At 71.6% G+C, this 109,123-nt stretch carries 112 protein-coding genes, 1 tRNA gene and 11 pseudogenes (1 of these 124 cut by a window edge); 62 read left to right on the forward strand and 62 right to left on the reverse strand.

Going from position 1 to position 109,123, the window contains the following annotated elements:
• Window positions 1–777: 777 nt before the first annotated feature.
• Together AB0D94_RS02355 and AB0D94_RS02360 are read right to left on the reverse strand one after the other, a co-directional pair.
• Window positions 778–1,947, reverse strand: a complete 1,170-nt coding sequence (locus AB0D94_RS02355; RefSeq protein ID WP_362044459.1) for a serine hydrolase — start codon at window positions 1,945–1,947, stop codon at window positions 778–780.
• 123 nt (window positions 1,948–2,070) lie between these two features.
• Window positions 2,071–2,442 (reverse strand): annotated as a pseudogene (locus AB0D94_RS02360) (MBL fold metallo-hydrolase RNA specificity domain-containing protein); the annotation flags it as partial.
• Between the two features lie 368 nt (window positions 2,443–2,810).
• Between AB0D94_RS02360 and AB0D94_RS02365 the strand changes: the two are divergent.
• From AB0D94_RS02365 to AB0D94_RS02395, 7 genes are all read left to right on the forward strand, one after another.
• On the forward strand, window positions 2,811–3,152 hold the full coding sequence (locus AB0D94_RS02365; protein WP_362044461.1) for a metalloregulator ArsR/SmtB family transcription factor: 342 nt from the start codon (window positions 2,811–2,813) through the stop codon (window positions 3,150–3,152).
• Window positions 3,153–3,226: 74 nt separating this feature from the next.
• Complete coding sequence (locus AB0D94_RS02370; RefSeq protein ID WP_362045034.1) at window positions 3,227–4,882, forward strand: SulP family inorganic anion transporter; 1,656 nt, start codon at window positions 3,227–3,229, stop codon at window positions 4,880–4,882.
• On the forward strand, window positions 4,879–5,301 hold the full coding sequence (locus AB0D94_RS02375) for a pyridoxamine 5'-phosphate oxidase family protein (protein ID WP_362044463.1): 423 nt from the start codon (window positions 4,879–4,881) through the stop codon (window positions 5,299–5,301). Before AB0D94_RS02370 ends, AB0D94_RS02375 begins: the two co-directional genes overlap by 4 nt.
• The gene (locus tag AB0D94_RS02380; protein WP_362044465.1) at window positions 5,298–5,723 is read left to right on the forward strand and encodes an ATP-binding protein; all 426 of its coding nucleotides are present in this window, start codon (window positions 5,298–5,300) and stop codon (window positions 5,721–5,723) included. Before AB0D94_RS02375 ends, AB0D94_RS02380 begins: the two co-directional genes overlap by 4 nt.
• A gap of 16 nt (window positions 5,724–5,739) precedes the next feature.
• Window positions 5,740–6,201: an STAS domain-containing protein gene (locus AB0D94_RS02385; protein WP_362044467.1), complete on the forward strand. Its 462-nt coding sequence runs from the start codon at window positions 5,740–5,742 to the stop codon at window positions 6,199–6,201.
• Window positions 6,198–6,419: an alkylphosphonate utilization protein gene (locus AB0D94_RS02390; RefSeq protein ID WP_362044469.1), complete on the forward strand. Its 222-nt coding sequence runs from the start codon at window positions 6,198–6,200 to the stop codon at window positions 6,417–6,419. The genes AB0D94_RS02385 and AB0D94_RS02390 overlap by 4 nt, the downstream gene beginning before the upstream one ends.
• Before the next feature lie 177 nt (window positions 6,420–6,596).
• Complete coding sequence (locus AB0D94_RS02395) at window positions 6,597–6,932, forward strand: metalloregulator ArsR/SmtB family transcription factor (protein WP_362044471.1); 336 nt, start codon at window positions 6,597–6,599, stop codon at window positions 6,930–6,932.
• Window positions 6,933–7,133: 201 nt separating this feature from the next.
• On the opposite strand, the pseudogene AB0D94_RS02400 reads toward AB0D94_RS02395, so the two are convergent.
• A pseudogene (locus AB0D94_RS02400) lies at window positions 7,134–7,253 on the reverse strand (FAD-dependent monooxygenase); the annotation flags it as partial.
• A gap of 398 nt (window positions 7,254–7,651) precedes the next feature.
• Here AB0D94_RS02400 and AB0D94_RS02405 point away from each other — a divergent pair.
• Window positions 7,652–8,047, forward strand: a complete 396-nt coding sequence (locus AB0D94_RS02405; RefSeq protein ID WP_362044473.1) for a carboxymuconolactone decarboxylase family protein — start codon at window positions 7,652–7,654, stop codon at window positions 8,045–8,047.
• A 3-nt stretch (window positions 8,048–8,050) separates the two neighbouring features.
• A complete protein-coding gene (locus AB0D94_RS02410) occupies window positions 8,051–8,278 on the forward strand; it encodes a hypothetical protein (RefSeq protein WP_362044475.1) in 228 nt (75 codons plus the stop codon).
• A 54-nt stretch (window positions 8,279–8,332) separates the two neighbouring features.
• Here AB0D94_RS02410 and AB0D94_RS02415 read toward each other — a convergent pair whose 3' ends face one another.
• Entirely contained in the window at window positions 8,333–9,433 is a 1,101-nt protein-coding gene (locus AB0D94_RS02415; RefSeq protein WP_362044477.1) for a sulfite oxidase, read from the reverse strand.
• A gap of 64 nt (window positions 9,434–9,497) precedes the next feature.
• Between AB0D94_RS02415 and AB0D94_RS02420 the strand changes: the two genes are divergently transcribed.
• A complete protein-coding gene (locus AB0D94_RS02420; protein WP_362044479.1) occupies window positions 9,498–9,827 on the forward strand; it encodes a TfoX/Sxy family protein in 330 nt (109 codons plus the stop codon).
• 109 nt (window positions 9,828–9,936) lie between these two features.
• Here AB0D94_RS02420 and trxB (AB0D94_RS02425) read toward each other — a convergent pair whose 3' ends face one another.
• On the reverse strand, window positions 9,937–10,890 hold the full coding sequence (gene trxB / locus AB0D94_RS02425; protein ID WP_362045037.1) for a thioredoxin-disulfide reductase: 954 nt from the start codon (window positions 10,888–10,890) through the stop codon (window positions 9,937–9,939).
• Between the two features lie 378 nt (window positions 10,891–11,268).
• The gene (locus AB0D94_RS02430) at window positions 11,269–12,126 is read right to left on the reverse strand and encodes a hypothetical protein (RefSeq protein WP_362044481.1); all 858 of its coding nucleotides are present in this window, start codon (window positions 12,124–12,126) and stop codon (window positions 11,269–11,271) included.
• A gap of 161 nt (window positions 12,127–12,287) precedes the next feature.
• On the opposite strand from AB0D94_RS02430, the pseudogene AB0D94_RS02435 reads away from it, so the two are divergent.
• Window positions 12,288–12,647, forward strand: a pseudogene (locus tag AB0D94_RS02435) (cation transporter); the annotation flags it as partial.
• A gap of 70 nt (window positions 12,648–12,717) precedes the next feature.
• Here the strand turns inward: AB0D94_RS02435 and AB0D94_RS02440 are convergent.
• The 3 genes from AB0D94_RS02440 to AB0D94_RS02450 form a co-directional block, all read right to left on the reverse strand.
• Window positions 12,718–13,680: a class I SAM-dependent methyltransferase gene (locus AB0D94_RS02440; protein ID WP_362044483.1), complete on the reverse strand. Its 963-nt coding sequence runs from the start codon at window positions 13,678–13,680 to the stop codon at window positions 12,718–12,720.
• Between the two features lie 76 nt (window positions 13,681–13,756).
• On the reverse strand, window positions 13,757–14,440 hold the full coding sequence (locus AB0D94_RS02445) for a DUF1326 domain-containing protein (RefSeq protein WP_362044485.1): 684 nt from the start codon (window positions 14,438–14,440) through the stop codon (window positions 13,757–13,759).
• Between the two features lie 313 nt (window positions 14,441–14,753).
• Window positions 14,754–15,584: a DUF2182 domain-containing protein gene (locus tag AB0D94_RS02450; RefSeq protein WP_362044487.1), complete on the reverse strand. Its 831-nt coding sequence runs from the start codon at window positions 15,582–15,584 to the stop codon at window positions 14,754–14,756.
• Window positions 15,585–15,690: 106 nt separating this feature from the next.
• Here AB0D94_RS02450 and AB0D94_RS02455 point away from each other — a divergent pair.
• Window positions 15,691–15,849: pseudogene (locus tag AB0D94_RS02455) on the forward strand (helix-turn-helix domain-containing protein); the annotation flags it as partial.
• A gap of 40 nt (window positions 15,850–15,889) precedes the next feature.
• Here AB0D94_RS02455 and AB0D94_RS02460 read toward each other — a convergent pair.
• From AB0D94_RS02460 to AB0D94_RS02470, 3 genes are all read right to left on the reverse strand, one after another.
• Window positions 15,890–16,756 (reverse strand): SLC13 family permease, encoded by an 867-nt coding sequence (locus AB0D94_RS02460; protein ID WP_362044489.1) that lies wholly within the window; start codon window positions 16,754–16,756, stop codon window positions 15,890–15,892.
• A complete protein-coding gene (locus AB0D94_RS02465; RefSeq protein ID WP_362044491.1) occupies window positions 16,753–16,878 on the reverse strand; it encodes a hypothetical protein in 126 nt (41 codons plus the stop codon). The genes AB0D94_RS02460 and AB0D94_RS02465 overlap by 4 nt, the downstream gene beginning before the upstream one ends.
• A gap of 486 nt (window positions 16,879–17,364) precedes the next feature.
• Window positions 17,365–18,810 carry a glycosyltransferase family 87 protein gene (locus tag AB0D94_RS02470; protein WP_362044493.1) on the reverse strand — a complete coding sequence of 482 codons (1,446 nt, stop codon included), beginning with the start codon at window positions 18,808–18,810 and terminating at the stop codon, window positions 17,365–17,367.
• Between the two features lie 114 nt (window positions 18,811–18,924).
• Here AB0D94_RS02470 and AB0D94_RS02475 point away from each other — a divergent pair, with 114 nt between their 5' ends.
• From AB0D94_RS02475 to AB0D94_RS02495, 5 genes and pseudogenes are all read left to right on the forward strand, one after another.
• Window positions 18,925–20,067, forward strand: coding sequence for a molybdopterin-dependent oxidoreductase (locus AB0D94_RS02475; RefSeq protein ID WP_362044495.1), 1,143 nt, complete (start codon window positions 18,925–18,927; stop codon window positions 20,065–20,067).
• On the forward strand, window positions 20,064–20,480 hold the full coding sequence (locus AB0D94_RS02480) for a hypothetical protein (RefSeq protein WP_362044497.1): 417 nt from the start codon (window positions 20,064–20,066) through the stop codon (window positions 20,478–20,480). Before AB0D94_RS02475 ends, AB0D94_RS02480 begins: the two co-directional genes overlap by 4 nt.
• A 177-nt stretch (window positions 20,481–20,657) precedes the next feature.
• Complete coding sequence (locus AB0D94_RS02485; protein ID WP_362044499.1) at window positions 20,658–20,945, forward strand: hypothetical protein; 288 nt, start codon at window positions 20,658–20,660, stop codon at window positions 20,943–20,945.
• 19 nt (window positions 20,946–20,964) lie between these two features.
• Window positions 20,965–21,069: pseudogene (locus tag AB0D94_RS02490) on the forward strand (hypothetical protein); the annotation flags it as partial.
• Window positions 21,070–21,200: 131 nt separating this feature from the next.
• The gene (locus AB0D94_RS02495) at window positions 21,201–21,380 is read left to right on the forward strand and encodes a zinc-binding dehydrogenase (protein WP_362045039.1); all 180 of its coding nucleotides are present in this window, start codon (window positions 21,201–21,203) and stop codon (window positions 21,378–21,380) included.
• Between the two features lie 113 nt (window positions 21,381–21,493).
• On the opposite strand, the gene AB0D94_RS02500 is transcribed toward AB0D94_RS02495, so the two are convergent.
• From AB0D94_RS02500 to AB0D94_RS02510, 3 genes are read right to left on the reverse strand one after another with little or no spacing between them, the layout of a single operon-like run.
• On the reverse strand, window positions 21,494–22,153 hold the full coding sequence (locus AB0D94_RS02500; RefSeq protein ID WP_362044501.1) for a methyltransferase domain-containing protein: 660 nt from the start codon (window positions 22,151–22,153) through the stop codon (window positions 21,494–21,496).
• Window positions 22,150–22,770, reverse strand: coding sequence for a DUF2064 domain-containing protein (locus AB0D94_RS02505; protein WP_362044503.1), 621 nt, complete (start codon window positions 22,768–22,770; stop codon window positions 22,150–22,152). The genes AB0D94_RS02500 and AB0D94_RS02505 overlap by 4 nt, the downstream gene beginning before the upstream one ends.
• Complete coding sequence (locus AB0D94_RS02510) at window positions 22,767–23,483, reverse strand: glycosyltransferase family 2 protein (RefSeq protein ID WP_362044505.1); 717 nt, start codon at window positions 23,481–23,483, stop codon at window positions 22,767–22,769. The genes AB0D94_RS02505 and AB0D94_RS02510 overlap by 4 nt, the downstream gene beginning before the upstream one ends.
• A 123-nt stretch (window positions 23,484–23,606) precedes the next feature.
• Between AB0D94_RS02510 and AB0D94_RS02515 the strand changes: the two genes are divergently transcribed.
• Window positions 23,607–24,434, forward strand: coding sequence for a response regulator transcription factor (locus AB0D94_RS02515; protein ID WP_362044507.1), 828 nt, complete (start codon window positions 23,607–23,609; stop codon window positions 24,432–24,434).
• Window positions 24,427–25,536, forward strand: coding sequence for a HAMP domain-containing sensor histidine kinase (locus AB0D94_RS02520; RefSeq protein WP_362044509.1), 1,110 nt, complete (start codon window positions 24,427–24,429; stop codon window positions 25,534–25,536). Before AB0D94_RS02515 ends, AB0D94_RS02520 begins: the two co-directional genes overlap by 8 nt.
• Before the next feature lie 114 nt (window positions 25,537–25,650).
• Here AB0D94_RS02520 and AB0D94_RS02525 read toward each other — a convergent pair whose 3' ends face one another.
• On the reverse strand, window positions 25,651–26,715 hold the full coding sequence (locus AB0D94_RS02525; protein WP_362044511.1) for an NAD-dependent epimerase/dehydratase family protein: 1,065 nt from the start codon (window positions 26,713–26,715) through the stop codon (window positions 25,651–25,653).
• A 392-nt stretch (window positions 26,716–27,107) separates the two neighbouring features.
• Here AB0D94_RS02525 and AB0D94_RS02530 point away from each other — a divergent pair.
• Window positions 27,108–27,227, forward strand: a pseudogene (locus tag AB0D94_RS02530) (CGNR zinc finger domain-containing protein); the annotation flags it as partial.
• Between the two features lie 68 nt (window positions 27,228–27,295).
• Complete coding sequence (locus tag AB0D94_RS02535) at window positions 27,296–27,742, forward strand: SRPBCC family protein (RefSeq protein ID WP_362044513.1); 447 nt, start codon at window positions 27,296–27,298, stop codon at window positions 27,740–27,742.
• A 10-nt stretch (window positions 27,743–27,752) separates the two neighbouring features.
• Here the strand turns inward: AB0D94_RS02535 and AB0D94_RS02540 are convergent, their stop codons facing one another.
• Window positions 27,753–28,082 carry a TfoX/Sxy family protein gene (locus AB0D94_RS02540; protein WP_362044515.1) on the reverse strand — a complete coding sequence of 110 codons (330 nt, stop codon included), beginning with the start codon at window positions 28,080–28,082 and terminating at the stop codon, window positions 27,753–27,755.
• Window positions 28,083–28,212: 130 nt separating this feature from the next.
• Here AB0D94_RS02540 and AB0D94_RS02545 point away from each other — a divergent pair, with 130 nt between their 5' ends.
• On the forward strand, window positions 28,213–28,869 hold the full coding sequence (locus AB0D94_RS02545; protein ID WP_362044517.1) for a methyltransferase domain-containing protein: 657 nt from the start codon (window positions 28,213–28,215) through the stop codon (window positions 28,867–28,869).
• On the opposite strand, the gene AB0D94_RS02550 is transcribed toward AB0D94_RS02545, so the two are convergent.
• On the reverse strand, window positions 28,839–29,336 hold the full coding sequence (locus AB0D94_RS02550; protein ID WP_362044519.1) for a hypothetical protein: 498 nt from the start codon (window positions 29,334–29,336) through the stop codon (window positions 28,839–28,841). The genes AB0D94_RS02545 and AB0D94_RS02550 overlap by 31 nt on opposite strands.
• On the reverse strand, window positions 29,333–30,598 hold the full coding sequence (locus AB0D94_RS02555) for a molybdopterin-dependent oxidoreductase (RefSeq protein WP_362044521.1): 1,266 nt from the start codon (window positions 30,596–30,598) through the stop codon (window positions 29,333–29,335). Before AB0D94_RS02555 ends, AB0D94_RS02550 begins: the two co-directional genes overlap by 4 nt.
• An 865-nt stretch (window positions 30,599–31,463) precedes the next feature.
• Here AB0D94_RS02555 and AB0D94_RS02560 point away from each other — a divergent pair.
• The gene (locus AB0D94_RS02560) at window positions 31,464–31,835 is read left to right on the forward strand and encodes a hypothetical protein (RefSeq protein ID WP_362044523.1); all 372 of its coding nucleotides are present in this window, start codon (window positions 31,464–31,466) and stop codon (window positions 31,833–31,835) included.
• Between the two features lie 40 nt (window positions 31,836–31,875).
• Here AB0D94_RS02560 and AB0D94_RS02565 read toward each other — a convergent pair.
• Both AB0D94_RS02565 and AB0D94_RS02570 read right to left on the reverse strand, forming a co-directional pair.
• Window positions 31,876–32,205 (reverse strand): annotated as a pseudogene (locus AB0D94_RS02565) (DUF4331 family protein); the annotation flags it as partial.
• Between the two features lie 246 nt (window positions 32,206–32,451).
• The gene (locus AB0D94_RS02570; RefSeq protein WP_362044525.1) at window positions 32,452–33,108 is read right to left on the reverse strand and encodes a hypothetical protein; all 657 of its coding nucleotides are present in this window, start codon (window positions 33,106–33,108) and stop codon (window positions 32,452–32,454) included.
• Window positions 33,109–33,494: 386 nt separating this feature from the next.
• Between AB0D94_RS02570 and AB0D94_RS02575 the strand changes: the two genes are divergently transcribed.
• Window positions 33,495–34,130 (forward strand): hypothetical protein, encoded by a 636-nt coding sequence (locus tag AB0D94_RS02575; RefSeq protein WP_362044527.1) that lies wholly within the window; start codon window positions 33,495–33,497, stop codon window positions 34,128–34,130.
• Between the two features lie 19 nt (window positions 34,131–34,149).
• Here the strand turns inward: AB0D94_RS02575 and AB0D94_RS02580 are convergent, their stop codons facing one another.
• A complete protein-coding gene (locus AB0D94_RS02580) occupies window positions 34,150–34,794 on the reverse strand; it encodes an isochorismatase family protein (protein ID WP_362044529.1) in 645 nt (214 codons plus the stop codon).
• 118 nt (window positions 34,795–34,912) lie between these two features.
• Here AB0D94_RS02580 and AB0D94_RS02585 point away from each other — a divergent pair, with 118 nt between their 5' ends.
• The 5 genes from AB0D94_RS02585 to AB0D94_RS02605 are packed head-to-tail and all read left to right on the forward strand — an operon-like array spanning window position 34,913 to window position 40,493.
• Window positions 34,913–35,701: an SDR family NAD(P)-dependent oxidoreductase gene (locus tag AB0D94_RS02585; RefSeq protein ID WP_362044531.1), complete on the forward strand. Its 789-nt coding sequence runs from the start codon at window positions 34,913–34,915 to the stop codon at window positions 35,699–35,701.
• 46 nt (window positions 35,702–35,747) lie between these two features.
• Window positions 35,748–37,025, forward strand: a complete 1,278-nt coding sequence (locus AB0D94_RS02590; protein WP_362044534.1) for an isochorismate synthase — start codon at window positions 35,748–35,750, stop codon at window positions 37,023–37,025.
• The gene (locus AB0D94_RS02595) at window positions 37,022–37,723 is read left to right on the forward strand and encodes an O-methyltransferase (protein WP_362044536.1); all 702 of its coding nucleotides are present in this window, start codon (window positions 37,022–37,024) and stop codon (window positions 37,721–37,723) included. The genes AB0D94_RS02590 and AB0D94_RS02595 overlap by 4 nt, the downstream gene beginning before the upstream one ends.
• Window positions 37,707–39,230 carry an FAD-dependent monooxygenase gene (locus AB0D94_RS02600; protein WP_362044538.1) on the forward strand — a complete coding sequence of 508 codons (1,524 nt, stop codon included), beginning with the start codon at window positions 37,707–37,709 and terminating at the stop codon, window positions 39,228–39,230. The genes AB0D94_RS02595 and AB0D94_RS02600 overlap by 17 nt, the downstream gene beginning before the upstream one ends.
• 51 nt (window positions 39,231–39,281) lie before the next feature.
• On the forward strand, window positions 39,282–40,493 hold the full coding sequence (locus tag AB0D94_RS02605; RefSeq protein WP_362044540.1) for a hypothetical protein: 1,212 nt from the start codon (window positions 39,282–39,284) through the stop codon (window positions 40,491–40,493).
• Between the two features lie 40 nt (window positions 40,494–40,533).
• On the opposite strand, the gene AB0D94_RS02610 is transcribed toward AB0D94_RS02605, so the two are convergent.
• Window positions 40,534–41,343, reverse strand: coding sequence for an NRDE family protein (locus AB0D94_RS02610; protein ID WP_362044542.1), 810 nt, complete (start codon window positions 41,341–41,343; stop codon window positions 40,534–40,536).
• A 1,166-nt stretch (window positions 41,344–42,509) separates the two neighbouring features.
• On the opposite strand from AB0D94_RS02610, the gene AB0D94_RS02615 reads away from it, so the two are divergent.
• Together AB0D94_RS02615 and AB0D94_RS02620 are read left to right on the forward strand one after the other, a co-directional pair.
• Complete coding sequence (locus tag AB0D94_RS02615) at window positions 42,510–42,800, forward strand: helix-turn-helix transcriptional regulator (protein ID WP_362044544.1); 291 nt, start codon at window positions 42,510–42,512, stop codon at window positions 42,798–42,800.
• A 176-nt stretch (window positions 42,801–42,976) separates the two neighbouring features.
• Window positions 42,977–43,156 (forward strand): annotated as a pseudogene (locus AB0D94_RS02620) (HAD family phosphatase); the annotation flags it as partial.
• A 97-nt stretch (window positions 43,157–43,253) separates the two neighbouring features.
• Here the strand turns inward: AB0D94_RS02620 and AB0D94_RS02625 are convergent.
• The 4 genes from AB0D94_RS02625 to AB0D94_RS02640 form a co-directional block, all read right to left on the reverse strand.
• Entirely contained in the window at window positions 43,254–44,165 is a 912-nt protein-coding gene (locus AB0D94_RS02625) for a hypothetical protein (protein ID WP_362044546.1), read from the reverse strand.
• Window positions 44,166–44,353: 188 nt separating this feature from the next.
• Entirely contained in the window at window positions 44,354–45,352 is a 999-nt protein-coding gene (trxB, locus tag AB0D94_RS02630; RefSeq protein WP_362044548.1) for a thioredoxin-disulfide reductase, read from the reverse strand.
• Window positions 45,353–45,356: 4 nt separating this feature from the next.
• Complete coding sequence (locus AB0D94_RS02635) at window positions 45,357–45,776, reverse strand: arsenate reductase ArsC (protein WP_362044550.1); 420 nt, start codon at window positions 45,774–45,776, stop codon at window positions 45,357–45,359.
• Window positions 45,777–45,823: 47 nt separating this feature from the next.
• Window positions 45,824–46,453 (reverse strand): arsenate reductase ArsC, encoded by a 630-nt coding sequence (locus AB0D94_RS02640; protein WP_362044552.1) that lies wholly within the window; start codon window positions 46,451–46,453, stop codon window positions 45,824–45,826.
• Between the two features lie 76 nt (window positions 46,454–46,529).
• Here AB0D94_RS02640 and AB0D94_RS02645 point away from each other — a divergent pair, with 76 nt between their 5' ends.
• Genes AB0D94_RS02645 through AB0D94_RS02655 form a run of 3 tightly spaced genes read left to right on the forward strand, consistent with a single transcriptional unit; the run spans window position 46,530 to window position 48,729 of the window.
• A complete protein-coding gene (locus tag AB0D94_RS02645) occupies window positions 46,530–46,844 on the forward strand; it encodes a metalloregulator ArsR/SmtB family transcription factor (RefSeq protein ID WP_362044554.1) in 315 nt (104 codons plus the stop codon).
• A 35-nt stretch (window positions 46,845–46,879) separates the two neighbouring features.
• Complete coding sequence (locus AB0D94_RS02650) at window positions 46,880–47,674, forward strand: MIP/aquaporin family protein (RefSeq protein ID WP_362044556.1); 795 nt, start codon at window positions 46,880–46,882, stop codon at window positions 47,672–47,674.
• Complete coding sequence (locus AB0D94_RS02655; protein ID WP_362044558.1) at window positions 47,671–48,729, forward strand: ArsO family NAD(P)H-dependent flavin-containing monooxygenase; 1,059 nt, start codon at window positions 47,671–47,673, stop codon at window positions 48,727–48,729. Before AB0D94_RS02650 ends, AB0D94_RS02655 begins: the two co-directional genes overlap by 4 nt.
• A 10-nt stretch (window positions 48,730–48,739) precedes the next feature.
• Here the strand turns inward: AB0D94_RS02655 and AB0D94_RS02660 are convergent, their stop codons facing one another.
• A complete protein-coding gene (locus AB0D94_RS02660; protein ID WP_362044560.1) occupies window positions 48,740–49,150 on the reverse strand; it encodes a heavy metal-responsive transcriptional regulator in 411 nt (136 codons plus the stop codon).
• 85 nt (window positions 49,151–49,235) lie between these two features.
• On the opposite strand from AB0D94_RS02660, the gene AB0D94_RS02665 reads away from it, so the two are divergent.
• Window positions 49,236–50,213, forward strand: a complete 978-nt coding sequence (locus AB0D94_RS02665) for an alkylmercury lyase family protein (protein WP_362044562.1) — start codon at window positions 49,236–49,238, stop codon at window positions 50,211–50,213.
• Between the two features lie 97 nt (window positions 50,214–50,310).
• The gene (locus tag AB0D94_RS02670) at window positions 50,311–50,868 is read left to right on the forward strand and encodes a DinB family protein (protein ID WP_362044564.1); all 558 of its coding nucleotides are present in this window, start codon (window positions 50,311–50,313) and stop codon (window positions 50,866–50,868) included.
• 2 nt (window positions 50,869–50,870) lie between these two features.
• Here the strand turns inward: AB0D94_RS02670 and AB0D94_RS02675 are convergent, their stop codons facing one another.
• Both AB0D94_RS02675 and AB0D94_RS02680 read right to left on the reverse strand, forming a co-directional pair.
• On the reverse strand, window positions 50,871–51,365 hold the full coding sequence (locus AB0D94_RS02675) for an N-acetyltransferase family protein (protein ID WP_362044566.1): 495 nt from the start codon (window positions 51,363–51,365) through the stop codon (window positions 50,871–50,873).
• Window positions 51,362–51,724 carry a metalloregulator ArsR/SmtB family transcription factor gene (locus AB0D94_RS02680; protein ID WP_327301128.1) on the reverse strand — a complete coding sequence of 121 codons (363 nt, stop codon included), beginning with the start codon at window positions 51,722–51,724 and terminating at the stop codon, window positions 51,362–51,364. Before AB0D94_RS02680 ends, AB0D94_RS02675 begins: the two co-directional genes overlap by 4 nt.
• Window positions 51,725–51,838: 114 nt before the next feature.
• On the opposite strand from AB0D94_RS02680, the gene AB0D94_RS02685 reads away from it, so the two are divergent.
• Complete coding sequence (locus tag AB0D94_RS02685; RefSeq protein WP_362044568.1) at window positions 51,839–53,203, forward strand: NAD(P)-binding domain-containing protein; 1,365 nt, start codon at window positions 51,839–51,841, stop codon at window positions 53,201–53,203.
• A 5-nt stretch (window positions 53,204–53,208) separates the two neighbouring features.
• Window positions 53,209–54,531 carry an MFS transporter gene (locus tag AB0D94_RS02690; RefSeq protein ID WP_362044570.1) on the forward strand — a complete coding sequence of 441 codons (1,323 nt, stop codon included), beginning with the start codon at window positions 53,209–53,211 and terminating at the stop codon, window positions 54,529–54,531.
• On the opposite strand, the gene AB0D94_RS02695 is transcribed toward AB0D94_RS02690, so the two are convergent.
• On the reverse strand, window positions 54,415–54,732 hold the full coding sequence (locus AB0D94_RS02695) for a tyrosine-type recombinase/integrase (protein ID WP_362044572.1): 318 nt from the start codon (window positions 54,730–54,732) through the stop codon (window positions 54,415–54,417). The two genes, AB0D94_RS02690 and AB0D94_RS02695, sit on opposite strands and share 117 nt — an antisense overlap.
• Entirely contained in the window at window positions 54,656–55,150 is a 495-nt protein-coding gene (locus tag AB0D94_RS02700; protein WP_362044574.1) for a hypothetical protein, read from the reverse strand. Before AB0D94_RS02700 ends, AB0D94_RS02695 begins: the two co-directional genes overlap by 77 nt.
• 221 nt (window positions 55,151–55,371) lie before the next feature.
• Between AB0D94_RS02700 and AB0D94_RS02705 the strand changes: the two genes are divergently transcribed.
• Together AB0D94_RS02705 and AB0D94_RS02710 are read left to right on the forward strand one after the other, a co-directional pair.
• Complete coding sequence (locus tag AB0D94_RS02705) at window positions 55,372–55,716, forward strand: hypothetical protein (protein ID WP_362044576.1); 345 nt, start codon at window positions 55,372–55,374, stop codon at window positions 55,714–55,716.
• A gap of 7 nt (window positions 55,717–55,723) precedes the next feature.
• On the forward strand, window positions 55,724–56,491 hold the full coding sequence (locus AB0D94_RS02710) for a transposase (RefSeq protein ID WP_362044578.1): 768 nt from the start codon (window positions 55,724–55,726) through the stop codon (window positions 56,489–56,491).
• A gap of 69 nt (window positions 56,492–56,560) precedes the next feature.
• Here the strand turns inward: AB0D94_RS02710 and AB0D94_RS02715 are convergent, their stop codons facing one another.
• The 3 genes from AB0D94_RS02715 to AB0D94_RS02725 form a co-directional block, all read right to left on the reverse strand.
• Window positions 56,561–56,992 (reverse strand): VOC family protein, encoded by a 432-nt coding sequence (locus AB0D94_RS02715; protein WP_362044580.1) that lies wholly within the window; start codon window positions 56,990–56,992, stop codon window positions 56,561–56,563.
• 104 nt (window positions 56,993–57,096) lie between these two features.
• A complete protein-coding gene (locus AB0D94_RS02720; protein ID WP_362044582.1) occupies window positions 57,097–58,011 on the reverse strand; it encodes a clavaminate synthase family protein in 915 nt (304 codons plus the stop codon).
• 135 nt (window positions 58,012–58,146) lie between these two features.
• A complete protein-coding gene (locus tag AB0D94_RS02725; protein WP_362044584.1) occupies window positions 58,147–59,112 on the reverse strand; it encodes a hypothetical protein in 966 nt (321 codons plus the stop codon).
• A gap of 465 nt (window positions 59,113–59,577) precedes the next feature.
• On the opposite strand from AB0D94_RS02725, the gene AB0D94_RS02730 reads away from it, so the two are divergent.
• Window positions 59,578–60,309, forward strand: a complete 732-nt coding sequence (locus tag AB0D94_RS02730) for a class I SAM-dependent methyltransferase (RefSeq protein ID WP_362044586.1) — start codon at window positions 59,578–59,580, stop codon at window positions 60,307–60,309.
• A gap of 244 nt (window positions 60,310–60,553) precedes the next feature.
• Here AB0D94_RS02730 and AB0D94_RS02735 read toward each other — a convergent pair whose 3' ends face one another.
• From AB0D94_RS02735 to AB0D94_RS02745, 3 genes are all read right to left on the reverse strand, one after another.
• Entirely contained in the window at window positions 60,554–60,751 is a 198-nt protein-coding gene (locus tag AB0D94_RS02735; RefSeq protein WP_362044588.1) for a hypothetical protein, read from the reverse strand.
• Between the two features lie 111 nt (window positions 60,752–60,862).
• Window positions 60,863–61,204, reverse strand: coding sequence for a nitronate monooxygenase (locus AB0D94_RS02740; protein WP_362044590.1), 342 nt, complete (start codon window positions 61,202–61,204; stop codon window positions 60,863–60,865).
• A gap of 8 nt (window positions 61,205–61,212) precedes the next feature.
• Window positions 61,213–61,368 carry a hypothetical protein gene (locus tag AB0D94_RS02745; protein WP_362044592.1) on the reverse strand — a complete coding sequence of 52 codons (156 nt, stop codon included), beginning with the start codon at window positions 61,366–61,368 and terminating at the stop codon, window positions 61,213–61,215.
• A 401-nt stretch (window positions 61,369–61,769) separates the two neighbouring features.
• On the opposite strand from AB0D94_RS02745, the gene AB0D94_RS02750 reads away from it, so the two are divergent.
• From AB0D94_RS02750 to AB0D94_RS02770, 5 genes are all read left to right on the forward strand, one after another.
• Entirely contained in the window at window positions 61,770–62,225 is a 456-nt protein-coding gene (locus AB0D94_RS02750; protein WP_362044594.1) for a hypothetical protein, read from the forward strand.
• 142 nt (window positions 62,226–62,367) lie between these two features.
• Window positions 62,368–63,048, forward strand: coding sequence for an ECF RNA polymerase sigma factor SigK (gene sigK / locus AB0D94_RS02755; RefSeq protein WP_362044596.1), 681 nt, complete (start codon window positions 62,368–62,370; stop codon window positions 63,046–63,048).
• Complete coding sequence (locus AB0D94_RS02760) at window positions 63,045–63,815, forward strand: anti-sigma factor (protein ID WP_362044598.1); 771 nt, start codon at window positions 63,045–63,047, stop codon at window positions 63,813–63,815. The genes sigK and AB0D94_RS02760 overlap by 4 nt, the downstream gene beginning before the upstream one ends.
• Before the next feature lie 110 nt (window positions 63,816–63,925).
• Window positions 63,926–65,245, forward strand: coding sequence for a cytochrome P450 (locus AB0D94_RS02765; protein WP_362044600.1), 1,320 nt, complete (start codon window positions 63,926–63,928; stop codon window positions 65,243–65,245).
• A gap of 104 nt (window positions 65,246–65,349) precedes the next feature.
• Window positions 65,350–67,176, forward strand: a complete 1,827-nt coding sequence (locus AB0D94_RS02770) for an ABC transporter ATP-binding protein (RefSeq protein WP_362044602.1) — start codon at window positions 65,350–65,352, stop codon at window positions 67,174–67,176.
• 40 nt (window positions 67,177–67,216) lie between these two features.
• Here the strand turns inward: AB0D94_RS02770 and AB0D94_RS02775 are convergent.
• Window positions 67,217–67,417: pseudogene (locus AB0D94_RS02775) on the reverse strand (saccharopine dehydrogenase); the annotation flags it as partial.
• Window positions 67,418–67,533: 116 nt separating this feature from the next.
• Here AB0D94_RS02775 and AB0D94_RS02780 point away from each other — a divergent pair.
• Window positions 67,534–68,688, forward strand: a complete 1,155-nt coding sequence (locus AB0D94_RS02780; protein ID WP_362044604.1) for an MAB_1171c family putative transporter — start codon at window positions 67,534–67,536, stop codon at window positions 68,686–68,688.
• Window positions 68,689–68,794: 106 nt separating this feature from the next.
• Here AB0D94_RS02780 and AB0D94_RS02785 read toward each other — a convergent pair whose 3' ends face one another.
• The 3 genes from AB0D94_RS02785 to AB0D94_RS02795 all read right to left on the reverse strand — a co-directional run bounded on the left by AB0D94_RS02785 (window position 68,795) and on the right by AB0D94_RS02795 (window position 73,965).
• On the reverse strand, window positions 68,795–71,566 hold the full coding sequence (locus AB0D94_RS02785) for a hypothetical protein (RefSeq protein WP_362044606.1): 2,772 nt from the start codon (window positions 71,564–71,566) through the stop codon (window positions 68,795–68,797).
• The gene (locus AB0D94_RS02790; protein WP_362044608.1) at window positions 71,563–73,272 is read right to left on the reverse strand and encodes a hypothetical protein; all 1,710 of its coding nucleotides are present in this window, start codon (window positions 73,270–73,272) and stop codon (window positions 71,563–71,565) included. Before AB0D94_RS02790 ends, AB0D94_RS02785 begins: the two co-directional genes overlap by 4 nt.
• A gap of 69 nt (window positions 73,273–73,341) precedes the next feature.
• Complete coding sequence (locus tag AB0D94_RS02795) at window positions 73,342–73,965, reverse strand: LysE/ArgO family amino acid transporter (RefSeq protein ID WP_362044610.1); 624 nt, start codon at window positions 73,963–73,965, stop codon at window positions 73,342–73,344.
• A 69-nt stretch (window positions 73,966–74,034) separates the two neighbouring features.
• Here AB0D94_RS02795 and AB0D94_RS02800 point away from each other — a divergent pair, with 69 nt between their 5' ends.
• From AB0D94_RS02800 to AB0D94_RS02815, 4 genes are all read left to right on the forward strand, one after another.
• Window positions 74,035–74,931: a LysR family transcriptional regulator ArgP gene (locus tag AB0D94_RS02800; RefSeq protein ID WP_362044612.1), complete on the forward strand. Its 897-nt coding sequence runs from the start codon at window positions 74,035–74,037 to the stop codon at window positions 74,929–74,931.
• 148 nt (window positions 74,932–75,079) lie between these two features.
• Window positions 75,080–75,472: a TOBE domain-containing protein gene (locus tag AB0D94_RS02805; RefSeq protein ID WP_362044614.1), complete on the forward strand. Its 393-nt coding sequence runs from the start codon at window positions 75,080–75,082 to the stop codon at window positions 75,470–75,472.
• Window positions 75,473–75,621: 149 nt separating this feature from the next.
• Window positions 75,622–76,704, forward strand: a complete 1,083-nt coding sequence (gene corA, locus AB0D94_RS02810; RefSeq protein WP_362044616.1) for a magnesium/cobalt transporter CorA — start codon at window positions 75,622–75,624, stop codon at window positions 76,702–76,704.
• Between the two features lie 178 nt (window positions 76,705–76,882).
• A complete protein-coding gene (locus AB0D94_RS02815) occupies window positions 76,883–79,102 on the forward strand; it encodes an NADP-dependent isocitrate dehydrogenase (protein ID WP_362044618.1) in 2,220 nt (739 codons plus the stop codon).
• A 113-nt stretch (window positions 79,103–79,215) separates the two neighbouring features.
• Here AB0D94_RS02815 and AB0D94_RS02820 read toward each other — a convergent pair whose 3' ends face one another.
• The 4 genes from AB0D94_RS02820 to AB0D94_RS02835 form a co-directional block, all read right to left on the reverse strand.
• Entirely contained in the window at window positions 79,216–79,683 is a 468-nt protein-coding gene (locus AB0D94_RS02820; protein WP_362044620.1) for a hypothetical protein, read from the reverse strand.
• A 65-nt stretch (window positions 79,684–79,748) separates the two neighbouring features.
• Window positions 79,749–82,145 carry a germacradienol/geosmin synthase gene (locus AB0D94_RS02825; RefSeq protein ID WP_362044622.1) on the reverse strand — a complete coding sequence of 799 codons (2,397 nt, stop codon included), beginning with the start codon at window positions 82,143–82,145 and terminating at the stop codon, window positions 79,749–79,751.
• A gap of 10 nt (window positions 82,146–82,155) precedes the next feature.
• Complete coding sequence (locus AB0D94_RS02830) at window positions 82,156–83,571, reverse strand: family 2B encapsulin nanocompartment shell protein (protein WP_362044624.1); 1,416 nt, start codon at window positions 83,569–83,571, stop codon at window positions 82,156–82,158.
• Window positions 83,572–83,631: 60 nt separating this feature from the next.
• Window positions 83,632–84,657 carry a polyprenyl synthetase family protein gene (locus AB0D94_RS02835; protein WP_362044626.1) on the reverse strand — a complete coding sequence of 342 codons (1,026 nt, stop codon included), beginning with the start codon at window positions 84,655–84,657 and terminating at the stop codon, window positions 83,632–83,634.
• A 359-nt stretch (window positions 84,658–85,016) separates the two neighbouring features.
• Between AB0D94_RS02835 and AB0D94_RS02840 the strand changes: the two genes are divergently transcribed.
• Window positions 85,017–86,453 (forward strand): hypothetical protein, encoded by a 1,437-nt coding sequence (locus AB0D94_RS02840; RefSeq protein WP_362044628.1) that lies wholly within the window; start codon window positions 85,017–85,019, stop codon window positions 86,451–86,453.
• Window positions 86,454–86,792: 339 nt separating this feature from the next.
• On the opposite strand, the gene AB0D94_RS02845 is transcribed toward AB0D94_RS02840, so the two are convergent.
• Window positions 86,793–87,938 (reverse strand): family 2 encapsulin nanocompartment cargo protein terpene cyclase, encoded by a 1,146-nt coding sequence (locus AB0D94_RS02845; RefSeq protein WP_362044630.1) that lies wholly within the window; start codon window positions 87,936–87,938, stop codon window positions 86,793–86,795.
• A 273-nt stretch (window positions 87,939–88,211) separates the two neighbouring features.
• Here AB0D94_RS02845 and AB0D94_RS02850 point away from each other — a divergent pair, with 273 nt between their 5' ends.
• Complete coding sequence (locus tag AB0D94_RS02850) at window positions 88,212–89,636, forward strand: family 2B encapsulin nanocompartment shell protein (RefSeq protein WP_362044632.1); 1,425 nt, start codon at window positions 88,212–88,214, stop codon at window positions 89,634–89,636.
• Window positions 89,637–89,809: 173 nt separating this feature from the next.
• Window positions 89,810–91,600 carry a glycoside hydrolase family 71 protein gene (locus AB0D94_RS02855; protein WP_362044634.1) on the forward strand — a complete coding sequence of 597 codons (1,791 nt, stop codon included), beginning with the start codon at window positions 89,810–89,812 and terminating at the stop codon, window positions 91,598–91,600.
• Window positions 91,601–91,664: 64 nt separating this feature from the next.
• Here AB0D94_RS02855 and AB0D94_RS02860 read toward each other — a convergent pair whose 3' ends face one another.
• Window positions 91,665–92,648, reverse strand: coding sequence for a hypothetical protein (locus tag AB0D94_RS02860; RefSeq protein WP_362044636.1), 984 nt, complete (start codon window positions 92,646–92,648; stop codon window positions 91,665–91,667).
• Window positions 92,645–93,190, reverse strand: a complete 546-nt coding sequence (locus tag AB0D94_RS02865; protein WP_362044638.1) for a SigE family RNA polymerase sigma factor — start codon at window positions 93,188–93,190, stop codon at window positions 92,645–92,647. Before AB0D94_RS02865 ends, AB0D94_RS02860 begins: the two co-directional genes overlap by 4 nt.
• 159 nt (window positions 93,191–93,349) lie before the next feature.
• Here AB0D94_RS02865 and AB0D94_RS02870 point away from each other — a divergent pair, with 159 nt between their 5' ends.
• Window positions 93,350–94,528 carry an aminotransferase class V-fold PLP-dependent enzyme gene (locus AB0D94_RS02870; RefSeq protein ID WP_362044640.1) on the forward strand — a complete coding sequence of 393 codons (1,179 nt, stop codon included), beginning with the start codon at window positions 93,350–93,352 and terminating at the stop codon, window positions 94,526–94,528.
• A 37-nt stretch (window positions 94,529–94,565) separates the two neighbouring features.
• Here the strand turns inward: AB0D94_RS02870 and cobF are convergent, their stop codons facing one another.
• Window positions 94,566–95,318, reverse strand: coding sequence for a precorrin-6A synthase (deacetylating) (gene cobF / locus AB0D94_RS02875; RefSeq protein ID WP_362044642.1), 753 nt, complete (start codon window positions 95,316–95,318; stop codon window positions 94,566–94,568).
• A gap of 18 nt (window positions 95,319–95,336) precedes the next feature.
• Between cobF and AB0D94_RS02880 the strand changes: the two genes are divergently transcribed.
• The 4 genes from AB0D94_RS02880 to AB0D94_RS02895 are packed head-to-tail and all read left to right on the forward strand — an operon-like array spanning window position 95,337 to window position 98,618.
• Window positions 95,337–96,095, forward strand: a complete 759-nt coding sequence (locus AB0D94_RS02880) for a (Fe-S)-binding protein (protein WP_362044644.1) — start codon at window positions 95,337–95,339, stop codon at window positions 96,093–96,095.
• Window positions 96,092–97,576 carry a lactate utilization protein B gene (locus AB0D94_RS02885; RefSeq protein ID WP_362044646.1) on the forward strand — a complete coding sequence of 495 codons (1,485 nt, stop codon included), beginning with the start codon at window positions 96,092–96,094 and terminating at the stop codon, window positions 97,574–97,576. The genes AB0D94_RS02880 and AB0D94_RS02885 overlap by 4 nt, the downstream gene beginning before the upstream one ends.
• A complete protein-coding gene (locus tag AB0D94_RS02890) occupies window positions 97,573–98,205 on the forward strand; it encodes an LUD domain-containing protein (protein ID WP_362044648.1) in 633 nt (210 codons plus the stop codon). The genes AB0D94_RS02885 and AB0D94_RS02890 overlap by 4 nt, the downstream gene beginning before the upstream one ends.
• A 5-nt stretch (window positions 98,206–98,210) precedes the next feature.
• Complete coding sequence (locus AB0D94_RS02895; RefSeq protein WP_362044650.1) at window positions 98,211–98,618, forward strand: VOC family protein; 408 nt, start codon at window positions 98,211–98,213, stop codon at window positions 98,616–98,618.
• On the opposite strand, the gene AB0D94_RS02900 is transcribed toward AB0D94_RS02895, so the two are convergent.
• Window positions 98,583–99,080 (reverse strand): DUF309 domain-containing protein, encoded by a 498-nt coding sequence (locus AB0D94_RS02900; RefSeq protein WP_362044652.1) that lies wholly within the window; start codon window positions 99,078–99,080, stop codon window positions 98,583–98,585. The genes AB0D94_RS02895 and AB0D94_RS02900 overlap by 36 nt on opposite strands.
• Before the next feature lie 116 nt (window positions 99,081–99,196).
• Between AB0D94_RS02900 and AB0D94_RS02905 the strand changes: the two genes are divergently transcribed.
• Window positions 99,197–99,270: transfer RNA gene (locus AB0D94_RS02905), tRNA-Pro, on the forward strand.
• Between the two features lie 108 nt (window positions 99,271–99,378).
• Here the strand turns inward: AB0D94_RS02905 and AB0D94_RS02910 are convergent.
• A pseudogene (locus AB0D94_RS02910) lies at window positions 99,379–99,555 on the reverse strand (site-specific integrase); the annotation flags it as partial.
• Between the two features lie 221 nt (window positions 99,556–99,776).
• On the opposite strand from AB0D94_RS02910, the gene AB0D94_RS02915 reads away from it, so the two are divergent.
• Window positions 99,777–100,112 (forward strand): ankyrin repeat domain-containing protein, encoded by a 336-nt coding sequence (locus AB0D94_RS02915; RefSeq protein WP_362044654.1) that lies wholly within the window; start codon window positions 99,777–99,779, stop codon window positions 100,110–100,112.
• Here AB0D94_RS02915 and AB0D94_RS02920 read toward each other — a convergent pair.
• The 10 genes and pseudogenes from AB0D94_RS02920 to AB0D94_RS02965 form a co-directional block, all read right to left on the reverse strand.
• Window positions 100,084–100,583, reverse strand: a pseudogene (locus tag AB0D94_RS02920) (transposase). The gene AB0D94_RS02915 and the pseudogene AB0D94_RS02920 sit on opposite strands and share 29 nt — an antisense overlap.
• A gap of 132 nt (window positions 100,584–100,715) precedes the next feature.
• Window positions 100,716–100,925, reverse strand: a complete 210-nt coding sequence (locus AB0D94_RS02925) for a hypothetical protein (RefSeq protein ID WP_362044656.1) — start codon at window positions 100,923–100,925, stop codon at window positions 100,716–100,718.
• A 4-nt stretch (window positions 100,926–100,929) separates the two neighbouring features.
• Complete coding sequence (locus AB0D94_RS02930) at window positions 100,930–101,595, reverse strand: hypothetical protein (protein WP_362044658.1); 666 nt, start codon at window positions 101,593–101,595, stop codon at window positions 100,930–100,932.
• A 181-nt stretch (window positions 101,596–101,776) separates the two neighbouring features.
• Complete coding sequence (locus AB0D94_RS02935; protein ID WP_362044660.1) at window positions 101,777–103,039, reverse strand: glycosyltransferase; 1,263 nt, start codon at window positions 103,037–103,039, stop codon at window positions 101,777–101,779.
• Between the two features lie 147 nt (window positions 103,040–103,186).
• On the reverse strand, window positions 103,187–104,056 hold the full coding sequence (locus AB0D94_RS02940) for an alpha/beta hydrolase (protein WP_362044662.1): 870 nt from the start codon (window positions 104,054–104,056) through the stop codon (window positions 103,187–103,189).
• 108 nt (window positions 104,057–104,164) lie between these two features.
• A complete protein-coding gene (locus tag AB0D94_RS02945; protein ID WP_362044664.1) occupies window positions 104,165–104,902 on the reverse strand; it encodes a class I SAM-dependent methyltransferase in 738 nt (245 codons plus the stop codon).
• The gene (locus AB0D94_RS02950) at window positions 104,899–106,110 is read right to left on the reverse strand and encodes a glycosyltransferase (protein ID WP_362044666.1); all 1,212 of its coding nucleotides are present in this window, start codon (window positions 106,108–106,110) and stop codon (window positions 104,899–104,901) included. Before AB0D94_RS02950 ends, AB0D94_RS02945 begins: the two co-directional genes overlap by 4 nt.
• A 117-nt stretch (window positions 106,111–106,227) precedes the next feature.
• Complete coding sequence (locus AB0D94_RS02955) at window positions 106,228–107,010, reverse strand: VOC family protein (protein ID WP_362044668.1); 783 nt, start codon at window positions 107,008–107,010, stop codon at window positions 106,228–106,230.
• 54 nt (window positions 107,011–107,064) lie between these two features.
• On the reverse strand, window positions 107,065–108,066 hold the full coding sequence (locus AB0D94_RS02960) for a GNAT family N-acetyltransferase (protein ID WP_362044670.1): 1,002 nt from the start codon (window positions 108,064–108,066) through the stop codon (window positions 107,065–107,067).
• Between the two features lie 105 nt (window positions 108,067–108,171).
• Entirely contained in the window at window positions 108,172–108,813 is a 642-nt protein-coding gene (locus tag AB0D94_RS02965) for a hemerythrin domain-containing protein (RefSeq protein ID WP_362044672.1), read from the reverse strand.
• A gap of 147 nt (window positions 108,814–108,960) precedes the next feature.
• Between AB0D94_RS02965 and AB0D94_RS02970 the strand changes: the two genes are divergently transcribed.
• Window positions 108,961–109,123: the start of a LysR family transcriptional regulator gene (locus AB0D94_RS02970; RefSeq protein ID WP_362044674.1), read on the forward strand. It continues 725 nt past the right edge of the window; the window shows 163 of its 888 coding nt (coding positions 1–163); it begins with the start codon at window positions 108,961–108,963; the stop codon falls past the right edge of the window.

Below are 109,123 nucleotides of genomic sequence, written 5' to 3' on the forward strand. Positions count from 1 at the left end.
TAGGGGGTGTCCGGTGGATCAGGGTCGGATAGCCCGGGTCGGCTGGTGCCGTGGATTGCAAGGCGGAGGAGGGAGTCGACGCGGAGCGTCGGCGACCGACGACAACGCGGCAGGCCGCGGTGCCAGCCGACCCGGGCCCGGCCATGATCCACCGGACACCCCCTAGTACGACGAGGGACAGTGATCCCGTCATGCCGACTGGACAGGCGGGTCTCCAAGCGCGCGAGGCCCGCCTGGACGGCCGTGTGCTCCTTGTCGTGTGACCCCTTGCGCCAGACCACCGGCTTACGCCTCGGGCACGAGGGTGCTGGTGGCCGGCAGCTGGTTGGCGAACCGCGCCCGGCGCAAGTCGGTGATCGCCGCGTCGCAGGGAACCCCTGGGGCACCGAGGAGCACCGCAGCCCGGGCTCGGGCCCACCCGTCCGGGACCTGTCGGCATTCCTCATGACGCGAGGCTCTACCTGTGCCGCGCTCCAACCGTCGACGAGTGCGTCGGCCACATCTTGGTCCGGTCCTGCATCGCCGAGCCAGAAGGATGACCTGGGGCTCCGCACCGGGCGCATCAGGGAAGCAGCGCGGCATACCGGGACTTGGGGTAGCGCACGCGGACACCGGCGTCGGCGGATCGGTGGGAAGCTCACGAGCTACCTGCTGCTGTCTTGCTGTGGCCCCGCTGTACTCCCATGGGGGTTCGCCCGGCATTCCCGAGGCGCCGACCAATTGTTTCGGGCCCTGCCGGCCGCCGAGAAGCCGGATCTCCCAGGACCCACGGGCGTGCTACGCGTTCCTGCGGATGCGCAGGAGGATCGCTCCGGTGAGGCACGTCGTGACGAGGAAGGCGGCCGGCCAGGCGTAGGCCGTGCGGGTGCTGGGCTGGGGTGCGCGGCTCGGAGCGGGGGCGGCGCCGGCGAGCGCGGTCTTGGACGGTAGCGCGGGCTGCAGGGACCCGACGGGGTCGAGGTGTCCTGTGGCAGCGAATCCCCAGTCCAGCAGGGCTCGGGCTTCTTCGTACACCGCGAATCCGCCGCCGTGCTGGGGGTTCATCACCGTGACCAGGAGGGTGCGGCCGCCGCGGCGGGCGGCGGAGATCAGGGTGTGGCCGGCCTCGGAGGTGTAGCCGTTCTTGACGCCGATGATGCCCGGGTACCGTCCCACGCCGTCCTCGCCGGTGACCAGCCGGTTGGTGTTCTCGATGCCGTACGTCCAGGTGGGGCTGCCGTCGTCGTGGGTGGCGCCGGGGAACTGCGCGTCGGGGGTCGCGGCGTACTCGGCGAAGGACGGGTTCGCCAGTCCGGTGCGGCCGAAGACGGCCAGGTCGTAGGCGGAGGAGACCTGGTCGTCGGCGTCGTAGCCGTCGGGGGAGACGACGCGGGTGTCCAGCGCGCCCAGGGCGCGGGCCTTGTCCTGCATCTGCGCGGCGGTCTTCTCCCAGCCGCCGTTCATCTCGGCCAGGACGTGCACGGCGTCGTTGCCGGAGCTGAGGAAGACCCCCCGCCACAGATCCGCCACCCGGTAGGTGCGGCCCGCGTCGATCCCCACCAGGCTGCTGCCCTCGCCCACGTCCTCGAGTTCGGCTTCGGTGACCGTGTGGGTGCCCGTGCCGCGCAGGCGGGGCAGGGCGGTGAGGGCGAAGAGGGTCTTGATGGTGCTGGCCGGTGGCAGGAGGCGGTGTGCGTTGTGGGCGGCGAGCACATCTCCGGTCCGGACGTCGGCAACCAGCCAGGACAGGGCGGAGACATCTTCCGGTAGGGCCGGCGCCCCCTGCCGGGCCCGTACGTGGGTTCCGGGGCGGTGCAGCAGCTTGGTATCGACGGACGAGGCGGGGCGCGGCGGCAGCGGATCGGCTCGCGGAGCGCCCACGGCGGGCGGCGCGAGGAGGACCTCCGCAGCGACCGCGAGAGCTGCCGCACCCGAGAGGGCCTTGCGGACAGAGGATCTGATGCTCATTCAGTCAGCGTAAAAATGAATGTGCCCGACGGCAGTCCGCTGTGAGCCGACCGGCCGAATCCCGTGTCACGCGTCGATGACGACCGGGATGATGGGGGGCCTGCGGCGGTGGGTGCGAAACGCTCAGTTCGCCACCGCGCGGGCGATGAGCTGTTCGAGCTGGACCGTATCTCCGACGCCCTCTTGCGCAGCGGTGGCCAGGTCCTTCTCGATCACGGGGATGACGGGGACGAAGGTGGTGTCGTCGTGCTCGAGCCCGCGGGCAAGGAAGTCGGGGCCTCGGCCAGGGTGCCGGTGTTGGCGTCCTCGGCGATGACGACCCGGTCGGGGTCGACGCCCGTGCGGATCGTGAGGTCGGCGTCGGCACGCAGGTGCCTCCACTCGCCGTGGACGGGCATGACTTACGGGGTCTGACGATATTGCAGCGTAGACGAGCTCGCCGGCGCTGGCGTGTCCGTAGACGTGCACCTTGGCGTTGCCCTTGTGGACCACGTTCGTCGCCAACAGGCGCCAGGCTGATGCCTATGGGCTGACCCGTGATTGATTGCACGACGCCAAGGGTTTACCCGGGCAACCCCACCGGCCCACGGCTGAGTGCGGTACGACGCGGTGCCGGCGAACCCGCTCGTGCGGCGCGGGAAGGCGCGGTGCGCTCAGACCGGGCAGGAGGCCTCGCCGACGGGGGTGGCGGCGAGGCCCTGAGTAGAGGCTACGGTCTCCAGCCGAGGGGGTTCGCCATTTCTGTGAATTGCAGAAGTCTGCAATTTCATAGATGCTGTGGGTGCTGTGTCCGCAGGTAGCCGCGGGCACAGCACCAGGCGTTAGCCCCGGTGCCCCCGGGACGGTGAGAAGGGTGCGAGACCGTGCCGGTTCCGCTGTATCAGGCCAAGGCCGAGTTCTTCCGGATGCTCGGGCACCCGGTGCGGATAAGGGTTCTGGAGCTGCTGCAGGACGGGCCGATGCCGGTGCGGGACCTGCTGGCCGCGATTGAGGTCGAGCCCTCCGCCTTGTCACAGCAGCTCGCGGTGCTGCGCCGTTCGGGGATTGTCACCTCGGTGCGTGACGGCTCGACCGTGGTTTACGAACTGGCGGGCGGAGACGTCGCGCAGCTGATGCTGGCGGCGCGGCGGATCTTGACCGAGGTCCTGACAGGGCAGAGCGTGCTGCTGGAAGAACTGCGCGAGTCCGAGGTTCCGGCCTCGTGACCGTGAACACCTTCCTGACCTCCGCGCTCGGGCGGGTCCGCTCGGTGCTGCCGGCCCGCGCTGACTTCAAGGCGATGAGCCGCAGCCCCCGCCGGGACCTCTTGGCGGGGCTCACCGTGGCGATCGTCGCCCTCCCCCTCGCGCTCGGCTTCGGTGTCTCCTCCGGGCTCGGCGCCGAGGCGGGGCTGGCCACCGCCGTGGTCGCCGGCGCGCTCGCCGCACTGCTGGGCGGGTCGAATCTGCAGGTGTCCGGCCCGACCGGTGCGATGACCGTGGTCTTGGTGCCGATCGTCGCCCAGTACGGACCCGGAGGCGTCCTGACCGTCGGGCTGATGGCCGGGGTCCTCCTGATCGGTCTCGCCCTGCTGCGGGCCGGCCAGTACATGCGGTACGTGCCGGCGCCGGTGGTGGAGGGCTTCACCCTGGGGATCGCGTGCGTGATCGGCCTGCAGCAGATACCGAATGCGCTCGGGGTCGAGAAACCGGAGGGTGAGAAAGTCCTGCTCGTGGCATGGCGGGCGCTCGTGGACTTCGTGGCGTTCCCGAACTGGACCGCGATCGGCCTCTCGGCCGGGGTCGCGGCGGTGATGCTGGCGGGCGCCCGGTGGAAGCCGTCGATCCCGTTCTCGATCGTCGCGGTGATCGCCGCAACGGTGATCACACAGGTCTTCCACCTGGACGCGGCGGCCCCGATCGGGGACCTCCCCTCCGGACTCCCCGCCCCCTCCCTCGCCTTCCTGGACGCTTCGGCGTTCGGCTCGTTGTTCGCCCCGGCGGTCGCGGTGGCCGCTCTGGCCGCGCTGGAGTCCCTGCTGTCGGCGACGGTCGCGGACGGGATGACGGTGGGGCAACAGCACGACCCGGACAAGGAACTGTTCGGGCAGGGCATCGCCAACCTCGCCGCCCCGCTGTTCGGGGGCGTTCCCGCCACCGCCGCGATAGCGCGTACGGCGGTCAATGTCCGCACTGGCGCTTCATCCCGGCTGGCGGCGCTCACTCACGCCGCGGTGCTCGCGGTGATCGTGTTCGCCGCGGCTCCCCTCGTCTCGAAGATCCCCCTCGCCGCCCTGGCCGGCGTCCTGCTCGCGACCGCGATCCGGATGGTGGAGGTCGGCTCCCTGCGTGCGATGGCGAGTGCGACCCGCTCCGACGCGGCCGTGCTCGTCCTGACCGCCGCGGCGACCCTGGTCCTCGACCTCGTGTACGCGGTGATCATCGGCCTCGTTGTGGCGGGGGCCCTCGCTTTGAAGGCGGTGGCGAGCCAGGCGCGGATGGAGCAGGTCGACTTCCGCCCGGACCTGCCCGGCGAGCACAGCGACGAGGAACACGCGCTGCTGGCCGAGCACATCGTGGCCTACCGCATCGACGGCCCCCTCTTCTTCGCCGGCGCCCACCGCTTCCTCCTCGAACTCTCCGAGGTCTGCGACGTCAAGGTGGTCATCCTGCGCATGGCGAGGGTGACCACCCTGGACGCCACCGGCGCCCTCGTCCTCAAAGACGCCGTGGAAAAGCTGAACCGGCGCGGCATCGCCGTCCTGACCTCCGGCATCCGGCCCGGCCAACGCCATGCCCTGGACGCCGTCGGCGCCCTGGAACTGCTGCGCCTGGAGGGCCGCGAGTACGCCACCACCCCGGAGGCGATTGCCGGGGCCCGCAAGCACCTGGAGCAGGCGGGCATCCTGCCCCGCACGCACCACAGACCGCACCGCATCCGGAAGGCCGCACGATGACCGTCCCTGCCGACCGCCGCATGATCGAGGTCTCGGGCACCGAGGCCTTGTGGCTCCTCGAAGGCTCCGCCCAGGGCCGACTCGTATACGTCCAGCGGGAGCTGGCCGTCGTCCGCCCCGCCGCACACGTGATGGAGTACGGCCGCCTCGTCGTCCGCGCCCCCGTGCAGGCCGCGGCCGTCCCCGGCCGGGCACTGCTGACCTACCAGGTGGATGAGATCCGCGGCCCGGCCGGGACCGGCTGGACGGTCAGCGCCCACGGCCCGGCGGACGTCATCACGGACCCGGACGAGGCCGCCCACTACCGGCGCACCCTGCCCGGCTGGACCCACGGCCCCCACGACACCCTGCTGCGCCTGCACCCGCAGCAGGTGTCCGGGTTCCGCCTGGCCCGCACGGTGACGGAGGCGGGCCGGTGAGCGTCCAGGTCGAGACGATGCCCTACCGGCACGTGCTGAACGTGCCGGCCATGGGCGCGGCCGTCCGCATCGCCCGCGAGACCACCGAACTCGTCCTCGTCGAGTGCGGGGTGGGCCTTCGCCACCCGAGTGTCGGGCCGGCGCTGCTGATCCTGGCGGAGCTGGTCACCAACGCCGTCCGCCACGCCGCCGTGTCCTCCCCGACGATCACCGTCACCTACGCGCACGGGGCCGGCGCCTTCGCGTTCGCCGTCCGCGACCGCCACCCCTACCGGCCCGCCCTCTTCGGGGCCCTGTCCACCGCGCCCGGCAGCGGGCTGGCCATGGTGGTGGAGATGACGATGGAGCTCGGCGGCACCGCTGTCGTACGGGCGGATGCGGACGGTCGCGGCAAGGCCATCTGGATCACCCTTCCCCTGTGAAGCCGAGGAGCTGACGATGACGATCGAATGGCGCTACACCACCCGCCAGGACCTGTGTGTGCTGTCCCTGGCGGGCTATCTTGGCGCGGACGCCACCGACCGGTTCACCGGCGCGATCGGCTGGGCGCTCGCGCGGGGTACCGGCCCGGTCATCCTGGATCTGACCGGTCTGCTGGGCTGGTCGGCCGGCGGGCAGATCGCGGTCGCCCAGGCCGCCCGCCGCCTCGCCGAGAGCGGGCGCCGCCTCGAGCTCGCGGCGATACCCGCGGACGGATCCCTCGTCCCCGACGCCACCTGCCCGCCCGTCACCGTCCACTGCGACCTCGCCGCCGCCCTGGCCGCCCACGGTGCCCATGGCACGGTCAAGCAGTGGAGCACCGACGACTGGCCTGACCCACACCATCCGGCCACACCCGCCCTCACCCGAACACCAGCAACAGCACGATCTACGAGAACGGCAAGGACACCGGCACCATGAGCGACATCATCTTCAAGGACTCCAACGGCACCGTGCTGGAGGACGGGGACTCGGTCACGCTGATCAAGGACCTGAAGGTCAAGGGGACCTCCGAGACCCTTAAGCGCGGCACCCTGGTCAAGAACATCCGCCTTACCTCCCGCCCGGGCGAGGTCGAGTGCAACACGAAGAAGGTCAAGGGCCTGGTCCTGAGGACCGAGTTCCTCAAGAAGGCCTGACCGGCGAAAGACCCGATCTCGGGGGTCCGAACGTCACGAAGGTGGCCCTCCGGGTCCCGCGAGTTGCAGGGATCTGCAATTGTGGAGGTCACAAGGTGTGAGCAGGGGTGAAGGGATGCCCCTGCGCGGGAATGGTTCCGGGTGGATGAGATGGGCAGTCGAGGCAGAGGTACGCAGGTGAGCACGCCGCTCTACCAGCTCAAGGCTGAGTTCTTCAAAACGCTGGGGCACCCGGTCCGCATCCGTGTCCTGGAACTCCTGTCCGTACGCGAGCACGCGGTCGCCGAGATGCTGCCCGAGGTCGGGGTCGAGGCCGCGAGCCTCTCCCAGCAGCTGGCCGTCCTGCGCAAGTCCAACCTGGTGGTCACCCGCCGCGAAGGCTCCAACGTGTACTACAGCCTCACCCACCCCCAGATCGCCGAACTCCTGAAGGTCGCCCGCGGCATCCTCTCCGGCGTCCTTCAAGGGCAGGCCGAACTTCTGGCCGACCTCCGCGCCACCAGCCACACCTAGCCGGCGCACCACGGCGCAGGCCTCACCGGGCCCGCGCCCCCACGCGGCGGCCGTCTTCCGTTAGTGCGGGTTCATCGCGCTTCTGACACCGGAAGACGGCCGCTCCCTCATGCCCCGAACCTGCCGCTCCATCAAGTGTGAAGGGAGAGCCTGGTCCGTCGCGGAAACTCCGTGCCGGCGGCCCAGGTCGCGGATTCAGCTCGGCAAGCGGGCGCGGTCCACCAGAAGGACCTGGTGGCCCCGGCGGGCCAGCAGCATCGCGGTCGGTGCACCCGCGCAGCGGGCCCCGACGACGATGGCGTCGTAGGTCTTGTTCGTCATGGCCTCACCTGCCGGTCGATGTTCTTCCACGCTATCCGCGGACCCAGGGCGGCGCCCCCGGGAGAAGGGGCCCGCGGTCTCGGCCGACTGTGCGGACGGGGCCGGATTCGTCTGGCGGCCGCGCGTCCGGGGGCTCCCGGCCGTGAATCATGTGTCACCGGACGATCACCATCCGTGCCGAGCGTCCCGTGGGGCGGCCTCTCCGTCCGTCGCCGGAGATGGCGGAGGTGCGTAGGCTTGATGTGACGTCCCGCCGGTGCCAGAGGGCTCCCTCCGCCGGGGCAGTGGGGTGTTACGCAACGGTGGTCCGCGCCCGTCGATGACCGGTGCTGAACCGCCTGCGACCAGCGCGGGCGAGCCTGGTCGGGCACGCGGAGCCTCCGGAGGAGGCTGTCTTCATGACGACCTCTGTCAGTCGCGCCGATGTCGAAGCGGACATCAGGGAAACCCTGGGCCTGGTGCCGCACTTCTTCCAGAGCATTCCGACCGAGCTGCTGGGCCCGGAGTGGGAGATCTTCAAGCGGATCGAACTCGGCGAGACGCTGATCCCGAACAAGTACAAGGAGCTGATCGGCGTGGGGCTGCACGCCGAGACCAAGTGCCGGTACTGCAGCCTGTTCCACGCCGAGGCGGCCAAGCTGTTCGATGCCACGGACGAGGAGATCCAGGAAGCCGTGCACTACGCGAAGGCGAGTCTGGGCTGGAGTGCCTACATCAACGGCATGCAGGAGGACTACGACCAGTTCGCCTCCGAACTGGGCCAGGTCGTCGAGTACGTACGTTCCAAGGGCTGACCGATGCTGCTGGAGAGGCTGCGCCCGGCGGTACTTCGAGGCACGTTCCACGTGTACGAACCGTCCGCACTGGTCACGGCGGCCCGTTACGTCGTGGAGTCCGCTCCGGCCGACGTGCCGGCCGAGTCGCTGGACCATCTCCGTCAGCTGCTCGACGATTACGACCGGCAGGTGCAAGACCTGCCGGCCGCGGCCGCCGAGCCGACACGAGGCGGCCCTGCGGCAACGTGAACGGCAGAGATGCCACCCGTGTCCCCGCTGCCCCGTCCATCCCCGTGCCGGGAGTCAGCGGCACAGGACGGGGACTCGCTGGACGGCGTTGTTGCCGAAGCCGCCACGGTTCCATGGCTGTTCGAGGGGCTGGGTGCGGCCCGAGGCGTCCGTGGCCCGGACCGTCAGGGTGTGACTGCCGGGGGTGGCCGTCCACTCCGTGTGCCAGGCCTGCCAGGCCGCCGGATGCGGCCCGGGCGGCTCGACCTCGGTCTCGGTCCACGTCAGCCCTCCGTCAGGACTGAACCCGACCCGTACGACCGGCCCGTGCCCCGACCAGGCACGGCCCTCCAACCGTACGGGCCCTGGGTGCACGACGCGGGTGCGGGACATGAAGTCCGGGAATCCGGGCGGTACGAGCAGGGCGCGCGGCGCGATCCGGGTGACTGGTTCGCCGGGCTCCTCCGGGGTCTGCCGGTAACGGTAGGCGACCGTCTGCTGGAAGCCGGTGAACGGGCGGTCGACGAGAGTGATGTCGCGCAGCCATTTCACGTGGGCCATGCCGTACCAGCCGGGGACGACCAGACGGACCGGGTACCCGTGTTGCGGGGGCAGTGGCGTGCCGTTCATGGCGTAGGCGATCAGTACGTCCTCGCCGACGGGCAGTGGAAGACTGCGCTGGTAGTCCTGCTCGACGCCCCGCTCCACGCCGTGGTCGGCGCCGGTGAACACGGCTTCGACGGCATCGGGCCCTACCCCGGCCGCGTCGAGCACCGCCTGCAGCGGCACGCCCGTCCAGTCGGCGCTGCCCACGGCCTCGACCAGCCAGGGCTGGCTGACGGGCCTGGGCGAGAGCCGGGCCCGGCCGTTGCCCGCGCACTCCATGGTGACCCGGGTCGTGACGGCCGGGAGCGCGCGGAGGGCGGCCAGGCCCAGCCTGAGCGGCGTGCGGACCGCCCCGCCGACGGTCAGCCGCCACTCGTCGTCGTTCGCCACGGGGATGTCGTAGTGGACCAGCACGTAGTGCAGCCCCGCCGGTGTGACCTCGTAGCGCAGCGCCTCCAGCGGCATCCCGTGGTTGCGCGCAGCGAGCGCCAGCTCGTCCGCGCCGATGCCTTCACCGGCATCCGCCACGCGACCGGGGCTGCTGATATCGCTCAGGGACGGCGGTTCCATGCCTCCATGGTCGCGCGCGGCACTCCGCCCGGCACGTCACGGGGTTCCGCGGGAGAGTGGGCGTATGACGTACGACGAAGGTCTGGCCCAGCGGATCAGGGAGCAGCTTCGCGAGCGGCCGGACATCACCGAGAAGCGGATGTTCGGCGGCCTGTCCTTCCTTCTGTGCGGGCACATGAGCGTGGGCGTGGTCGGCGACGAGCTCATCGCCCAGGTGGGTCCGGACCGGGCCGAGGAGGCGCTCGCCCGGCCGGAGGCCCGGCCCATGGACTTCACCGGGCGCCCGATGCGCGGCTGGGTGACGGTCGGAGGCCCTGCCCTCGCGGAGGACTCCGTCCTGCGGCACTGGGTGACGACGGCGGTGGCCTTCGCCTGCACGCTTCCCCGGAAGTAGTGCAGCCGACGGGTGCACGCGCCTGCTTACCCGAGGGTTTCGCGAGCTCCGGGTGCGAGCCAGTGAAGGCGGTTGCCATGATGCGGCCTTCTCCCGTGGGTTGTTGCGGTTACCGCTCGTCGGCGGGGGTTGCGAGGTAACGCTCGGCGTCGAGGGCGGCGGCGCAGCCGGTGCCGGCGGCCGTGACGGCCTGGCGGTAGGTGTGGTCGACGACGTCGCCGACGGCGAAGACGCCGGGAAGGTTGGTGCGCGTGGACGGGGAGTGAACCTTGAGGTAGCCCTCGGCGTCCAGGTCGAGCTGCCCGGTGAAGAGCTCGGTGCGCGGGACGTGGCCGATCGCGATGAACAGGCCGGTCACATCGAGGTGCTGGGCCTCTTCCGTGATGACGTTGCGGACCGTGAGGCTGGAGAGCTTGCCGTCCTTGTCCTCCAGTTCGGTGATCTCACTGTCGAAGAGGAACGAGATCTTGTCGTCCGAGAACGCGCGGTTCTGCATGACCTGGGAGGCCCGCAGGGTCGAGCGGCGGTGGACGACGGTCACGGACTTCGCGAAGCGCGTGAGGAAGGTGGCCTCTTCTATGGCGGTGTCGCCGCCGCCGACCACGACGATGTCGCGGTCGCGGAAGAAGAAGCCGTCGCAGGTCGCGCACCAGGACACGCCGCGGCCGGAGAGCTCTTCCTCCTTGGGGAGGCCGAGCTTGCGGTAGCCGGAGCCGGTCGCGATGATCACCGCCTTCGCGCGGTGGACCGTGCCCTCGGAGTCGGTGACGGTCTTGATGTCGTCGGTCAGGTCGACGGAGGTGATGTCGTCGTCGATCATCTCGGCGCCGAACCGTTCGGCTTGGGCCCGCATGTTCTCCATGAGGACCGGGCCGTCGACCCCCTCGGGGAAGCCGGGGAAGTTCTCGACCTCGGTGGTCGTCGTCAGCGAGCCGCCGACGAAGATCGCACCGCCGAAGACGAGCGGCGCAGGGTTGGCGCGCGCCGCGTAGAGGGCTGCGGTGTACCCGGCGGGGCCGGAGCCTATGACGATGACGTTGCGTATGTCGTCGGTTTCGGTCATGGCGGTCACGCCTGCTGCTTGGCGTCGATCTCGGCGATCAGGCCCTCTGTTGGGGACCACACGATGTGGGCGCTGGGGGTCAAGGGGTCGCAGGTTCAAATCCTGTCGTCCCGACCATTGCGGAAACGCAGGTCGGAGGCCGTTCTCTCATCCATGAGAGGGCGGCCTTTCGTGCGTCCGGGGCCGTGGTGGTCGCAATGTGGTCGCACCTCCGGTGTGTGGCCGGTCGGCCGTGGCGCTGAAGCCGGGGACTGCGGGGGAGCGGAGTCGGCGGAGGGCTTCGCGGAGCCGCTGGATGTGGTCGCGTGGTGGTCGCAGCCACGCCGTGTGCTCCGGCTGATGGCTGGCGTTCTCGGCAGAAGCCCGGCGAACGGATCGTCAGGATCGCCGCGGGTTCGAGGCACGGTTTGTGTGCGGTGCTGGAGGGGTGATGACGAGGTGGTTGTTGTCGATGGCGGAGAGGGTGCAGCTTACGTAGAGGACGCCCTGGTCGAGGTGGACGTTGTCCCAGTGGAGGCCGAGGGCTTCGCCCTTGCGCAGGCCGGTGCCGATGAGGAACTCGAACAGGTCGGCCATCTCGGGGTCGGCGTGGTGGCAGTGGGCGAGGAAGCGGGCGGCCTTGTCCGCTGTCCAGATGCGACGCTCCGGCGATGGTGGTCGGTGCAGGACCGGGGGACGGGCCGGGTTGTGTGGGAGGCGGTGTTGGCGGACGGCGTCGCCGAGGGCGCTGGAGAGGGTGGTCAGGCACCGGTAGAGGGTGGTCCGGCCGCGGCCGGCGGCGAGCTCGCTGATGACGAAGGCCGCGATGTGCCGGTGCCCGAGCTCGTCCAGCTTGAGGGCGCCGAAGGCGGGCGCGAGATCGTTGTGGACGTAGTCCCGGTATCGCGCGATGGTGGTCGGCTTGAGCACGAGCGCCTTGGCGGCCAGCCAGGTACTCAGGTAGGCGTCGACGCTCTGGTTCGGGTCGGCGTTGAACCCGCCGGCCTCGCCCTCCAGGAACCTCCGCAGCGCCTCCTCGGCCGCGTCGTGGCTGCCGAATCCGCCACGGCGGACGGTCGTCCGACGGTGGCGCGGTGCCGGGACGTCGACCGCGAACGCCCACGTCCCGTGGTCACTGTCGGTGAGCAGGTGTGGGCAGTGCGCTCCGAGCTGGTGACGCAGGGTGTCGCGGCAGCCGCACGTACGTCGCAGGAGCCGTCGTCCTCGCCGCGGTGGGTGCCAGAGTGTGGCTGCCATGGCGGACGGATCGACTGATCCGGGGCAGCGATAGCCAGTGGCGGCACGAGGAGGCCGCGAAAATCGGCCAGCGCACGTGGACGTGACGACTGCCGGGGAGTTCGCGGACGTCGTCCTGGGTGAAGTTTGCACGGGAACCCGAACGAAGGGCAGGCAGGGGCATCATGCCGTTCCTGTTCGCCGCCTAACGCCGGGCCGGTCGCGAACTCGGCTCAGCCAGCGCGGTCGCCGACTCCAAACAAACCCTGCTGTGTACCTATCTCTCCGCAGTCGTCCTGGTCGGTCCGGTACTCAATGCCACCCTCGGCTGGTCCTGGGCCGACCCGGCCGCCGCGCTGGTCATCGCCGCTGTCACGATCAAGGAAGGCCGTGATGCGTGGCGGGGCGAGGACTGGTGCGCTCCCGACCCGGCTGCTGCGCCGAGGAGTGAGGCAGGTGGGTGCGACTGCCGGCCAGACGGGACTGCTGCACCTGATCTCACCGATAGGTTGCAGAACTGGGCCTCTATCGAAGGCGGATGACGGGAATCGACCCCGCGCCCTCAGCTTGGGAATGCGGTTGTACGCACGTCCGAACTGCCCGGGAACTGGGTCAAAGGGGTCGGGTCTGGGTGACGCGCCACAATCGGCGCGGCAGTTCGCCTTCGTCGAAGCCATGGACTTCGTTCAGGGTCCAGCCGTCGGACAGCGCTTCGACCAGGTCGCGCGAGAAGAAGTGCACGGCGAAGCCGCCGTGTTCGTAGATGTCGTCGCCGTGCGGGGTGCCGGTGCCGTAGTGGCTGTCGCCGGTGTGCCGGACGGTGTAGAGGAACACCCCGCCCGGCCGCAGTACTCGGCGGACCTCGTGCACCAGGGCGTGGATCTCCGGGCTGGACAGGGCCATGCACAGCAGCATGTGCGCGAAGACCGCGTCCACCGAGGCGTCCGGCAGTGGCAGTGGCTCGCGGACGTCGTGCATGGTGGTGCTGACTCGATCTGCGACGCCCTGGATGCGGGCGGCATCCTGTAGCTGCTGGAGTCCGGTGCTGCTGAAGTCGGTGGCCTGGACGGTGAAGCCCTCACGGGCGAAGTACAGGGCGTCGCGGCCATGCCCGGACCCCAGCTCCAGCACATCGTTGGCTCCGGCCGCGCCGAGGACGGCTGCGGCGTGGACTGCGGGGGTGGAGGGCTGCTCGCCGTACATGCCCGGGTGGGCGAAGTAGGTGTTCTGCCAGTGGCGCCGCTGCGCGTCGGCCAGGTCCTGCTCGTGGGGGCGGCCAGTCAGCGCCTGGCGTAGCTGGCCGAGGCCGGGGAGACCCGAAAGGCCATCCGGTGTCTGGTACACCCGGCACGCCAGCCCCGCCGGGCGACCGGCCTCGGCGAACGGGTCGCGTCCGTCGATCAGGAAGGTCGGGGACCCGGTGAAGCCGCGCTCTTCGGCCTCGCCCTGGCCAGTGACCACACGCGTGGTGACCGTGGCGCCGTGCAGGCCGACGTCGTCAAGCGCCTGCCGCAGCAGCTCGGCCGCGGGCTCGCTGTGCGGACAGTCGGGTACGACGAGGATCTCGATCTCCATGGCCTCAGCATCGCAGGTCGTCCACGGTCGGCATCACCGTCTGAGGAGCGACTCGGGGCACCTGCGGTGACCACCACTACCTGTGGCTTCTGCGGAACGGCTGCCCTTGGTCAGGGCCTGTCCAGTCGAAGGTGATGTGCTTGCTGGACTGGCCCTCCCGGCTCCAGTGGAAGCCGAAGGCGTCGGCGCGGTCCGCCGTGGAGCGGCCCCAGGTCGCGACCTGTCCCGGCCCGGTCTCCGAGCCCGGCAGGTTGGTCGACTGGACCCGCGCACCCTCCGGTGTGGTCGGTCCGGTGAGCGCCACGGCCGTCGCCTCGACGCGGCCGGGGATCGTGGCTCGCCAGCCGCCGAGGTCCTCGTCGACCTCGATCTCGATAGGGGTGAAGTCCATGCCCCGCATCTCGGCGTCCATCATGCTCACCATTTCGGCCGGCCAGCTGCCGGCCTGGCCGCCGAAGATCATCTGCAGGGCTTCACGCTGTGCGTCGTCGGCTCGCTCGTCGAGGAATACTGCCGCGTAGGAGTCGGTGTGCTCGGCCCACACATTGCCGACGAAGGAGCCGAGCATCAGGACATTGAGTCCGTCCAGCGGTACATCACCGTAGTTACCCTCGCGTATGTGCCAGGCCAGGACACCGTCGCATTCACCGAAGGTGGGCAGCTGGGCGAACGAGCAGGGGCAGGGGACATTGCACCTGCACGTATCGAACCAGTCACCGGCCGCGTGCCATCTCGGAACAGCCGCTGTCGTCTCAGACATCTCGGCGCCTCCTCGTGGCCCGCACGGGCGGGAATCACCGTCGGCGATGCCCTGCCGGACGTCAACACAGGCGCTCGGTGGCACGGGTCGTCATCAATTCTCCTCCCGCTGCCACGTGGGCAAAAGCCGGGCTGCCCGCGAGCGCGGCCATCGGGGCGGCACCGGTCAAGGCGTGCGGTGTCTGTACTCTCTCGGAGTGCACGCCTAGCCTTGAAGGAGAGGAACTCCCGTCAGGCGAGAACAACCGGTTTCGTTGGAACGCGGGAGGATGACCGCCGTACAGGGCTCTTCCCGTACGGCCCACGGCGACCGTTCATCCTGCCCAGCCGGTCATCTGGTCCATGGGTGGAGCGGATGTCTCCAGGCCGGGCAGCAGCCAGTCCTGGAACGGGGCGAGTACGGCCAGGACGAGGAACGCGAAGCCGACGGCCCAGGTCAGCCAGGGTCCCTGCCGCCAGAGTTTCTCCAGGAAGATCACGGCCGCCAGTCCTGCCATCGCGGCCACGTTCATGAGGCCGAGCGGGATCAGGACGATCATCAGGCCCCAGCAGCATCCGACGCAGTAGAGCCCGTGGTGCGCCCCGACCCGCAGGTCCTTCGCCCAGGGCCGGTAACGCGAGTACTGGAGCAGCTGGAACATCGGGTTCCGGCAGTGCCGCAGGCAGACCCGCTTCAGTGGCCCGAACTGCTGAGCTGCCGCGAGGAGGAATGCGGCGGCGCCGATCCAGCGGCCCGTCCCGGGGTTGCGGTCCACGAGGTGGCCAGTCGCGCCCAGGGCGCCGTACGCGAGTAGCCCGAAGGCGGTCCAGGCGAGGAGATAGCCGCTGACGAATTCGGCGATCCGCAGGGCGCGGGCAGGGCCGGTCGAGCGGCGGCTGATCCCGCGTACCCACGTGATGGCTACCGGTGCCACCGAGGGCAGCATCATCGCCGCCATCATGACCACCCACAGCAGCAGGAAGAGGGGCAGCGCCAAGCCCATGTTGCCGGGTTGCATCCCCGTGTGGCGGGACTGGCCGATGGTGAGCACCCAGGCCAGGGCGGCCAGCAGCACCATCAGGAACCATGCGACTGCCAGATCACGCGCGGGCAACAGGACTCCGGGCCGAGTAGGTGCCGGCGGAGCCAGGCGCAGGTGCGGCATGGAACGCCTCCCCAGGACGCGAGCTGCCTGCCGCCTCAGACACCCGTTCCGCACCGAAGGCGGTAGTACACCCACGCATGGCCGAGACGGGTCTGACGACACCCCCAGCCGATCACTGTCGCTGAGCGTGCGAGCGCTGACCTACCGGCTGGAGCGGATCCACAGCCTGACCGGCGCCGACCCGGCCGACCCGGTGAACCGCTACACGCTCCAGACGGCGGTCATCGGCGCCCGCCTGCTGAGCTGGCCCGACACGGAGGCCTGAGCGCACACCTCAGGGGGTGCGGGGAGGGGCTGGTCGGTTCCTACGCCAGGGCGAAGTAGCGCAGCCACAGGTAGAGGGCGGAGACGGCGACGGTGACGGCGGTGAGGATGAGGCCGTACTGGGTGAACTGCCAGAAGGTGATGGGGTGGCGGTTGCGTTCGGCGATGCCGAGGACGACGACGTTGGCGGAGGCGCCGATGGCGGTTGCGTTGCCGCCGAGGTCCGCGCCGAGGGCGAGGGCCCACCACATGACGTGGTCGGGGTCGCCGCCCATGTCGGTGACGAGCTCGCTGGTGACGGGGGCCATGGTGGCGACGTAGGGGATGAGCACCAAGACGCCTGTCAGTACCGCGGCCAGCGGGGCGAGGTGCACCAGGAAGTCGTTGAAGGTGAGGCCGGCCCGGCTGGCGATGATGATGTTGGGCGGGTCGCCGACGAGCGTGGCGGTGCCGCCGATGTTGGAGGCGAACACTTCGGCGAGCAGGAACGGAATGGGTGACAACTTCATGCGGTCGCAGACCAGGAGCGTCACGGGGGCGACCAGCAGTACGGTGGTGACGTTGTCCAGCAGCGCGGAGGCCACCGCGGTGATGACCACCAGCATGGCCATCACCCGGAACGGTCTGGCCCTGGCCTTCTTCACCGACCAGATCGCCAGGTACTCGAAGAGACCGGTCCGCTTCAGCACGCCGACGATCATCATCATGCCGAGCAGCAGGAAGATGACGTTCCAGTCGATGCCGGTCTCATCCGAGTGGAAGGCCGAGACGTCGTCGGTGGCGCCGATGGCCAGCATCAAGGCGGCGCCGCCAAGGGCGGCGGCGACGCGGTGGATCCACTCCGTGATGATCAGGACGTAGACGCCCGCGAATACGGCGATGGCTGCCCAGCTCTGCCAGCCGCTCACGCCTGCCCGCCCGCCTGCAGCAGGTGGCGCATCAGGGAGGCGGCCGAGACCACTCCGAGAAGGCGGCCCTGGGTGCCGTCGCGTTCGATGACCGCGACGAGGGGGACGTGGGTGCGGGCCATGGCGGCCGGGCGTACACGCTGATCGCCGTCTGCCTGCACCGCGGCCGGTCTCCTGTTCAGTGCGGCGGCCGTCGCCTGCCTTGTCCGGGCGGTTTGGTTCTCCCGCCGCCCGACACGGACCGGGGTCTGATCTGCCATGTCCGGCACCCGCGCTGCGACGCAGTGTGGTCGCACGTCCGGTCTGTGGCTGGTCGGCCGTGGCGCTGAAGCCGGGGACTGCGGGGGAGCGGAGTCGGCGCACAACCTCGCGGATCTGGTGATGTGGTCGCGTGGTGGTCGCAGCCACTCCGTGCGGCCCGTGTCGTGGCTGGACTTCTCGGCTCCGGTGAGGGTGTGGTCGATGGTGTCGACGGCTTCTCGGGCTGTGACGCCGAATGACGGCTCGCCGGTCCGTGGGTGGTCCGGATCTTGGTCCGTGCTTATGAGACGGCCGCCGCCCTCCAATGCGATGGACGTCGGACTCGCAGGGCGGCGAGGCGAGACGCCCTATCGCCTTTCGTCGACCGGTGCGGTGGCTGCCACGGCCGGTACGGCCGCCTGGTCCCTGGCGGTACGCCGTCGGATCACGGTCATCACGAGGACGAGGGCGGTCGCCGCGCCGTAGGCGAGGCTGCTCAGGGTCGCCCCGTAGTCGTACGTCGGTCCGAGGACGTACACGGCCGCGCCCGCGAATGAGATGCCGAGCCATTCCCAGCGTCCGTCCAAGGCCACGAGGGCGATCAGGATGAGCGTGTACCAGGAGTAGCCGGGCGTGAGGAGGACGAACGCCCAGCCGGTGACCAGGAGAGCTCCGTTCCAGGGGCGTCGAGGGTCCCCGCGCCACATCACGTACAGGGACACGCCCGCGACGACGGCGAGCAGTACGGGGAATGCCCAGGTGTCGGGCAGGACCAGGCGCAGGAGCGAGTAGCGGGATCCTGCCGAGGGGTCGTCGTAGCCCTCTTCCTCCACGTAGCCGCCGAGGTAGCCGAAAACCGAGCCGTGCGAGAGGAGGACGTACGGGAGGTAGGCGAGTACGACGAAGGCCGCGGCGGGCAGGAGTACGACGGCCGCGTCGCGGACGCGGCGGACCCCGGACAGCGCGCCGGGGAGAACGACGGCCGGCATCAGCTTCGTGGCGATGGCGGCGCCGATCAGCACCCCGCCCGCCGCCCGCCGGGTCAGGGCCCGGGAGGCGACGAGGCCGAGTCCGGTCACCATGAGGAGCACGCCCAAGACGTCGACGTGGGCGTTGTTGACGGCCTCGATGGGGACGGCCGGGCACCAGGCCCAGTACGCGGCCTTGTCGAGGTCTTCGCCGCGCCGTAGCAGGATCAGGAGGAGTGCGCCCGTGACTCCGAGGGAGATCAGGGCAGCGCCGATCTGGAGCGGCTTGTGCCGGGCGCCGGCGGGGGAGAGGCCGTCGACGGCGATGAAGTACGCCTCGGCGACGGGCGGGTAGATGGTGTGGACGGCGGGCCTGTTGACGCGGGTGCAGTGGGGCGCGCTGCCGGTGTGGGGGACGGGTGCGAGGTCGGGGCTCTTGCAGGCGGCGCCGGTGGGGAAGAGCCAGGGGTCGCGCAGCCGGGCGAGCGCCGGGTCCTGTGGGGTGTGGTCGTACGGGGAGATGCCGGCGGACTGGACCCTGCCGTCCCAGGCGTAGCGGTAGGAGTCGGTGCTGGTCCGCGGTGGTCCCATCAGTCCTGTCACCGTGACGGCGACGGCCCCCGCGGCGATCAGCCACGCGACGTGGCGGGCCGGGACCCGGCGCAGAGCGAGCAGAGCGACGGTGAAGAGCACCCAGCAGGCCGCGTACCACCAGAACAGCCCGACGGGGTCGCTGAAGTTGCCCCCGTACATGAGGGTGAGGACGAGGACCGTCGTGAGTGCGGCGAGGGCGAGTGCGGTGGTCACGAGCGCGGCGCGAGGGCTGAGGGCGGCGAGGGGCTTCACCTGCGGAAGCGTTTCAGGAATCGGCCCTTCCGTGGGCCGTGCCACCGCGGATGTCCGTGTTTCGTAAGGTGTTCCGGCAGCCTGGGCGGGCCTCGTCGGGGGTGTGATGGGGGCATGCGTTCCATCCTGTCTCCGGGGCCGCCCGTTACCTTCAAGGCGCGCCTGCACGATGCCCGCACCGCGACCGCGATCGGCCGCTGGCTTGGCCTGGCCATGGCCGTCTGCTTCGCGACCGGTGTACTGAGCCACTACCTCCAGCACCCGCCGGGTTGGCTGGCCGACTCGCTGCCGAGCCGCCCGTACTGGGGTTACCGGCTCGCCCAGGGGCTGCACGTGGCGTCCGGGATCGCCGCGATCCCGTTGCTGCTCGCGAAGCTGTGGGCGGTCTACCCGCGGCTGTTCGCCTGGCCTCCGGTGCGATCGGTACTCCATGCACTGGAGCGGACCTCGGTGGCCGTGCTCGTCGCTGCCGGATTGTTCGAGCTGTTCACCGGGCTGCTGAACACATTCCAGTGGTACCCGTGGTCCTTCAACTTCGTTCCCGTGCACTACGCGGTCGCCTGGCTCCTCCTCGGCTCGCTGCTCCTGCACCTCGCCGTCCAGTGGCCGAAGATCCGGGACCACTTCACGCGCCGCTCCCCCGGAACCCTGGCGCTGCCCGAGGCCGACGGGCCCGACCGCCGACAGCTGCTTCTTGGCGTCACAGCCGCTGTCGGAGCCGTCACGCTCACCACGGTCGGACAGTCCGTCACCGGGCTCGGTGCACTGGCGCTGTTCGGCCCGCGCAGCCCCGCCCACGGGGTCCAAGGGCTGCCCGTGAACCGTACGGCAGCCGCCGCGCGGGTCATTGAGGCCTCCTTGGCCGACTGGCGGCTGACCGTGGACGGGCCGCGTCCGTACACCCTCACGCTGGAGGAGTTGCGCGCCATGCCGCAGCATGACGTCACCCTGCCCATCGCCTGCGTCGAGGGCTGGAGCAAGTCCGCGCACTGGACCGGGGTACGGGTGCGGGACCTCCTGGAGCGGGCGGGTGGCGGCCCGGGGGCGCGGGCCCGAGTGGTTTCCCTGGAAGCGGCGGGAGCCTACCGGGTGATGGAGATGGGACGTCTCTACGCACAGGACCCGCTCACGTTGCTGGCACTGCGGTTGAACGGCGAGGTGCTGGCACCGGACCATGGCTACCCGGCGCGGATCATCGCCCCGAACCGGCCCGGTGTCCTGCAGACCAAGTGGGTCGGCCGACTGGAGGTCGTGTGAGGGGCTTTCGCCACGTCGTGGGTGGATTCGGGCTGATGTGCGCGACCTGGGGCGGATGGCTGCTGCTCCAGCAGCCGGAGCCGTGGCGGATCGCCGGGTGGCTCGGGGGAGCGGTCGTGGTGCACGACGGGTTCATCGTGCCCCTCGTGATGGCGATCGCCGCCCTCCTTGCTGTCGCGGGCCTGCGCCTGCGCGGGGTGGTGCGTGGAGCCTTGATCGTCGGAGGCTCCCTTACCGCGATCGCCCTTCCCCCTCTGCTGCGTCCTGCGGGCGTGGCCAACCCCACCGTGCTGCCGCTCGACTACCTGCGCAACTGGCTGCTCGCCGTGGCGGCCATCGCATTGCTCACCTTGGCGTACGTCGGTGCGCGTGCCGTGATGCGCCGGGTGAGCCGGGTGAGCCGGCGAGTCTGACGGGGCGCGGCTGCGGGCAGGGTGACGGGTGCATGTTCTTGAGTGGTCGCTCATGAATTTTCTTCTCATGCCCAGACCGCGAGAGTTCGAGCCCGACGCCGTTCTGAACGTGGCCTGGAGGACGACCCGTCCGGTGAACTCCCCGCAGGGACCAGGGTGGTGGCGATGCTCGGCGGCATGGGGCGGACCCGAAACGGAAGCTGTGCGGAGCTGGTGACCGTGCCGACGACCAACGTGGTGGCCGTGCGCACGTCCCTGGACTGGGCCGATCTTGCGGCGGTGCCCGAGGTGTACGCGACGGCGTGGAGCGGCCTTTTCGGCAATCTGGACCTACGGCCGCGCGAGACCGTCCTGGTGAGGGGAGCGACCTCCTCGCTCGGCCGGGCCGCCCTCAACCTGGCGGTCGACCACGGCGCGACCGTCCTCGCCACGACCCGGGACGCGCAGCGGGCGCCACTGCTGTAGAGAACTCGGGGCCGCCGACGTGCTCATCGACGACGGCGCGCTCGCCACCCACGTCGCGGAGCGGGAGGTCGGCGTCGACGCGGTGTTCGACGTCGTCGGCAACAGCGTCCTGCGCGACTCGCTGGCCCCGGTCCGGCCACGCGGCCGGGTCTGCCAGCTCGGCTTCCCGGCGGATTCGAACCGGTACGGGACTTCGACCCGATCGCCGATCTCCCCAGCGGTGTCCGGCGCAGCTTCTTCGGCAGCGCTTTCGTCCTGGGCACCCCCGCATTCCCGCTCACCAGCGTACCGTTGGACGAGATCTACGCCAAGGCCGACGCCGGTGCCCTGCGGGCCCGTCCCACTCGGGTCTTCCGGTTCGACGAGATCGTCGAGGCCCATCGGACCATGGAGGCAGGAGAAGCCCTCGGGAAGATGGTCGTCACCGTCGGCTGAATCGCCAGACCTTCCGTCAGCCCCCTGAGGGCCCCTTGTCGAAAGTCAGCGGCTCCGGGGTGGGATCCGCACTGCTGCGGATCCCACCCCGGCGGTTCTCCGCGCGTACGCGTTCAGCGGGTGAGGCGTACGAAGTGCCGGCCCGCCGCCTGCCAGGTGCCCGAGGGGGTCCAGCCCGCGTCCCCCGCGCTGGTGCACAGGGCGCGGGTGCCCAGTCGGGCCCACCGGAAGGACTCTCCGCGGCCGCCGTTCCCGTCCTCGACGTGTACCTCGACCCGTTCGTCGACGTCTGAGGCGGCCACCTCTACCAGCAGGGAGCCGCCGGGAGCGGTGAGCTCGGCGGTGCGGCGCAACATGGCGGTGGGGTTTCCGCCGATGCCGATGTTGCCGTCGATGAGCAGGACCGTGCGCCAGCCGCCTTCGCCGGGCAGCGGGTCGAACACCGACCGGCACAGGGCGCTGCCGCCCGCCCGCACGGTACGGGCCACCGCCTCGGGGGTGATGTCCACGCCGAGTGCTGCGTGCCCGAGGTGGGCGAGGGCGGCGACGATCCGGCCCGGTCCGCAGCCGATGTCGAGGACCGGTCCGGTGCAGCGGCTCAGAACGGTGTGGTCGGCCACGTCGGGTTCGGCGCACCAGCGCTCGACCTCCAGCGGCAGCAGCCAGCCGTCGCGACGGCGCAGGTACAGCGGGCCCTGCCCGGTGCGCAGGGCGTCGGTGTACGGGTCGGCCTGCCAGGTGCGCGTGGTCGGCTCCGTGAGCTGGGCGGTCATCGGGTCGCCGCGCAAAGTCCGGAGTGCAGGGCGGCGAAGCGGGTGCGCGGAGCCGCTTCCGCCACGCGTTCCGCGTCGGCGGGGGTGTCCACGTCGCACAGCTCGGGCAGATCGCGCACGGCCAGCCCCGCGTCGGTCAGCCGGCGCCGCTGCGCCTTCCCCGTCTCCGGTACGGACATGGGTACGCCGAGCAGCAGGGCCGGGTCGGGTTCCGCCAGGCCCAGGGCCCAGAACCCGCCGTCGTCAGCGGGGCCGAACCAGGCGTCGGTCCCGGTGAAGTCGAGCCCCGGCGTCAGGAGGCCGGGGGTGACCTGGGGCGTGTCCATGCCGATGAGCAGGGCCGGTCCGTCGGCCAAGGCGAAGGCCGCGGCCAGCCGTGCGTCGAGCCCGCCCGCGCACTGCGGGACGACCTCGATTCCGTCCGGGAGCCAGGGCCCCACCTGCCCGTCGAGGACCAGGACACGGCGCCGGGCAGGGGTGGCGAGGATCGCCGCGAGCGTGTCCCGGAGCGCGGCGCGGGCCAGGTCGGCAGCCTGCTCGGGCGTGAACCGCGGGGTCAACCGGGTCTTGACGCGGCCGGCGACCGGGGCCTTGGCGATGACGAGGAGGGTGCTCATGCGGAGGCTCCCTCGGCCGGTGCGGTCCGGGTGTCCGGCGGCTCGGTGAGAACGCGGCGCATGTCCCGCACGGCGTGCCAGGTGCCCGACCAGGTCCCGGTGACCTTGGACTTCCCGGAGCGGGGCAGGTAGGGGACGTCGGTCTCGGCCACCCGCCAGCCCGCATCGGCGGCCCGTACGACCATCTGGAGCGGGTAGCCGCTGCGCCGGTCCGTCAGGTCCAGGCCGAGCAGCGCCTCACGGCGGGCCACCCGCATCGGCCCGAGGTCGTGCAGCCGCAGGCCGGTACGGCGGCGCAGCATCCGGGCCAGGGCGATGTTTCCGGCGCGTGCGTGCGCGGGCCATGCGCCCCGGTCCTGCGGGCGGCGCCGGCCGAGCAGCAGGTCCGCCTCGCCGGCCGCGACCCGGGCGGCCATCGGGGCGAGCAGGCCGGGGTCCATGGAGGCGTCGCAGTCGCAGAAGCAGACGAACTCGGCCCGCGCGGCGAGCAGCCCGGCATGGCAGGCGGCGCCGAAGCCGCGGCGGCTCTCGTGCACGACGGTGGCGCCGAGGGAGCGGGCGATGTCCGCCGAGCCGTCGGTGGAGCCGTTGTCGACGACGATCGCCCGCCACCCGGCCGGCACCCGCGCCAGTACCCAGGGCAGGGCCTCCGCCTCGTCGAGGCAGGGCAGTACGAGGTCCGCGACAGGCGGACGACATGCAGAAGGAGTCACCCTCCACACCGTAGGAACCGGAGGGCGAAGAAAGTGGCCGGAAGACCTTACGAAACGCGGACACCGTGCCGGAACCGCAGGGCCCAGGTCCGCCGGGGCGGGCCGCGGTGCCACTCTGATGGCATGGAATCCAGCAACGATCGGACCACCGGCGGGGGCGCGGGCAGCGACCGCGCCCCCGCCGCCGACGGCGTCACGGCCGCCCGCGTCCTCGTGGTGGACGACGACCCGACCGTCTCGGAGGTCGTGTCCGGCTATCTGGAACGAGCCGGATTCACCGTGCACCGCGCCGCCGACGGCCCGTCCGCCCTGGAGGCCGCGGCCCGGCACCGGCCGCACTTGGTCGTCCTCGACCTGATGCTGCCCGGCATGGACGGCCTGGAGGTCTGCCGCCGGCTGCGTGCGCGCGAGAACGGAAACCCCGCCGTGGCGGTGGTCATGCTCACCGCGCACGGGGACGAGGAGGAGCGGATCCTGGGCCTGGAAGTCGGTGCGGACGACTACGTGACCAAACCCTTCAGCCCGCGCGAGTTGGTCCTGCGGGTGCGCTCGGTCCTGCGCCGGGCCTCCTCGGCCGTTCCGGCCGACGAGCCCCTGCTGGTGGCGGCCGGCCTGGCGGTCGACCCGGCCGGCCGCCGGGCGACGAAGGGCGGTGCGGAACTGGCTCTCACACTGAGGGAGTTCGACCTCCTCGCCTACTTCCTGCGACACGCTGGTCAGGTCTGCGGCCGGGAGCGGCTGATGCGCGAGGTCTGGGGCTGGGATTTCGGAGACCTTTCCACGGTCACCGTCCACGTCCGCAGGCTCCGGGCCAAGATCGAGGAGGATCCGGCCGATCCGCAGCTGATCCGGACTGTGTGGGGCGCCGGATACCGGTTCGAAGCAGCCCCGGACCCGACCCGCCGCGCCGGGGCCGCGGCAGGCGCCCAGACGGAGGCCGGTCATGCGTGACGTTCTGCTGATCGCCCTGTACGCCTTCCTCGGCGCGGGCGGAGCCGGGCTGCTCGGCGCCGTGGCGCTGCGGATACTGCGCCGGCGCAGCGTCGCCGTGTCCCTCGCGGTCGTCGCGGCCGTCGCCGTCTGCGCGATGCTCGCCGGGACGCTCGCGGTGGCCTGGGCGATGTTCCTCTCCTCCCACGACCTCGCCGTGGTGACCACGCTCGTCGCGATGGCCGCCGGCGTGTCCCTGGGCACCGCGCTGCTGCTGGGCCGCCAGGTCGTGCGGCGCTGCCGGGAACTCGTCGGCGCGGCACGCGACTTCGGGGAGGAGGGCACCTTCACCGCTCCCGCCGTGCCCGCCCCCGCCGAACTCACCGCGCTCAGCCGCGAACTGGCCCTCACCAGCGAACGCCTCGCCGCGTCACGTGAACGCGAGCGAGCCCTGGAGACCTCACGGCGCGAGCTCGTGGCCTGGATCTCTCACGACCTGCGCACCCCGCTGGCCGGTCTGCGCGCGATGTCGGAGGCCCTCGAAGACGGCATGGCGGCCGACCCGGCCCGCTACCACCAGCAGTTGCGCGCCGAGGTGGACCGCCTCAACTCCATGGTCACCGACCTCTTCGAGCTGTCCCGTATCCACGCGGGCGCCCTCTCCCTCAGCCCCACCCGGATCTCCCTCTACGACCTGGTCGGCGACGCACTCGCGGGCGCGGACGCCCTGGCCCGCGAACACGGCGTGCACCTGGCCGGCGGTGGCGTCGCCCCGCTTCCCGTGGAGGTCGACGGCAAGGAGATGACCCGGGTGCTGTCCAACCTGCTGGTCAACGCCATCCGCCACACCCCGGCCGACGGCACCGTCGCCATCGCCGCCGAACGTCGCGCCGACGGGGTGGTGCTGTCCGTCACCGACGCCTGTGGCGGCATCCCCGACGAGGACCTGCCCCGCGTCTTCGACACCGGCTGGCGCGGCAGCCAGGCCCGTACCCCTCCCTCGGGCGCGGGCCTGGGCCTGGCGATCGTACGGGGCATCATCGAAGCCCACTCCGGGCACGCCGACGTCCACAACGTACCGGGCGGCTGCCGCTTCGAACTCACCCTCCCGGCACCCGCGTAGGGCCTGCCCCGGCCTTCCGCCCGGGCCTGCCCGATGGTCGCGCGGACACGACGAGGGCCCACCGGCGTGTCCTGCCCATGGTCCCTCGCGAGGCCGGTGCCGAGGCGGGGCGGATCAGCCGACGGCCCCCGCCGACGCGCGCTGGCCGGCGCGGGCGAACTCGGTCATGCCCTGCGCGAAGCCGACCTCCGGGCGCCAGCCCAGTTCTTCGCGCAGCCGGGTGGAGTCGGCGGTGATGTGGCGTACGTCGCCGAGGCGGAACTCGCCCGTGACCACCGGGTGCGGACCCCCGTACGCCGCCGCCAGCGCGGACGCCATCTCGCCGACCGTGTGCGGATCGCCGCTGCCAGTGTTGAACGCCGTCAGCGTCCCGGCGGACAGCCCGCCCACGGCCTCCAGGGCCACCGCGTTCGCCGAGGCCACGTCCCCGACGTGGACGAAGTCCCGCCGCTGGGCGCCGTCCTCGAAGACCTGAGGGGCCTCGCCGAGGGCCAGCGAGGAGCGGAAGAAGGAAGCCACTCCGGCGTAGGGCGTGTCGCGAGGCATCCCCGGCCCGTACACGTTGTGGTAGCGCAGGGACACGGCGCGGCCCTCCGTGCACCGGGCCCACGAGGCCGCCAGGTGCTCCTGGGCCAGCTTCGTCGTCGCGTACACGTTCCGGGGATCCGTCGGCGCGTCCTCGCCGACCAGACCCGGCGCGAGTTCTTCCCCGCAGTCGGGGCAACGGGGCTCGAACCGGCCCGCCATCAGGTCCTCGGTCCGCCGCGGCCCGGGGCGCACCGTTCCGTGCCGTTCGCACGTGTACCGGCCCTCCCCGTAGACCACCATCGACCCGGCGAGGACGAGTTCCCGTACTCCGGCGGCCGCCGTCTCCGCCAGCAGCACCGCCGTCCCGAGGTCGTTGCAGCCCACGTAGTCCGGGGCGTCAGCGAAGTTCTTCCCGAGGCCGACCATGGCTGCCTGGTGGCAGACCGCGTCCATCCCGCGCAGCGCCGACCGGACCGCGTCCGCGTCCCGCACGTCGGCCCGAACGAACTCGGCGTCGGGCAGGGGTGGTGTGCCGGGGTGGGCGGCGGGCAACAGGGCGTCGAGCACGACGGGGTCGTGGCCGCGGTCCTTGAGGGCGTTGACGATGTGGGAGCCGATGAACCCGGCTCCTCCGGTGACGAGTACACGCATGACGGCGACGTTACGCAGCAGGCCGCGTCGGCGGAGTCTCCCACGCGTGCACGTAAGACTTCCGTCATGCGGTGCGGGGAGCGTGCCGACCCGGCCGTCAGTGGTGGCCGAGGTGTGCGTTGTCCTTCCAGATGCCGTCGCCGGGCATGTCGAGGTGGGCGGTGACGGTTGACGGCGGTCGGATGCGGTGTGATCGCGGAGGTGTGGCGTGACTGACCTCGAGGTCCCACCTGCCGACGAAGAACGCGCTGCTCACCGCGTTTCGCGGCGTGCCGGCGGACCCGCCCCGCCCCCGTTTCTGGGTCAGGAAGGCGGGCCGTCCCGACGCGTATCGTGCGCACCAGCGACCTCACGGGACACGCGGCGGTCACCATGCCGGCCGAACAGGCTGTCGACCCTTCGTCAAGCAGCACCCCCGCCGCGAATGGTGCTCGGCCGGCTGCGGCAACCGTGCCCGCGTCGCCCGCCACTACAAGCGCCACCGGAACGTCAAGGCCGACCCCGAGCGCTGAGGCGGACGCCCTCTGTGAAGCTTGAGATCCTGTAGCCAAGCTCCGTTCCCGCCGTCCGGGAGGCTCCGATGAAGGTCGACGTCCTGACCGAGGCCGTGATCGCCGCCCCGTGTGATCAGGTCGCTTCGTACGCGGCCGACCCCACGAACGCGCCCGTATGGTACGCCAACATCACTTCCGTCGAATACCGGACCCCACCACCGGTGCAGATCGGCTCGAAGGTCGCGTTCGTCGCCCGCTTTCTCGGCAGGCGGCTCGCCTACACGTACGAGATCACGGCGTACGAGCCCGGCCGCCGGATGGTGATGCGGACGGAGCAGGGTCCGTTCCCCATGGAGACCACCTACACATGGGAGCCGTACGGGCTGTACGCGGACCGCACCCGCATGACCCTGCGCAACCGGGGTGAGCCCAGCGGATTCGCCTCGCTCGGAGCCACCGTGATCGCGGCCGCCATGCGCCGCGCCCAGCGCAAGGACCTGGCGGCGCTCAGGGCGCTGCTGGAGGCACGTTGAGTACGGACGGCTACTTGGGCGGAAGTGTGGCGGCGAAAGCCGTCGCCGTCGTGATCCAGTGGTCCAGGACGGCGTCCTCCGCCAGAGAGGGCCCGCCGACGGTCACCCAGCCGCGCATCGGACGTCCGGTGAAGTCCATGGGCCGGGCCTCGGGGCGGGCGAGGGCCCGCTCGGTCCCCTCCGGACCCACGCGGGCGATGAGCTCGTCGCCGGCCACGCCCACCGTCATGTTGCCGTGCAGCAGGAAGGTGAGGCCCCCGAACATCCGTTTCTCCGTGAGGTCGGGCCGCTCACCGAGCCGCTCCCGGACCCGCTGGGCCAGCCCTTCGTCGTACGTCACGCTTCCACTGTCCTGCGCAGAGCGCCCGCCCGCACGCCGGCCACCCGGCCGGTGTGCGGCGCGAGGCCGTTCGGGGGAATCAGCGGCCCTGGAGGGGGCCACGGCCGGGGTGCGTGGCGAGACATGAGAAGTGACCGCTCACGAACACCAGGCCTGGAGCAGCGGCTTCTACGCGCGGGCGATCCACACCCCGCAGCGCACCCTGTCCCTGTGCGACGCGGAGGGCTGGTGCTTCCCGCTGGACCTGGAACGGTGGTGCGCCCGGGCGGACGGGGCCGACCGGACGGTGCTGCGCCGGTGCACCGGCCGGGTGCTGGACATCGGATGTGGCGCCGGCCGGCTGGTCGAGGCGTTGACGGGGCGGGGCAGCCAGGTCCTCGGCATCGACGTCTGTCCCTCCGCCGTGATCACGACCGTGTGCCGGGGCGGCTCCGCCCTGAGCCGGTCCGTCTTCGATCCGCTCCCCGACGAGGGCCAGTGGGGAACGGCGCTGCTGATCGACGGGAACATCGGCATCGGCGGTGACCCCCGGCGGCTGCTGCGCCGGGTCCGAGACCTCGTACACCGGGAAGGCCTCCTCCTGGTGGAGACCGCCTCCACTGACGTGGACGAGCGCCGCCGCGTCCGGATCCACGCCGGGCAACGGCCCGTGAGCGCCGTCTTCCCGTGGGCCCTGGTCGGCACCGCCGCCCTGAGCCGCCACGCGGCCTCGTCGGGATGGACCGAGGCCGAGCGGTGGACCACCGTCGGAGGCCGTCACTTCGTCGCGCTGCGCGCCTGCCGCTGAGCCCGGCTCCGGTTCCATGTTCGAACGATGAGTACCGCTGCGGAGGCCGCGAACAGCGCGGCCGTGATCAGCAGCCACCGCGACAGGAAGCCGTCCGCGGGAAGGGCGGTCGCGGCGGTGTAGTACCCCACCCGGCCCAGGACCAGCGGCCACCAGACCAGCAGCAGGACACCGGAGACGAAGGCGGGCACGCGGACGTAGTTCACGCTCACCCGCGGCGCGGGCCGCTCGTCGCCCCGGCCCCGGGCGAACAGGACCTGCATCGCGCGGTCGGTCACCGAATACAGGGGGAGCAGTACGAGGTCGTGCAGGAGGGCCGCACCGACGAACCACACGGCCACGCCGACGGTGTCCCCCTCGAACAGGCGCAGTCCGGCGTAGACCGCGAGCGCGAAGGAGGCCAGGACGAGCAGCAGGTGCAGCGGGGAGGCGCCGTAGCGGCGCCGGAAGGCCGTCGCGGCGCTCATTCCGGCTCTCCGAACGCCAGGCGGGTGACCCACTTGGTGTTGTGCACGCCCGGTGCCCCGGGGACGATGATCCGCGCCGGATAGCCGTGGTCGGGGGAGAGGACCGCTCCGTTGACCCGGAGGGCCAGGAGCGACCGGCTGTCGCGGACCTGGTTGTCGCGCAGCACCGCCGAACGGAACGAGCCCCCGCGCTGCACCGACTCCACCAGGACCTCGGGCGTGCGTACACCGAGCCCCACGAGGGCGGCCAGATCGGTGAGCCGGACTCCGGTCCACTGCTGGTCGGTGGTGGACCAGCCTTCCACACAGGCGATCGGCAGGGCAGCCTCGCGTTGCGGCATGGCCAGCAGCTGCTGGTACGTCAGGTCGACCTGTCGGCCGGCGCCGCGTACGGTCAGCCGCCAGGCGGGGCCCGTGTCACTGGGCCGGATGCCGACCGAGACGGCGGTCTTGTTGATCTGGAAGCCGTTCGGGCCCGCGCCCGGATCCCGGCCGTGCGGCGCGAGCAGTGCGGTCCGCCGCCACCACCCGCCGATGCTCTGCCCCGCCGTGACTACCAGCAGCACCGCCGACCCGAGGCCGACCATGGCGAGGGCGCCCCGGCGCGAGATGGTCGGGGTCGCGGGCCGCGGGGAGATCAGCCCGGCCGCCTCCTCGGTACCCGCGGCGGGCCCCCCGAGCCGGTGCCGGACCGCGCGCAGGGCTCGGGGTAGCCGGAAGGACACGTGCACCACGAAGGCGCCGATGAACACCCAGGCCCCGTAGAAGTGCAGTGTGTAGAAGGAGCCGGGGAAGATGTAGTGCAACTGGACGTTGAGGATCCCGGTGACGAACTCGAATCCGGCGCCGCCGACCAGCAGGAGCAGGGACAGCCGGTCGAGGGCGTGGCTCACCGAGCGGATCGGGGGCCATGCGAACAGCTTCGGAATGACCGACCACAGCTTCGCCAGGAGCACCGGCACGAGCACGATCCCGAGCGTTACGTGCACCCCCTGAGTGACCCGGTAGAGCCAGTACGGGGACGTCGGCCAGGAGAAGAGGTAGAAGCCGAGCCATCCCTTGTCCGGGGTCTGGTCGTTGACCGCCGCCAGATCCGGGTTGTACGCCGCGTACGACAGCAGGCCGGTCACGAACAGCACCGTGATCCCGAACAGCAGGACCAGCCCGAACACCGCGGTCAGCCTCGGACCGCGCAGGGGACTGCGCCAGAACTCCGGACGCGCCGGCCCCGGTGGAGGCCCCGCCCCCACGGCCGAAGCCATGGCCTTCCGCAAGCGAGCCAGCGGCCCGGGCCCGGATTTCCGACCGGTGGGCTGCCCGGTTCCCGGACCTCGACGGGGCGGGGCCCCGGCCGCCGGTGCCGGCACGCCGTCCGGCCGATCCGGCCCGATGCCGCTCACACCCATCGACACCTCCACGTAGCGGGATACCGGCCGTCGGAGAGAACATGCCGCACCGTGGATGCGACCGGTCCGGCGACACGCCAGACGCGGACCACCATGTGCATTCGGGCGACCCCTGCCCCATGAGGGGGCAGGCCTCCCGGCCCTCTTCGCGGTCGCTCCTGACGGGCCCGACGATGTACTGCCGGCTTGACCGAGTGTCAGGACAACCGAGTTGCTCCGGGTACCCGAGGCCACTCGGAGGGACGTCGGACGGTTCGGGGCCGCCTGGACTTCGTACCCATCCGGATCGACGTCGGTGTTCTCCTGGTCGGGCAGGTGAACACGTGTGAAACGCGGGCTCATCACCACTGGGCGATGAGTGGGGTGTCCGGTCCGTGCTGCCGCCAGGCTTCGGTGAGGCGGACGAGGCGGGTGGGGGCGGCGATCCCGGCGCCCCGATTCCTGACAGGAACTGGATGTGGCGTGGGCCACAGAATGGCAGGGGTATGGGCCGGGCCGGCCGGCTGTCTGATCCTGGCCTTCGCCCGCCCGTCTCCTCGGTTCTCTCCGGTGCCGCTGTGCTGGCCGTCGGCGCCGTCGCCTACGGCATCCGCCGTACGACCACCGCGCGCCGGGAACCGTAGCCCGGCGGCGCGCCACACCGGACACACGCAGAGCCGCCGACGCCCGTCTGCCTCGCGGGACTACGGCGCCAACCGCCTCAGTGGGTTCGGGGCGCAGCATGGAGGAGAGCCTGCAGCTGGCGCGCGCTGCACGATCCGAGGCGACCAGGGGACGACCCAGCACCCCCACGTATCGGTATCGCCCGTCCGCCGGGCGCTGGCATGGCAACGGCAGCACGGCCGTCCTGCGGCTGGCCGGCGGCGGTCAGCGTGAGGGCCATGCCGAGGCCGTAGCCGACGACGAGCAGGACGCCGAAGAATGTCCGGCTCAGCGCGATGGCACCCAGCAGGACGACGAGGGCCGACGGGCTGGGCACCAGACCGGCCGCGAGTCCTACGCCGAGGAGCGCGGGGAGGCCGGTGCGGCGCGGCCTCTTCGCCTCATGGGAGTCGGTCTCGTGCGCGTGGTCGCCAAGGCCGTGGCCGTGTGAGTGGTCGGTCGCGTGGCGGTGTTCATGACCGTGGGGGTGGTCATGACGGTGACCGTGCGCGTGAGTGTGTTCCCGTGTCTCGCTGTGTGCGTGCCCATGGCTGTGTCCGTGGTGCCATGGGGCCGGGGGCCGTCCCGTCCGCAAGGCCCGTACCGCCGTCACCGCCAGCACCGCCCCCAGCACCGCGATCACCGCACCGCTGACCGTCCCCAGCCATCCCAGCAGTTGCTCCCCGACGAATCCGCCGCGTGTGGATCTCGTACCGCGCACCCGTCGCGAACGGGAAGTCCACCAGCGCGTTGGCCGCGGTGCCGGGCACTTGGAAGGGGCGGACGTTCGCGATGAGCGTGACCATGTCCGCGTTGTCCGGGCTGGTGAAGGCCTACACGTCGGTCAGGTCCGCCGGGGAGTCGAGCACGGTCGACGGGGCGTCGATGTGCCCGCCCGCCTCGCTGGTGCCCGTGAACTGCCCGGACAGGGCGGCGGCGGTGAGCGCCAACCGGAAGGCCAGGCCACGCGCGGCCCCGCGCCACGGCTCCTGGCTGCTCGGGCTCCGGCAGCTGCCGCCCCGCCGAGTGGCTCGGCGGGGCGGAGTGGGACCGCGGTCCGGGTGCGCTCAGCGCGGAGGCTGATCCAGCAGGTTGGTGATCAGTTTTCGCAGCCGGCCCTCGCGTACGGTCTCTACCCCGTGAACGAGCTGTGCCCCGTACACGATGGCGGTTCCGGCGGATGGTGCGCTGGTCCAGCGGGTGCGGGGGACATCCCGCAGCGCCGCGACGGCTTCCGGTCCCGCGTGGTGGGAGATCTCGCGTGCAAAGCGGGTGCCGGGTGCGAACGCGCTCCTCTCACCGGCGGTGCGGCCGGTCCACAGGGCGTCGGAGGAGCTGGTGTCGACGTAGAACTCGCCCCCGAGGTCTGCTTCCTGAAGGTGGAAGGCCACGCGTGCGACACGCTGTGGTCGCTCGTCGGGGTCGCCGACGCCGTGCAGGTGCGGGTCGATCCGGTCGCCGGGGCCGAGGTCGTGGTAGTCCCAGGGGGTCGCGCCGGCAACCGACGGGAAGGTGCGGCGGATGGCGGGGAGGGCCCGCTGCAGGGCGGTGGCCAGGATCTCCTGGATTTCCCCGGGTGGGGTGATGCCGTCGCTGGGCCGCGCCGGAGTCCACCCGGCTGTCGTGAGATGGTCGTCCAGGAGCTTGGTGAGCTGGGAGATCTCCTCGCGGTCTAGGAAGCCCTCGACCGTGTGTACGGCCAGTGTCTCGGTCATGTGGATCACGCGATGACTCACTCCTTCTGGTAGCCGTTGTGCCGAACGGAGTGCTGTGCGTACACCGCATTCCAGTGCAGCACGTCCCCTGTGCCAAGCCCGGAGGCACGAGGTCCAGGAGCACGAGGGCGCGCATGTGGGGGCGCATGGCCGTTGAGCGGCCCTCGCGCCCAGATGCCGGATCGCTTCGGCAACGGCGTCGTGGACCGGACCGGACCGGCGGTCCCCTGGGTCTCTCCCCTTCCCTCGCCCCAGCGCACGACTGCAGTGCGTGCGCCGGTGTGAGCGTCGCATGCGCCTGGTGGTCCCTCGACGTTGCTGACCGACGGTCTTGGCTTCTGCATTCCGCCGCCCTCCAATGAACGAGCGGAATGCGCTGCGAAAGGAACCGAGAAGTGATCAATACCTCTGAGACCTTGGCTGTGCAGACGATCGAGAACTTTCTCACCCCTGAGGAGACCATGCAGGTCACCAAGATCGTGGACGACCAGCTGGCCGCCACCGGCTGGGTGCCCGCCAGGCCGGCCGAGGGTCTGACGCCCCCCGAGGCGGCGCAGGAGATCCTTGATGGCGCGATCGAGCGGGCCATGCCCGTCATCCGCCGCGCCTTCCCGTCCGCCGCCTCCGTCGCCCCGTGGCTCTACCACGACCTCAAGCCCGGAGACAGGATCCGCTCGCACGTCCACGGCATGGGTGACCCCGACGCGCGCCCCGTCCTCCTGGCCCGTGTGGTGTTCAACCTGCAGGACGCCGAAGAGGGAGGCGAGTTCTACCTCGACACCAGTGCCTGTGAGGAACTGTGGAGCGATCGCCGTGCCGGCCCTGGCGGCGCGTTCGCGCCCGGCACGCGGTTCGTGCACGAGGTCACCGCTCGGTCGGGCCCCGTCGACCTCGGTGCCATCGACTCCACCCGCTGGGTCTGCCGGCCGCCGGCCGGCACCACCCTCGTGTACGGGGCGCAGCTGATCCACGGCGTCATGCCGGTGACCGTCGGGCGTGTGCGCAAGCTGATCACGGATCTGTGTGCCTGAACAGGCGCCAGTCTTGAGGTCACCGCGCGGTGCTTGAGGTCGAGGCGAGCACGTCGTCGGTCAGGGTCGCCATGCCGCAGGACTGGCCTACGTATCGCAGTGCCTGCCAATGTCGTTCGTGGTCGAAGTCGGCCGTCGCGTCGGCGATGAGGAAGGGACGGATGCCGTTGGCGAAGGCGTCAGTGGCCGTCAGCATGCAGCCCAGGTGTGCGTATACGCCGGTGATGAGTATGTGGTCGCGGCCTTGCTCCTCGAGCAGAGCACGCAGCCCGGTGCCGTGGAACGCGCTGTAGCGGTGCTTGGTGATGACGGTGTCGCCGTCGGCCGGTGCGAGGGGCCCTGCGATCCGGTCGTCGTCGGGCCTTCCTCCCAAGCCAGGCCCCCAGAAGTCACTCAGGAGGCCCCGTGTGGCTAGCGACTGTCGTGGCGGCTGAGTCGTGTAGAGCACGGGGATTCGGGCGGTGCGGCATGCCGTGAGCAGCCGACGGACGTTGGCGGTCACCGCAGGCAAGGGGCCGGGGGGAGTGAAGGGACGCAGGAAATAGTTCTGCATGTCGTGCACCAGTAACGCCGTTCTCGTGGGATCGGGCGCCCATCCGACACGATTGAGAGTGAGACAGCGTGCGTCGGGCAGTTCGTAGGGTTCGATTCGGGGCAAGGGCATCCATCACTCCCGGTACGAGGTGCTCTCAGGTCTTCAGCCGCGGCGACGTCGCCAGCGGATTCTGCTCGTACCCGGCGGCCGGCTCCCACGGCGCGTACCGGGCGCACGGGAGCCCGCCATGCGTCTGACGGGTCTGCGTGGCATCACCGCGGTCGTGACCGGTGCTTCGGGAGGCATCGGAAGCCAGGTGGTCGCTCATCTGGTCAACGAGGGAGCTGCGGTTGCCGCCGTGGACATCACCCATCCGGCAGTCGCAGGCCGCTGGTCCGGGCCGGAGCCTGCTGTCGCCTCCCGAGTTACGCGCCATACGGCGCACGTCGCTGACGCGGCGGCAGCCGAGCGGATCCTTGACCGGGTGGAGGCAGCGCACGGGCCCGTCGGGCTGCTGGTGAACGTCGCGGGCGTCCTGCACACAGGGCCTCTGGACTCCCTCAGCGACACAGCATGGCAAGAGCTGCTGGCCGTCAACACGACGGGGGTGCTCGTATGGTCCACGGCAGTGGCACGCCGCATGACACCGCACCGGCGCGGGAGCATCATCACCGTGGCGTCCAACAGCGCCGGCACCCCGCGCGCCGGTATGGCCGCCTATGCCGCTTCCAAGGCAGCAGCCGTCTCTCTTACCCTGGGCCTCGGCCTGGAGGTCTCATCACTGGGCATCCGGTGCAACGTGGTCTGTCCGGGCTCCACCGACACACCGATGCTCCGCCGCATGGCCCCCGACCCAGCAGCCGTGGACGCTGTCCTGCACGGCGATCCTTCGGCCTTCCGTATCGGCATCCCCCTGGGCCGCCTCGCCGAACCCGGGGACATCGCAGCCGCTGTCCTGTTCCTCGCCTCCGAGCAGGCCCGGCACATCACCCTGCACAGCCTTTACGTGGACGGTGGCGCCGCACTGCACGGCTGACCCGCAGCACCCACAGCACCGCAGCACCTTGGGAGGTACTCACCGCATGCCCTCACACCCGGACATCGGGACCACCCCAGTTGTCGGCTGGCTGCTGTCGACGCCCAGGCTCACCCTCACCTCCGCCGAAGGCGATCCCTTGCCCGTGCAGAGGGGAGCCGGTCAGTTCGCTGCTCTGGCCCACGCAGCGGAATCGGCCTTGCGGCAGAGCCCTGAAGGCACCGCGGTCGTCGGCGCCCTGCCCTTCGACGAAGCAGTCCCCGCGCACCTCTGGCTGACGCGCCTGGAACACCACCGGCATCCGCCGGCAGAACGGGCCGCCACGGTGGGTTCTCTGTCGTACGCCAAGGCAGTCCCGGACGGGGCTGAGCCGAACGCCCGGCACTCTGCGTGGGTGACGACGCCGAAGCCGGAGCCGCAGCCCTCGGCCTACCGTGCCGCAGTGCGTGCCGTTCTGGCCGAGATCGAGGCCGGGACGATCCGCAAAGCGGTCTTGGCGCGCTCTCTGTATGCCCCGCTCAACGCAGTCGGCCACTGGGCCCTGGTGCCGGCACTCATCACGGCTCTCGCCCGCCGCGAGACCGCCGCCCACCTCTTCGCGGTGACCCTGCCGACAACCGGTGTGCACGGCGCACCACCGACGCTCCTGGGCGCGTCACCGGAGACACTGCTGCGGCGTACCGGCGACCTCCTCACCTTGCGGCCACTCGCCGGGACCGCTGCCCGCCACCAGGACCCCGCCGTCGACCACGCCCGGGCGACGGCGCTGCTGCGGTCGGGCAAGGACCAGGCCGAGCACCGGCACGTCGTGGACGACCTCGGCCGCCGACTGCGCCCCTGGTGCCAGTCACTGGACATCCCCGCCCGGCCCCGGCTCCACGCCACCGGCCGCCTGTGGCATTTGACCACCCCCATTCACGCGCGGTTGCGCCACCCCGCTCCCTCCGCGCTCACGCTCGCGTCCGCCCTCCACCCGACGCCCGCCGTGTGCGGTACTCCCACACCTGCGGCCGCCGCTCTCATCCGGACGCTGGAAGCGGTGCCCCGGCGCTACTTCTCCGGCCTGGTCGGCTGGATGGACAAGACCGGCGACGGTCACTGGGTGATCTCCCTGCGGTGCGGCGAACTGGATGCGGACGGGCTGCGCCTGCATGCGGGAGCCGGGATCGTCCGCGCCTCCCGGCCGGAGTCGGAACTTGCCGAAACGGAGGCCAAGTTCGCCACGATGCTCGCCGCACTTGAAGATGCCCGCAGGAGCACCCCGCGGGCCCGGCCGACAGCGGCCGCGGCCCTCACTGCACGGCGGACGGGAGAGATCCGGTGAACAGCTCATCCTTCGACGGGGTCAAAGGCGCTCCGATCACCCGCGACCTGTACGCCTATCTCCTGGAGCAGGCGGAGCCGCCTTCGGAACTCCAGCAGCGGCTGATCACACGGACACGGGCTCTCGGTTCACCGTCGGTGATGCAGGTCCCGCACGAACAGGCGGTGCTGCTCGCGCTCTTGGCACGGCTGGCGGACGCGCGCAAGATCGTCGAGGTGGGTACCTTCACCGGCTATTCCGCCCTCGCGCTCGCCGGGGCGCTGGCACCGGGCGGAACGCTGATCACCTGCGACATCTCCACCGAATGGACTGCCATCGCCCGCGAGGCATGGCAGGAAGCCGGAGTCGATCACCTCATCGATCTCCGGCTCGGCCCCGCTCTCCAGACCATCGCCGGCCTTCCCCTGTCCAGCGACATCGACCTCGTCTTCCTCGATGCCGACAAGCCCCGGTACTGCCGGTACTGGGAGGAGCTCGTCCCCCGGGTGCGACCAGGCGGTCTCCTCCTTGCCGACAACGTGCTGCAGCAAGGCCGCATCCACCTCCCCGATGTCACCGGCACGACGCTCGCCGTCCGCGAGTTCAACGCACGCGTCCGCGCCGACCCTCGTGTCGAGTCGCTGATCCTGCCCGTCGCGGACGGGCTCACACTCGCACGCAAGCTCGCTCCAGGAGAACCGCGTGCACAGGGACACTGACGTGCTGGTCGTCGGCGCCGGACCCACGGGCCTGCTGCTCGCTGCCGAACTGGCACTGGCCGGCGTACGGACCCTCGTCGTGGAACGCCGATGCGAACCGCAACCCAACTCCCGCGCCCTCAATCTCCACCCGCGCAGCCTCGAGATCCTTGACCAGCGCGGACTGGCGGACCGCTTCCTGGCTCTGGGCAGGACCGTCCCCGGATGGCAATTCGCCTCCACCCTCACCACCCCGCTCGACTTCTCCGTCTTGAACTCGGCGCATCCCCATGCGCTGCTCCTGAGCCAGGCCCGCACCGAAGCACTCCTGGAACAACGGGCTGCTGAACTGGGCGCCGAGATCCGCCGCGGGCACACGGTGACCGACCTGTGGCAGGACGTCGGGGGCATAAGCGCAGACGTGGCGGGCCCTGACGGGCATACGACGGTCCGGGCTGAGTTCGCAGTGGGATGCGACGGGGCCCGCAGCCTGGTCCGCCGGGCTGCCGGCATCGCCTTCCCCGGAACGCGGGAGACGTTCACCGCCATGGTCGGTGACTTCGCCGACGCCGATCACGGCGATCTCCAACGACCCAGGCGGCACGGCGTCCTCGTCTCGCGGCTCGAACGCGGCCTGACCCGGTTCGTGGTCATGGACCCGGCACGCATGAGGACCCCGTCCGCCGAACCGGTCACGCTCGAAGAGTTCCGTACGGCGCTGCTGCGCGCCTGCGGCACTGACTGCGGGGTGGCGCGGCCGCGCTGGCTCTCACGGTTCGGCAACGCCACCCGGCTCGCGGAGCGCTATCGCTCCGGCCGTCTGCTCCTGGCCGGGGACGCCGCCCACATCCACTTCCCCGTCGGCGCCCAGGGCTTGAACACCGGTCTCCAGGACGCGATGAACCTCGGATGGAAACTGGCCGCGGAAGTCCAGGGCTGGGCCGCGCCGGGGCTGCTGGACACCTACCACGGCGAACGCCATCCGGTAGGGGAGGAGGTCACCGCCCGCACCGAAGCACAGGCACTCCTCGTCGAACTACCCCAGGTCGAGCAGTACCGCCGGCCCGCCCGGCTTCTGTGCGAGCTCCTCGATGCCCTCCTCGGTCTGGACCAGGTCAACCGGTACCTCGCCGGGCTGCTCTCCGCCCTCGATACCGCCTACCCTCCACAGGACGCCGCAGCCCACCCCCTGACAGGCAGGCGCATCCCGGACATCCCCCTGACCCTCCCGGCCGACGGCCGCCGCACACGCGTCCACAGCCTCCTGCACGACGGCACGATGCTTCTGCTGAGCCTGGCCGGCGCACCGGACGCGTCTCCCTGTCTGCCGAGTCCTGCCGTCCGGCCTCTTCTGGTACGCGCGGTGACGGCCACGGCGCACGGCGACGAGGACGCCCTCCTGGGCGTCACCGAGGTCCTTGTGCGTCCCGACGGCCACGTTGCCTGGGCCACAGAGACGAAAGACCCCCGCGAGTTGCATGCCGAACGCACGCATGCCCTGAATTCCTGGATCTGCACGGCCCAATGACTACGTCGGGCATGGTCGGTGGCCGATGGTCGAATCGAGAAGGGGCGGGTCATGAAGGTCGTCGTACTGGGTGAATTCCGAGCCGACCGGCTCGTCCCCTCGCTGCGGCGGGCCGGCGCCGACATCGTCGTCCTCGGCTTCGTCGAACTGGAGACGTTCCTCGGGCCCGACATCGTCTGCGGAATCCTCCCGGCCGACCTGACCGACGAGGGTCTGCGCTCGATCCTCGACCACTACAACGCCGACATCGCCATCCCGAACGCAGGGCTCATCGGCCAAGAGCGGATGCTCCCGGTATACGCGCGGGTGGCTCGCGGCCACAACGCCGCAGGCAGGCACTTTCCGGTCCACTCACCCGAGTTCGCCGTGCTGGTGACCGACAAGGTGGGGCTTCACCGCACCGCCGGCCGACGCGGATGGCCGGTCCCGGCCGGCGCGGTTTGCGAGGAACCGCCCTGTCTGCTCGACGCTTCCGTTCTCGGGCTGCCCGCCCTGGTCAAAGAGGCCCGCAGCGAGTCCCATGCCGGACGGTACTACGTGACCGACGAGGAAGACCTACAGCGGGTTGCCCGTGCAGTCGCCTATCCAGTCCTCTTTCAGCAGGCGGTGTCAGGCCAGGAGTTCGGCGTCGAACTGTTCTCCGGGCCCACCCACACCACGGCCTGGCCCGTAGCCTCCCTCGGCCCCCTCGACAGCGGCTGCAACCCCGGCCGCCGGATCCGGGTCGCACCGGCGACACTGCCCGACCGGGCCCGTTCCGCACTGGGCACGGCCATTCGCGACATCGCGGCCGCCTACCGGCCCGCCGGCCCATGGCAGATCGACTTCGCCGTCTCCCCTCACGGACACCTTCATCTCATCGAGGTAAACGGACGATTCGGCGGCGTGTCCAACATGAGCTGGGCCAGCACCGACGTCGACCCCCACGCTGTGCACGTGGCCGCCGCCATGGGCAGCTTCCCCCGTCGGTCACCGCTCGCCAAGCGGGTCGCACTCGAACTGCCGGTAGCCAACGACATCTCGCTTCCTGCCCCGCCGGCAGGCATCGGACTGAAAGCGTTCCGTGGCAACCCCGCCAACCGCGGACCGTGCACATCAGGATTCCACCGCGCGGTGCTGCAGGTCCCCGAGGAGCGGGCACAAGCCGCACAGTCATGGCTGCTCGCACTTCCCGACGACGCCTTGCACGAGAAGACAACGGCGGCCGCGCAGCTGGCCATCGGCATCAGCGCCCTCACACGCGGCCAGAACCTGCTTCCCTGACCAGACGCCGGCGTCCCCGTGACGGAGGACGACGCGCGACTCACGCCATGGCGACCTCGTACCAGGCCCCGCCGGCGACCGGATCCGGATCGAAATCGAAACGCGGCCCCGACTCCCGACCGAGCGCGACCAGGGCGACCGATGTCGTCGACCACCACCTGCCCCGCCGCACCTCGCCCGCCTGCACCAGGCAGGAGGAGCTCGTGGCAGGTGCGGCGTCCGCACCGGCCACAGCCAGCCAGGCGCCCCAGGCCGCGGCCGTCCAACCGGCTACGGGTTCCGGGCGCGGCACAGCCGCCAGACGGCGGCGGGCATGCTCAACGCGAGCCAGCGACCGCTCGCTCCCGGCTGACAGCACCGCAGTACGACCACCCAGGCCGACCAGGCCGTCCTCCGCGACCGCATGCAATCCGGACGTGAGCTCGTACGTCGTCAGCAACTGCCCGGACCAGCTCATCACCCGTGCCCCCGCCCGGTCCGCGCACACGAGGTGAAAGGGGTCGTAGCGCTCCAGATCAAGACCTTCGAGGCTTCCCGTTCTCGTCATCGCGAGGGGCACGTCGCCCCGGGACCTGCGTGAAGCTTCAGGAGCAGGCACCCCTGCCCCATTGAGCAGACAAGCCAGGCGCTGCCCACGCCCCTCACCCTGCGCGGCGCCGACCGGGGTACCCCGGTCCAGCGCAAGCCACGTACCCCCCGCCAACAGGTCCAGGCCGCCCAAAACCGCACGCTGTGAAGGCCAGTGCGCTCCTGGCAGTCGCCACGCCCGGTCGCGGTACCCGTCTCTGACAAACAGAACCAGAACCGGCCAACGCGACGACGGCTTCAGGCTGATGAACGCGATGCACACCTGGGCCCCTCAAGAAGATTGGTGCGACCGATAGCGGTAGGGAAGGCCGGACCTTCCACATCCTGTTGGGCGAACGGGCTCCTCCAGCCTTCCGCTGTCTACGCACAGACTGCCCGAGACCTGATCACATCCGCATGGCGATGAGCTGATGACCCGGAGGGCCCGCGCCTGCGGTGGCCTACCGCCAGGGTGAGGTTGCTTCGGCTCGGCGGACACCGCCTGGATGTTGGGCCCAGAGGAGGTACTGGGCTGGCCACGACCCGCGTTGTGCAGTTGATCGACCAGCCTGGCCACCCACGGCTCATCTTGTAGATCGCGCTTGATTTCGCGCGCCAAGGCGTCGTGGGCGCGTGCCGTTCCGGAGTCCGGGGGCTGCCGGCGTTGCCCCAACCCGTTTCCCGACTACTGCACGCGGGCCCGTCGTCTGATCTCACGCGCGTGATGACCTCGCTGAACCGTCGAAGGCGGCGCGCTGGGAGCGTACGGAGGTTGCCCAGTCCGTCGCGTCGGGCAGGCCGGTTGCCGGACCCGGTTGACCAGCCCAAATGAAGGACCCTCCCGGTCCTGGGAGCCCGGTGGGCACGAGGACTGCGACTGGGACGGCTCCTGGCGTTGGCATGAGGGCATCCGCGACCTGCGACGCCGAGCCGAACGGACGCGGCGTCACCTCGCTCCCTGAGCCGCCTTCACCTGGCACCCGTCTGTGGCGACGGGCGGGTTCCAGGCCCAGGTGGCGCCCCTTGGGGACCAGTTGGGGACCAGCGCCCATGTTGATGGGCGCACAGCACGTATGGATGTGCACGCTGTGCGCCCACACATTGAGGCATATGCCATGAATTTCCCCCCGACCCATCGCTGGGGGTCAAGGGGTCGCAGGTTCAAATCCTGTCGTCCCGACCATGCTCTATGCAGGTCGGAGGCCGTTCTCTCACACATGAGAGGGCGGCCTTTTCCATGCCTGGAATCCTGGTGGTCGCAGTGTGGTCGCACGCCCGCTTTGGGGCTGGTTGGCGGTGGGGTGGAAGCCGGTCGGGGCGGGGGAGCGGAGCCGTTTGAGTGCCTTCCTCCTAACCGTCAGCCCGGTACGAGTGGTGGTTCTGTGGGTGTGAATGAACATCCGGCCGTCCTCTTGTTCTCGGATAGGGGCGGGCCGCTGGTTTCCTGGCATGGCTGGTGAACGGGTACGCGAGCGGCGGCTGGGTTTGCGCTGGTCGCAGGAGGAGTTGGCGGCTGCTTCGGGTGTGTCGCGGCAGTCGGTCGCGGCGGTGGAGTCCGGGCGGCAGGTTCCTTCGGTGACGGCGGCGCTCGGGCTCGCCGCGGCGTTGGGCTGCTCGGTGGAGGAGCTGTTCGCTCCGTCCGGCGGGGACGTGTTCGTCCCGGTGCTGGCCGATGAAGGCCGGCCGGAGGTGGGCACGCCGCTGGCGGTGGCCCGGGTCGGAACTACCGGCGGTGCCTGAGGGTGTGGCGCGGTGGGAGCTGGCGCGCTGGCCGGTCGGTCTCGCCCATGACGGGACCGCGCCCACCCTGTCCGCGATCGGCACCGGCCGGGTGCCGGTCGCGCTTCGCGGGTCCGGGTGCGCGGTAGCGTCCGCTGTGAGTCCAATCGAGGAAGGGACGGTCACTGGATGCCGCACAGCTGACCTTGGACCGGATCGGCCTGCCCGCCGAGCGGTGCGTGTTCGTGGACGATCACGCTGTGAACCTTCCGCCGGCCGCCGAGCTGGGCGTCACGACCGTCCATGCCAAAGATGAGGACGCGGCTGTGGCGGAGCTCGAGGCCCTTCTGGGAGTCAGTGCGGTCCTCGCGGCGTGACGGCAACTTGCGGCTGATCAAGGGCGGCCTGTCGGCATTGGCGTGAGCGACCGCGGCCTTCTGGGAGTCGAGCGGCTCCCAGAAGGCCTGCGTGGCATCAGCGCAGACGGAGGCGGCGCAGCGCCATCACGGTGCCGTCGGGGTGCAAGGAGACGGGGCCGCGCCACTTCGCGTCCCAGGGGTCGGCGGGCCAGGAGGAGCGGAGTGCGTGTGCCTCGTGGCGGTACTGTTCGACCCTGCCTTCTCGTAGGTGCTCGAAGAGGTCCTCGGCGAGTCCCGAGAAGGCCTCGACACGGATCCCGTTGAGGCGGAAGACGTGATCGGTGCCGACGAAGTTCTTGCCGTGGATGGTGTGGGTGACGTCTTGGACGATGCCGGTGCCGGCGTGGGTGAAGGTCTCGAAGTGCCGCTTGCCCTGGCGTTTGGTGAGGTAGCGGGCTGTCGGTTCACCGCCGCCGGTGAACGCCATCAGACCTGCGGCATCGGCCTGGGCGAGAACGCGGCCGAACCAGCCGTGTTCCTCCGGCTGGAGGTGGTATCCGGGCAGGACGACCGGCTTCTCGTCCGGCTCGGTGGGCACGTGGATGCCGGGGACGATGGCGCGGTCCTCGACCGGAGGGTCGAGGGTCACGGTCGCCGGCAGCTGCAGGGTGCCGTCGCCGGGGGCCTGGAGCAGGTAGACGGTGATGTTCTCGCTCTTCTTGGGGAGCGTCGTACCGAAGATCAGGGATGGAGTCCCGTTGTACGGGCCGATGTGGATGCCCTCCACGTCGGCGGAGGCGGTGGCGAGCTGCTTGTGTACCTGGGACACGTTGCCGTGGGTGCCCTTGCAGGTGACCGGGATGACCCGGGACGGCTCACCTGGCTTCCAGACCTCCAGGAAGAAGTTCGGTCGCCTTGGGGCGCTGCTGCGCCCGGCCTCCTTGCCGGTCAGCTCCCAGCTGGCCCGCATGGCTATCTCGGCGTCGATGACCGAGACCGAGTGATCCGGATACAGCGCGGAGAGCACGTGCTGGGCGAGCGCGAGGGCGAAGCCGATGCTCAGCTCGCCCGACTGGGTGGCAGCGTAGTGGGAGCGACAGGCCGAGCGGCTTCACGGGTAAGGGGCGGAGTTCCGGCTTGCGGCGCAGGGGCGCATGAAGGGCGTACGCGCGCACATGATGAGGGTGGCCCCCGCGCGGGGTGGGGGCCACCCGATCAGGCCTTGGCAGGCTCCAGTTCAGCTTCTGTGCTGTTCCCGTCGCCGAGCGCGGCGAGGTAGCGCTCGGCGTCGAGGGCCGCGGTGCAGCCGGTGCCGGCTGCCGTGATGGCCTGGCGGTACGTGTGGTCGACCACGTCGCCAGCGGCGAAGACGCCGGAGATGTTCGTCCGGGTCGACGGCGAGGCGGTCTGGATGTAGCCCTCGTCGTCCAGGTCGAGCTGTCCGGTGAACAGCTCGGTGCGCGGGTCGTGCCCGATCGCGATGAACAGGCCGGTGACGTCAAGGTCGCGGAGCTTGCCGGTGAAGGTGTCGCGCAGGACGACACCGGAGAGCATGCCGTCCTTGTCCTTGATCTCGGCGATTTCGCTGTCGAAGGCGAAGGTGATCTTGTCGTCGGTGAAGGCCCGGTTCTGCATGACCTTGGAGGCGCGCAGGGTGGAGCGGCGGTGGACGACGGTGACCGAGCGGGCGAAGCGGGTGAGGAAGGTGGCTTCCTCCATGGCGGTGTCGCCGCCGCCGACCACGACGATGTCCCGGTCGCGGAAGAAGAACCCGTCGCAGGTGGCGCACCAGGACACGCCGCGCCCGGACAGCTCGTCTTCCTTGGGCAGACCCAGCTTGCGGTAGCCGGATCCGGTCGCCACGATCACCGTCTTGGCGCGGTGGACAGTGCCCTCGGAGTCGGTGACTTCCTTGATCGCGCCGGTGAGGTCGACGGAGACGATGTCGTCGTCGATCATCTCGGCGCCGAACTTCTCGGCCTGGGCCCGCATGTTCGCCATGAGGTCCGGGCCGTCGACCCCGTCGGGGAAGCCGGGGAAGTTCTCCACCTCGGTCGTGGTGGTCAGCGACCCGCCGACGAAGATGGAGCTGCCGAACAGCAACGGCTTCAGCTGGGCTCGGGCGGTGTAGAGGGCGGCGGTGTATCCGGCGGGGCCGGAGCCGATGATGATGACGTTGCGTATGCCGTCGTCGGCGGTGGTCGCGTCGGTCACGGGATCAGCCCTGCTTCTTGGCGTCGATCTCGGCGATCAGGCCCTCGATGAGGACCTTGATCTCGTCGCGGATGGGGCGGACGGCCTCGACGCCCTGGCCGGCCGGGTCCTCGAGCTGCCAGTCGAGGTAGGTCTTGCCGGGAAAGTACGGGCAGGCGTCCCCGCAGCCCATCGTGATGATGTAGTCGGAGGCCTGGGCGGCCTCGGGGGTGAGGACCTTCGGCTTCTGGTCGGAGATGTCGATGCCCAGCTCGGCCATGGCGGCGACGGCCGAGGGGTTGATCTGCTCGCCGGGCACGGAACCGGCGGAGCGGACCTCGACGCGGTCGCCGGCGAGGTGGCGCAGGAACCCGGCCGCCATCTGGGAGCGGCCCGCGTTGTGGATGCAGACGAACAGGACGGACGCGGCAGGAGCGGAGGACATCTGTTCTTCCTTGGGGTGAGGCGACTGCGGTGGGGATCTGTGGGGCTTCAGGGGGCGAGCTGGGTGAGCAGCTCGGTGATGTGGGCGTCGATGGCGTCCCGGACATCGCGGACGACGGCGATCGGCGCTCCGTCAGGGTCGGCCACGGGCCAGTCGAGGTAGCGGCGGCCGGGCATGACGGGGCAGACGTCGCCGCAGCCCATCGTGATCACGACGTCGGCGGCCTGGACGACCTCTTGGGTCAGCGGCTTGGGATAGGCATCGGCCAGGTCCACGTCGGCCTCGGTGAGGGCCTGAGCGATGTGCGGCTCCACTGCGTCGGCGGGGTGGGTGCCCGCGGAGGAGACGGTGACCCGCTCGCCTGCCCGGTGCGCCAGGAGAGCGGCGGCCATCTGGGAGCGGCCGGCGTTCTGGCTGCACACGAACAGCACTCGGGTCGGCCCGCTCATCAGCCCCTGGGTGTGGGCGAGGGCGTCCAGGCGTTCGGCGGTAAGCCGTTCCGCCGGCACGACCAGGTGCGTGCGGATCCGTGCCTGTTCGGCAAGACGTGCGTAGGAGTCGGCGAGCAGGCTCAGCACGGTTTCCGGCGCGAAGTGGCCGGCGTACCGGGAGGCGAGACGGGCAGCCCCCGCAGCCAGGCGTTCGTCCGGCAGAAGGGGCGATGAGGACGTGGACATGGCGTTCCCGTTCAAAGGAGCCAATAAGGTCAGCTTGGACTGGTGTCAGCCCCAGCTGATGTGACAGTATCAGCACATGATGACGTCAGTCGACACTGATCTGATCCGGGTCCTGGCCGACCCTCTCAGGCTCCGGATCGTGACCCTCCTCGCCAAGGAGACGCTCTGCACCACCCACCTCGTGGAGGAGACGGGTGCCAAGCAGACGAACCTCTCCAACCACCTGAAGGTGCTGCGCGAGGCCGGGGTCGTGGATACGGAGCCATGCGGACGGTACATCTACTACCGCCTGCGCCCGGAAGTCATCGAAGCCCTCGCCGGTCAGTTCGCCGACCTCGCCACGACCGCGCGTGCCACCGCCGAAGCGAACCTCAAGCGGTCCTGCCCATAGCCCGCTCTGCCTCACCTGCCCGAGGAGAACCCGTCTTGACCGCCACCGAGCCCGTCGCCGTCCCCGCAGCGGAGAGCGACATAGCCGCTGACACGTCGCCGCAGCCCGCCCCTGGCGCGACCCCGCCCCGCACCCCGCTGATCGCCCGCGCCGCCGCCGAGCTCGTCGGCACCGCTGCCCTCGTCGCGGTAGTCGTCGGCTCGGGCATCCAGGCCACGCAGCTCACCCAGGACGTGGCCCTGCAACTGCTGGCCAACTCCAGCGCCACGGTCTTCGGGCTCGGCGTCCTCATCGCCCTCCTCGGCCCGGTCTCCGGGGCGCACTTCAACCCGGCTGTGACGCTCGCCGAGTGGTGGACCGCCCGCCGCGGCGGCGCCGGCGTCAGCGCCCGCGAGCTGGCCGTCTACGTGCCCTCGCAGATCGTCGGCGCCATCGCCGGTGCGATCCTGGCGGACGCGATGTTCGGCGAGCCGCTGGTGAAGTGGTCCACGCACGACCGCTCCGCCGGGAACCTCCTCCTCGGGGAGGTCGTCGCCACCGCCGGCCTGATCCTGCTGATCTTCGGCCTGGCCCGCACCGACCGGCTCCGCTTCGCGCCCGTCGCGGTGGCCTCGTACATCGGCGCCGCGTACTGGTTCACCTCCTCCACCTCCTTCGCCAACCCGGCCGTCACCATCGGCCGCGCCTTCACCGACACCTTCGCCGGCATCGCCCCAGCCTCCGTGGCCGGCTTCATCGGCATGCAACTGATCGGCGCGATCGTGGGCCTGGCGCTCGTGGCGGTCATCTTCATGCGCGGCAGGAACGACACGGAGCAGCCCGCGGCATGACGCAGCGCACTGACGTGGTGGTGATCGGCGGCGGACAAGCAGGTCTCGCCGCCGGCTACCACCTGCGCCGCCTGGGCGTCGAGCACGTCATCCTCGACGCCGAGGCCGCGCCCGGCGGGGCCTGGCAGCACACCTGGGACTCCCTTCATCTGTTCTCGCCGGCCGCCTACTCCTCGCTGCCCGGGCGGCTGATGCCGGCCCAGCCCGGCGAGACGTACCCGGCCGCGCAGCATGTCGTGGAGTACCTCGCCGACTACGAAAAGCGGTACGAGCTGCCCGTCCAGCGCGGCGTGTGGGTGGACGCGGTCCACCGCGACGGCGCCCACCTGCGGGTCGGCACCGACAGCGGCGACTGGCAAGCCCGGGCCGTCGTCAGCGCCACCGGAACGTGGACCCGCCCCTTCCTGCCCGCCATCCCCGGCCGCCGCGACTACACCGGCCGCCAGCTCCACACCGTCCAGTACACGAGCCCCGCCGCGTTCACCGGCCAGCGGGTGATCGTTGTCGGCGGCGGGAACTCCGGCGCTCAGATCGCCGCCGACCTCGCCGACACAGCCGACCTGACCTGGGTCACCCAGCGCCCGCCGCGTTACCTCGCTGACGACATCGACGGCCGCGTCCTCTTCGACCACGCCACCGCCCGCCGCCGCGCCCTCGACGAGGGGCGCACCGACAACGGCGGCGTCGCCTCCCTCGGCGACATCGTCGCCGTCCCGCCCGTACGAGCCGCCCGAGATGCCGGACTCCTCACCGCGAAGCCGATGTTCACCCGGCTCACGGCGACCGGGGTGGAGTGGGCCGACGGCACCCAGGCCGAAGCCGACGCGATCATCTGGTGCACTGGCTTCCGCCCCGCCCTCGCGCACTTCGCGTCCCTGCGCCTGCGCGGCACCCGTGGCCACATCGCCACCGAAGGCACCCGCGCCGTGGACGAGCCGCGCCTGCACCTGCTTGGCTACGGGGACTGGACCGGCCCGGCCTCCGCCACCCTCATCGGCGTCGGCCGCCCCGCCCGCGAAGCCGCCCGCGAAATCGCCGTACTCCTCGGCGCGTGAAGCCGGGTCCTCAGCGTGGCGATCGCGGCTGCGTGAGGATGGTGCAGATGTCGCCTTCCGAGCAGGTGTCGGGATCCATCGAGGCAGCCCGTCGGGCGAGCTCGCGCAGTGCGGTACGGGTCTGCCGGAGTTCGACCAGACGGCGCTCGATCTCAGCGAGGTGCTCACCGATCAGCGTGGTGACCTGGCCGCACGGGGCCTGGCCGCTGTCACGCAGGTCCAGGACCGAACGGATCTCGGCGAGACTCAGCCCGGCCGCCTGGGCGTCTCGAACGAATGCCAGCCGATTCACGACCTCCGGCCCGTAGTCGCGGTACCCACCTGCCGTGCGGGGCGGGGCGGGCAGCAGTCCGGTCTGCTCGTAGAAGCGAATGGTCTTGGCCGTCACCTGGCCGGCCGCTGCAAGGTCACCGATACGCATGGCTCCACGCTACGCCCTTGACCTTCCAGTGCACTGGAAGGTCTACGTTCGATGCACAAGCTCACCGACCTGGAAGGACAACGGGATGCGGATCGCGATCCTCACAGTGCCGGAGTGCCCGAACGTGCCCGTCGTACAGGAGCGGATCACGGAGGCACTCGACGGCCGTGCTGCCGTGATCGACTTGGTCGAGGTGTCCGACGAGGGCGCGGCGGCCCTGTGGGGCATGACCGGTTCGCCGACCGTGCTCCTCGAGGGCATCGACCCGTTCCCCATCCCCGGTGCTCCACCGTCGGTGTCGTGCCGCCTCTACCGTGACGCCGACGGCCGCACCGGCGGTGCACCGAGCGTCCAGGCTCTACGGGAGGCGTTCTCGGGAGCGCGCAGGCCCCAGGCGGCCGACGAGCAGGACTGCTGCGAGACGGGCCTGCTGGATCCGATCGGCCGGGTAGGGCGGGGCAGGCGGGCGCCTGCAGAGGGCGGCCTGCGGCTGGTCCAGCAGGCGGTCCTGCGGCACTTCGCCACTACGGGCCGTGTGCCGGAGGCCGTCCTGCTCGAACCCGTGGCGGCAGAAGCCGGGCGGACAGCCGGCGAGGTCCTGGCGGAGCTGGACCGCGAGGACTTCCTGACTCTCGACGCATCGGGCCGGATCAAGGCCGCATACCCGTTCTCGGCAGGAGAGACACGGCACCAGGTGCAGCTGGCCAACAGGGTGACCGTGTGGTCGATGTGTGCGATCGACGCCCTGGGTATCTCGGCGATGCTCGGCCAGGACGTGACCGTTTCCTCCACTGACTCCGTCGATCGCCAGCCGGTGACGGTCTCCTTCGCCAACGGCGCGGCGACGTGGGAGCCCGCCGAGGCGGTCGTATTCGTCGGGCGCCGCGAGGGCGAGGGCCCAGCCGCCGTGGTGTGCTGCGACGTCCTCAACTTCTTCGCCGGCCAGGCCTCGGCCGAGCAATGGCAGCTGGCTCACCCCGAGGTGCGCGGTGAGATCGTCAGCCAGGCCCGCGCAACCCAGATCGGGCAGCAGACGTTCGGCCCGCTCCTCCAGGACGGCTGACCGTGCACCCGCGGCCGTCGCCGTTACGCCCGGCCTGGAGCGGGAATCATTGCGACCCCGGCCGGCTCGTTGAGTACAGGCCCAGAGTTGGCAGGCCATGATGAACGCGATCGCGATGGACCGGCAGGCCGTGTACGAGGACTACGAACGAGCCCGCCGCACCTTCCACCAACTGCTGGACTCCGCCTCCGAGACGGACCTCGCCCGGCTCACCCGCGGCACCAAGTGGACCAACGAGCAGCTGCTGTGGCACATGCTCTTCGGCTACATGCTCGTCCGGGCTCTGCTGGTCCTGGTCCGTGTCTTCGGGCGGCTTCCACGCGGCGTCGGCAAGGCGTTCGCCCGGCTTCTTAACGCGGGAACCGTGCCTTTCGACTGGGTCAACTACGCAGGTCCACGAGGGGCCGTGAAGGTCTTCGGGCCGCGCCGGACGGGCGTCGCCTTCGACCGCGTCCTCGACTCCCGCCAGCGTCGGCTGGCTGCCGAGTCCGACGGCGACCGGGCCCGCGGCATGCACTTCCCCGTCCGGTGGGACCCCTTCTTCAAGGACTTCATGACGGTCGCGGACATCTACCGCTACCCGAACCTGCACTTCGACTTCCACCACCGCCAGCTCACCCTGGGCAGCGGCGACGGGCGTCAACGGGACGAGTGAGGTCAGCTGATCTTCGGGCTGCGGCGCTCGAGCAGGACCACGTCGCGCCATACGCCGTGGTGGCGGCCGATGCGCTCGCGGGTGCCGATGATCCGGAAGCCGGCCCGCTGGTGGAGGGCGAGGCTGGCACGGTTCTCGGGGAAGATGCCGGACTGGATCGTCCAGATCCCCACCGCCTCCGTCGAGCCGATCAGTGTGGTGAGGAGCTGCATGGCGACACCTCGCCCCCGGGCGGCAGGGTGGACGTAGACGGAGTGTTCGACCACGCCGGCGTACGCGCACCGGTCGGAGACCGCGCTCGCCGCCACCCAGCCCAGGACCTTGGCGTCCTCGCCGACGGCGGCGAAGCGGTGCTCCGGCAGCTTGCCCGCCTCGAACACCTGCCAGGTGGGGGCGGTGGTCTCGAAGGTGGCGTTGCCCTCGTCCATCCCCGCCTGGTAGATCGCCAGGACCTCATCCGCGTGCGCTTCGGCCAGCGGCGCGATGGTGATGCTCATGCGGCGGCCGCGCGGGTCAGGAGCTGTCCCATGGCGGCGAGCACCGCGGGCTCGACCCGGTAGTACACCCAGGTGCCGCGCCGTTCGGAGGACAGCAGCCCTGCCTCCCGCAGCTTCTTGAGGTGGTGGGAGACCGTCGGCTGGGAGACGCCCACGTCGGAGATGTCGCACACGCATGCCTCGCCGCCCTCGTGCGAGGCCACGGCGGAGAAGAGGCGCAGCCGGACCGGATCGCCGAGCGCCTTGAACATCAGCGCGGTCCGCTCGGCCTCCTCGGCCGTCAGCGGGCGCTCCGTCAGGGGCGGGCAGCACGCCGCCACGGCCTCCGGCTCCAGCAGCGGCAACACCTTCGTAGTCATGCCCCCATCATCCGAGAAATTTCGATGGATGTCTATGTTGACGAACGTCGATCCAGGGTCCATTCTTGAGGCGTCAGGACATCGACAGACGTCGAATCAACTGGGGAGCCCGCCGTGAACGCATCCACCGAAACCCTGCCCGTCGTCGTGATCGGCGCCGGCCCGATCGGACTCGCCGCGGCCGCCCGCTTCATCGAGCGGGACATCGAGCCCCTGGTCCTGGAGGCCGGACCGGCCGCCGCCTCCGCGGTGCGCGACTGGTCGCACGTACGCCTCTTCTCCACCTGGTCCGAGGTCGTCGACCCCGAGGCCGAGAAGCTCCTCGCCCCCACCGGCTGGGTGAAGCCGGACGGTGCCACCTACCCGTCCGGCGGCGACTGGGCCGAGCTCTACCTCCAGCCCCTGGCCGACGTCCTCGGCGACCGCGTCCGCTACAACGCGACCGTCACCGGCGTCTCGCGCACCGGCCGCGACCGCATCGTCGACGCCGACCGCGAGACCCAGCCCTTCGTCGTCCACCTCACCAGCCCTGAGGGCCGCGAGGAGAGGATCTTCGCCCGCGCCGTCATCGATGCCTCCGGCACCTGGTCCACCCCCAGCCCGGCCGGCGGCAGCGGCCTGCACGCGCTCGGCGAGAAGAGCGCGGCCGACCACATCACATACCGCGTCCCCGACCTCAAGGACCCTGCCGTCCGAGCCCGGTACGCCGGCAAGCGCACCGCCGTCATCGGATCCGGTGCCTCCGCCTTCACCGCGCTCGCCTACCTCGCCGACCTCGCCAAGAACGAAGAGGACGGCACCGGGACGCACGCCACCTGGATCCTCCGGCGCGGGATCAGCGGCTCCACCTTCGGCGGCGGCACCGCCGACCAACTGCCCGCCCGCGGCGCCCTCGGCCTCGCCGCCAAGGCCGCGGTCGACGGCGGCTACGCCGACGCGGTCACCGGCTTCCGCACCGACGCCATCGAGAAGACCGAGGACGGCCGCCTGGTCCTCGTCGGCGAGGACGGCCGCCGCCTGGACCCGGTCGACGAGGTCATCGTCCTCACCGGCTTCCGCCCCGACCTCACCTTCCTCGACGAGCTGCGCCTCGGCCTGGACGAGCGCCTCCAGGCCCCCGTCGAGCTCGCCCCGCTGATCGACCCCAACCAGCACTCGTGCGGCACGGTCTACCCGCACGGCGCGGGCGAGCTCTCCCACCCGGAGAGGGACGTCTACCTCGTCGGAATGAAGTCCTACGGCCGAGCCCCGACCTTCCTGGCCATGACCGGCTACGAGCAGGTCCGCTCCATTGCAGCCGCCCTCGCCGGCGACCGGGAGGCAGCCGAGCGCGTCGAACTCACCCTCCCCGAGACAGGAGTGTGCGGCGGCGCGGGCCTCTTCGACCAGCCCGAAGCCGCCGAAGAGACCGGCGGCGGCTGCTGCGCCGCCCCGGCCACCCTCACCATCGGCGCCCCCGCCTCCTCCGGCGGCTGCTGACCACCGTGCCCAACACCCAGGCCGACGTGGCCGTGACCGGAACAGGGGTCCGGTCACGGCCACGCGCCGTACTCCCAGCCCTCTGCGCCACGCAGATCACCAGCTGGGGCATCGTCTACTACGCCTTCCCCGTACTCCTCCCGCGCCTCACCGCCGACACAGGCTGGTCCGCCAACGCGACCACCGGCGCATTCTCTCTGGCCCTGCTCGTCTCCGCCCTGGTCGGAATCCCCGTCGGCCGGATACTCGACCGCCGAGGTCCCCGAGCGGTGATGACCGCCGGATCCGGCATCGGAGTCCTCGCCGTCCTGACCATCGCCGCCGCGCCGAACCTGCCCGTCTTCTTCCTCGGCTGGGTCCTGGCCGGTATCGCGATGGCGGCCACCTTCTATCCGCCCGCCTTCGCGGCGATCACCCGCTGGTGGGGACCCGACCGGGTCCGGGCCCTGACCGTCGTCACCCTGGCGGGCGGCCTGGCCTCCACGGTCTTCGCCCCGCTCACCGCCACCCTCGCGGAACACCTCAGCTGGCGGCAGACCTATGCCGTCCTCGCCCTCATCCTGGCCGCGATCACCATCCCGGCCCACGCCCTCGCCCTACGGGCCCCCTGGCCCCCGGCGCCTCCTGCCCCGCCGACCACCGACCGCACCCCAATAGCCAAGACCCGCCCCTTCGTAGTCCTGGCGGCGGCCTTCACCCTCTCCAGCTTCGCCATGTATGCCGTCGTCATCGGCCTCATCCCGCTCCTCACCGAACGCGGCGCCGACGCCACAACAGCCGCCTGGGCCCTGGGGCTCGGCGGCGCCGGCCAGACCCTCGGCCGCACCCTCTACGCGAGCCTGTCCGCGCGCACCACGGTCACCGCCCGCACCGTCACCCTCATCGCACTCGGCGGCGCCACCACGGCAGCGCTCGCCCTCATTCCAGGTCCGCTGCCCCTGCTGGTTGTCCTCGCCGTCCTGGCGGGAGTCGTCCGCGGCAACCTCACCCTGCTGCAGGCCACCGCCGTCACCGACCGGTGGGGCACCACCCACTACGGTCGCCTCTCCGGACTCCTCGGCGCCCCCGCCCACATCGCCGCCGCCCTCGCCCCCTGGGCCGGCGCCGCCCTGGCCGGCCCTCTCGGCGGCTACCCCCAGCTCTTCGGTCTGCTCACCGTGCTGTCCGGGGTGGCCGCGTGCCTCGCAGTGTGGGGACGGAGTGACGCGACATCAGCTCCGGCTGTAGATGTTGGCGGTGGTCGACAGGGTGGAGTGCCGCAGCGTCTTGGAGACGACGGTGAGCGGCACGCCGGCGGTGATGGTGATGGTGGCGGCCAGGTGACGTAGGTCGTGGACCGTGATCCTGGGGACGCCGGCTTCCGCGGAGAGCTGGCGGAGCCGGTCCAGTGCCTGGTGAGGTCCGAGCGGTCGACCGTCGGGTCGGCAGAAGACGAGACCGGCGAACGGATCGTCAGGATCTCCGCGCGTTCGGGGCGTTGTTTGTGCACAGTGCCGGAGGGCGGTGGCGACGCGGGGCGAGATGGCCACTCAGCCGCGGCTCGAGCGGGTCTTCGGCGTGGTGATGACCAGGCGGGCACCGGTAGAGAGTGGTCTCGCCGCGGCCGGCGGCGAGCTGGCTGGTGACGAAGGCCGAGACGTGCCGGTGAGCGAGCTGATCGAGCCTGAGGGTGCCGAACTCGGGGACGAGGTCGTTGTGAACGTAGTCGCGGTACCGGGCTATCGTCGTCGGCTTCAGCACGAGGGCCTTCGCGGTCAGCCAGGCGTTCAGGTAGGCGGCGACCGTCTGGTTCGGGTCCGCGTCGAACCCGCCGGCCTCGCCCTCGAGGAACTGGTCGAGCGCGGTCTCAGCGGCGTCGTGGTCGACGAAGCCGCCCCCGGCGGATGGTCGTCCGCCGACGGCCTGGGCTGGGGACGTCGACGGCGAAGGACCAGGCGCCGTGCTCACTGTCGGTGAGCAGGCGAGGGCAGCGTGGGCCGAGCTGGTGGCGGTGGGGGTCCCTGCAGCCGCAGCGGCGGAGGACACGTCCGCGGCCGACGGTGGTAGGCAGGTGGTAGGCATAGGGATCGCCTCCAAGAGCCGGAGGTGGTGGTGACCCTCTCAGCATGCTCAGGTGTGAGCGGGATACCCGCGAGACTCCGACACCGCGACTGTGGCAGCCTGCGGACATGCCATGGGAGCTGCGAGAACATGCAGGCCGTCACTACGCCGTCCTGTTCCACTACGCCTTGCCTGACGATGCCTGGTCTGTGGAGCTAAGCGAGGCTGTGCCTGCGCCGGCCAGGGGGGCCGAGAACCCCGACGCCGTGGTGACCCACCTGCCCGGCCCTGCTGTCTTGATGGCGCTCGTCCCGGACGAGGACCCGAATCTGGAACCCACTGTCCACATCCACAGCCACGACGAGTACGTCGTCCCCTACGAGATCATGCGGTGGTTCATGGAGCAGGTGACCGACCAGGTTGAACGCTGCCGCACCGCGTTCAAGCAGGCAGGACCTGAAGCAGTGGAATGATCACGCAGTGACTGGTGTGATCACGGCGTCGGAGCCCTCCTGGATAGCCCCGTTTACCGGGCTGCGCCCGCCCGTCTTTAGCAAGTTGGTGACCGCGCTGCGTCGTGAGGGTGCCGACTCCCCGGGCCGGGGCCGGCCGTGGAAGCTGTCGCTGGAGGACCGGGTGCTGCTGGTCGCCGTGTACTGGCGAACGAACTTGACGATGCGGCAACTGGCCCCGCTGTTCGGGGTGTCGAAGTCGGCCGCAGACCGAGTGATCGACGACATCGGCCCGAGGCTCGCGCTGCATCCCCGCCAGCGGTTCGCGAAGGACGCGGTGCTGATCGTGGACGGCACCTTGGTGCCCACCCGGGACCACAAGGTGGCCGAGCAGTCGAAGAACTATCGCTACTCGACGAACCACCAGGTGGTCATCGACGCCGACACCCGCCTGGTTGTGGTGGTCGGCCGGCCCCTGCCCGGCAACCGCAACGACTGCAGGGCATGGGAGGAATCCGGGGCCAAGGCCGCCGCCGGCCGGACAACCACGATCGCCGACGGCGGCTACCCCGGAACCGGCCTCTTCATCCCGAACCGCCGGCCCCGAGGCGGCGAACTGACCGACTGGCAGGCCGAACACAACCACGACCACAAACGGGTCCGAGCCCGAGTCGAGCACGTCTTCGCCCGGATGAAGACCTGGAAGATCCTGCGCGACTGCCGCCTGAGAGGCGACGGTGTGCGCCACGCGATGCACGGCGTTGCCCGCCTGCACAACCTCGCTCTCACGGGATGACTCCCGCCGCATGCGGGACCTGAGAGGTCCCCGGGAGACGGCTCCCCACCTCGCAGTCTCGGAGGAGAATCAGCCGAGGCAGAACTCGTTGCCCTCGATGTCCTGCATCGTGATGCACGACTCGTTGACGCCATCGGCGCGCTGCGTCAGCACGTGTTTCGCGCCGAGCGCCATCAGCCGTGCGCATTCGGCCTCGAGTGTGGCCAGGCGCTCGTCACCCACGAGCCCGGCGCCGGCCCGCACACAGAGATGCACCCGGTTCTTGACGACCTTGCCTTCGGGAACTCGCTGGAAGAGCAGGCGCGGGGCCACACCCGAGGGATCAGTACACGCGAAGTAGATCTCGTCCTCGGGCGGCAGCGAGCGGTGGTACTCCTCCCACGTGGCAAAGCCCTCCGGGACCGTCGGTACGACGTACCCCAGCACCTCACACCAGAAAGCGGCGAGGCGCGCAGGTTCAGCGCAGTCGAAGGTCACTTGAAACTGCTTGATCGTTGACATCGGCGCACCCTACCAAGGGTGCTCTGCTGCCCCTTTCCCCAGGTGGATCCCCATGCCGTCGAGATGTCAACCCAAACCCGCCGAAACCTGATCCAGATCGGACATCAGGTGATCAAACCGAACAGGGGGCGGTGGTCGCGGGAGCGGCGCAGGTCGGTGGTGACGTAAGTGCGTTGCAGCCAGCGGTCCGCCCCGTCGTAACGGGGGTGGAAGGCGGTGCGGCCGTGGACGGTGACGCGGTTGTCGATGACGACCAGGTCGCCGGGAGTCAGCCGCAGGGTGCGGGCGGTCGCCTCGCAGGCGCGGCCGAATTCGGTCAGCGCGGCAGCGGCCCGAGAGGTGAGCGGGGTGGTGACGAGTTGGGCCATCCGTATGTCGGGATCCTCGACTGCTCCCGACAGCACCGGTCGGGGCTTCACATCGGACCCGGTCGCGGCAGCGTCGGGGCCGAAGGAGGGTGGTGGTGTGGTGACGAACTCCGGTGCGAACAGGGTCTGGCGGCTGGCTGGGGTGAGGAGCGGCAGGGCTTGGCGGATGCCGGCGACGCGCATGCCGGCGATCTGGTCGTGGTCGGCGCGCAGGCACAGGAAGATCACGTAGTCGGGTGGGTGGGGGTGGAAGCCGTTCTCGGTGTGGAAGGACAGCGGCACCGATCCGGCGTTGCCGTGGAAGCTCTCCTGCCCGGGCACGGGCACGACGTCCTGCACGAGGGCGCCGGATTTCTCCGCCAGGTAGGCGAGGGGCTCGCCGAGCCCGCACGCCACCATGGTGAGCACCGCCGCCGAGACGGTGGCCCGGCGCTGGACCGAGCCGAGTACGGTCGGTGTCGCGGGCAGGGCCGCCTGATCGACGGGCAGGCCGCCGATCACCAGGGTGCCGTGCGGGCCGGAATGCCTTCGAAAGCGTCGCACCTCACGGCGCTGCAGTACCGGAAGCTCCTCCCAGGCGTCGCGGGCCCGCGCCACCCACTCGGGGCTGTCGACCTGGTCGTGCCCGCGGGTGCACAGGGTGCGGGCCACTCGCTCGCTCGCACGCGTCGGCGTCGGCCGGATCCAGTTCCCGGTCTGCGGCGAGGACGGTGCTTTGGGCGTTGTCGGGCGTCGTCTCGGGCATCGGGGTCTCCTGCCGGGGGCGTGGGCGGCGGACGCGCGGACTCACGAGTGGCGCAGGCCGGCCACGGCGTCGGCGATGTAGTGGTCCCCGAATCGGATCAGCGAGGCGTACTGGGCCGCGCGGCGATGCCGCATGAGGCGTAGTTCTGCGACGGCGTTGTCGGGGCCTTCGGGCTTCTGGGCGATGGAACGGCGCAGATGCACCATCGAGTACGCGAGGGTGACGTGCCGTTCACCGTCCACGATGTCGGCTTCCAGGAGCGCGCCCCGTGCCTCGGCCAGCTCCGGGGCGCGGGCCGCCAATTGCTCGTAGGAGTCGGGCACCACGGACAGCAGGTCCTTCATCGCCGCCCGGAAGAGCTTGTATCCGCGATGCTGGCGCCCGCTCAACGGGACGTCCACCGACGGGGGCGCCATGGTGTGGCGTATCGCCGCCATGTAGTAGTCGGCCGGGATCGTACTGGCGTGGGTCATGGCCGCCGGGAAGCCGCGCACGTACACCGTCGCATCTGCCAGCCGCGTCAGCGCGGCACCGTCGTCGCCGTGCCGCAGATGGCGGGTGGCGTCGGCCACGGCGACCGCGGCGCAAACGTTGAACAGGACATGGACCTGGTGACCGATGAGCCACCGAGCAGTCCACACGCTCTCCAACGACGATCCCGCACAGGCCTCGCGGACGGCCACCGGCGGGATGGAGTGAGGGTCGGCGCCCGGCGCCGCGCCGGTGAGATCGAGCACCGACTGCCGCATCCCGGCCACCTCCAGCGCGAGGTCGGAACCCGACAGTGGAGCATCACACAGATCTTCCAGACCGCGGTGGACGACCAGGACACCGTGCAGGGCAGCCTGCTGATCCGACAGCTCCACCTCACGGACCCGGAAGAACGACTGACTGGTCGACTCCGCCGGCAGTCCCTCACCGACCACGGCCGGAGCCAGATCCGACAGCGAGGCCGACAGCTCGCCGGCGACCGCGGCGGCCTGCCGCAGCGCGAGGGTGCGCTCCACAGGTCCGGCATGGCTCGACACCGCGGCCAGCACGCGCGCGGTCCGCTTCGCCTCAGCATCGACCCGCGGCCCCAACACCGGCACGGGCCGACCGCCTCGGGGCTCTCGGAAGACAGCGACAGCAGGATGACCGGCAACCGGAGATGAGCCCATGGTTGAAGTCCTTCGCCACGAACACTCCACACGAAACCTGACCCGCAAGACCATTCAGATCCGACCGGGTCAGGCCGACCAGGCCGCGAGCCGCTTCTTCCGCAAGTAGGCACTCTCTCCGTGCGTCACACGCCTTCGCTTGACGGGAGGTGATCTGCTTGCTCAAGGCAGCCGACCGCGGTCCTGCACTCGGGGGTCCCATGGACGCCCTGGGTGTTCAGGCACAAGGGGCGGCATGTTACCGAGAGGTGTGGGCCGGTGTGGGTGGCTGGTGAGACGTACGAGCCGTACGTGGGCCGGTGGAGTCGGTTGGTGGCGCACCGGTTCGTTCGCTGGATGGGTGCGGCTCCTGGCGGGAGCTGGCGCGACATCGGGTGTGGCACGGGTGCGGTGATGCAGGCCGTGCTGGATGTGGCCGCACCGGAGACGGTCGTCGGCGTCGATCCGTCCGCCGGCTACGTGGCGTACGCACGGAGGAACATCGCTGACCAGCGGGCGGGGTTCGTCCTGGCAGACGCCGTGAACCTGCCTTTCGCCGACTCCACGGCGTCGGTGGCCGTGAGCGGGCTCGTGCTCAACTTCGTATCGGACGCACCGCGGGCGGCGGCCGAGATGGCTCGTGTGGTCCGGCCCGGGGGGCTGGTGGGGGTGTACGTCTGGGACTACGGGGAGGGAGGCATGGAGGCCATCCGCGCCTTCTGGGACGCCGCGTCCGCCCTGGACCCGGACGCCCAGTACTTGGACGAGGCCGTCAGGTTCCCGTTGTGCGGCCGGGCGCCGCTGCGGGAGCTGCTGGTCGGGTCGGGGCTGGAGGACGTCGAGGCGGATGAGATCAGCGTGGCTACCCGGTTCTCGGATTTCGACGACTACTGGCAGCCGTTCCTGGGAGGGCAGGGGCCGGCGCCCGCCTACGTGGCCTCCCTGCCGGAGGAGCGCCGCGCGGAGCTGCGTGAGCGGTTGCGGTCGGCACTGCCCCGGGCAGCGGACGGCTCGATCCCGCTGCGTGCGCGGGCCTGGACCGTACGGGGCAGGCGCGGAGCATGAGCGGGCCGGGTCAGCCCTGAGTGTTGATGTCGGAGGCGGCGGCGGGGAGTTCATCTCGCCCAGGAGGAGCGGTGGTTGGGCCAGAGCCGGAGCCGGAGTGAGCCAGGCGTCGAAGCGGCTGGGGAACCGGGCGGCGGCCGCCGTGACGAGGTCCTCGGCGGTGGCCTCCCCGGTACGGATGAGCTGCGCCTGGGCGGTGGCGTCGAGCGCGGCGGGGCTTCCGCGTATCCGGGGCGCAGGGCCGTCATGACCCTCGGCCGATGGCGCGGGCCGCTGCCGCCAGCGCCGCCTCGGCTTCCCTTACGGTCCGGCGGACGATCTCGCAGGCGGGCAGGATCTCGTGCACGAGGGCGGTCGACTGGCCGGTGAAGGGGAGGTCCTCCTCGCCCCCGCCTGCCAGGATCGCGGCCATCACGCGAGGCACGGTCTCTGCGGGGTCCACCTGTCCAGGGTGCTCGCGCAGGGCGTCCACCAGGGGGTGGGAAGGCAGCGCGGCACCCCGGCACTGACGGGCGGTTGAACGGCGGCAGGATCCGCTCGCTGCCCACGGCCTTCACCGCGTCCGAGGCGACTCGACGATCCGGCTCTTCCACGCCTGCGACACGCTCATCTCCTCCGACGCGAGGAAGCGTGACCCCATCAGCACGCCCTGCGCGTCCGGTGTCAGCGCCGCGGCCAGGCCACGGCCGTCGGCGATCCCGCCGGCCGCGAGGACGGGTACCTCGCCCGCCATGTCGACGAGGTCGGGGACCGTCACCATCGTGCCGACATCCCCGCCGTGCCCGCCGGCCTCGCCGCCCTCGGCGACGATGACATCGGCTCCGGCCCGGAGAGCCCCGTCGGCCTGACCGCGGCTGGAGACCTGGTGGATCCAGAGGATGCCGGCATCGTGCACCCGGGCGATCAGGTCGGGTGCACCGCCAGGTGGAAGGAGATCGCTGCCGGCCGCTCCCCGATCGCGGCCTGGAACGCGTCCTCGTCGAGGGCACGAGCCGCCCAGCGGGCTCGCGGCAGTACTGCGGCGAGCGGCCATGGCACGTGCTTTCTCAGCCCCGTCATTCCGTACGCCGCTGCCCCGGGCTTCGTGGCCGCCTCGGCAGGTGCTCGCTCGGCCGGGCGGGGTGGGGAACCGCAGTCGGGCAGGGGTGTCAGCGCCGGGGGGCAGCCGGGCGCCGTCCGTGCAGTGTCGGCGCCCGGGATCCGACCGCGGCCCGGATCATGGCCTTGGGGTTCAGCAGTACCGATGCTCGGCATGGCGAACCGGTCGGAAGCCGCTCGGTACGCCCGGGGCAACGACGTGACGCTTTCGGGGGCCGGCCGGGGACCGGCTCTGGAAGGGCCGGGGGCCGGCTCCGGAAAGAAATGAGTGAAAAATCCCATCCATCCCGGTCTCGGGATCGAATCCCTTGTGCCACATCGTTCACGGCCCTCGCAGGATCGAGGGCGAGGAGGTGGGATTCATGTCCGCTCCTTACCGGGTCAGGCGCCTGGCGGTCGCCGTCACCGCGGCCGGAGCGCTCGCGGGCGGCGCGGCCCTCGGCGGTGCCGCTCAGGCCGCAGCCGCCCCCGCACCCCAGGCAACCGTCGCGGCATCCGTCACCCAGGACCACGGCAAGAAGTGCGTCTGGAAGAAGGGCCACTGGGAGAAGAAGTGGGTCAAGGGTCACTGGGAGAAGAAGTGGGTCCGGGGCTGGGACCGCGACCGCGACCGTGACCGGGACTGGAAGGACAACCGCGACCGCGACCGTGACCGGGACTGGAAGGACGACCGCGACGGCAACCGTGACCGGAACAGCGGATGGAACGACTCCTCCCGGGGCCACAAGGGCCACTGGAAGTGGGTGTACGTCCCCGGCCACTGGGACAAGCAGTGGGTCAAGGGCCACTGGGACTGCTCCTACAAGGACCGCTGGTAGGACGTGCTCCGCCCGCCGTGGCGGAAAGCGGCGAGGGTCCCGCAGCCGCAGGATCCCGCCGCTTTCCCCGTTCTCCGAATGCGCCGGACCCGCAACAGTGGTGGGATCGGGAGCAGGTGCACCCGAGGACACGGGACGTCTGATGGCGGACAGGGCAGACAGGGCGGACGCCGGCGAGGCGGATCCGGCGCGAGACACGAGCGGCGCGGACACCGCCGCCGCGGACGGCACGGACACCACCGCCGCCGCGGACGGTACGGACGGCCGCGGGGAGGGGGCCGGCGCACTGGACGCGCTGCTCCTCCGGGTCGCCAAGGGCGACCAGGAGGCGTTCGCCCCGATCTACGACGCGCTCTCCGCCCCCGTCATGGGCCTGGTCTGCCGGGTCCTGCGGGACGAGGCGCAGGCCGCGGAGGTGACCCAGGACGTGATGGTCGAGGTCTGGCGCACCGCCGACCGCTTCCGGCCGGAGCTCGGCACCGCGCGCGCATGGGTGCTGCTGCTGGCGCACCGCCGCGCCGTGGACCGCGTCCGCGCCGCCCGGGCCCGTACGGAGCGCGAGGAGAAGGCGGCCCTGCTGGACCGCGTGCCGCCGTACGACGAGGTGGCCGACACCGTGGAGGGCCGCGACGAGCACGCCCGCGTGCGCCGCTGCCTGGGCGAGCTGAGCCGGGACCAGCGGGAGGCCGTCCGGCTGGCCTTCTACGAGGGGATGACCTACCGGGAGACGGCGCGCACCCTGGAATCGCCCGAGGGAACCGTGAAGTCACGGCTGCGCGACGGACTGCAACGGCTGCGCGATTGTCTGGAGGCGTCCCGATGACCATCGCTCCCGACCCGCACGCCGCGCTCGCCGCGTACGTCCTGCACGCCCTCACACCCGAGGAGGACGAGGCCTTCGCCCGGCACCTCGCGGTGTGCACCCGCTGTCGCCGCGAGGCCGCCTCCCTCCGCGCGGCCGCCGCCGAGCTGGCCGAGGTGGACCCCGTGGAGCCCCCGCCCGGTCTGCGCCGCCGGGTCCTCGACGAGATCGCCGTCACCCCACAGGACTCCCTCCCGGACCGCGACGGGCCCCGGCGGCCGCACCCCGTGTCCCGCCCCGCGGCCCGCCCGGCTCGCGCCCTGCGCTGGGCGCTGGCCGCCTCCCTCGCCCTCGCCGCCGCGTTCGGCGGGGTCGCGTACCTGCAGCACCGGGCGGCCGAGGAGGCGCGCGCCCGCCTCGCCGTGGTCGGCCAGGCCCCGGCCGCCCGGCTCGCGGAGGTCCTGGCCGCGCCCGACGCCCGGATCACCGCCACGGAGTTCCCCGACGGGGCCACCGGCTGCGTGATCATCTCCCGCAGCGAGAGCCGTGCCGCCTTCATCGCCTCCGGCCTGCCGAAACTCTCCGCGGACCAGGTGTACGCCCTCTGGTACGACGACATCGGCGGGCCCCGCCCCGCCGGCACCTTCCCGGGACGCGGCAACTGGCACATCGAGCTGCTCGACGGCGCCGTCGAGCGCGCCACGGCCGTCGGCGTCACCGTCGAACCCGTCGGCGGCTCCGCCCACCCGTCCTCCGAACCCATCGGCGTGATCGAGATCCCCGCCTGACCGCTCCGCCTCCGGAAGGCGGCCTGTTGCCCAGCGCGCCCGCTCCCCTACAGTGCGTGATGCCCGCATCCGGTCCGTGACGGCGTACAGCTGTCGAACAGGAGCATCCCGTGGCCACGCACGCCCGTACCGGCTCCCACCCGAGCCCGACCCCGGCAGCCCGCAGCGTCCCCGAGCTGGAACCCGCCCTCGTCGGGCAGTGGCAGGCCGGGGGAGGGGAGCTGATCGACCTCTTCGCCCAGGCCCGCGAACGGCTCGGCGGCGTCGCCGCGTTCCGGCTCGGGCCGCGCCCCACCGTCCTGGTCACCGCCCCCCAGGCCGTGCAGCACGTGCTCGCGCTCCACGCCGACCGGTACGTGAAGCGCTCGCACCGCGCCCGGCCGCTGATCGGCGACGGCCTTCTGGCGGCGACGGGCGAGGCGTGGCAGCGGCAACGGCGGCTGCTGCAGTCCCAGTTCACCGGCCGGGGGATGCGCCGCTACGAGCAGCGGATCGCCGAGGCCGCCCGGACCACCGCGGCGCGCTGGGCCGCGTACGCGCGCACCGGGCAGGTCCTCGACGTCGGCGACGAGATGCGCCGCTTCGCCCTGGACACCATCTGGCGGTCCCTGACCGGACACCCCCTCGACCCCGGTACGGAGCGCGAACTGGCCGCCGTACCCGCCGTGGTGGCCGTACTGCCCAGCCTGCCCGCCGACGGCGCCGCGGCCCAGGAGGCCGTCGCCGCCGAGCTGGCCACCGTCGACGCCGTGGCGAGCCGCGCCATCGCCGCCGCCCGCGACGGCGAGGCCGGACCCGACGGCCCGGGTCTGCTGCACGTCCTGCTCGAAGCGGCCGGAACGCATCCCGAGTACACCGACCGGCTGATCCGCGACGAGCTGGTCACCCTGCTGGTCGCCGGTCACGAGACCACCGCCACCACCCTGACCTGGCTGTACCTCCTGCTGGACCGGAACCCGCAGGCTCGCGAGCAGGCCCTCGCCGCGGGCGCCGAGGGCTCACCCCAGCGGCGGCAGGCCGTCCAGGCGCTCGTCCACGAAACGCTGCGCTTCTACCCGTCCGCCTGGATACTGCCGCGCTGCGCGGCGCAGGACGACGTCCTCGCCGGATACGCGATCGAGGCCGGCACCGACGTGCTGGTCTGCCCCTACCTGACGCACCGGGACCCCGGCCTCTGGGAAGACCCCGCGCGGTTCGATCCGGGGCGTTTCACCACCCCCGGCGCCCGCCCCACCCACCCCGGGAGCTACCTCCCGTTCGGCATCGGCCCCCGCGCCTGCCTGGGCCTGCAGTTCGCCCTGCGGGAGTCGACCGTCCTCCTGGAGCACCTGCTGCCCGCCCACATCCCGCGCTTCCGGTCCGCCCCGGCCAAGGCCGCGTACAGCATCACCGTCCGCCCCGACGGCCCGACACCCGCGACGCTGGGCTGATCCCGGGCCGGCCGGTTCCGGAGGCAGAAAACGCTTGGACCGCGCGGGCGCCCGTGCGGGACACTCCGTTTTCTGACCTGACGGTCCGACAAGGCAGGGTTGGGATGGGATCGCCCGAATCGCACGGAAGTTCACCCCGCAGGGGCCCGGTGCTCCTCGCGCTCCGCTACTACGGCAGGGAGTTGGCCCGGTTCCGATGGCTGACGGCCCCCGCGATGCTGCTCCCGGCGCTGGGCAACATCGGCATCAACTACATCGCACCGCTGGTCGTCGCCAAGCTCGTCGGCCGGATCGCCGGGGACGGGGACACCGGCGGCGGCATCGGCTGGACGATGCCCTACGTGCTCGGCTTCGCCGGGGTGCTGCTGCTCGCGGAGACGCTGTGGCGCATCGGACTGCACTGCCTGAACCGCCTCGACGCCCGCGGCATCGAGCAGCTGTACGTGATCGGCATGGACGAGCTGTTCGCCAAGGACGCCGCCTTCTTCCACGACAACTTCGCGGGGTCGCTCACCAAGCGGGTCCTGAGCTTCGCCTCCCGCTTCGAGGAGTTCGTCGACACGCTGACGTTCTCGGTCATGGGCAGCTTCGTGCCCCTGGTGTTCGCGTCGGTGGTGCTGTGGCAGTACGACCCGCTGCTCGTCGCCGGGCTCCTGACCATGATCACGTTCACGGGGCTGTGCGTGACGCCCCTCATCCGTCGCCGTCAGACGCTCGTCGCCCAGCGGGAGGAGGCGATCGCCCGGGTGTCGGGCCACGTCGCGGACAGCCTGATGAACATGGACACGGTCCGGTCGTTCGCCGCCGAGGCGCGTGAGGCCGCCGAGCACCGTTCCCGTGTCGCGGAGTCCCGGCGGCTCACGCTGCGTTCGTGGGACTACGGCAACCTGCGCATCGACACGCTGGTCGCGCCGATGTCCGTACTGACCAACGTGCTGGGCCTGCTGCTCGCCGTCGCGCTCGGCGGGGGAGACCACGGCGTGGAGGCGGTCATCGTCGCCTTCACCTACTACGCCAACGCCACGCGGATCATGTTCGAGTTCAATCAGATCTACCGCCGCCTGGAGAGCTCGATGACGGAGGCCGCGCAGTTCACCGAACTGCTGCTGACGCCGCCGACGGTGCTCGACCCGGAGTTCCCGGAGCCGTTGCTGTCCAAGTCCGCCGACGTGCACTTCGAGCAGGTGACCTTCGCCCACGCGGGCGCGGAGCCGCTCTTCGAGCGCCTGGAGCTGGCCGTGCCCAGCGGGACGAAGATCGGTCTCGTCGGCCGGTCCGGCGGCGGCAAGACCACGCTCAGCCGGCTGCTGCTGCGGATGACGGACATCGACGCCGGCCGGATCCTGATCGGCGGGCAGGACATCACCAAGCTGTCCCAGGCCGACCTGCGCAGCCTGATCGCCTACGTGCCGCAGGACCCGGCGATGTTCCACCGCACGCTGCGCGACAACATCGCCTTCGCCCGGCCGGACGCCACAGAAGCCGAGATCCGCCGCGCGGCCGAGGCGGCGCACGTCACGGAGTTCGCCGACGCGCTTCCGGAGGGCTTCGACACCATGGTGGGCGAGCGCGGGGTGAAGCTGTCCGGCGGACAGCGCCAGCGGGTCGCCCTCGCCCGGGCGATCCTGCGCGACGCGCCGATCCTGCTGCTCGACGAGGCGACCAGCGCCCTGGACTCCGAGAGCGAGATCCTCGTCCAGGACGCGCTGTGGCGGCTCATGGACGGGCGGACGGCGCTCGTGGTGGCACACCGGCTGAGCACGGTCGCCACCATGGACCAGCTCGTCGTCCTCGACCGCGGCCGCATCGTCGAGCAGGGCACGCACCAGGAGCTGCTCGCCGCGGACGGCGCCTACGCGAAGCTGTGGCAGCACCAGTCGGGCGGCTTCCTCGACGACACCCCCGCCCAGGTCCGGCTCCCGCAGGCGTGAGCCGGCCCGGCCGGCCGGCCGGCGGGGCGGCGGGGCCGGCCGGGCCGAGCGAGGCCAGCGCCGCCGCGCGCTGCACGCCGGAGGTCCAGCGCGTGACGTCGACGTACGGGACGCCTCCGGCGAGCGCGGCCCGCAGGACGCGGTCGTCCGGATCGTTGACCACGCTCACCACGGCCCGCGCCGCGGCGCGGAAGGGGGCCGGGTCGCCGAGGTCCCAGCGGCGCGCCCCGGCGCCGAGTTCGCCCTAAAAACAGGCTGGGGTCGGGGCCGGGTCTCGCGGCGGGTACGGTTCCCCCTGGCCGGCAACGCCGGCCGAATCATGCGCTGCACCCGCGGCACCTGCAGGAGAGCCCCACCGTGAACACCATCAGAACCCTCTGCTTCGTCATCGCGGCGCTCTCGTCGTACGCCGCGCTCGTCTACCGGCTGTGCCAAGGGCGGCGCAGCTGGAAGGACACCTCCTACCGCATATTGATCACCACCCTGGTGTTCCAGTGCCTCACCTTCACGATGGGCGCCGTCGCCATGCGGAGCGAGAGCTTCCTGGGCGTCGGCAATCTCGCCATCCTCCTCATGCACCTGGCGGCGGTCGCCTTCTGCATCAGCGCGCAGATCATCCTGCTGTTCTGGGCGGCCGACGGCGAGGAGGCGGTACGCAAGACGCGCTTCTGGGTGGTCACCGGCATCACCCTCAACGTGGCCCTGACGGCCCTCTTCTTCCTCGTCGACGGTCCGAGCCGGGCTCCGCTGGACTTCGACGGCAGCGGCGACCCGCTGCTCCTCACGTACCTCCTGGCCTTCATCGCCTCCCAGGCGGTGCCCTGCATCACCGTCTTCCGCCAGTGCGGTCCCTACGCCCGGATGACCGACAACGCCTCCCTGCGGCAGGCCTTGCGCATGCTGTCCGTCGGGGCGGTGATCCTGTTCCTCTACAGCCTGGTGAGGACGGTCAACGTCCTCACGGTCGCGGCCGGGTTCGAGATCGGGACCTGGAGGGAGGCGGCCGCCTCCGTCCTCAACACGCTGGGCATCATCGCCACCTCGCTCAGCCTGACCATGCCCTCCTGGGGCCCCGCGGCGACGAGGCTGCTGGAGTGGACCCGCACCTACCGGTCCTACCGCGCCCTCTACCCGCTCTGGCGGGACCTCTACGAGGCTTCCCCGGGCATCGCCCTGGAGCCGCCCGGGACTTCGGTCTCCGACCTCGACTACCGGCTCCACCGGCGCGTCGTCGAGATACGCGACGGCTGGCGGGAGCTGCGCCCGTACATCGAGCGCACCACCGGCGGCGCCGGCGGACCCGGCCGGGAAATGACCGACGAGTACCGCCAGGCCTTCGTCGAGGCGGCACAGATCAAGCAGGCCTTGCACGCCAAACGAACCGGCACCATCCCCCGTGACAACAAGGACGCCGGCGACTTCGACGACCGCGACACGGACAATTTCACCGCGGAAGTCGCCTGGCTCACAAAAGTGGGTGCTGCCTACAGTAAACTCGGCAGGGCGGGCTGAGAACTCCCGCCCGGTCCGCATCCCCCGTCGGACCGGGCGGGTATCCCCGTCCCCTTCCCGCCCTCCTCGCCCTCCCCGTCATTCCCGCCCTCCTGGTCACGCCTGCTCACGTCCGCGGGCCGAGGAGCGCCGTGTCGTCGGTGAACCAGGCGGCCAGTGAGGCGCCGTCGGCGCGGGCCGACTCCAGGTCGCCCTTCCGCAGGGGACGTGCGGATTCGAGCGCGTCGTAGGTCGCCGTCCCGAAGCTCGGCAGGTACGCGATCGGTTCGCCCGTGAAGAGCGAGAGGCGCCACCTCCGCTCCCCGTCGTCGAACAGCGACACACCGTCGTGTCCGCTGTGCCGGCGGGCGGCGAGCACCAGTTCCGGTATGCGCGGGTCGGTCAGCGGGTCGCTCACCCCCCGCACCGTCACCTTGACGCCGGTGCGGGTGGTCTCCAGCTCCAGGCCGGCCAGACCGAGTTCCTCGGCCCGTCGCCGGCACCACAGCGGATCGTCGATGAACTCCATGACCTCGAGGAGGCGGTCGTCGACATCGCCGCGCCTGACGCGGGTTCCCGTCACCAGCGACAGGTAGCGGCCGGTGCGCTCGGTGGAGTTCAGCAGTCCGTGGTCCAGGGCGGCGCCGATCAACGGCTGGAGGGCTATCTTCCGCTCCCGGCCGACGTGTCCCGGGCGCACCGCGAGCCAGCACAGCGCCGCGACCGCCTCCGGGAGGTCCCGCCAGTCGGACAGCCGGTGCCGCGCCTCGTCGCGGTCGGCCGGGTCGAGGCGGTCGAGCCAGCCCCGCCCGTCACCCGCACCGGCGAAGGAGCGCAGCAGCAGCTCCCAGACCTCGTCCAGGTCCTCGGCGGTGAGTTCGACGGACTCCGGGCGGCAGGCGGCTTCGAGCCGGAGCTCGACCAAGGTCTGCGTGAGCGCGGCGAAGTTCACCGCGGGTGCCAGCGGGTCGATCCAGGACAGCCGCGCATCGGCCAGCGCCGTCGCCCAGCGGTGCAGCAGATTGCGGGCGCGGACCCTGATCCGCTGCTTCAGCGTCCAGCTGTGGGCGGTCGTCCCGCCGGCCGTGTCCTCGCCCTCCGGCTCCCCTTCCGGCTCCCCTTCCGGGGCGTCGCTCCGCACGAGGAGCCGCTCCAGCAGTGAGCCCGGCGGCGGCACGGGCGCGCCCGGCGGCTCGGCGGAGGCAGCCGGCGTACGCAGACGGAGGGAGTCCAGGAGGAGCAGGAAGGGCTCGGGCCCGGTGAAGGACCGGCGGCCGAGCATCCGTGCGTACGTGCCCGCCCGCGGGTCGCGTCCCAGCTCCTCACGCCCCAGCCGGTCCCAGACGCTGTCGACCCCGGTGCCCGTGGTGTGCCCGTCTCCCACCGGCTCCGGCGTGTCCCCGGTTCCTCGCGGACCGCCGGGCGCGAGCACGTCGTTCGCGTCGAAGATGAGCGTCCGGTTCAGCCGTAGCAGCTGGCGGCCGAGGAACGAGTCCCGCACCGCCTCGTCGAGTTCGGCGGGTGGAGCGGGGCCCGTGGAGGCCGTCGTATGGGTGAGTGTCGCCTCCAGTCGTACGGGGTCGTCGGCGATGAGCCGGTCGGACAGCGGCCGCCCGTCGTGGTCGACCACCTCCACCAGCCGGCCGGCCAGCGGTCCGGAGGTCATGGCCGTCGCGTCGGGCAGCGCCGTCAGCGGCTGTCGTTCCGCGAGGTCGCTGAGCGCCCAGCCGTCGCCCAGGGGCGGCTCCGTCCGGACGAGGACGCACCCGTCGGCCTGGACGGCCGCGCTCAGCAGCCGCACGGGCAGGGGCTCCCCGTCCGCATCGCTGCTGAAGCGGAGGCCGGTCAGGGCGCCCAGGTCCTGCCCGGTCCGCTCGACCCCCGGTGCGGCGAACACGGCGCCGAGCTGCTCGGGACCGGCGGGCGCGAGCACCGCGAGCTCGGTGTTGCCCTCGTCCGCCCGCCGCCACAGCGCGCCCATCGACAGGTTGGCGGAACCGGACAGCAGCCATCCCCGCCGCTCGCCCTCGATGCCGATGAGCTTGGCGTGGACGAAGGCCTCCGGTCCGTAGGAGGTGACGAGGACCCGTGCCCCGCTCGCCGTGAGCCGCTGGGCGAGCCGGGCGCCGTTGACACTCGTGGTGGGAGAGACGAAGACGTGCACCCGCTCGGGGCGCAGTGCCTTGAGCAGCCGGCCCACCGCGGCGGCCTTCTCGTCGTAGAACGGGGCCGTCAGCCAGAGCGCCCTCACCTGCCCGCCGTCCCTGGCGACCAGCTCGGTGAGCTGCCGTCCGATCGGCACGTCGAGGTTGTGCAGCAGCGGCGAAGGCGCCGTGGGCCCGTCTCCGTTCCCGCTGCCGTTCCCGCCGGCACCGGTCGCTTCCAGCGCTGCCTGGAGCCGCTGGAACCGGCCGGCGAGCACCGTGTCACCGGTCGCGTCCACCAGCCGGCGCATCCACGCCTGCCACGCGGCGATGGCGGCGTCGCCGACCGGGGTGCCCGAGCGGAAGGCCGTGAACACCTCCTTGCCCGTGTCCAGGCCGTGCAGGGTCAGGTTGCCCGAACCCACGAGAAGGGTCGTGCCGCGCCGGGCCAGGGCGAGATACGACTTCGGGTGGAAGACCGCCTGCCCCGGGGCCCCGGGCCCGTGGACGCCGCGCAGCAGCCACCGGCTGTTGGCGGTGGCCACGGCGCCCGCCATCTGGTCCGGGATCCGGGCCAGGTCGGCGGCCAGCCGCCGCCGGTCCGCGAGCACGGCGACGTTCAGCGGCGGGTCGCCGAGGCGGGGCAGCAGGAACCCGTTGACCAGCCCGAGGTCCAGGCTGTACGTGGTGGCCCACAGGGCTCGGACCTCGGGCGAGAACAGCTCCGCCACCGGCCGTACCAGCGGCTCCGTCATCCCAGCACCCTCTCCACGAAGTGCCGACCGCGGTCCGTCAGTTCCGCCGGGCGCGGGCCTTCGGGACCGTCCGGCCACCTCCACAGGCCGAGATCGCCGGTGAGCGACGCCAGGACCTCGGCGCGGATCCCCGCCGGGGAGAGCCCGCCCGCGGGGAGGTCGTAGAAGCGCAGCAACCCCTGCTCCCAGCGGAACCGGAAGGTGAACTCGGGCAGTTTCGAGTACGCGATCCGCTCGTGCACGTCGAGGACGAACCGCCGCAGCAGCCACCACACGGTCTCCCCGAGCGTCGGCTCCGGGGCGAGGTGGGCGCGGAGTTCGGCGGCGACCCGCGCGAGGGACGGCTGCCAGCGCGAGCCGACCGCGGACGCCTCGTCCCAGCCGGGGCCCGCCCTGCCCGCCATGCGCCGCATCAGCTCCAGGAACAGCACGACCGCGGAGCCGGCCGTACGCAGGCTCCGGACGAGCTGTCGCAGCTCCTCCAGGGACGCGCGGGCGACGGCCACCTCGTGGCCGTGCCCGTCCGTCAGCCGCACCGTCCCGGCGGCCAGGGCGGCGGCCAGCTCGGAGGTACGGGAGGCCGCGCTGAGGGGCGACTGCGGCGGCAGCAGCCCGTAGGCCACCTCGCGGGCTTCCTGCCAGGTCAGGGGCCTGCCACGGCTGGAACCCGTAGCGCAGAAGCCGTCCCAGAGCGAGCAGAGCGCCTCCTGCCAGACGTCCTTGGCGGCCACGGCAGCCCACTGGCCGGCGACGACGGCGTGGCTCCGGCCGCGCGTCGCGGGCTCCCAGAGGGCCTGGCGGAAGGCATCGACCGAGGTGACGACTTCCGGGTCGGTCTCGACCAGGCTGAGGAAGTGGGCCACGCTCAGGCTGCGCTGACGGGCCGTCGGGCTGCCGGTGCCCGTGGTGGCTGCGGCTCCCGCGCCCAGCATCACGGCGTGCAGGGCTTCCCGTTCGGCCTCGTGCCGGTGCTCGTCGAGCCGGCACAGACAGGCCGCCTCCGCGAACTCCTCCAGTACGTCGGCCTCCAGGGGGAAGTCCGCCTCCCACATCCGCTCCCGGTGGTACGCGGTGTGCCGGACCGCGGCCCGGAAGGTGTCCGCGAGGCGCTGGGCCGGCTCGGCCGGGCTCAGGACGTCCAGGGGCAGGGGGATCCCGCCGAGCGGTGTCCCCTCCCTGACGACGACACCGAAGTCGATGAGCGGGGCGCGGTAGTTCAGCCCGTAGCCGCCCTGGGGGCTCTTGACCGACAGGCCCCGCGGGAAGGGGCCGGTGCCGTTGCGCACCAGCGGATCGAGCCGCCTGGCCCCGATCGGGGAGGATCCGCACGGGCGGGGGCAGTGGAGCACGGCCAGGCCGTAGTCCCACTCCCACTGCCGGATGTACTGATGGAGCGCGTGCGGGCCCTCGGGCCGGCGGTCCTGCGCGTAGGTGGAGAGGAGGAACGCGTAGAACGAGAGGTACCGGGCGCGACGCGACAGTTGGAGGATGCCGGGCAGCAACTCGGGCATGAGCCGGTCCTGGGTCGTGGTCTGCAGGCCCAGCGAGTCGTGACCGCCGCGGTGCTTGAGGACGGGCGAGATCCATCCCGGCAACGGCACGACCGTGCCGTCGTCGTCCTCCGCGGGCCGACTCCCGTCGTACCCGACCGCCTCGGCCGCCCCGACCACCCCGTCCGCCCCCACGATTCCGGCCCGCCTGCCCATGACGGAATCCTAGGGGCCGTATTGGCTGCTGGGCCCGGTTCGGGGGGATTCGGCTGGGGGACGCGCAGGTCAGGCCCGGGCCAGCAGGAGGCCGCCCATCGTGACCATGGTGGCTGCCACCAGACCGTCCAGGACCCGCCAGGCGGAGGGGCGGGCGAGGAGGCCGCTGAGCAGGCGGGCTCCGTAGCCCAGGCCGGCGAACCAGGTCAGGCTGGCCAGGCCGGCCCCGATGCCGAAGGCCCAACGCAGGTCACCGCGGTCCGCGGCGAGGGAACCGAGGAGCAGGACGGTGTCCAGGTAGACGTGCGGGTTGAGCCAGGTCATGGCCAGCGCGGTCAGTACCGCCCGGCGGCCCGAACCGAGGGCGGCCCCCTCCGTGGTGAGGGCGGCGCCGGGGGTGGGCCGCAGGACGCGGCGGGCCGCCATGACCCCGTAGCAGATCAGGAATCCGCCCCCGGCGAGGCCGACCACGGTGAGGGCGGCCGGCCAGGCGGTGACGAAGGCGCCGACGCCGGCCACACCGAGGGCGATGAGGAGGGCGTCGGAGACGGCGCAGATGGCGACGACGGCGAGGACCGCGTGGCGGCGGGCGCCCTGGCGCAGGACGAAGGCGTTCTGCGCGCCGATGGCGACGATGAGGGAGAGTCCCGTGCCGAAACCGGCGAGGGCCGCGGTGATGATGCCGTGTGTCATGACACCGACGCTAAGCAGCCAGGTCCTTTCAGTACAGCTAAAGATTTTTACGTACCATTAGCGCTCGTGATGGATGAGCTTCCCCTGGACCAGGTACGGACACTGCTGGCCGTGGTCGACGAGGGCACCTTCGATGCCGCGGCCGCCGCCCTGCACGTGACGCCGTCCGCCGTCAGCCAACGGGTCAAGGCCCTGGAGCAGCGGACCGGGCGGGTGCTGCTGATGCGGACGAAGCCGGTGCGGGCCACGGAGTCCGGGCAGGTGGTGATCCGGTTCGCCCGGCAGCTGGCCCGGCTGGAGCGCGATGCCCGCGCCGAGCTGGGGATGGCCGACGGGATGGGGCCGGTGCGGCTGCCGATCGCGGTGAACGCGGATTCCCTCGCCACCTGGTTCCTGCCGGCGCTGACCCGCGTGCCGCAGGATCCGCCCGTCTGCTTCGAGCTGCACCGCGAGGACGAGTCGCACACCACGGTGCTGCTGCGGGAGGGGCAGGTGATGGCCGCGGTGACCTCCTCGCCGGACCCGGTGGCGGGGTGCAGCGTCCGGCGGCTCGGGCTGGCGCGGTACCTGCCGGTGGCCAGTCCGGCCTTCGCGGCCCGGCATCTGACGGGGGCGCTGGAGCGGGACCTGCGGGTGGCGCCGACGATCGTGTTCGACCGGAAGGACGATCTCCAGGACGCGTTCGTACGGGAGCTGGCGGGGGAGCCGGACGGGGGCGCGGGCCCGGTGCGGCACTACGTGCCGACCTCGGAGGGTTTCCGCGACGCGGTGGTCGCCGGGCTGGGGTGGGGGCTGGTGCCGGAACCGCAGGCGCGCCCGCTGGTACGGGAGGGGCGGCTGGTCCTGCTGGCGCCGCGCAGGCCGATGGACGTACCGCTGTACTGGCAGCAGTGGAAGCTGGACTCGCCCGTACTGTCGGCGGTGGCGGACGTGATCGCGGAGGCGGCGGCGGAGGCGCTGCGCTGAGGCCCGGCGCACGGGCCCGGCGCACGGGCCCGGCGCACGGGCCCGGCGCACGGGCCGCCGTCGCACGGACCCGCCGCGCGGGCCGCACGGGTACCGACGCCTGAGCCCGCCGCGCCGGCCGCCGTCGCACACCGCCTAAGCTGCGGACATGGAGTCCTACACGATCGGCCAGGCGGCACGGCTGCTCGGCGTGAGCGTCGACACGGCCCGGCGCTGGGCGGATGCGGAACGCTTCCCCACCCGCCGGGAAGGCGCGCGGCGCATGGTGGACGGGCCGGACCTGGCCGCGTTCTGCGTACAGGTCGCGCAGGAGGGCGGGGAGGGGGACGAGGCCCCGTACACCTCGGCGCGCAACGCGTTCCCCGGGATCGTCACCGGGGTGAAGCTCGGCACGGTCGACGCGCAGGTGGAGATCCAGGCGGGCCCGCACCGGATCGTCTCGCTGCTGACCCGTGAGGCGGTGGAGGAGCTCGGCCTCGAGGTCGGGGCGCGCGCCACGGCCCGCGTGAAGTCGACGAGCGTGTTCATCGACCGGGCGTGACGCCCGGACCGCGGGGCGCGTGACGCACCGCCCCGGTCGCGCGTGACGCACCGCCCCCGTGGCGCGCGGCGCGCGGCGCCCCGGCGGGGCGGCTTCGGCGCGGTGGCAGACTTGCCGGTGATCCGCCGAAGGGGAGTATTCCGTTGTCCATGTTCAGCAACCTGCGCCGGGCCGTGAGCCGTGGCTACCGCCGGGCCGTCGACCTCAGCCACCCGGCGCGCTCCCCGCTGGGCAGTGCGGTGGTCAACTGCGTCGTGTACCAGGACGGAGTGCGGCAGGACGGCTGCGCCGAGGTCGAAGAGGCCCTGCACCGGGTCCGCAAGACGGGCCGCGGCTTCGTGTGGATCGGTCTGCACGAGCCCTCGCAGTCGGAACTCGCCGGGCTGGCCGAGCTGTTCGGCCTGCACCCGCTCGCGGTCGAGGACGCCGTGCACGCGCACCAGCGCCCCAAGGTGGAGCGCTACGACGACATACTGTTCTCCGTCTTCAAGACCGTGCGCTACGTCGAGCACGAGGAGCTGACCGCGACCAGCGAGGTGGTGGAGACCGGCGAGCTGATGGCCTTCACGGGCGAGGACTTCGTCATCACCATCCGCCACGGCGGCCGCGGCACCCTAGGTCCGGTCCGCGAGGCGCTGGAGGCCGCGCCGGAGCAGCTGGCCGCGGGTCCGGCGGTGGTCCTGCACGCCATGGCCGACCATGTGGTCGACGACTACGTGGCCGTCACGGACGCGGTGCAGAACGACCTGGACGCCGTGGAGACCGCGGTGTTCAGCGAGCACGGCGGCCGGGGCGACGCCGGGCGGATCTACCAGCTCAAGCGGGAGCTCCTCGAACTCCGCCGGGCGGTGGCCCCGCTGGACCGCCCCCTCCAGCAGCTGGCCACGCAGCCGATACCGGTCATCCCGCCGGAGTGCCGTGCGTACTTCCGGGACGTGGCCGACCACCTGACCCGCGCCACCGAGCAGATCGGCGCCTACGACAACCTCCTCGACTCGATCCTGCAGGCTCACCTCGCGCAGGTGACCGTCGCCCAGAACGAGGACATGCGGAAGATCACGGCATGGGCGGCGATCGTCGCGGTGCCGACGATGGTCTGCGGGGTCTACGGCATGAACTTCGACCACATGCCCGAACTGCACTGGACCTACGGGTACCCGGCCGTGGTCGGCGTCATGGCGATCGCCTGCCTGGTCATCCACCGGGGGTTCCGCCGCAACGGCTGGCTCTGACGAGGGGCGGGCCGTCACGGCGGCGGCCGTCGTGTTCGACGATCCGGCTACCTGTCCGGGTGACGCGCGTCTCGCGACGCATGTGGCAGGGGGCTGTCCAGACTGGCCCGATCACGAGATATCTTGATGTCGAGCAATGTTGCAGACGAGAGACGCAGACTGTGGAGCGGAGCATCCGGTGACTGACTCGACCATCATCTACACGCACACTGACGAGGCCCCGGCCCTCGCGACGTATTCGTTCCTGCCTGTGATCCAGGCCTACGCGTCGACGGCCGGTGTGAATGTCGAGACCCGTGACATCTCCCTGGCCGGTCGGATCATCGCCAGCTTCCCCGAGCACCTCGAGGAGAGCCAGCGGATCGCCGACGCCCTCGCCGAGCTCGGCGACCTGGCGAAGACCCCGGAAGCCAACATCATCAAGCTTCCGAACATCTCGGCCTCGATCCCGCAGCTCAAGGCCGCGATCGCCGAGCTCCAGGGCCAGGGCTACGCCCTCCCCGACTACCCGGACGACCCGAAGACCGACGAGGAGCGCGAGGCGCGCGCCCGTTACGACAAGGTCAAGGGCAGCGCCGTCAACCCGGTCCTGCGCGAGGGCAACTCCGACCGCCGCGCCCCCGCCTCGGTCAAGAACTACGCCAAGGCCCACCCGCACCGCATGGGTGCCTGGAGCGCCGACTCGAAGACGAACGTCGCCACCATGGGCGCGAACGACTTCCGCTCCACCGAGAAGTCCGCGGTGATCGCCGAGGCCGGCACGCTCCGCATCGAGCACGTCGCCGCCGACGGCGCCACCACCGTCCTGCGCGAGTCCGTACCGGTCCTGGCCGGCGAGGTCGTGGACGCGTCCGTCCTGCACGTCGACGCGCTGCGCACCTTCCTGAACGACCAGATCGAGCGCGCCAAGGCCGAGGACGTCCTGTTCTCCGTGCACCTCAAGGCCACGATGATGAAGGTCTCCGACCCGATCGTCTTCGGCCACGTGGTCCGCGCCTTCCTCCCGAAGACCTTCGCCCGCTACGGCGCCACCCTCGCGGCCGCCGGCCTGTCGCCCAACGACGGCCTCGGCGCGATCCTGAACGGCCTGGGAGCCCTGCCCGACGGCGACGCGATCAAGGCCTCCGTCGAGGCCGAGATCGCCGAGGGCCCGGCCCTCGCGATGGTCGACTCCGACAAGGGCATCACCAACCTGCACGTGCCGTCCGACGTCATCGTCGACGCCTCGATGCCCGCCATGATCCGCACCTCCGGCCACATGTGGGGCCCGGACGGCGCCGAGGCCGACACCCTCGCCGTCCTCCCGGACAGCAGCTACGCCGGTGTCTACCAGGTCGTCATCGACGACTGCCGCGCCAACGGCGCCTTCGACCCGTCCACCATGGGCTCGGTGCCGAACGTCGGCCTCATGGCCCAGAAGGCCGAGGAGTACGGCAGCCACGACAAGACCTTCGAGATCGCCGCCGCGGGCACCGTCCGCCTCGTCGACGCCGCGGGCAACACGGTCCTGGAGCAGGAGGTCGCCGCCGGTGACATCTTCCGCGCCTGCCAGACCAAGGACGCGCCGATCCAGGACTGGGTCAAGCTCGCCGTCACCCGCGCCCGCGCCACCGGCGTCCCGGCCGTCTTCTGGCTCGACGAGGGCCGCGCGCACGACGCGCAGCTGATCGCCAAGGTCCAGACGTACCTCGCCGAGCACGACACCGAGGGTCTGACCATCGAGATCCTCTCCCCGGTCGAGGCCACCGCCTACTCCCTGGAGCGCATCCGCCGCGGCGAGGACACCATCTCGGTGACCGGCAACGTGCTGCGCGACTACCTGACCGACCTCTTCCCCATCCTGGAGCTGGGCACCAGCGCCAAGATGCTGTCGGTCGTCCCGCTGATGAACGGCGGCGGCCTCTTCGAGACGGGCGCCGGCGGCTCCGCCCCGAAGCACGTCCAGCAGCTGGTGAAGGAGAACTACCTGCGCTGGGACTCGCTCGGCGAGTTCCTCGCGCTGGCCGTCTCCTTCGAGCACCTCGCGACCACCACCGGCAACGCCAGCGCCCAGGTGCTGGCCGACACCCTGGACCGCGCCACGGGCACCTTCCTCAACGAGGACAAGTCGCCCAGCCGCAAGCTCGGCGGAATCGACAACCGCGGCAGCCACTTCTACCTGGCCCTCTACTGGGCGCAGGAGCTGTCCCGCCAGACCGACGACCCGAAGCTCGCGGCCGCCTTCGACCCGCTCGCCAAGATGCTGGCCGAGTCCGAGCAGAAGATCGTCGCCGAGCTGATCGCGGTCCAGGGCTCCCCGGCCGACATCGGCGGTTACTACCAGCCCGACGCCGCCAAGGCCGCTGCGATCATGCGTCCGTCCGCGACGTTCAACCAGGCGATCGCGACCCTGGGCTGACCCCTGGCAGCAGCACCCGCGTGACGTGATCCGCCCCGGCCGGCCCCGTGCCCGCCGGGGCGGACCCGTTCCCGGGGGCTGACCTGTTCCCGGCGCGGCGGCAGGTGTCCGGGTCAGAGGCGGTGGACCCGTTCCTGCTCGAAGGCCAGTGGTAATCGGCCGGCGGCGAGGATGCGCACCCCGGGGGCCACGGCGAGCAGCCTCCACAGCCAGGCCCGGGCGTCCGGGCCGAGCTGCTCGGTGCCGTCCAGGACCAGCAGCATGTCCCGTTCGGCCAGCCACGAGGCGGCGTACGCCGTCCCGCACGGCGACAGGCGCATCCCCGGTACGCAGCCCAGCTCCGCCGTCAGTTCGCGCACCCCGTAGACGCCGTGGACGGGGTCCATGGCGACGACGGCCGACCCGTCGTAGAAATTGGACGAGAGGCGCTGCGCGATCTCCCGCACGAGCAGGCTGCGCGGCTCGCGGAAGCCCCCCGTCACGGTGAGCACCCGCCCCCGCCGGACGGCGGTGAGCAGCCGGGACAGTTCGGCGGACGTAGCGGGCAGTGATCCGGTCGATCCCGAATCCCTCATCGGCACGATGCCCCCCATTGCATACGTGACCAAGCGCGGCAACGGGGATCGTTCAGGCCGCGTGACGACGATTATGCGCCAACTGGGTCGGAGGGCCAGGGGAATGGCGCAATCCGGTGCGGAGCCGGCGGGAGCGGACCGCCCGCCGGTCGCGGGGGAGCCTCCGGAAGGTCCGGCGGAACCGTGCCTGCGCCGGTGCCTGCGACTGCTCCTGCTCCTGCTCCTGCTCCTGCGCCCGTGCCTGCGCCGGTGCCTGCGTCTGCGACTGCTCCTGCGCCCGTGCCCGCGTACCGGGCCGCCGCGGCCGCCGCCATCGCCGGGCGCCGCGCGTGGTGGCGTTCGAGGTCCTCCTGCCGGTAGCGCTTCGTCCGGGCGTGCCACACCGCGATGCCGGCCATCCACCGCTTCAGCTCCTCGGCATGCCGGTTCAGAGCCGCGCGGGCCGCCGCGTCCAGCCCGAAGTCCTCGTACATGACGGGCAGTTCATTCTCCAGCACGTGCTCGAACTGCCGCGTCCGCGAGGTCGCCAGATCGTGGGCGATGTGCAGCGCCGTCGGATAGTCGCAGTCGAAGAAGTTCTCCAGGACGATCATCAGGTTGTGCAGCTCGCCCTCGTACTCGGCCTCCTTCTGGTACGAGTACACGTCGTTCGTGATCGCAGAGGAGTCGAAGGCCGCCGCCTGCAAGGACTGCATGGCCGAAGCCTCGTAGACCTCCTCCGGCACCACGTCCATGTGCGTCATCCGGGCGAGCGCGATGGTCATCGGCGAGCCGAAGGTCAGCCGGCGCATCTCCAGGTAGTCCACCGGATCCGGCACCCGGTTGGCCGCCTGGTTGTCCAGCTCCCACAGCCAGCTGTCGAGCACCGAATCCATGGCCGCCCGGAACATCGCCCGGCCGCGCGGCGGCATCGGCGCCGCCGTGCGCCGCCACAGATCGGCCAGCCCCCGCTCCATGGCATTGGCCGCGGGCGCCGGAGCGGACAGGTCCAGGGGCATGCAGGCGCGCAGCCGCGCGGTCTGGATCCTGGCCGCCGCCAGGTGCCGGCCCGTCCCGAAGGCCAGCGGATACACGTCGTCGGCGTAGGTGCCCCAGCTCAGCCAGCCCGCGCTGATGTCCAGCTCCTCGGGCGTGCAGCCCGGGTCGATGCCCGCCGAGCACAGCGCGAAATCGTAGCCCCGCGCCTTCTCCTCCCACCAGATCCCCTCGTCCAGGAGGCCCATCTCCCGGTTCCATGCGATGAGCCGCTCCCGCGCGCCGTCCAGGTACGGGCTGAGCACGTTGCGGTACGGCAGGTAGAACTCCGGGATGACCGAAGGGCCCACCCGGCGGGGGGTATGGGCGTGCCGCCGCACCCGCTGCGCGCCGCCGGTGAGGCCGAGCAGCGCCCTGATGCCGGCGCCGGTGGTCCCCAGGCCGGTGGGGCCGCTCAGCCAGCCGGACAGGCCCGGATCCGTCCGGGCCGGGCCCTTGTTCATGTACCGGCTGGAGCGCATGTGCCACTCGTGGCCGCCCGACTGCCAGTCCTGGAGCCCGCGCGCGTAGGTCAGTACGGCCAGGATCCCGGCCGGGTCCAGGGCCTTCTCCGCGAACAGCACGGGCAGCTCGGTGAAGAAGGTGCTCTCGAACTGCTGGAGCCGCGAGGTCAGCAGGCTGCCCAGCTGGTCGGCCGCCTCCTGAGTGGTGCAGCCGAAGAACTTCTCCAGGACCAGCACCCCGTTGCTGAGCTCCCCCTCCCGGCCGGTCTCCCGCTCGTACGAGAACAGGTCGTTGCGGAAGTGGACCGAGTCCGCGAAGCAGTCCCGCAGGACCCGCAGCGCCCGCTCGCCCGCGACGGAGGCGGGGACCTCGACGCCCACGGCGTGCTCGACGAGCCCCGCCGACCAGGGCGCGCCGCCCACCTTGCGGCGCTGCTCCACGTACTCGATCGGGTTGGAGACCCGGCCGATGCTGATGTTGTCGAGCTCCCACAGCGATTCGTTCAGCAGGTTGCGGGTGCTGAGCGTGAAGCGCTCGATCCAGTCCGCCGAGTGGCCGGGGACCGTACGCCGCCACAGGTCGGCCAGCCCGGCCTCCACCGGGTTGGCCGCCCCGGGCACCGGCGCGGCGGCATCGGCCGGCATGAACAGCGCCAGCCGTTCCAGAGCGTCCCGGCCCGCCGCCCGGTCACCGGTGTGCTTGAAGAGCTTCAGGAACCAGTCGTCGAAGAAGAACACCCACACGTACCAGTCGGTGACGAGCGAGAGCATCGGCCCGTCGCACTCGGGGTGCGTGTACGCGCACAGCAGCGCGTAGTCGTGCGCCTCGAGGTCGGCCAGGTCCCAGACGCCGGAGCCCTCCAGCATCCCGTACTCGCGGGCCCAGCCGCGGGTGTGGGTGCGGGCTTCCTCCAGGTGGGGGTTGAGACGGGCGGGGTGCGGGAGGTAGAACTCGGGCAGTTCGAAAGGCTGCTCCGGCCGGCTGTCCATGTCTTCGCCCTCAGTCCTCGAACCGGGAGATCTCCACGTTCTCCAGCACCCCGACCGCGTCGGGGACCAGGATCGCCGCGGAGTAGTAGGCGGTGACCAGGTAGGAGATGATGGCCTGCTCGTTGATGTGCATGAAGCGGACGGACAGGCCGGGCTGGTACTCGTCCGGCAGCCCCAGCTGGTGCAGGCCGATGACGCCCTCGTTGTCCTCGCCGGTCCGCAGCACGAGCACCGAGCTGGTCCGCTCCTCGGTCACCGGGATCTTGTTGCAGGGCAGCAGCGGGATCCCGCGCCAGGACGGCAGGCGGTGGCCGTGGAATTCGACGCTGCCCGGGTACAGGCCGCGCCTGCTGCACTCGCGGCCGAAGGCGGAGATGGTGCGCGGGTGGGCGAGGAAGTACTGCGACCCGCGGCGCCGGCTGAGGAGTTCGTCCAGGTCGTCGGGGGTGGGCGGCCCGGTACGGGCGTAGATCCGCTGCTCGTAGTCGGCGTTGTGGAGCAGCCCGAACTCAGGATTGTTGATCAGCTCGCTCTCCTGGCGCTCCCGCAGGGCCTCGATGGTCAGGCGGAGCTGCTGCTCGGACTGGTTCATCGGCTTGTTGTAGAGGTCGGCGACGCGGGAGTGCACGCGCAGCACGGTCTGCGCGACGCTCAGTTCGTACTCGCGCGGGCTCAGGTCGTAGTCCACGTACGTGCCCGGCAGCATGACCTCGCCGGTGTGCCCGGCGGACAGGTCCACCGCGTCACTGCCCTTGCGGCCGACGCGCTCCGCCTCCAGATAGGCCTCGGCGTGCCGCCGCAGCGCGGGGGAGCCCGCCAGGGCGGCGTCCCAGTCGCCGCGGTTGAAGGTCATCGTCACCACGTCCGTCAGGGCCCGCGCCGTGAACTCCCAGCGGGCTTCGGGCAGCGGGTGGTGGCCGAAGTGGTCGCCGTCGCTCAGGACGCCGAGGCTGGCCTCGTCCCCGTAGGCGCTGCGGCCGAGCCGTTCGATCCTGCCGTGGGCGATGAGGTAGATCTTGTCCACCGGATCGTCGCGCCGGACGATGACGTCGCCCTTGCGGAACTCCTCCTTGACGAACCGGTCGGCGATCGCCTTGACCACCTGGTCGTCGGGGAAGTTCCGGAGCATCCCGAGCTCGCGCAGCATGGGCGGGATGACGCGGAGTTCGGTGCCCGTCTTGACGAAGGTGATGCGTCCGTCGCCGAGCGTGTAGCTGACGGTGCGATTGACCCGGTAGGTGCCGCCGCCCGTCTGGACCCACGGGAGGATCTTCAGCAGCCAGCGCGAGCTGATGCCCTGCATCTGCGGGGCGGACTTGGTCGTGGTGGCCAGGTTCCGGGCGGCCTCGGTGCTCAGGCTCTGCCGGGCGGTGGCGGCGGCCAGGGCCGCGGAGGCGCTCGCTTCGGGGGTCGGGTCGACGGACATGACAGGTGTTCCTCTCGGTCAGTCTTCCTGGAGGTGCGGCGAGGGTCCCGGTCCCGCCCGTCAGTGCTCCCGGCGGGTGATCAGCTCGCACAACGCCACCAGCTCGGCGGTGGCGGCCGGATCGGGGACGGCCCCGGCCAGGCGGTCCAGCGCCGCCGTGGTCCGTACGGAGGCCTCCCGCCGCGCCCAGTCGCGCCCCCCGGCCCGCTCGACGAGCTCGGTGGCGCGGGCGATCCCGGCCGGGCCGAGCGGGGCGCAACCGGCGTACAGGGCGGCGAGTTCGGCGGCCGCCCCGGTGTCCGAAGCCAGGGCGGCGACCACCGGCATGGACTTCTTGCGCGCCGCGAGGTCGGCCCCCACCGGCTTTCCGGTGATCTCCGGGTCCCCCCAGATGCCGAGCAGGTCGTCGATCAGCTGGAAGCTGATGCCGATGCCCCGGCCGAAGGCGTCCAGCGCGGCGGTGACCTGCGGGGGAGCGCCCCCGTAGAGCCCGCCGAGGGCGCACGCGGCGCCCAGCAGGGCCCCGGTCTTGGCCTCCGCCATGGCCATGGCCTCGCCGAGGCCGACCGTTGTACGCGTTTCGAAGGAGCAGTCCTCGTACTGGCCCTCGCACAGCTCGACCACGCAGTCCGACAGCCGGGTCACCGCCTCGGGCCGGTCGGCCACCAGGCGGACCGCGAGCGCGGCCATCGCGTCGCCCGCGATGATCGCCTCGGCGCTGCCGAACACCGTCCAGGCCGTGGCACGGTGCCGGCGCAGCGGATCCCGGTCGATCACGTCGTCGTGCAGCAGCGTGAAGTTGTGGACCAGTTCGGTGGCGGCGGCCGCCGCGAACGCGTCCTCCTCGCGCCCGCCGACCGCCCGCGCGGCGGCCAGTACCAGGGCCGGCCGGATCGCCTTGCCCGGCCGGGCGGTGGCCGGGGCTCCGGTGCGGTCGCGCCAGCCCAGGTGGTACTCGGCCACCGCGCGTACGCCGCCGGGCAGCGAACGCACCGCCGTCCGCAGGAGGGGGTCCACCGCGGCCAGGGTGCGGCCGAGCACTGCGGCGACGCTGGGCGCGTCCTGGTCCTTCGCGTACGGCGTCATCGGGTGGGTGCCTCCTCCGGAGCGGGGCGAGCGGCTGGGAGTGCCCGGGCGGGCCCGAGCGGGCCGAGCGGGTGAGCGCGGTGAGCGGGTCGAGCGGGGTGGGCGCGGTGAGCGCCGTGGGGCGGACGGGCGCGGTGAGCGGGGTGGCGCGCGGGGGTGATCGGAAGGAGCGATCCCGCTTCCTGGTGATCTGTGTGCTCCCGTACGCCAGGGCTACGCGGTGTGACCGTGTTGCCCTGTGCGCACACGTCTTAGTTAGGGGCAGGACGGCCTCACCCGGTACATCCGGCCCCACCCCACCGTGTTGAATGTCCCCTCGCGTTGAATCACTGGACACGTGTACGAGCTGGGCGGTTCTGATGGTCAAGCGTGAACCCAACGGACGACTCCGCACCCTCCTCACCGACGCCCGCTGGAGCGGGCAGGACTTCGCCCGCGCCGTCAACGGCGTGGCCGCCGAATCCGGCCTCACCCTGCGTTACGACCGGACCTCCGTCTCCCACTGGCTCGCGGGGACCCGGCCCCCCGCGCACGTCGTCGCCCTCGCCGCCGAGGCGCTGAGCCGGCGTACCGGCCGGCGGGTCAGCCCGGCCGACACCGGGCTGTCGCGGCCCGGCGGCGTACGGGCGCGGGACCGCCCCGGCGCCGCACCGGGCGCGGGGGCGGCGGTGGGTGAAGGCGCGCAGGAGGCCTGGGGCGGGGCGAGCGGCGATACGACCCGCGGCGCGGTCGGCGGGGCGACCGGCGCGGCCGGCGCCGGCGGCGGGGCCGACAGGCCCGGGCCGCAGCCCGGCGAAGCCCTCTTCGGGGAGGCGCTCTTAGGCGAGATCCCCGTCTACTCCTCCGCCTGGCGCCCCCAGGGCTGGCCGCCGCCCGACGGGCCCGGCGCCCCCGCCCCGCGGTCCGGCAGGATCGACCGGCACCACGTGGAGGCGGCCGAAGCGGTCCTGCCCGTCTTCCGCAACGCCGACATGATGTTCGGCAGCGGCCTGACCAGGCCGGCCCTGACCCGCTACCTGGCCACGACGGTGGCCCCCTGGCTGCGCGCCGACACCCTGCCCGCCGTACGCCACCGGCTGCTGGGCGCGACCTCGCGGCTGGCCTACACGGCCGGGTTCCTCTTCTTCGACGGCAACCAGCAGGGCGTGGCCCAGGCCTACTACCGCGCGGCGCTGCGGCTCGGGCAGGAGGCGGGGGACCCGCAGTGCTGGGCGCCGGTCCTGCGGGCGATGAGTGTGCAGGCCCACAGCCTGGGCCACCGCAAGCAGGCGCTGGAGCTGGCCGAGGCGGCCGCGCGCGAGGTGGGCCGGCTCCCCTCCCTGCAAGCCGCCTTCGTGACCGGGCAGCTGGCGGTCGCCGAGGCGGGCTGCGGTGACCGGCGGGCAGCGGTGGCCCGGCTGTCCGACGCACAACGGCTGCTGGAGCGCTCGGCCGGGCAGCAGGCGGCCATCGGCGACTACCACCAGGCCGCGCTCGCCCACCAGCAGGCCGAGGCGCTGGCCGCCCTCGGCGACGCGCGGGGCGCGATGGCCGCGCTCATCGCCTCGCTGCGGCACCGGCCCGCCGCCGAACGCCGGGCCCGCGCCATCACCTCGGCCCGGCTCGCGGAACTGCACCTGGACTCGGGCCACTTGGAGCGGGCCTGCGCCGTCTGGCACGAACTGCTGGACCTGGTGCCCCAGCTGGAGTCCGCCCGCGTGGACGACGCCCTGCGCCGGCTGCGCGGCCGCCTCCAGCCGGTACGCGGCAATCGCACCGCACAGGCCCTCCTGGCCCGGCTGGGCGGGCTGGCGTAGGGGGCGTTCGACCTAGTGCTGTGGCCGGAAAGGTTCACCGGGTCGCGCCGCCCGGCACGGCACTTCGCCGCGTTGTCGGACCGCGCCGGTACGTCCAGTACGAGCCGCGGCCCTCCGCCTTGCGATGCACCGCACCGGACGACGCGACCCGGCAAACCTTTCCGGCCACAGCACTAGGCCCTGTCCGGGCGATCTTCGCGGGCCCGCGCCGCCTGGCACGGCGCCTCGCCGCGTTGTCGGATCGCGCGAGTACGGCCGAGTACGAGCTGCGATCCTCCGCCTTGCGATGCACCGCACCGGACGACGCGGGCTGATCCACGAAGACCGCCCGGACAGGACCTAGGCGTCCGTGCGGATGCCGTGGTAGCGGGGGCTGGTGGCGTGCCACTTCTTGGCGCCGCCCATCCAGTGCCACACGCCCTCCAGGAAGCGGCCCAGCAGCGGAGAGCCGAGAGAAGCCAGGGCAGCCGCCTCGGCCTCGACGCAGCACATGATCTCATTGTGGATCGCGGCCGTCCGGTTCACCGCCTCCTGGAGGGTGCAGCCCTCCTCGGCCGCGATCAGGTTCGGGAGGTTGGTGTCGGCCGGGTCCTCCCGCGCCATCGAGTACAGGTCGTTGAGCAGGCACGTGGCCACGCCCGCGTACATGTACGTACGCCGCACCCGGGCATCCGCGAACTCCTGCGCGGGCACCTCGTACCCGCCGACCGGATCGGTCAGGACCATGCAGGGGAAGAAGCCGTTCTCGTACCGGTGCACCAGGTACTCCCAGACCGGCGGCCGGCGCCCGGACGTGCGCCACTGCGCCTCGTGGTTGTACCCGACGAACATGACGGCCAGCTGGTAGCGCAGCCGGGTCACCTGGGTGGGGGTGGCGAACCGGGCCAGGTGGTCCAGGCAGGAGCGGAAGGCGCGCAGCACCGGCTCCGCCGCGACCTGCTCCTCGAACCGCCGCTCGTAGCCGGACGGCAGCCGGACCGGGTCCACCACCGCGTGCGCCAATCCCAGGCGCGCGCCGAGCAGTTCGGGATCGGCGTCCGCCCCCTCGTCGACCCAGTGGTCGTCCACGGCCCACTCCGCCAGCCCGCACTTGGCGGCCGCCAGCAAGCGGTCGGGATCGTCGCAGTCCGGATGCGCGAGCATCATCAGCCGGCCGAACCCGCAGGAGCGGAGCATGTCCAGCCGGTCCGCGTAGATCCCGGTCTCCCGCGCCCACATCACCAGCTGCTCGTTGACCTCGTCCCCCAGGGCGGGATCGTCCCGGACGGCGTCGGGGCAGTAGAGCGGGGGGATGACCAGGCCCGACCCCGAGGGCGGGCTCCCGTCGCTCCCGGGGTGCAGGTCCGGCTCTCGGCCCAGGTCCGGCCGGGGGCCAGGGCCGGGCTTCAGGCCGAGGCCCAGCCCGCTGCGGCCGTCCAGCAGCCGCCCCAGCACCTCCCCCCGGCGGCCGGCGGGCACGGGGCGGTCGGGGGCGGCGCGGTCCATGGCTCCTCCTGCGGTCGGCACACCCACCCATGGAGCGGGCGCGGCCCCGTGCCCCGGTAGGCGCTCCGCCCGGCGCGTGTGTTGAAGATCCGCCGGCGTTGAAAGCGTGCACTGGTGTCCACGGCCGCGGGCCTCGTACAGACGTGCACGGGTTCAACCGGCAGCGATTTTCAACAGTCCGCACGGGCCGACCCGCTACCGCGAGCCGCCGCGGGCGAACGACCGTGAGCGGTGCAGCACGTTCCGCGTGGCCCGACGCATGGAGGAACCCGCATGACCACAGAGGCACAGCACCCCCTGGAGGGGCACGACCCCGCCGCCGACCGGCAGCTGAGCCTGAGCACCGCAGCGGCCCGCAATCTCGCGACGACCACCAAGTCCGTGCCCCAGATGCAGGGGATCAGCTCGCGCTGGCTGCTGCGCATGCTGCCCTGGGTGCACCTCGGAGCCGGCACCTACCGCGTCAACCGCCGCCTCACGCACGCCGTCGGGCGCGGCCGGGTCTCCTTCGTCCAGAGCGGCGCGGACGACGTACGCATCCTCGCCCCCACCCTCGCCGAACTCCCCGTCCTCAAGGGCTTCGCCGACACCGGCGTACTGGAGGAGCTGGCGCGCCGCTTCGTCAAGCGCGACCTGCGCGCCGGCGACGCCCTCGTGGAGGCGGGCGCCGCGGTGGAAGAGGTCTTCGTCATCGCCCACGGCCGCTTCGAGAAGCGCGCCGAGGGGAAGTACGGCGGGGCCGAGCTCCTCGGCGTGGTCGCCGACGGCGACCAGCTCGGCGACGACGCCCTCGGCCAGGCCGACCCGCGGTGGGGCTACGGGGTCCGGGCCTCCACCGCCGCCACCGTGATGGTGCTGCGCTGGAGCTCCTTCCAGGAGGTGCTCGCCCGCGCGGCGAGCCTGCGGGCCCACCTCGAACAGTACGTGGAGAACGGCCGCCGCCCGGTCAACCGGCGCGGCGAGGCCGACATCGAGCTCTCCTCCGGTCACGCCGGAGAGGCCCTGCTGCCCGCCACCTTCGCCGACTACGAACTCGCCCCACGCGAGTACGAACTCAGCCTCGCCCAGACCGTGTTGCGCATCCACACCCGGGTCGCCGACCTCTACAACGACCCGATGAACCAGTTCGAGCAGCAACTGCGCCTGACCGTAGAGGCGATGCGCGAACGCGAGGAGTCCGAACTGCTGAACAACCGGGAGTTCGGCCTCCTGCACAACGCCGACTACGGACAGCGCATCAGCACATGGTCCGGCCCGCCCACCCCCGACGACATGGACGACCTCCTCAGCATGCGCCGGGGCACCCGGTTCTTCCTCGCGCACCCCAAGACCATCGCCGCCTTCTTCCGCGAGTGCAACAAGCGCGGCATCGCCCTCGACACCGTGGAGGTCCACGGCAAGCAAGTGCCGTCCTGGCGCGGCGTCCCCGTGCTGCCCTGCGGCAAGATCCCCGTCGTCGACGGCCACACCAGCTCCATCCTCGCGCTGCGCACCGGCGAGGAGAACGAAGGAGTCGTCGGGCTGCGCCCGGCCGCGATCCCGGAGCAGATCGAACCGGGCCTCAACGTCCGCTGCATGGGCATCGACCAGAAGTCGGTCATGTCCTATCTGGTCAGCGCGTACTACTCGACCGCGATCCTGGTGCCCGACGCCGTCGGGATCCTGGAGAACGCCGACATCGCCGCCGCGCGCTCCTGACGGGTACCCGCCGACCGGGTCTGAGCCCGTCCGAACGGACACCTCCGTAGTTCCCCTGGTCCCCGTGACGTACGTGTTCCGGCCCTGCTCCTGGGAACGGTTGTCCGGCAGCCGGTAATGGGCTCTACTGCTGTGCAGCCCCCACTCGGGGCATATTCCGGGGAGGGACCAGGATGACAGCGGACCGGCGGACGGACCGGCGAGCGGAACACGGCGCGGACGGCCGTACGGACCGGCGAGCCGGGCGGCGGGCGGCCGGCCGGCGGTCCGAGCGGGCGGCGCGCCCGTCCTCGCACCGCCGCCGGCCGCGCTTCCGGGGCCGCAGACCCCTCCTGGCGACCCTGATCTCGGCCTTCCTCCTCGTCGGCGTCTGCGCGGCCACCGGAATCGCCTGGGACCCCTTCAGCGGGGCCTCCGCGCAAGGCGGTCCGGCCCCCGGCACCGACGCGCCCTGGTCGCCCGGCCCCACCACCGAGGCCCCGCCCGAAGCCTCCGGCCCGACCACCCCGCCGCCGGCGCAGAGCCCGCCGCCCACCGACGGGGCGGCCGCCGAGGACGCCCCCGGGGGCGCGGCGGACTCCGCGGCCGAACGCCCCGCCGGAGCCCTGCCCTTCGACATGCCCCAGCCCGCCGCCCTGCGCTCCGGCGCAGCGGGCAAGAAGCTGGTGTTCGCCCACTACTTCACCCCGTACCCGCTGTCCCTCGACAACGTGAGCGCGGACAGCGACTACTACACCCGCAACTACCTGAACCCGGACGGCGAAAGCGGCAAGCACGAGAAGTACGGCGGCCTGCTGCGCGACCGGCCGCTGCCCGTCCCGCCCAAGAGCGGCGCCTGGGAGCTGGCCAACCTCCAGCAGGAGGTGCGCACCGCCCGCGCGGCCGGCCTCGACGGGTTCACCCTCGACATGCTCTCCCTGTCCGGGAAGAACTGGGAGCGGTCCAACCTCCTGATGGAGGCCGCCCGTTCGGTGGACCCCGGCTTCAAGATCATGCTGATGCCCGACATGACCTCGCTGAAGACCGACGACCCGGGCGTCCTCGCCGACGCCGTGGCCGCGCTCGGCAAGGCGCCCGCCGCGCACCGGCTCCCCGACGGCCGGCTGGTCGTCTCCCCCTTCAAGGCGGAGGCGAAGAGCGTGGCCTGGTGGACCGGGGTCATGGAGGCCCTCAAGTCCCGCCACGGCATCCGTACCGCCTTCGTCCCCCTCTTCCTCGACTTCGACGGGAACAGCACCGACTTCGCCCAGATCAGCTACGGCTTCTCCGAGTGGGGCAGCCGCAGTTACGTGGGCCAGGAGAGCTCCACGCGCGACGTCCGCCGGGCGCACGACATGGGCAAGATCTGGATGCAGCCCGTGTCCGTCCAGGACGCCCGCCCCAACCAGGGCATCTACGACGAGGCGGGCAACACCGCGACCCTGCGCTCCACCTGGAAGCACGCCATCGACGACGGCGCCGACTGGGTACAGCTCACCACCTGGAACGACTACTCCGAGGGCAGCCAGTTCGCGCCCTCCCTCCACAACGGCTACGCCTACCTGGACCTGACCTCCTACTACCTGACGAAGTTCAAGACGGGCAGCTGGCCGAAGATCGTCCGCGACACGCTGTACCTCACGGGGCGCACCCAGTTCGTGGCCGCCGACCCCACGGGGGACCAGTCGCTGGTGATGTCGCTGCGCAAGGGCAGCGCAGCGTCCCGGGACACGGTGGAGGTGCTCAGCTTCCTCGCCGCGCCCGGCGTCGTCCGTACGGCCGTCGGGTCCGCCGAGGACTCCCACGAAGCGCCCGCCGGGATCCACGCCGAACTGCTGCCGCTGAAGCCGGGCACCAGCTCGGCACAGGTCGTACGGGACGGGAAGACCAAGGCGCAGGTGGAGCTGCCCTACCCGGTGGACCACAAGGTCGAGGTCCAGGACCTCCAGTACTACGCGGCGACCAGCGGGCGCGACAGGCCCTGAGCGGCGCCTGCGCTTCCCGGCGCCGCCCCCCGTCGCCGCCCCAGCCGGACGGCCGAGACACCCCCTACGGGAGGGTCTTCTCGTGGAACTTGTCCTGGTCCGAGTCGTAGACCAGGGTGCCCTCGGCGTCGTAGCCCTTGATCTGCGGGGCCTTGGTGACCCGCCGTTCCAGGATTCCGGTGGCCACGAACCGGCCGTGGTCCAGGGCCGCCTCGACGGTGGTGCCGCCGTAGGTGACCGTCACCTTCGCCACGCGGGCCTCGTACGTACCGATGGCCCCCCAGCGGTAGGGCAGCTTCCAGGGCCCTTCGGAGCTGAGGCGCTGGAGGTAGAGGCTGCCGCCGTTCATGTCGGGCACCACGGCCCCGCTCTGCGGGTCCCGGTCCGAGCCGACGTGCGTCTTGACCCCGCTCGCCTCACCGTTCTTGATGGTGCAGATGAGCCGGATCTCCCGCGCGTCCCGGGCCGCCACGACCACGTGGCCGTCGCCCGGGGAGTTGTCGTTCCCGGTGCTGCGCTGGGCGAGCAGGATCCGGTAGTCGGCGGCCTTCCCCAGCTCCGTGGCGACCCCGGAGGGCGACTGCTCGCCGTACCGCAGGCACTTCTCCAGCCCGTCGGCCGCCTGCTCCATGGTGATCCCGTCGGCCAGCTGTCCCGGCGTGGCCGGAGCGGCGGGCCCGGCCGGGGCGGGCGGGGGCGCGGTGCTCCGGTCGGGTCCGGGCGCCGGCTTCGTCGGGCCGCCGCCCGCCACCGAGACCGCCCCGGCCCGCTCTCCGCCGCCGTGCAGGGACAGCGCCACGACCGGTACGACGGCCAGCGCGACCAGCGCCGCTCCGGCGGCCGCCAGCCGGCGCCGCCGCTCCTGCCGGCCCTGGCGGACGATGGCCGGATACGGAAGGGCGGCGGGGCGCAGCGCCCGGGCGTCCTCGGCCATCCGCTCCCGCAGGCCCAGCTCGAAGGCCCCGAGGTCCCCGCCGCCTTGTCCCAGGGAACCCTCCTCGTGCTGCTCGCTCTGCCCGCTCGGGTCCTGTCCGTTGCGCCCCGTCATCGCACCGCTCCCTGCCTCGTCGTCTTCGTACGGACCGGCCCGTCCACCACCTGTGCCAGCCCGGGATGTGCGCGCAGCTTGGCCAGCGCCTTGGAGGCCTGGCTCTTGACCGTGCCCGGGGCGCAGCCCAGTACGTCGGCGACCTCGGCCTCGGAGAGGTCCTCCCAGTACCGCATGACCACCACGGCCCGCTGCCGTGCCGGGAGTTCGGCCAGAGCGGCCATCAGCGCGTTCCGCTCGTCGGCCCAGAGCGACTCGGGATCCCGCACGCCCGTCTCGGGCGGGGCCGCCGTCAGCCGCTCGGCCACCCGGCGCTTGCGGAACCGGTCGCTGTTGCAGGTGACCAGCATCCGGCGGACGTACGCCTCCGGACTGTCGCTGCGCCACACGCGCCGCCACGAGCGGTACGCCTTGGCCAGCGCCGTCTGGGTCAGGTCCTCCGCGTCGTGCGGATCACCCGTCAGCAGGTACGCGGTCCGCACCAGGTGAGTCCATCGTGCGCTGACGAAGGCTTGGAACTGAACTTCTTGCTCGGCTTGCATCGAACACCCCCTCAGCACCTAGACCACCACTTCCGCGGAATCGGTTGCCCGGCCGTGGCAGACGGGCAGGCCAACCCCTCACGATTGGCCTTTCCGCGCGCGCCGCCGCCCCTGCATGATCCGGAAGCAGAACGCCGCCCACGCCACCCGGAGGTACCCGTGACCGAGCCAGCCACCCAGCCAGCCACCCAGCCAGCCACCCAGACCGCCACCCCGTCCGCCTTCCCGGGCGGACCCGGCCTCTTCCGGCTGGACCCCGGCACGGCCCATCTCAACCACGGTTCCTACGGGGCCGTGCCGCTCCCCGTGCAGCAGGCGCAGGAAGCCCTGCGCGCCGAGGCCCACGCGGACCCCGACGCCTTCTTCAACTCCGTCTCCGACCGGCTGGCCCTCGCCCGGGCCCGGATCGCCGCGCACCTCGGAGCGGACCCCGAGGGCATCGCCTTCATCGCCAACGCCACCGAGGGCGCCAACCTCGCCCTCGACGCCATCCCCCTCGCCGACGGCGACGAGATCCTGGTCACCGACCACGGCTACGGCACCGTCGTCGCGGCGGCCGCCCGCCGCGCCCCCGTCACCACCGTGGCCCTGGACCCGCACCTGCCCGACGAGGACGCCGTACGCGAGACCGTGCTGGCCGCGCTCACCCCCCGCACCAAAGTGGCACTGCTCGACCACGTCAGCTCGCCCACCGCCCGCCTCGTCGCCGGCCCCCGGCTCCTCGCGGACCTCGCCGCCCGCGGCGTCACCACCGTCGTGGACGGCGCCCACACCCCCGGCATGCTGGCGCGGCCGATCGCCCAGGGCGCCGACTTCTGGTTCGGAAACCTGCACAAATGGGGGTACGCCCCCTCCGGCAGCGCGCTGCTGGCCGTCGCCCCCGCCCACCGGGCCCGGGTCCGCGCCCTCGCGCCCTCCTGGGAGGACCACCGCGGCTTCCCCCGCTCCGTGGAGTACCGGGCCACCGCCGACTACACCGGCTGGCTGGCCGCCCCCGAGGGCCTAGACCTCCTGGAACGCCTCGGCGCCGCCGAGGTCCGCGCGCACAACACCGCCCTCGCCGCCTACGGCGCGGACCTCCTCGCGCGGATCCCCGGGTTCACCGCCCTCCCGTACACCGAAGGCCTCCCGCTGCGCGCCCTGCTCCTGCCGCCCGGGCTCGCCGAGACACGGGACGCCGCCTCGGCCCTGCGCGAGGAGATCGCCGCGAAGCTGCGGACGCGGGTGCTGGTCTGGCCCCGGCAGGGCGGCGGCGGGATCCGCGTCTGCGGGCAGATCTACAACCGGCCCGAGGAGTACGAACGCTTGGCCGCCGCACTCCCCGCCTTCCTCTCCTGAGGATCCGGCTTCCTCCCCTGAGGGTCCGGCCGGGTGCTCAGCCGCGCCGCAGCAGATAGGTGTCCATGATCCAGCCCTTGCGGGCCCGGGCCTCGGTCCGCAGCTCCTCGATCCGCCCGGCGACCTCGGCCAGCTTCCCCGAGACCAGGATCTCGTCGGGCGTGCCGACGTAGGCCCCCCAGTAGATGAAGAGGTCCTGGTCCAGATGGGCGGTGAACGCGTGACGCGCGTCCAGCATCACCACCACGTCGTCCACGTCCTCCGGCCAGCCCTCGGCGAGCCGCCGCCCGGTGGTGATCTGGACCGGCCGGCCCACCCGGTTCAGATTGGTCCGGTGCCGCGCCAGCAGCGCCGAGACGCTGCTGATGCCGGGGACGACCTCGTGCTCGAATGCCACGCGGCCCCGCTCCAGCACCTCGTCGAGGATGGCGAGCGTGGAGTCGTACAGCGAGGGGTCGCCCCACACCAGGAACGCCCCGGTCTCGCCCTCCGCCAGATCCTCCGCGATGAACCGCTCGAACAGCTCGGCCCGCGCGCTGCGCCAGCCGTCCACCGTCGGGGCGTATTGCGCCGGAGTCCGGTCACGGTCCGGGTCGCGGCCCTCCACCAGCCGGTGGCCGGGGCGGGCGTACTCGTCGAGCATCGCGCGCCGCAGCCCGGTCAGATCCGCCTTCTCCTCGCCCTTCTCCAGAATGAGGAACGCGTCCGCCGCGCCGATCGCCTTGACCGCCTGGAGGGTCAGGTGGTCCGGGTCGCCCGCGCCTATACCGATCACTGAGAACTTCTTCACCCGGCTATTCTGCCCGTCATGCGTGTCGCCCTGTTCGTCACCTGCGTCAACGACGCGCTGTACCCGGGAACGGGCATCGCCGTCGTACGCCTCCTGGAGCGGCTGGGCGTCGAGGTGGACTTCCCCTCCGCCCAGAGCTGCTGCGGCCAGCCCCAGTACAACACCGGGTACCGGCGCGAGAGCGAACCGCTGGTCCTGCGTACGGCCCGGGCCTTCGCCGGGTACCGGTACGTGGTCACCCCCTCCGGATCCTGCGCCGCGATGGTCCGCGAGCACTACCCGCGCATCGGCCGCAAGGCGGCCGAGGAAGGAGGACGGGGGACCGCACTGGCGGAGGCGGCGGACTCACTGGCCCCGCGCGTGTACGAACTGACCGAGTTCCTGACCGACGTGCTCCAGGTGACGGACGTGGGCGCGTACTTCCCGCACACCGTCACCTACCACCCCTCCTGCCACGGGCTGCGCGGACTGGGCCTCGGCGACCGGCCGCGCCGGCTGCTGGCCGCCGTCAAGGGCCTGGACCTCGTCGAGCTGCCCGGCGCCGAGGAGTGCTGCGGGTTCGGCGGAACCTTCGCCGTCAAGAACCCCGACGTGTCGACCGCCATGGGAACCGACAAGATCACGAATGCCCGCGCCACCGGCGCGGACGTCCTGTGCGGGGCCGACAACTCCTGCCTCGCCCACCTCGACGGCATCCTGCGCCGCACCGGCACCCCGCTGCGGGCCCTGCACCTCGCCGAGATCCTGGCCGCGACCGAGGAGGACCCCCTGCCATGACCGGTACGGATCTCGGCATGCCCGCCTTCCCCGCCGCCGCCCGGGAAGCCGTACGGGACGAGGTGCTGCGCTCCAACCTGCGCCGCGCCACGCACACCATCCGCGACCGGCGGGCCCGCGCCGTCGCCGAACTCGAGGACTGGGACCGGCTGCGCGCCGCCGGCAAAGCGGTCAAGGACCACACCCTGCGCCACCTCGAGCACTACCTCCTCCAGCTGGAGGAAGCGGTCACGGCCGCCGGCGGCACCGTCCACTGGGCGGCCGACGCCGACGAGGCCAACCGGATCGTGACCGATCTCGTCCACGCCACCGGCGAGCGCGAGGTCGTGAAGGTCAAATCCATGGCCACCCAGGAGATCGGCCTCAACGAAGCCCTCGAAGCGGCCGGGATCGCCGCCTACGAGACCGACCTCGCCGAGCTGATCGTCCAGCTCGGCCACGACCGCCCCTCCCACATCCTGGTCCCCGCCATCCACCGCAACCGCGCCGAGATCCGCGAACTCTTTGCCACCGAGATGGGCCGCTGGGGCCGGCCCGCGCCGGACGGACTCGGCGACGACCCGCGGGAACTCGCCGAAGCGGCGCGCCTGCACCTGCGCGAGAAGTTCCTGCGCGCCAAAGTCGCCGTGTCCGGAGCCAACTTCATGGTCGCCGAGACCGGCACCATGGTCGTCTTCGAGTCCGAGGGCAACGGCCGGATGTGCCTGACCCTGCCCGAGACCCTGATCTCGGTCGTGGGCGTGGAAAAGGTGATCCCGACCTTCCGCGACCTGGAGATCTTCCTCCAGACACTCCCGCGCTCCTCGACGGCCGAGCGCATGAACCCGTACACCACCATGTGGACCGGGCTGGGCCCTTCGAGAGGGGCAGACGGCGACGGGCCCACCGCCTTCCACCTCGTCCTCCTCGACAACGGCCGCACCGACACCCTCGCCGACGAGACCGGCCGCCAGGCCCTGCGCTGCATCCGCTGCTCCGCCTGCCTCAACGTCTGCCCGGTCTACGAACGCGCCGGCGGCCACGCCTACGGCTCCGTCTACCCCGGCCCCATCGGCGCCATCCTCAGCCCCCAACTCCGGGGCACCGCCAGCGAGATCGACGCCTCACTGCCGTACGCCTCCACCCTGTGCGGGGCCTGCTACGAGGTCTGCCCGGTCGCCATCGACATCCCGGAGGTCCTCGTCCACCTGCGCGAACGGGTCGTCCAGGGCGGGCCGGTGACCCGCGAGGGCATCCGCGTACGGATCCGCCCCGCACACGGCCACACCGCCGAACGGGCCGCCCTGCGCGCCGCCAGGCTGCTCCTGGACCATCCGCTCGCCCTGCGCGCCGGCGAGCGCCTGCTGGCCCGGGCCCGCCGCCTCGCCCCGCGCCGGCTGCCGGGACCCGGACGCGCCTGGACCGACAGCCGCGAACTGCCACCCGTACCGGCACAGTCCTTCCGCGACTGGTGGACCCGAGAACGGGAGACCCCCCGATGAGCAGCAAGGACCGCATCCTCGGCCGCATCCGCCGCGCCGTGGGGGAGCCGGGCCCGGTCCCGGACCTTGCGATCCCCCGGGACTACCTCCAGGTCCACGGCTCCCGCACCCCCGGGGAACGGGTGGACCTGCTGGCGGCGAACCTGGCCGAGTACCGGGCCCGCGTCCACCGCACGGACGGCCACGGGCTGCCGGACCTCCTGCGCCGCCTGCTGGCCGGCGCCGCCACCGTGCAGCTCCCGCCCGCCCTCGGATTCGACTGGCCCGACGGACTGCCGGCCGGCCTCCTCACCGACCGGGCCGGGCAGACGGCCCGGGACCTGGACCGGGTGGACGCCGTGGTGACCGGCTGCGCCCTGGCCATCGCCGAGACCGGCACGCTCGTCCTGGACGGCGGCCCGTCCCAGGGCAGGCGCCGCATCACCCTCGTCCCGGACCACCACATCTGCCTCGTCCGCGTCCCCGACCAGGTCGTGGACTCCGTCCCGCAGGCCCTGCCCCTCCTGGACCCGACCCGCCCGCTGACCTGGATCTCCGGACCCTCCGCGACCAGCGACATCGAACTCGACCGGGTGGAGGGAGTCCACGGCCCGCGCACCCTCGACGTCGTCCTCCTCGGCGCACAATAAGGGCCATGCCCGCACACATCGCCCTCACCGCCCTCGTGGTCCACGACTACGACGAGGCCATCGACTTCTACACCCGCGCCCTCGGCTTCGACCTCGCCGAGGACACCGCGCGCCCCGACGGCTCCCGCTGGGTCGTGGTCCGGCCGCCCGGCGCCCAGGAGTCGGCGCTGCTGCTGGCGCGCGCCAAGGACGAGGCCCAGCGCTCGCGGGTCGGCGACCAGACCGGCGGCCGCGTCGGCTTCTTCCTCTACACCGACGACTTCACCCGGGACCACGCCCGGATGAGCGCCGAAGGCGTCCGCTTCCTGGAGGAGCCGCGCCACGAGGCGTACGGCTCCGTCGCCGTCTTCGAGGACCTGTACGGCAACCGCTGGGACCTACTCCAGCCCGCCGCCCGGGACACGTCCTCCTAGCCTCGGCGCCTCCCGCGCGGCATCGACGGCCGGGCCGCCCGCCGCCACCCGGTCGGCCAGCTCCCGGGCCCACCGGACCAGGCCCGGCACGTCGATCCCGTACGCCTCCCCGTCCAGCCCTTCGATCCCGGCGGCCCCGCGCCGCAGCAGCCGCGCCCCGCCGACGGTGTTCCCGCGCGCGGCGTGCGTCAGCCCGACCGCGAGCTGCGCGAGCCCCCGCCACAGCGGGGCCGCCGACGGCGGGCCCGACTTCCAGGCGTCCTCGAACACCTCGTGGGCGTGGAAGGGCATCCCGGCGTCCAGCAGCCGCTGCGCCTCGCGCGTCGTCTCGCGGGGCGAGCGGACCACCCCCTCGGGCTGCCGCTCCACGCCCTCCGCCCCGTAGGGCAGCGGCCGCCCCAGCCCGTCCCTGGGCCGCGCGCTCCGCGCCCGCCCTGCATCGTCCCTGTCCCGTGCGTCCACCCCCTCATCCTGCCCCCACCGATTACCGGTGCGTGCACACCCCTCGCCGTGGGGTAATGTTCTGCATGTGCCGCCGGGACAGGGGAAACCCAGTCGGAGGAACACCGAAGGCACAACGGGACGTGGCGCAGCTTGGTAGCGCACTTGACTGGGGGTCAAGGGGTCGCAGGTTCAAATCCTGTCGTCCCGACTCGAAAGAGTCGCAGGTCAGGGGCCGTTTTGGAGCAATCCAAAACGGCCCCTTGATCGTTTTTGGGGACCAGTTGGGACCAGTTGGGACCAGGGCGGTCGGTGCGGGTCAGATCGCGGTGACGGCCGTGACTGGCAGCGAACGAGGTGCACGGAGCACCATGAGGTGCGCAGACAGCGCGGCACCAGCTGCGGTGATTTGACCGGCGTCGGGGTGCAGGTAGCGCTGAGTGGTGGTCAGCGAGCCGTGCCCGGCGATCTTGCGCAGGACGTGAAGCGGCACGCCACGGCTCCGGGAGCCGGGTCTTCGTCGGGGGCTATGCCTCTGACCGAGTCAGAGGCATAGCGATGCTCAGGCCAGAGCCCGCCGCGGGTAGACGGAGCCAGTCGGTGCGCTCCGATGGTGGGCCGCGAGACCGACTCGGCCCTTAGACGACATCTCAATGGGTGGTGCGGACAGTGCGGATGCCCTTTGGCGGACATGGGCGGGGCCGGTTGAATGGCCTCGTGAACGACTACTGGACGCCTGCCCATTTTGCGGTGGAGCACGAGGACGCCGAAACACTGGCTCGTCTGCTCGCCGCCGGGACTGATCCCAACGAGGTGCAGGGCAGCTCGACGCTCTTGACGCACGCCATTGACGTCGAGGGAGACAGCACCCTGCAGAGCGGGCGCCCTCTGACCGTGCACACCACAGCCATCCTCCTGGCTTTCGGTGCTGACCCACAGCTCGCGGACCCCGATGGCGACACGCCCATGCACGTGGCCGAGCAGTACGACCACACCCTGGCGATAGAGCTGTTGCGCCGACACATCAGCTGGCGAGGCGGCGCAGGCATATGAACGTGCAGGCGAGGCCCGTGAAAGCCAGAAAGTGCTCGGCTTTGCGTTCATAGCGTCGGTGCAGACGTCGACACCCTGCCAGCCAAGACATAGTGCGTTCGATGGTCCAGCGGTGCCGGCCGAGCCGCTGGGAGGTCTCGATACCCCTTCGGGCGATGCGATGGGTGATGCCACGCTCACGTAACCAACGCCGCAGGTGGGAGTAGTCGTAGCCCTTGTCGCCATGGAGCTTGCCTGGCTTCCGTCGCCGGGGCCCCCGGGCGGGAGCGGATCGGCGGTATGCCCTTTCCCGAACGATGCGGAGGGGACCTGCTGCCATGTGCATCCCGACGTGGCCACGAACACGATCGCGGCCAGCACCTCCCGGTCGCCATGCCGGGGGCGACCACCACCCTGCGGCCGCGACGGCGCCTCCGGCACCACACGCTGAAACAGCTCCCACAACTCGTCCGGCGCCAGCCGCTCAACGATCCCCACCACGACCGGCAGCCTACCGAGCCAACCAATTGAGATCACTTCGTAGGCGCGTTGTCAGCGAACTGAGTCGTCTGTATCGGCGCCGCCCAGTCCGCTGACCAGCTGTGTGGCTGTGTCCACGTGGGTTCACATATGCCAGGCGCGGCGGCTCACCCGACCGCTCCACCCAGAACTGCCCGAGGAATCCATCGCGGTGTCGGTGGCCTCCGAGTAAGTCCACTGCGGCTCCTCCAGCCAGTGCGGCTGCCTGCTCAGCCGAGGGGCGGCCGGGTCCGGGGCGGGGCCGTCGGCGGGGGCGGGCTCGTAGACCACGGGGCGGAACCGAGGAGGCTCCATGCCCTCAGCAGGACTGGAAGAAGAACTCGGCGTTCTTGCCGTCCGGCGAGAGAAGCAGGTAACCGACACCGGTGTCACCGAAGTTGACATCGAAGGGCAATTGGCAGGAGTCGAACTGGGCGACCAGCTGCCAGCCCTCGCCCGGCAGGCCGTCGCCCTGCAACCAGACCGGCACCACATCGGGGCCGCCGAGCTGGTTCATCCGGATGCTGCCCGCGGCGTCCTTCTGGCGCTCTTCAAGCAGCTCCTCCAGCCGCCACGCCCGGTTCTCCTCGTCCTCGTCCTCGACCGGCTCCATTTCCCGCTCGACACGGGAGAAGTCGACCTCCTCCTCCACCCGGAGCAGGTGGACCCGGTCTAGGTCCGTCGGCCCGGTGGCCGCCGCCCGGGTCTCGAAGGACTCGGTGACCTGCCCTCCCGGCTGGACGACGGTGGCGTGTTCACCGGAGAACCCGATGGCGAACAGATACACCATCCGATCCCCGTCCCCGCCGACATCCGCCGCCGGTACCCGGAACTGCCCCATGAACGGAGCGAGTTCGTTCTCGTACGGGTCGACCGGCCACTGCGGCTCCTCCAACCAGTGCGGCAGGCCGCCCAGCCTGGTGCCGTCCGTGACGGCTGCCTCGGCGTCACTCGCCGGGTGGTAGGACGTGAAGCGGTACCGCATATGGATCCCCCGTTGTCGACCGCCTGTTGTGCTGCCGCACAAGCTATCGCCCGTCACCGACAGCCTGGGCCGCTGGCCCGTACCGCAGCGACGTACGACATCTCGAAGTACGGCCCGCAGGACCCACCCCAGCCGGTACGGACACGAGGCACCCCCAGTGCGCGGACCCGTCTCGTCCCTCTCAGCTGACAGCGTCGAGCAGCAGTTTCGCGGCCACCATCGCACCGTCGGTGTGGACCGTGCCAGCCACGGTCCTCGCCCGGATGGAGGTTTCGGGGTCTAGGGTCGTGTCGAGCGCGGTCGACAGGGACTCGACGGTCGGCACCGGGCCGTCGTGGGCTACGCCGATGCCCAGCTCGGCCACCCGGCCGGCCCAGTAAGGCTGATCCGCCAACTGGGGCACCACCACTTGGGGAGCGCCGGCACGTGCGGCCGTCGTCGTCGTGCCCGCGCCACCGTGGTGCACGACTGCGGTCACTCGCCCGAACAGTTGCTGGTGGTTGACCTCGCCGACGGCGAAGCAGTCGTCCTGGTCGTCGATGAGGCCCAGTTCCGCCCAGCCGCTCCCGACGAGGACCCGGCGGCCCCGCGCGCGGACCGCCTCGATGGCCACCCGGGCAGCCTCCTCGCCTCCGCGCACGGCCATGCTGCCGAACCCTACGTACACGGGCGGCGTGCCTGCGTCCAGGAAGGCTTCCAGATCCGGCGGGAGTGGCCGCTCGTCGGGCAGCACCCATGCGCCGGTCTGTACGACGTTGAGGTCGGGCGTCTCCAGCCATGGGTCCAGCACGGGGTCCGTCGCCAGCCACGGCTGCTCGCCGAAGGCGTAGTCGCGGACGCTGGCCACCGGGGGCAGGCCGATCGACGCCCGGTTGGTGTTGAGCCCTTCACCGAACAGCGCGTTGATGCTCTGCGCGTCCAGGTCCCACAGCGCCCGGTTGTCGGTCACCTCCGGCGGGAACGGCCGCCCGGGGTATGCCAGCGGCGGGCGGTGCGGGGAGGGCAGGGTGAGCTGCTGGAAGATCGCAGATACGTAGCCGATGCCCAGCTTCTCGGCCATCGACCGCGCACCGGCTATGGCTGGCATCGCGCCCGTCGCGACCAGTACCTCGCACCCCTCGGCGGCGGCGGGTATCACCTGGAACTGGCTGGCGATCAATTCGGCGGCACGCTGGGGCAGATTGGCCTTCGATGGCGGTGGCGCCGCGGTCGTCAGCTTGCGCGCCGACTGCCCGACGCCCACCATGGACACGCCGACGCCGGCCAGTCGCTCCGCGAAGTCCTCGTCCGGCGGCGCGCAGACCCTCACCTCCGCGCCGAGTTCCCGCAACCGCACCGCGAGCCCCACCAGCGGTTCGACGTCCCCACGTGACCCATAGGTCGACAACAGCACACGCACTTCGTTGATCTCCTGTTTCTGCGGTTTCTCTGCCAGGCCGGCCATCCTGGGCCGGCCTGGAGCCCGGGTGACGGCTGCGGCGAAGGCTGTCACCCGGGCTGTGTCCGGTCTCAGTGCCGGGACGGTCGTGAGTGCACCCACAACGGCACGCTCGTTCCTCGTCCCACCACCGAACCGTTCAACTCATTGCGATCAGGCCTGAGCTGACGATGCGGGGAGCGTGGCGATTTCGCCCAGGACGCGGGCCGCCGGCTCGGGGTCGACCAGCCACTTCAGGTGGCTGCCCTCGAGCGTGCGGACGTCGTACGGGTTGTCCGGCGTCAGCGCGTCGCCCTCACGGATCAGGCGGTCCTGCAGAGCAAGCGGCAGACTCGTGTCATCGGCCAGGCGAATGAAGGTCTTGGGGATACGGCCCCAGGTCGCGGCCTGCGCCCGGTCGGCGGGGCCACCAGCGTCCAGGTTCTCGTCGGGCTGGAAGGTGTTGAGGAAGGAGAGGAACTGCTCGTCGGTGCCGTCCGCAAGGAGGGCCGCTTTGAGCACCACGAGCGCGTCCGGGTCCGCGGTGCGGAAGTTGACGCGGAGCACGCCGAGGTCGGCGGGATTCCCGGCCAACGCTGCGGCGAAGGCGGCGGGGTCGACCGTGGCCATCTCCGGCTCGGCGTAGTAGCCGCCCACGTCGAGAGTGACCGGGGCCCAGGCCGAGACGTAGACGAGGCGGTCGATCAGGTCCGGGCGGGCATTGGCCGTGGCCGTGACGGTGGCGCCGCCGCGGCTGTGGGCGACGAGGATCACGGGGCCGTTCTGCTTGGCCCGTTCGAGGATGCCGATCAGGTGGGCGACGTTGTCGGCGAGCGTGACGCCCTTGATCGAGCCGGGCGCGGTGGCGAGCCCGGCGGGGTCCTGCGGGGCCTGATAGGCGTGGGTGAAGGTCGCCTGGAATCCGTGGCCGGGCAGATCGACGGCGACCGAGCGGTGCCCGAGGAGGCCGAGTTCGGCCTGAAGGGGCGCGAAGGAGAAGGAGCTCGCGAATGCTCCGTGCACGAGTATGAACGTCGGTTGCATCTGTTCCTTCTTCACTTTCCGGCCACCGCGGGTCGGTGGCGGTCATGGCGGGGCCCCCGGGCGAGGGGGACGTCTTGGGGTGCGCGGGCCTGCCGGGGGCCTACGCGATCAATCCGAGGTCCGACGCAGCACCAGGCAGACGAATCCGAAGCTGTCCCGGTACCCGTGCAGCCACCGCGAACGCTGGGCGTCGGCCGTCTCCAGCACCTGCGCGGCGGCCGGATCGGCAGGGTGGTCCAGAGCCCATGCGGCCAGCGAGCCCCAGCAGGCCCACTCGTAGGCGTCCAGCTCAGCGCGGGTGCTGACGTGGCCGTGGACAGGGGTCCACCCGTCGGCGACCACGAGGTCCACCGTGGTCGCCAGGTCGGCGAGGTCACCGAACATCTCGACGGCCGCAGGTGACGGGGTGCGGTCCCAGAACGACTCGCCGAGCAGGACGCTGCCTCCGGGAGCCAGGTGCTCGCGGGCTGCCGCGAGGGTGGGGAGGAGACCGCCGAAGGCATGCGTGGCGCCGACGCTGATCACCAGGTCGAACGGCTCTGCAGAGGTGAAGTCCGCGGCCTCCAGCTGGTGGAGTACCAGGCGCTCGCCGACTCCGAGTTCGCTCGCTGTCCGGCGGGCCTGCGTCAGGGCGACCTCGGAGACGTCGACGCCTTCGGCGTGTACGCGGGGGCGGGTCGCCAGGGTCTGCAGGAGCCACTCCGCCGTGCCGCATCCGAGGTCGAGCACGCGCTCGTCGCCTCGGGGCAGGCCGCGTTCGAGCAGCCGGCTGACCGAGTCGTCGTCGAGCGGGGACTTGATCGGATGGTCGGTATGGGCAATCTGGGAAATTTGTTCGCGGTTCATCGCGCGGCGTGCTCCAGGTCGAGGAGCAGCTTCGCGGCCACTGTCGTGCCGTCGGTGAGGATGGTGCCGGCGACGGCCGTCGCCCGTGCTGCGGTTTCGGGGGTCAGGGTCGTGCTGAGGGCGGCCGACAGGGACTCGAAGGTGGGGGTCGGGCCGTCGTGTGCCGCGCCGATGCCGAGTTCGGCCACGCGGGCGGCCCAGTACGGCTGGTCCACGAATTGCGGTACCACGACCTGGGGTGCGCCGGCGAGCGCGGCGGTGGTCGTCGTGCCGGCGCCGCCGTGGTGCACGACGGCTGCGACCCGGCGGAACAGCACCGGGTGGCTGACGTCGCCGACGGCGAAGCAGTCGTCGGCGTCGTCGGCCAGGGCCAGGTCGGCCCAGCCGCGGGAGACGAGGACGCGGCGGTCCTGTGCGCGGGCGGCCTCGACGGTGATGCGGGCGATGTCGGTGCCCGTGGTCATGGGCATGCTGCCGAAGCCGACGTACACCGGCGGCGTGCCGGCCTCCAAGAACGCCTCCAGATCGGCGGGCAGAGGTCGTTCGTCGGGCAGGATCCACGCTCCGGTCTGCAGGACGTCGAGGTTCGTGAGCTTCTCCCACGGCCCGAGGACCGGGTCTGCGGCCAGCCACGGCCGGTCGCCGAAGACGTGGTCGCGGACGTTGTCCACCGGCGCAAGGCCGATCGCCGCGCGGTGGGCGTTGAGGGGCTTGAGGTACAGGGCGTTGACCTTCTGGGCGTCCAGGTCCCACAGGGCTTGGTGGTCGGTCATTCCGGGCGGGGCCGGCGGGCCGGGCCGCGGCGAGGGAAGGTAGTGCGCGGAGGGCATCTCGAACGGGTGGAAGCCGGCGTACACGTAGCGGATGCCCAGCTTCTCGGCGACCGAGCGGGCACCGGCCGGCATCAGGCCGCTCGCGACTAGCACGTCGCAGTCCTCGGCAGCCTTGGCGACCGTGTCGAAGTGCGCGGCGACCAGCTCGGCCGCGAACGCGGCCGCGTCCGACGGCGGCGCTTCCGTCCGCAGCGCGCGCACGTCCCGCCCGTAGGGCACCAGTTCGGCGCCGACACCGGCCAGCAGTTCCGCGAACTCCACGTCCGGCGGCGCGCACACGCGGACCTCCGCGCCGCGACTCCGCAGCTCGGCGGCCAGTCCGGCCAGCGGCGCGATGTCGCCGCGTGATCCGTACGCCATCAACAGCACACGCATGTCGTGTTTCTCGTTTCCTTGTGGATGCCGGCCTCGGCCGGCGATTGCGCGGGAGGGATCCGGTCGTTGCCGAAACCTCCCCGGGAGCAGGGGCAGGTTCGTTCGCGGCAGTCGCGGTCATCGTGCCCAGGGCAGTTCGCGGGTGCCCTCGGTGCCGGGAACGGAAGCGACCCCGTCGCAGCGCATCGCGACGTGGGCCTCGGCCCGTTCCGGGGCGTGGATCCGGCGGACGAGGCCGGACGGGAGGATCAGGCTCTGGCCGGCCAGGACCTTGTGGGTGTGGCCGCCGCAGGTCACTACCAGGGCGCCCTCGGTGACCGTCCAGACCTGCTCACGCGTGATGGAGTGCTCGGGACCCGTCGCCCCGGCCTCCATCGCGACCGTCCAGGTGCTGAGTTCGGCGCTGCCGCGACTGGGCGCCGCCAGGCCGGTCATGGTGGCGTTCGGCGAGACGGTGACGCTCTGCGCCGTGGGGGTGATCACGTGTGGGGCGGTGTCCTCGTCAGGATCGGCGGGGCGGTCGGGGACTGCCCACTCGACGAGCTGGACGACGACCCCGTTGGGGTCGGTCATCTGGAACAGGCGCTCGCCCCACGGCTCTTCGCGCAGCGGCATGGTGATGGGGGCGCCGGCCGCGCGCAGCCGGGCCTCCTCGGCGTCGAGGTCGGCGACCGTGAGCGCGATGATCAGGCCACCCGCCTCCCGGTTGCGTTGCTCGGCGGGCAGGACCTCGGTGCCCTTGCGGAGCAGGACGATGTCGACGGCGGCGTCCTCGCGGGTCAGGGAGGCGAAGCCGTCGTCGGCCATGGCCACCTCGTAGCCGAGGTGGGTGCACAGGAAGTCACGAGAGGCGTCGACGTCGGCGACGGTCAGGGACAGAGTGGAGGTGGAAACGTTCACGGCAGCTCCTTGGCCGGTGTGCGATGGGTGGACGAGCCGGGGTGTCAGGCGCTCTCAGGCCGTGGGCACGTCGAGCTGGAACTCGCGGGTGCGCCGGTAGGAGCGGAAGCCCAGGCGGTGGTTGACGGCCAGCATGTGGACGTTGCTGTCGGCGTTGTCCGTCTCGATCTCGACGACGCCGGGATGCTCGGCGCGCAGCCGCCGTGCCATGGCGGCCTTGACCCACAGTCCGAGGCCGTGGCCGCGGTGAGCGGGCACGACCGCCGTGTCGTACTGCTGGGCACGCGGCCCTGCGCCCCCAGGGAGCACGATCTCGGTGTAGCCGGCCATGGTGCCGTCGTCGTGGACAGAGGCGATCGTCAGCAGGGTGTCGCCGCGGTCGGCGACCACCTTGCCCATGGCACGCACGCGCTCGGCGTCCCATGCCACGCTGCCGTAGTCCAGGTCTCCGACGGGCATGTCGTTCATCGCGTTCTTGGCCGTGGCGAACGCGTCGGCGAGCTCGTCGGGAACCGTGCCGGTCCAGCCGGTCAGGCGGTAGCCGGGGTGCTCGGCGTCGGCGGTCCGCAGCAGGTCGGCCATGTCCAGTTCGTCGAGTCGCAGCATGAGGTGGTCCAGGGTGAGCGCCTGGCGGAAGCCGTGGCGCTCGCTGAACGCCTCGCCCGGACTGTCGGCCGCGGTCGTCGCGACGAGGCTGCGCCGGCCTTCGGCGCGGCAGGCCGCCACGGCCGCCGACAGCAGGAGAGAGCCGGTTCCCAGGCGCCGGTGTGCGGGATCGACGTGGAGTTCCAGTTCGGCCAGGTGCTGCTGGCCCGGTGAGGTGAACAGCCGCAGGCCGGCGACTCCGGCGGGGACGCCGTCCGCCGCAGTGGCGAGCCACGTCAGCCGGCGGCTGCCGAGAGCGGGCTGCGTGAGCTGGGCAAGAATCTGCCCGGGGTCGGGGGCAGGTACTCCGGGCAGGTCGTGGGCCGTCGAGGCGGCGACGAGCCGGTGGCAGGCGGCGGCATCGGCGTCTGAGATGTTCTGGAGCGGAGTGACGTGTACAGAGGGGGACACTGTGTTGGCTTTCGTGGTCGAAGGCGAAGGCGAAGGCGAAGGCGAAGGCGAAGGCGAAGGCGAAGGCGGTCGGGCGATGGACCAGGGGCCGGCGCTGAAGGCGCGTTAGGCCGTGGTGCCTGGACTCCAGCGGTCGAGAGCGGCGTAGGCCGGGATCCACCGGGCGGTGCAGGCGGCGTACGCGGGCGCGGGCAGTTGGGCGAGGAGCCTCGTCGCGGTCGGCTTGTCGGCACCGTCCAGGAGCCAAGGCAGCAGAACTGGTGCGTCCTTGCTGATGTGCCGGGCGTGGACCTGGCTGAAATGGGCCCACTGCTCTGTGGTCAGCGTCCGCCGGATCAGCGGGAAGGCCGTGTCCTCCTCGTGCGTGAGGTGTCCGGCCAGGCCGCGGGTCAGCGCGTCGGTGAGCTGGCCCAGCCGCAGGGGGGCGGCTCCGGGCACGGCCAGCAGCTCGTCGATGGCCTGGATCACCGCAGCGACGGCGGCGTGTTCGGCTTCCATCACCTCCAGCAGCCCCAGGTCCTTCGGACGGCCGGCCAGATTCCGCCGCAACGACGGCCACAGCGCGTCGTCCTCGGCCGCGTGGTGCGCGCGGAGGGCCTGCTTGAACAGTGTCCATCCGGCAGCGGTGGCCAGGACGCGCACAGGGTCACAGTCCGCGGCGGTGGTGACCCGGTCGAGCTGAGCCAGGTCCCGTCGCAGGGCGCCATGCATCGCGTACATCACGGTCAGGTCCAGGGCGTCGCTCATCGGGCCCGACGGATGCGGCGTTCTTCACGGTTCTTCATGCGTGCATGCATGCCTCAAACGATCTTGCGATCCGTGCATATGATCAAGCCACACTTTCACGCGGTTCGATAACCGCAGGGTTATCGATCGACATGGGGGCCGGGGTCGGTGGAGCTGCGGGACATCGAGATCTTCCTCGTACTGGCGGAAGAGCTTCATTTCGGACGGGCCGCACAGCGGCTGCACGTCTCCCAGGCCCGCGTCAGCCAGGCCATCAAGAAGCAGGAGCGGCGCATCGGGGCGGAGCTGTTCGCCCGCACCAGCCGTACGG

It is taken from the genome of Streptomyces sp. NPDC048255, assembly GCF_040652415.1.
Classification (GTDB): Bacteria; Actinomycetota; Actinomycetes; order Streptomycetales; family Streptomycetaceae; genus Streptomyces.

What these genes read in the sequence shown, in the direction of transcription:
- AB0D94_RS02355 (WP_362044459.1), bottom strand. Translation starts at nt 1,947, where the DNA reads ATGAGCATCAGATCCTCTGTCCGCAAGGCCCTCTCGGGTGCGGCAGCT.
- AB0D94_RS02370 (WP_362045034.1), top strand. Translation starts at nt 3,227, where the DNA reads ATGAGCCGCAGCCCCCGCCGGGACCTCTTGGCGGGGCTCACCGTGGCG.
- AB0D94_RS02375 (WP_362044463.1), top strand. Translation starts at nt 4,879, where the DNA reads ATGACCGTCCCTGCCGACCGCCGCATGATCGAGGTCTCGGGCACCGAG.
- AB0D94_RS02385 (WP_362044467.1), top strand. Translation starts at nt 5,740, where the DNA reads ATGACGATCGAATGGCGCTACACCACCCGCCAGGACCTGTGTGTGCTG.
- AB0D94_RS02390 (WP_362044469.1), top strand. Translation starts at nt 6,198, where the DNA reads ATGAGCGACATCATCTTCAAGGACTCCAACGGCACCGTGCTGGAGGAC.
- AB0D94_RS02405 (WP_362044473.1), top strand. Translation starts at nt 7,652, where the DNA reads ATGACGACCTCTGTCAGTCGCGCCGATGTCGAAGCGGACATCAGGGAA.
- AB0D94_RS02410 (WP_362044475.1), top strand. Translation starts at nt 8,051, where the DNA reads ATGCTGCTGGAGAGGCTGCGCCCGGCGGTACTTCGAGGCACGTTCCAC.
- AB0D94_RS02415 (WP_362044477.1), bottom strand. Translation starts at nt 9,433, where the DNA reads ATGGAACCGCCGTCCCTGAGCGATATCAGCAGCCCCGGTCGCGTGGCG.
- AB0D94_RS02420 (WP_362044479.1), top strand. Translation starts at nt 9,498, where the DNA reads ATGACGTACGACGAAGGTCTGGCCCAGCGGATCAGGGAGCAGCTTCGC.
- trxB (WP_362045037.1), bottom strand. Translation starts at nt 10,890, where the DNA reads ATGACCGAAACCGACGACATACGCAACGTCATCGTCATAGGCTCCGGC.
- AB0D94_RS02430 (WP_362044481.1), bottom strand. Translation starts at nt 12,126, where the DNA reads ATGGCAGCCACACTCTGGCACCCACCGCGGCGAGGACGACGGCTCCTG.
- AB0D94_RS02440 (WP_362044483.1), bottom strand. Translation starts at nt 13,680, where the DNA reads ATGGAGATCGAGATCCTCGTCGTACCCGACTGTCCGCACAGCGAGCCC.
- AB0D94_RS02445 (WP_362044485.1), bottom strand. Translation starts at nt 14,440, where the DNA reads ATGTCTGAGACGACAGCGGCTGTTCCGAGATGGCACGCGGCCGGTGAC.
- AB0D94_RS02450 (WP_362044487.1), bottom strand. Translation starts at nt 15,584, where the DNA reads ATGCCGCACCTGCGCCTGGCTCCGCCGGCACCTACTCGGCCCGGAGTC.
- AB0D94_RS02465 (WP_362044491.1), bottom strand. Translation starts at nt 16,878, where the DNA reads ATGGCCCGCACCCACGTCCCCCTCGTCGCGGTCATCGAACGCGACGGC.
- AB0D94_RS02475 (WP_362044495.1), top strand. Translation starts at nt 18,925, where the DNA reads ATGCGTTCCATCCTGTCTCCGGGGCCGCCCGTTACCTTCAAGGCGCGC.
- AB0D94_RS02485 (WP_362044499.1), top strand. Translation starts at nt 20,658, where the DNA reads ATGGGGCGGACCCGAAACGGAAGCTGTGCGGAGCTGGTGACCGTGCCG.
- AB0D94_RS02500 (WP_362044501.1), bottom strand. Translation starts at nt 22,153, where the DNA reads ATGACCGCCCAGCTCACGGAGCCGACCACGCGCACCTGGCAGGCCGAC.
- AB0D94_RS02505 (WP_362044503.1), bottom strand. Translation starts at nt 22,770, where the DNA reads ATGAGCACCCTCCTCGTCATCGCCAAGGCCCCGGTCGCCGGCCGCGTC.
- AB0D94_RS02515 (WP_362044507.1), top strand. Translation starts at nt 23,607, where the DNA reads ATGGAATCCAGCAACGATCGGACCACCGGCGGGGGCGCGGGCAGCGAC.
- AB0D94_RS02520 (WP_362044509.1), top strand. Translation starts at nt 24,427, where the DNA reads ATGCGTGACGTTCTGCTGATCGCCCTGTACGCCTTCCTCGGCGCGGGC.
- AB0D94_RS02525 (WP_362044511.1), bottom strand. Translation starts at nt 26,715, where the DNA reads ATGCGTGTACTCGTCACCGGAGGAGCCGGGTTCATCGGCTCCCACATC.
- AB0D94_RS02535 (WP_362044513.1), top strand. Translation starts at nt 27,296, where the DNA reads ATGAAGGTCGACGTCCTGACCGAGGCCGTGATCGCCGCCCCGTGTGAT.
- AB0D94_RS02550 (WP_362044519.1), bottom strand. Translation starts at nt 29,336, where the DNA reads ATGAGCGCCGCGACGGCCTTCCGGCGCCGCTACGGCGCCTCCCCGCTG.
- AB0D94_RS02555 (WP_362044521.1), bottom strand. Translation starts at nt 30,598, where the DNA reads ATGGCTTCGGCCGTGGGGGCGGGGCCTCCACCGGGGCCGGCGCGTCCG.
- AB0D94_RS02560 (WP_362044523.1), top strand. Translation starts at nt 31,464, where the DNA reads ATGGAGGAGAGCCTGCAGCTGGCGCGCGCTGCACGATCCGAGGCGACC.
- AB0D94_RS02580 (WP_362044529.1), bottom strand. Translation starts at nt 34,794, where the DNA reads ATGCCCTTGCCCCGAATCGAACCCTACGAACTGCCCGACGCACGCTGT.
- AB0D94_RS02585 (WP_362044531.1), top strand. Translation starts at nt 34,913, where the DNA reads ATGCGTCTGACGGGTCTGCGTGGCATCACCGCGGTCGTGACCGGTGCT.
- AB0D94_RS02590 (WP_362044534.1), top strand. Translation starts at nt 35,748, where the DNA reads ATGCCCTCACACCCGGACATCGGGACCACCCCAGTTGTCGGCTGGCTG.
- AB0D94_RS02605 (WP_362044540.1), top strand. Translation starts at nt 39,282, where the DNA reads ATGAAGGTCGTCGTACTGGGTGAATTCCGAGCCGACCGGCTCGTCCCC.
- AB0D94_RS02615 (WP_362044544.1), top strand. Translation starts at nt 42,510, where the DNA reads ATGGCTGGTGAACGGGTACGCGAGCGGCGGCTGGGTTTGCGCTGGTCG.
- AB0D94_RS02635 (WP_362044550.1), bottom strand. Translation starts at nt 45,776, where the DNA reads ATGTCCTCCGCTCCTGCCGCGTCCGTCCTGTTCGTCTGCATCCACAAC.
- AB0D94_RS02640 (WP_362044552.1), bottom strand. Translation starts at nt 46,453, where the DNA reads ATGTCCACGTCCTCATCGCCCCTTCTGCCGGACGAACGCCTGGCTGCG.
- AB0D94_RS02645 (WP_362044554.1), top strand. Translation starts at nt 46,530, where the DNA reads ATGATGACGTCAGTCGACACTGATCTGATCCGGGTCCTGGCCGACCCT.
- AB0D94_RS02655 (WP_362044558.1), top strand. Translation starts at nt 47,671, where the DNA reads ATGACGCAGCGCACTGACGTGGTGGTGATCGGCGGCGGACAAGCAGGT.
- AB0D94_RS02660 (WP_362044560.1), bottom strand. Translation starts at nt 49,150, where the DNA reads ATGCGTATCGGTGACCTTGCAGCGGCCGGCCAGGTGACGGCCAAGACC.
- AB0D94_RS02665 (WP_362044562.1), top strand. Translation starts at nt 49,236, where the DNA reads ATGCGGATCGCGATCCTCACAGTGCCGGAGTGCCCGAACGTGCCCGTC.
- AB0D94_RS02670 (WP_362044564.1), top strand. Translation starts at nt 50,311, where the DNA reads ATGATGAACGCGATCGCGATGGACCGGCAGGCCGTGTACGAGGACTAC.
- AB0D94_RS02675 (WP_362044566.1), bottom strand. Translation starts at nt 51,365, where the DNA reads ATGAGCATCACCATCGCGCCGCTGGCCGAAGCGCACGCGGATGAGGTC.
- AB0D94_RS02680 (WP_327301128.1), bottom strand. Translation starts at nt 51,724, where the DNA reads ATGACTACGAAGGTGTTGCCGCTGCTGGAGCCGGAGGCCGTGGCGGCG.
- AB0D94_RS02705 (WP_362044576.1), top strand. Translation starts at nt 55,372, where the DNA reads ATGCCATGGGAGCTGCGAGAACATGCAGGCCGTCACTACGCCGTCCTG.
- AB0D94_RS02715 (WP_362044580.1), bottom strand. Translation starts at nt 56,992, where the DNA reads ATGTCAACGATCAAGCAGTTTCAAGTGACCTTCGACTGCGCTGAACCT.
- AB0D94_RS02745 (WP_362044592.1), bottom strand. Translation starts at nt 61,368, where the DNA reads ATGACGGGGCTGAGAAAGCACGTGCCATGGCCGCTCGCCGCAGTACTG.
- AB0D94_RS02750 (WP_362044594.1), top strand. Translation starts at nt 61,770, where the DNA reads ATGTCCGCTCCTTACCGGGTCAGGCGCCTGGCGGTCGCCGTCACCGCG.
- sigK (WP_362044596.1), top strand. Translation starts at nt 62,368, where the DNA reads ATGGCGGACAGGGCAGACAGGGCGGACGCCGGCGAGGCGGATCCGGCG.
- AB0D94_RS02760 (WP_362044598.1), top strand. Translation starts at nt 63,045, where the DNA reads ATGACCATCGCTCCCGACCCGCACGCCGCGCTCGCCGCGTACGTCCTG.
- AB0D94_RS02770 (WP_362044602.1), top strand. Translation starts at nt 65,350, where the DNA reads ATGGGATCGCCCGAATCGCACGGAAGTTCACCCCGCAGGGGCCCGGTG.
- AB0D94_RS02785 (WP_362044606.1), bottom strand. Translation starts at nt 71,566, where the DNA reads ATGACGGAGCCGCTGGTACGGCCGGTGGCGGAGCTGTTCTCGCCCGAG.
- AB0D94_RS02790 (WP_362044608.1), bottom strand. Translation starts at nt 73,272, where the DNA reads ATGGGCAGGCGGGCCGGAATCGTGGGGGCGGACGGGGTGGTCGGGGCG.
- AB0D94_RS02795 (WP_362044610.1), bottom strand. Translation starts at nt 73,965, where the DNA reads ATGACACACGGCATCATCACCGCGGCCCTCGCCGGTTTCGGCACGGGA.
- AB0D94_RS02800 (WP_362044612.1), top strand. Translation starts at nt 74,035, where the DNA reads ATGGATGAGCTTCCCCTGGACCAGGTACGGACACTGCTGGCCGTGGTC.
- AB0D94_RS02805 (WP_362044614.1), top strand. Translation starts at nt 75,080, where the DNA reads ATGGAGTCCTACACGATCGGCCAGGCGGCACGGCTGCTCGGCGTGAGC.
- corA (WP_362044616.1), top strand. Translation starts at nt 75,622, where the DNA reads ATGTTCAGCAACCTGCGCCGGGCCGTGAGCCGTGGCTACCGCCGGGCC.
- AB0D94_RS02825 (WP_362044622.1), bottom strand. Translation starts at nt 82,145, where the DNA reads ATGGACAGCCGGCCGGAGCAGCCTTTCGAACTGCCCGAGTTCTACCTC.
- AB0D94_RS02830 (WP_362044624.1), bottom strand. Translation starts at nt 83,571, where the DNA reads ATGTCCGTCGACCCGACCCCCGAAGCGAGCGCCTCCGCGGCCCTGGCC.
- AB0D94_RS02835 (WP_362044626.1), bottom strand. Translation starts at nt 84,657, where the DNA reads ATGACGCCGTACGCGAAGGACCAGGACGCGCCCAGCGTCGCCGCAGTG.
- AB0D94_RS02840 (WP_362044628.1), top strand. Translation starts at nt 85,017, where the DNA reads ATGGTCAAGCGTGAACCCAACGGACGACTCCGCACCCTCCTCACCGAC.
- AB0D94_RS02845 (WP_362044630.1), bottom strand. Translation starts at nt 87,938, where the DNA reads ATGGACCGCGCCGCCCCCGACCGCCCCGTGCCCGCCGGCCGCCGGGGG.
- AB0D94_RS02850 (WP_362044632.1), top strand. Translation starts at nt 88,212, where the DNA reads ATGACCACAGAGGCACAGCACCCCCTGGAGGGGCACGACCCCGCCGCC.
- AB0D94_RS02855 (WP_362044634.1), top strand. Translation starts at nt 89,810, where the DNA reads ATGACAGCGGACCGGCGGACGGACCGGCGAGCGGAACACGGCGCGGAC.
- AB0D94_RS02860 (WP_362044636.1), bottom strand. Translation starts at nt 92,648, where the DNA reads ATGACGGGGCGCAACGGACAGGACCCGAGCGGGCAGAGCGAGCAGCAC.
- AB0D94_RS02865 (WP_362044638.1), bottom strand. Translation starts at nt 93,190, where the DNA reads ATGCAAGCCGAGCAAGAAGTTCAGTTCCAAGCCTTCGTCAGCGCACGA.
- AB0D94_RS02880 (WP_362044644.1), top strand. Translation starts at nt 95,337, where the DNA reads ATGCGTGTCGCCCTGTTCGTCACCTGCGTCAACGACGCGCTGTACCCG.
- AB0D94_RS02885 (WP_362044646.1), top strand. Translation starts at nt 96,092, where the DNA reads ATGACCGGTACGGATCTCGGCATGCCCGCCTTCCCCGCCGCCGCCCGG.
- AB0D94_RS02890 (WP_362044648.1), top strand. Translation starts at nt 97,573, where the DNA reads ATGAGCAGCAAGGACCGCATCCTCGGCCGCATCCGCCGCGCCGTGGGG.
- AB0D94_RS02895 (WP_362044650.1), top strand. Translation starts at nt 98,211, where the DNA reads ATGCCCGCACACATCGCCCTCACCGCCCTCGTGGTCCACGACTACGAC.
- AB0D94_RS02925 (WP_362044656.1), bottom strand. Translation starts at nt 100,925, where the DNA reads ATGGAGCCTCCTCGGTTCCGCCCCGTGGTCTACGAGCCCGCCCCCGCC.
- AB0D94_RS02930 (WP_362044658.1), bottom strand. Translation starts at nt 101,595, where the DNA reads ATGCGGTACCGCTTCACGTCCTACCACCCGGCGAGTGACGCCGAGGCA.
- AB0D94_RS02935 (WP_362044660.1), bottom strand. Translation starts at nt 103,039, where the DNA reads ATGGCCGGCCTGGCAGAGAAACCGCAGAAACAGGAGATCAACGAAGTG.
- AB0D94_RS02940 (WP_362044662.1), bottom strand. Translation starts at nt 104,056, where the DNA reads ATGCAACCGACGTTCATACTCGTGCACGGAGCATTCGCGAGCTCCTTC.
- AB0D94_RS02945 (WP_362044664.1), bottom strand. Translation starts at nt 104,902, where the DNA reads ATGAACCGCGAACAAATTTCCCAGATTGCCCATACCGACCATCCGATC.
- AB0D94_RS02950 (WP_362044666.1), bottom strand. Translation starts at nt 106,110, where the DNA reads ATGCGTGTGCTGTTGATGGCGTACGGATCACGCGGCGACATCGCGCCG.
- AB0D94_RS02965 (WP_362044672.1), bottom strand. Translation starts at nt 108,813, where the DNA reads ATGAGCGACGCCCTGGACCTGACCGTGATGTACGCGATGCATGGCGCC.